An 85,707-nucleotide genomic window follows, 5' to 3' on the forward strand; every position below is an offset into this window, starting at 1 on the left:
CTGGGAGAGGAACTGCCAGGACAGGTGGCTCCAGCCGCCCTGGACGACATCCAGGAGGATGAGGGCCAGCATGGCCACCATGATGACCGCGGCCAGCCCCGTGAGGGACACGAGCGACAGGCCCACGACCTTGCGTGTGGCGTGCTTCACCCCGCACCTCCCTTGAGCCGCTGGATGACCTTCTTCGTCCACATCCCCGCCAGCAGGTTGAGGATGAAGGTGAAGAGGAACAGCTCCACGCCGATGAAGAAGAGCAGCGCGTAGTGCGGGCTGCCCACCACCACCTCGCCCATCTCCGCGGCGATGGTGGCGGACAGCGAACGCACGGAGTCCCCCAGGTTCCAGGACACGATGGCCGCGTTGCCAGAGGCCATGAGGACGATCATCGTCTCACCGATGGCGCGCCCGAAGCCCAGCACGCACGCGGCGAGGATGCCGGGGGCCGCGGCCGGGAGCACCACCTTCCACGCGGTCTCCCAGGGCGTGGCGCCCAGCGCCAGGGACGCCTCCCGGTAGCTGCGCGGCACGGCGGTGAGCGCGTCCTCGGTCACCGTGAAGATGACCGGCACGATGGCCAGCGCCAGGCCCAGCCCCGCCACCACGGCGTTGAGCCGGGAGGTGAAGCCGAACGTCTCCTGGAGGAAGGAGGCCATGACCATCAGGGCGAAGAAGCCCAGCACCACGGACGGGATGCCGGCGAGCAGCTCGATGGTGGGCTTGAGGACTTCACGCAGGCGGCGGGGGGCGAACTCCGCGGCGAACAGCGCGCCGAAGATGCCCAGGGGCACGGCCACCAGCATGGACACGGCCGTCGTCTTCAGCGTGCCGATGAAGAGCGGGATCATGCTGACCTTGGGCACGCCGGACACCGGCTGCCACACGTAGCCCAGCGGCTTTCCCTTCCGCACCATCTGCGGGAGGAACATCTTGGAGAAGCTGGCCTCCTCGCGGGCCGCCGCGTCGGTGACGAGCGTCAGGGCCTCTTTCGCCACGAAGACGAGGATGAGCACCAGCGCGGCGATGCCCGTGAAAGCCACCGCCGTGATGATGCCGGCGATGGCCTTCTCCTTCAGCTGGCGCCGGCGTGCCGCGGGCGACAGCATGGGCAGCGCCACGGGGGGCGCGAGGTCCTGCTCCTGCATGACGGCCTGTCTATCCAACATGGGACTCCCGCGCCGGGTGACAATCGCGTGACGCCAACTACTTCACAGGGAAGTATCCGACCTGGGTGACGATGGCCTGGCCCTCGGGGGACAGCGCGAAGTCGATGAAGGCCTTCACCTCGCCCGCGGGCGCCTTGCCCAGGTAGAAGAACAGGTCGCGCGACAGCGGGTACTTGCCGCTCTTCACGTTCTCCGCGCTGGGGGCGAAGGCCTCGTTGCCCTTCTTCACCTTCAGCTCCTTGATGCCCTTGCCGTACGCGGCGCCGCCGTAGCCGATGCCGTTCTTCTCCTTGGCCACCGCGTTGACCACCGCGGCCGTGCCGGGGAGCGTCTGCGCCTCCGGGGCGAAGTCCTCGCCGCCCAGCACGTGGTCCTTCACGAAGACATAGGTGCCGGAGGAGTTCTCACGCGAGTACGGGACGATGGGGGCGTCCTGCCCGCCCACGTCCTTCCAGTTCGTCGTGTCGCCCAGATAGATGGCCTTGAGCTGCTCCGCGGAGAGCGCGTCCACCTTGTTGGTCTCGTTGACGTAGAAGGTGACGCCGTCCTTGGCCACGGACAGCGCGGTGGGCGCGGCCTTGTACTTGGCCTTCACCGCGTCCGACTCCGCCTTCTTGATCTCGCGGCTGGACATGGCGATGTCGGTGGTGCCGTTCTGCAGGGCCGCCAGGCCCGTGCCGGAGCCGCCGCCCGTCACTTGAATCTTGGTGGCGGGGTTCTTCTTCATGAACGCCTCCGCCCAGCGCTGGGCGAGGATGACCATGGTGTCCGAGCCCTTCACCGTCACCGTGCCTGCCTGGGCGGTCAGCGGGAGGACGGCGAGCCCGAAGGCGACGAAGCTTGAGAGCAGAGTCTTCTTCATGAGGTGTCTCCTCCCCGAAGGGTCGAGGTCGCGTGACGATCTATGGACCCGATGTGGCCGTTTGACGGCCCTCGTGTGACAAATGGGTAACGGAAGGGAGCCCCTGGCTACCCGGCCGCCGGATCCACGATGCGGTAGCCCACGCCGCGCACCGTCTCCAGGAGGGCGCGGGCAGGGCCCAGCTTGTCGCGCAGGCGCATCACGTGCGTGTCGATGGTGCGCGTCTCCAGGGCGCTGGACAGGCCCCAGACCTGTTCCAGAAGTTGTTCACGCGTCTGCACCCGGCCCAGCCGGGCCATGAGGTACTCCAGCAGGCGGAACTCCAGCGCGGTGAGGGGCGTCTCCTTCTCCTCCACGAAGAAGCGGTGCTGGGTGACGTCCAGGCGCAGGGGGCCCAGCGCCAGGGGCGGGCTGCCCTCCTGGGGCGAGGACGTGCGCCGGAGGATGGCCTTGAGCCGCAGCACCAGCTCGCGCACGGAGAAGGGCTTGACGACATAGTCGTCCGCGCCGACCTCGAAGCCTCGGATGCGGTCCGCCTCCTCGCTCTTCGCGGTGAGCATGACGATGAGCACGTCACGCAGGCGGGGATTGGCGCGCAGGTGGCGGCAGACCTCGATGCCGGACAGGTCCGGCAGCATCAGGTCCAGCAGCACCACGTCCGGGGTCCTGCTCGCGCGCGGCGGTGAGCGCCGCCTCCCCGGTGAAGGCCACGCGGGTGGTGAAGCCCGCGCCGCGCAGGTTGAAGTCGATGAGCTCCGCAAGGTCGCGCTCGTCGTCGACGATGAGTACGTGGGACATGGCGGGCACGTACTGTGCGCGCATCGCTTCGCGCCTACGTGACGCGCCGGCAACAAGTGCGTCACGTCCGTCACGGAACGGTGTGCGCGGATACGACGGGCGCGGACGGGCCCCCGGAGAGAAGGGGGACGGGGGCCGTCCGCGCCGCTTGTCCTCGCCCGGGCTGCGCGAGGCCACCTTCGGCGTACGGCCTGGCGCATCCGCGCCGTGGCCGCCGCCAGTTCATTCGTTGGGCACCGCCCGCATGACGGCGTCCACGCTGCTCTCAAGGGCTTGAGGGCGCGGGGGACGGCGGACGTCAGACGGCGGCTGCTTCGTCCAGGGCACCACGGCGCGGCAATTGTCTGCGGCGCAGCGCGATGCCTGGCGCATCCGGAGCGTCAGGCGGGGCCATGGAGGCCACGCCGCGCAGGGCGGGCCGGAGCGAGGCGAGGAACGCGGCGAGGCCGCATTCGATGGGGACCGGTTCGATGAACAGGCCGCCCGAACGGCGGTGCTTCTCCGCGAAGACCTTGATGCCGACGTCGGCACGGGGATGGTCTTCCTCGAAGGGGCCCTGATTGCCCTGCCCCTGGCTCATGGGGACGATGGGCGTGAAGGGCTTCGCGAGCGCCATCACCCCGGGCAGGAACCCGAGCCCGATGACGAGCAGGGCCATCAGCTTCAGCTTCAGCAGGTGGCCCACGCGTGCCACGAACGACGCGCGCGCTCTCTCCAGGCCGTGTCCGGCACCGGGAACCGCGAGGGCTGTGACGTGGGGTGCATGCATGATTCGCCGAAGCGCGAACATCCTAATGCAACGGCTCTTCCGGCATGGGACCAAACCCCGGAAAAACACGCCCGTCACCCGTAAGGATGGCTCATGGGCGCCGCAGAGGCCGCCCCGGCGCCGCCATCCATTGCAGGCTGAAGACGCGCCCTTCGGGGCGCAGGGCGACGGCGCAGCCCTTGCGGAGCTTGTCCGGCAGGGCATGGCCCAGCGCGAGCGCGGCGGCGCGCTCCAGCGAGGGGTTGTGTCCCACCAGCGCCCAGCCCGGGCCCACGTCACGCGCGAGCTTGAGCACGTTGCGGGCCGCGCCCTTCATGGGGACGAGCGCGGGGTGGACCTCCACATGGGACAGGCCGAGCGCGTCCGCGAGCAGCTCCGCGGTCTGCACCGCGCGCACCAGGGGGCTGGTGATGATGCCCATGAGCGGCGTGAGGCGCGTGAGCTTCTTCGCGTGCTGACGGAAGGCGGCGCGGCCCTGGGGCGTGAGGGCGCGGGCCTCGTCGCCCAGGGCGTGGGAGTCCTCGGCCACGGCGTGGCGCACGAGGAGGAGGGGCAGGTCGCGTTCGGCCATGGGCGCGCGTTGTAGTGCGTTTCGCGCCCGCGTGGATGTGACGAACGGGTGGACTGCTGAGTGGACTACTCCACACCGCCCAGGAGGAAGGCGAGCAGGAGCAGCGCGAGCACTCCGGTGGTGATGGCGGCGAAGGTGCGGTCCTTCTGCGCGCGGAAGATGCCCAGCGACAGGGCCACGCGCAGCACGGGCACGGTGATCATCACCAGGAGCCCCGCCATCACGAAGGACTGGCCGCGCACGGCCATGACGCCCTCGAAGACGTCCGTCAGTTGGTGCGGCGCGGAGTCCGGGTCGGTGAGGCGCTGGAGCGCGTCCGGTGACGAGAAGTAGTCCGGGTGGCGGAAGAAGGTCATCACCATGCCGCAGGTGACGAGCGACAGGCTGAGCAGCACGCCGCCGCGCAACAGCTGGCTGATGAGCAGCTCCGGCGTGAGGGGCACCACCTCGTCCTGCGCGACGGTGGTGGTCGTCGTCTCTGGAGAAGACGGAGGCTCGGCGCTCATCCGCGTATCCCCTTGGACAGCATCTCGTACGACACCCACAGCAGGACGGCCACGAAGAGCATGCGCAGGGACCCGCTCTTGAGCTTCGTCAGGTAGCGCGAGCCCGCGAACGCGCCCAGCGTGACGCCCACGCAGACGGGGCCGGCGATGAACGGGTCGATGTCCCCGCGCGCGAAGTAGATGCCCGCGCTGGCCGCCGCCGTGACGCCAATCATGAAGTTGCTGGTGGCGGTGGAGACCTTGATGGGCAGCCCCATCGCCAGGTCCATGGCCGGCACCTTCAGCGCGCCGGAGCCGATGCCGAGCAGCCCGCTCACCGTGCCCGCGATGTACATGAGCCCCAGGCCCACGAGCGGCCGGTGCACGCGGTACGTCACCTCACCGCCGGTGGACACGTCGTAGTAGCTGCCATGCAGCGCGAGCCGGTCCGCGATGGCATCCGGCGGAGGCTCTTCGCGGGGGCTGCCGTCCTCGCGCAGCTTGCGCAGCATCGCGAGCGCCGAATAGGCCATCACCGCGCCGAAGAGGAAGTACAGCGCGCGGCCGCCCACCATGCCCGCGAGCATCGCGCCCGTGACGGCGCCCGCCACGGTGGCCAGCTCCAGGAACATGGCCACGCGCATGTTGGCCAGGCCGTCGCGCACGTACGCCGCCGCCGCGCCGCTGGACGTGGCGATGACGGACACGATGGAGGCTCCCACCGCGTAGCGGATGTCCACCTTGAGCACGAGCGTGAGGACGGGGATGAGGATGAGGCCACCGCCCAGACCCAGCAGCGAACCCAGCAGGCCCGCTCCAATGGAGACGCACAGCACGATGGCGACGAAGTTGAACGGAGTGGCGTCCAAGGCGGCGGCCATCTTCCTCCCGGCCATCCCGCATGCAAGCGCTTCACGCGCAGCCCGGCTGGCTGCCCGCCCTGGACCGTCCCTCCAGGGCGAGGTGACAGTGGACCCTCAACGTTGGCGGGGCGCGTCGGACGGCTTCGAATCGTGTGCCGGAGGCGTGTCCGGGGGCTGGGGGATGGGCCAACCCTGGAAGAGCGGCCAGCCCCGGTAGGGGTTGCCCCGGGTGGGCTCTTCTTCCGTGGGTTCTGGTCCTTCAGGACGGTGCTGACCGGGGCGGGGTGGGGTGCGCAGCAGCACCCACGTCAGCACGACGCACAGCAGGCTCATCACGACGATGCTCCACGCGCGCGTGCGGGGCTCCAGCTCCATCTAGAAGCGCCCCCGCTTGAGCAGGTCGCCCTTGGACAGTGAACCCAGCAGGTGACGGCGTCCGTCCACCACGGGCAGCCGGTCCAGCTCCGTGTGACCGAACCGCGCGGCCACCTCCGAAAGGGACAGGTCCGGGGTGATGGGTTGCACGCTCGTGTCCATCACGTCCGCGGCCACGGTGGCCTGGAGCAGCGAGTGGTCCGGCAGGTGGCCCTTGAGCGCGTCCAGGGTGATGACGCCCAACAGGCGTCCCTCCGCGTCGGTGACGTAGAGGTCCGCGCCGGCGGGCTGTTCCAGGAGGAGCACCACCACCTCGTCGAAGGGCGCGGAGGGAGGCACCCGCTGCGTGGCCGGTGACAAGAGCGAGCGCACGCCTTCCTCTCGCAGCCAGTGCGGCACGGAGGCGGGGACGCGCACGTCGCGCTTGGCGAGCACGGACGTGTAGAGCGACTCGGGCTCCAGCCGGCGGCTGACGACGGCGGCCACCACCGCGGCGAGCATCAGCGGGAGGATGAGGTCGTAGTCTCCGGTCATCTCGAAGATCATCAGCACCGCGGACACGGACGCATGCGTGGTGCCCGCGAGCACCGCGCCCATGCCGAGCAGCGCGTAGGCCCCGCTGGGTGCCGCGCCGCCCGGGATCGCCCGCTCCACCAGCATCCCGAACGCGCCGCCCAGGAGCGCGCCGAAGAAGAGGGACGGGGTGAAGAGTCCGCCTGGCACTCCCGCGCCCGCGCACAGCGACGTCACCGCCAGCTTCGCCAGGGGCAGGAGGAGCAGCAGCGTGAGGGGCAGCGTCCCGTGCAGCGCCATGTTCACGGAGTCGTAGCCGTTGCCCATGAGGTACGGCCCCGCGATGGCGGTGAGTCCCACCACGGTCATCGCGACCAGCGGCATGAACGGGGTGAGCCACGACGGCAACTTGTCCAGCAGGTCCGACGTGAAGTTGATGCCGCGCACGTAGAGCGCGGAGGCCCCGCCCACGAGCACGCCCAGGAGGATCGCCAGCACCAGCTCACGCGGATGGGTGAGGGCGTAGTGGGGAATGACGTAGCTGGGGTGATCCGCGATGAGCGTGCGCGACACGAGCGTCGCCACCACGCATGACACGACGATGGGGCCGAAGAGCTCCAGCGCGAAGCTGCCCAGCAGCACCTCCAGGCCGAAGAGGGCCGCGCCGATGGGGACGTTGTACGCGGACGCGATGCCCGCCGAAGCGCCGCATGCCACCAGCACGCGCGCCTGGCCCGGCCCCAGCCGCAGCCATCCGGACAGCGCGGATCCACTGGCCGCGCCCGTCTGGAGGAGCGCGCCCTCGCGGCCCAGCGGAGCCCCCAGCGCCACCGCGATGATGGACACGAAGCCGCGCAACAGCGCGCGAGGGAAGGGCAGCCGGCCGGACTTCACCCAGATGGACTCGATGATGCCCGCGGTGCCGTGGCCGCGCAGGGGCTGGCCCACCACCAGGGACACCAGCGTCACCAGCGCGCCGCCCAGCACCGGCACCAGGAACCGGCGCCAGCCTGGCGACGCGAGCGCTCCCTCCAGGAAGTGCTCCGTGTTGCTCTGCCAGAACAGGTGCTGGGTGAAGCGAAGCACCGCGAGCAGCGCCACCGCGCCCAGTCCGGAGATGAGGCCCACGCCCACCACCAGCACCCAGAAGCGCCGCTCCTGGCCCAACATGCCCCGGAGGATCCGCCGCAGCCAGGGCGAGGGCTCCCCCGTCCTCAGGTCAGGATGTACGGCGCCGGATGCGGGTTCGGGCAGGGCCTCCACACCTGTCCAATGTACGGAGGCGGGAAGGGCCTTCCCGGGACCGCGCCGCGAATTCCAGCCAAGCCCGTCCGGCTGGCTGCCCTCCGGACGGACTGCCGACCCAATGGCATCCTGGTCGCGCAGTGCTTCGCGCGAGCTGTCGCGTTCCGAAGGGACGGCCTGTCCGATGGAATCCTCGCCGCGTAGCGCTGCGTGCTTCGCGTGGGCTGTCGCGTTTCGAATGGACTCCTGGCTGGACGAAGTCCTGTCCGCACAGCGCTGCGTAGTTCGCGTTCCGGATGGACTCCTTGCCTGACAGAGTCCTGGCCGCGCAGCGCCGTGTGCTTCGCGCGGGCTGTCACTTTCCGGATTGGCTACCTGCCCGACGGAGTCCTGCCCCCTTTGTCCTGCGTGCTTTGGGTGAGCTGTCGCGCTCCGGATGGACTCCTTGCCCGACAGAGTCCTGGCTCCCTTGCCGTGCGCGCTTCACACGGGTTGTCGCGTTCCGGCGGGACTGCTTGCCCGATGGAGTCCTGGCCGCGCAGCGTTCCGTGCTTCGCGTTCCGGACGGACTACTTGCCCGCTGGAGTCCTGGCTGCCTTCCCCTGCGTGCTCTTCGCGGGCTGGCGCGCTCCGGTGTCACGAGGCGGCGCGTTCGCCGGAGCCTGGCCCGCGGGCTCACCCGTGAGGCCCAGGTGGATGCCGGGCGGCGGAGGGTTCTTCAGCACGGACTCCGTGCGCGTCGCGGCCTCCGTGGCATCCGGCGCGAAGCGGTCCGCCAGCTCCGCGACGGCGTCGCTCATCTCGCGGTGCGCGACGATGGTGCGCTCCAGCGTCTTGCCCAGCCGGGCCGACGTGTCGAACGTCTGCCGGGATTCATCCGAGCCCGGCAGCGAGTCCTGATACGAGAACGTCAGCGTCGCGTCTCGGCGCAGCGCATCCAGCAGCCGGGCCAACTGCTGTTGCAGCTCCGCGTCCTGCTCCGCGCGAGGGCGCTCCAGCAAGCCCCGCTCGCCGCCGAACCAGACGCGCCCCACCTTCCCGAAACCCCCGTCCGCGGAAGAAACAGGCAGGTCCTCCAGCACGAGCAGCGGGTGCACGCGGCGCGGGAAGTCCTGCTCGTACAGCGCGAAGAGCAGGGTGCCGTCCGCGCGAGGAAACACCGCCGCGGTGCGCGAGCCGAAGGGGAAGAAGGGCGTGGCGGACACCTCCGCGCGCTTCGCCACGCGGGCGCGGGCCAGCGCGTCCAGCGGCGTCGAGTCCTCCATGGCGCGCTTGGGCGTGCGGCGCAGGTTGTTCATCAGGTCGCGCGCCTGGTCGATGCCCACCACCACGTTGAGCGCGCTGCCTCGCGAGTAGCCCGCGTGATAGACGCCCACCAGCTCGAACTCGCCCGTCTTGCAGGAGATGGCGAGCACGGGCGACCCCGAGTTGCCCTGCGACAGGAGCGCGTCGATGACGAAGTCGTCGTGGTACCACTCCTTGTACTCGTCGCGGTCGTAGGCGGAGATGACCTTGCCCATGTTGGTGGCGTTGAAGACGCCCAGCGGGAAGCCGCGCACGTCCACCACGTCGCGCTCGCGCACGGCGGCGCTCCTGCCCACCTTCCATGGCATCACCGTCAGGGGCGCCTTGGACTTGATGACGGCCAGGTCCAGCTGCGGATCCACCACCGCCTTGGACAGCGGGATGTCGTCGCGGTCGTAGTGGTCCGCCTCGTTCTCCACGATGCTCAGCGCGTCCTTCACGCGCTTGCATCCGGAAGGCACCCCGTCCACCGCGTGCGCGTCGCTGGTGACGTCCGGCCACTCCACGACGTGCTCGTTGGTGAGCAGCAGCGTCTCCCCGGCCTGCTGCTTGTACGCGAACGCGGTGCCGTGCGCGGACACCGGCGTGCGCGTGCGGCGCACGTTGCCCTCGGCCCCATAGGACAGGCACTCGTACACGGCGGTGCTGCGCACGCAGTACGTGTACTTCTTCTGCATCGCCTGCTCGAACGCCCGCGCCTTGGGCGACAGCGCGGCGTAGCTGTCCGCGTATTCGCCTTCGCAGTACGGCGCGGGCGGCGGCGCTTCCACCGTGGGCGGTGGAGTCTGGGGAGGAGCCTCTGCTCCGGCGGCGGTGAGGGACACCGCCACCACCGACAGTCCGACCATCCACCCGACCATGGCCCCTCCCGCGTTGTCGTCGCTGAGGTTGTTGCTAAGGCCCGGCGCGCCCTCGTGCATCTGTGCGCGCGGGAGGCCGAGCGGATTTCGCGGTGCGAAAAGCCCGCTGTCCGTCAGAAGTGACGGAGCGCGTGTCCATTCCCGGACGGGCAGGCCCCACGCGCACGCACCGGGTGGGCGTGGGCCTCACCCGTCCAGGTCGTTGAGCGCGTCGGGCGGCAGCGGCGAGGCGCCCGTCACCGTGCCGTCCAGGTCCAGCGGCAGCGTGGACGGATCGACCTCTGGCGGAGGGCTGTTCTCGAAGGGCGCGGCGAGCGCCGGGCGAGCGCCCCCGGCACCCGGAGGCGGACGCAGCACGGGCCCCGGAGGAGGCAGCCCCGAGTGCCGCCGCGCGGCCTCCATCAGGGCGTTGTGGTGGCGGTACCGCGCCTCCACGAGCTTGTGGATGAGCAGCGGCCCGCCGGGCACGCGGCGCGCGGTGAGGGCCTGGGTGGCCTTGCGCACCGGGTAGCGCACGCGGCGGATCTGCACGCGCCAGCCCTTGGGGGTGAAGGTGAAGACGCCGTAGGCGGGGCGCAGGTCGCCGTCGCGGGGAATGCCGGCGCTGGCCACGTCCGCGATGAGCATCCGGCCCACGCGCCGGCGGTAGGGGAAGTGCAGGTGCCCGAAGGCGCACGCGGCCGCGTCCAGGTGCGTGAAGAAGCGGCGCACCGCGTGGTCGTCCAGCGTGGGGTCCAGCGACTCCTCCAGGTTGCGGGGGTTCGCGTGGCAGATGAACAGGTCCTGTCCCTTGCGCGGCGTGTAGCGCAGGGAGAAGGGCATCTGTCCCAACTGGTGGAGCAGCGCGTCGCCCAACTGGTCGCGCGTCCAGCGCAGGAGCTCCGTCTTCCAGTGGTCGCGCTCGCGGTACGCACCGCCCAGGTAGTTGCCAGCGAGGTACGCGTCCGTGTTGCCCATGATGAGGGCGTGGCACTTGCTGAAGAGCAGCTCCACCGTCTCGCGCGGGTGCGCGCCGCGCAGGGCCAGGTCTCCGGCCGCGACGATGTAATCCGGCGCCACCGATTTGGTGATGTCGTCCAGCACGGCCTCGCAGGCCGGAAGGTTCCCGTGAATGTCCGCGAGGATGGCGACCCGCATGGCCGCCCCCATCCTAGCCCGTCGCAGCCGTCGGGCCAGCCGCCGAGGGTAGAAAAATGACGAAGGTACTGCCCGCGTTCGGCTGGCTCTCCACCTTCACCTCGCCGTCCATCGCGCCCATCAGATGCTTCACGATGGAAAGGCCCAGTCCCGTCCCCCCCATGTCCCGGCTGCGGCCCTTGTCCACCCGGTAGAATCGCTCGAAAATCCGGGAAAGATGCTTGGGCTCGATTCCCACGCCTGTGTCGCGCACGCGCACGACACACCGGCCGCCCTCGTACGCTCCGTCCACGTCCACCCGTCCGCCCGCGGGCGTGTACTTCACCGCGTTGTCGAGCAGGTTGAGGAGCACCTGCTCGATGGCCCGCCCATCCCCCAGCGCCACCAGCTCCGGCGGCACGTGCAACCCGATTTGCTGGTTCTTGCCCTCGGCCTTGGGGCGCACCCCTTCCGCGGCGCGGGAGACGGCCAGGGCCAGGGGCACCTCCGTGCGCTGGAAGGTCATCTCGCGCGCCTCCAGGCGGGAGAGCTCCAGCAGGTCCTCCACCAGCTCGGAGAGGCGCTCGGACTGACGGTGGATGATCTCCACCATCTTCGGCGCCACCTGGGTGTCCTGGAGCGCGCCGCCCTGGAGCGTCTCCGCGTAGCCCCGGATGGCGGTGATGGGCGTGCGCAGCTCGTGGGAGACGTTGGCCACGAAGTCCTTGCGCACCTTCTCCAGCCGGCGCAGCTCCGTGACGTCGTGGAAGACGGCGGCGCTGCCGGGCAGGTCGCGCCCCACGGGCGTCACGCGCACGGCCAGGGTGCGGGAGTACAGCCCCTCGAGCGTCAGCTCCAGCCGCGTGGAGGCGCCTTCATGGCAGGCGCGGGCCACCGCGTCGTTGAGGGCCTCGTTGCGGATGAGCGCGAGCGGCCGCTGGCCCACGATGGCGCCGTTGGCGGGCCGGAGCATCTCCGCGAGCGCGTCGTTGTGACGCACCACGGTGCCCTCCGCGTCCGTCACCCAGAGCCCCTCCGCCATGCCGTCCAGCACGGCGGTGAGGATGCGCGCCTCCTGGTTGAGCGCGGCGGCGCGCATGGACAGCTTGTCGTCCAGCGTGTCGATGGCGTCTTCCAGTTGCGCCAGGTCGTCCGTGCGCTCCAGGCCCGCGGGCGGCGCCACGTCCACGCCCGCCGCCAGCGACTGCGTCTTCTGGGTCAGCGCGCGAAGCTGGCGCTCCATGGCCACGCGGCTGGTGCCCAGGGCCAGCGCGGAGCCCGCCAGCGTGACGAGTCCTGCCGCGAGCGCGCCCGCCGGGTGCCCGAAGAGCACGAGCAGCGTCGAGACCAGCAGGGGAGGGACGAGCAGGGCCAGGAGCGTGAAGCGCAGGGGCATGGCGGCCTCACGGAGGGCTGAGCTTGTAGCCCACGCCGCGCACGGTCTCGATGATGTCGCCCGCGGGACCCAGCTTCTCGCGCAGGCGCTTGATGTGCGTGTCCACGGTGCGCGTGTGGATCTCGGCCTGGATACCCCAGACGTCGGACAGGAGCACCTCGCGCGTCTGCACGCGGTCGCTTCGCTCCAGGAGCGTGCGCAGCAGGCGGAACTCCAGCGCGGTGAGGATGATCTCCTCGCCCTTCACCCGCACCTGGTGGCGCGACGTGTCCAGGCTGATGTCGCCCGCGGCCAGCACCGCGGCGGGGCCCTCCTCCGCGTCCGCGCGGCGCAGCACGGCCTTCACGCGCAGGAGCAATTCGCGCACGGAGAAGGGCTTCACCACGTAGTCGTCCGCGCCCAATTCCAGGCCCTGGATGCGGTCCGCCTCCTGGCCCTTGGCGCTGACGATGACGACCGCGGCCTTCTTCAGCTCCGCGTCGCTCTTGAGCATGCGGAGCACTTCACCGCCCGCCACGTCCGGCAGCATCAGGTCCAGCAGCACCAGGTCCGGAGGATGGGCCCGCGCCCGGGCCAGGCCCCCGCGCCGGTGTTCGCCGTGTCCGTTTCGAAGCCCGCCGCGCGGAGGTTGTAGTCGACGAGTCCGGCCAGGTCCTGCTCGTCCTCGATGATGAGGATGCGCGCCATGAAGGTGCTCCCGCGAAGGGATGGAATGCGTGGCGTCCCGTAACAGATTCGTTCCGGCCCGCTCGGGACATCCATGTGACATCCATGCACCATGTCCGCCCGCCTCCCCGCCAGGGGGCCGGCGCCCGGGGCGTCAGCGCGGAAACACCGGGTCGCAGGCCTGCGCGGTCAGCTCGATGGGGGCCGCCACCAGGGTCGCGTTGGTGCCGGAGTTCACCACGCGCAGGTAGTTGCAGGAGCTGCCCAGGAAGCGCGTGGGCGTGTCGGCCGTCAGCGCCTCGATGACGAGCGCGTAGTCGCGGCCCACCGGCACGTCCACCGAGAGCCCCATGGCCGCGCCGCCGGGGGCCGACGGAAAGCGCAGCGTGCGCCCCGTGTTGCCGTCCGCGTCCTTCAACTCCAGCAGGTCGTCCGGGGTCACCTGGGAGGACAGGCAGGTGCGCTGCAGCTCCGCGCAGTTGCGCTTCGTTCCGTCCTTCAACACCGCCACCTGGTAGGCGCCCACCTGGCTGGCGACGGCGCGGCTCAAGGTGATGTCCAGGCCCAGGGGCAGGGCCTCCGGAGCGGTGTCCGGGCCGCAGCCGGAGAGCAGCGCCAGCATCAGCAGGGTGGGGCGTCTCATGGCGCGGCGTCCTCCACGCGGATGGTGATGGGCACGCGGCCACGCTCCTCCGACGAGGACAGGGCGACCACGCCGGCCGTGCCGCCAATGGCCACCGCGCCCACGGCCACCCAGAGCCAGGGGCTCTTGTACCAGGGGCGGCGGGTGCCTTCCGTCAGGGCCGTGGCGGACGCGGCCTTCGGTGCCACCTGGAAGAGGAGCGGGTGGAAAGGGTCCCCGCGTCCGGCCAGGCGCCGCTGCGCCGCGTCCACGACCTCGAAGTAGTACTCCACCTCATACGGCGTGGACTCCACGGGCAGCTCGTACGCGGGCAGCACGGCTTGGTAGTGCTCGGACCGGGAGCGATCGCGCACGAAGTCCACCGAGGAGAATCCCTGGGCCCCGGCGCGCCGGTAGAACAGCCGGGCCCGCGCTCCCAGCGCCATGTCCCTCAGGACGGCGTCCACCTCCACGCGCTCACCCGGCGCAGGGTCCGGGATGGGGTCCACCTCCAGGGTGACGGGGTGGACGCGGCGGTGGCGCAGGTCCTCCTTCAGCTTCTCGAAGAGGCCGCGGACCTTCGGCGGCGCGGAGCGGGGCAGCTCGAAGTCCGGCCGGGCCTGGAGCAGCTTCTCGTACGCCCCGCGCGCCAGGGCCTCGTCGCCCAGGTAGAGGGCGGTGAGCCCCTGCAGGCGGTAGAGCTCCACCAGCTCGTCGTCCGTGACGTCGGGCGCATCCAGCCCGCCCTGCACCACGCCCAGGGCCTCCTGGAAGCGGCCGGCCTCCAACAGTGCCTTCGCGGAGTCGATGGTGGGGCTCGTGGGGCCCAGCTGGAAGAGGAGGGGAGACAGGGGAGGGGGCACACGGGCCTGCGCCGGCAGGGCGAGCATCAGCCCGAGCCCCCAGACGCGGAGTGCGCCCCGCAAACCTCGGGCGGGGGTGTGCATCAGATGGAAAGCTAGCAGAGCGGTGTTGAGTGGATCCACGCGGCTCGGCTCGCGAGTCCAACCCGGCGTGTTGACTGACGGGGGGAGTCCCTCTATGTTGCGCGCCCTTTTGCCGGGAAGCCTTGTAGATGGTCGTAAAGATTGAACAAATCAAAGAAGCGGGGCTGACGCTCGACGAGCCCATCGCTCCTGGGCTCCTCAAGGAGGCCCTGGAAGGCCCGGGGTCCGGCGAGGACACCGGCTTTCAGGCGACCGCTCCGTCCACGCTCCACGCCACCCTGCGCAAGGTCAGCGGCGGCGTGCTGCTGAAGGGCAACTTCACCGTCCACGTGGGCGCGCCCTGCAAGCGCTGCCTCACGGACGTGAAGCTGGACCTGCCCGTGTCCTTCACCATCAACCTGGTGCCGGAGTCCCTGGCCCGGGGCGATGACTTCAAGGACGACGACGAAAAGTCCATGGAGAAGAAGGAACGCACCCAGGGTGAATCCGCGGGCACCTTCGAACTGGACGACACGGACGAGCAGGTTTTCGATGGCAAGACGATCGATCTGGATCCGATCGTCCGGGAACAGGTATTGCTCGCGCTCCCGATGAGCGCGGTCTGTCGGGAAGACTGCCAGGGGCTCTGCTCGCAGTGCGGCCAGAACCTCAATGAGAAGAAGTGCGGCTGCGAGCCGAAGGTCGTGGACCCTCGACTGTCGCCGCTGAAGAACATCAAGCTGAACTGACGGTCCCTATGCCCCTCGCAGGTCGCGAGGGGGGACGGGTCCGATGCCGAGGTGAGCCGTGGGAGTTCCCAAGAAGCGGACGTCGAAGATGCGCCGGGACCGTCGTCGGGCCGGCAACAACAACCTGCGGACCCCCGTGCAGGTCATCAAGTGCTCCAAGTGCAAGGAGCCCGTGATGCCGCACCGCGCCTGCGCGGCCTGTGGCAACTACGGTGGCCGTGAGGTCATCGCGACCGCCGCGGAGTAGTTGAAAGCGGAAGGCTGCCGGTGCGGCTCGTCCTCGACGCGATGGGTGGCGACCACGCCCCCGACGCCGTCGTGGACGGGGGCGTGCTGTTCGCGCGAGCGTATCCCGGGCACGAACTCGTGCTGGTCGGGGACGCCACGCGTGTACGCCCTGTCCTGGAGCGCGTCGGCGCGCCTCCCAACATCCAGCTCCACCACGCGTCCGAAGTGGTGGAGATGGACGACCCCGCGACCGCCGCGTTCCGGCGCAAGCGGGACTCCTCGCTCCGGGTGGGCTTCGAGCTCGTCCGGCAAGGGGAGGCGTCCGCCCTCGTGTCGGCGGGCAACTCCGGCGCGGTGATGGCCGGTGGCATGTTGACGCTCGGCCGGATCCCCGGCGTGGAGCGTCCGGCCATCGCGGCCCTGTTCCCGGCCTTGAAGGGCGAAGGCCGCTGCCTGCTGCTGGACGCGGGCGCCAACGTGGACTGCCGCCCCTCGCACCTGGCCCAGTTCGCCGTGCTCGGCGAGGCCTACTCGCGCACCCGCCTGGGCGTGAAGCGCCCCCGGGTGGCGGTGCTCTCCAACGGCGAAGAGGAGTCCAAGGGCACGCAGCTCACGCGGGACGCCAGCGCGCTCTTGCGCCGCTCGGACCTGGAGTTCGTGGGCTACGTGGAGGGCAAGGACCTGTTCTCCGGCGACGTGGAGGTCGTCGTGACGGACGGCTTCACCGGCAACATCGTCCTGAAGACGTCCGAGGGCGTGGGCATGGGCATCACCGGCCTCCTGCGTTCCGCCATCGAGAAGCGCGGCGGCCTGCCGGAGAAGCTGGGCGCGCTCCTGCTCAAACCCACGCTGGCGGGGCTGCGCCGCGTCATGGACTACGCCGAATACGGGGGCGCGCCGCTCCTGGGCCTGCAGGGAGTGGGCATCGTCGCGCACGGCCGCTCCTCCCCCCGCGCCATCCACAACGCGCTCGTCACCGCGCTGCAGCATGTGCGCGCGGGCGTGCAGGAAGAGCTGACGCGCTGCATCGCCAACGCCGCCGCCTGGCTTCCTCCCCACCAGCGGGGAAGGAAGGCGGACGGGGACGAAGGGGCCGATTAGAGCGCGCCGGCCACGCGTTGGACTCCGACGACTCCGGAGGCCTCGTGGCACGTACGCACATCATCGGAACCGGTTCCTATGCTCCCTCGCAGGTCCTGACCAACCAGGACCTGGAGCGCCTGGTGGAGACGAGCGACGCGTGGATCCGCGAGCGCACCGGCATCCAGGAGCGCAGGCAGGCCGCCCCCGATGAGGCGACGAGCGACCTGGCGGTGAACGCCTCCCGCCTCGCGCTGGAGATGGCGGGCGTGGCGCCCGGTGACCTGGACCTCATCGTCGTGGGCACCGTCACCGCGGACATGCCCATGCCGTCGTGCGCCGCGCTGGTGCAGTCGAAGCTGGGGGCGAAGCGCGCCTTCGCCTTCGACGTGTCCGCCGCGTGCGCCGGCGGGCTGTACGCGCTGAGCGTGGCGGACCAGTTCGTGCGCTCGGGGCAGGTGAAGCGCGCGCTCGTCGTGGGCGCGGACCTGCTCACCCGCGCGGTGGACTGGACGGACCGCAACACCTGCGTCCTCTTCGGGGACGGCGCGGGCGCCCTGGTGCTGGGGGCGGAGGATGACGCGCACGAGGACGCCATGGCGCCGCGCGGCATCCTCTCCACCCACCTGCGCACCGACGGCGACCTCGCGAACCTGCTCTGCATCCCCGCCGGTGGCTCGCGCACCCCCGTCACCGCGGACAACGTGGATGCAAATCTTCACAAGCTCAAGATGAACGGGAAGGAAGTGTTCCGCTTCGCGGTGCGCGCCCTGGTGGAATCCACCCAGGCGTCGTTGGGGGCCCACGGGATGGACACGACGCAGGTGGACCACGTCATCGCCCATCAGGCGAACCTGCGAATCCTGGAAGCCGTGATGGAGCGGCTGGAGATTCCCAAGGAAAAATGCTGGCTCAACCTGCACAAGTACGGCAACACGTCGTCCGCCTCGCTGCCCATGTCACTGGATGAGGCGCAGCGCGCCGGCCGCCTCAAGCGCGGCGACGTCATCGCGATGATGGCCATTGGCGCGGGGATGGCGTGGGGCAGCGCGGTGGTGCGCTGGTAGGCAGGACGACACAAGGAAGGACCGCAACATGGCGAAGGTCGCGTTCGTGTTTCCCGGGCAGGGCAGTCAGGCCGTGGGGATGGGCAAGGACCTCTACGAGCAGTTCCCCGAAGCGCGGGCCGTCTTCGACGCCGTGGACGACGCGCTGCACGAGAAGCTCTCCACCTCCTGCTTCGAGGACCCGGAAGAGGCGCTGAAGCTCACCGCCAACACCCAGCCGGCCATCCTCACGGTGTCGGCCGCGGTTCACGCGGTGTTCCAGAAGCGCGGCCCCGCCCCCGCGTTCGTCGCGGGCCACTCGCTGGGCGAGTACTCCGCGCTGGTGGCCGCGGGCGCGATGGACCTCCAGGACGCGGCGCGGGCGGTGCGCGCGCGCGGCACCTTCATGCAGGAGGCGGTGCCCGTGGGCACGGGCGGCATGGCCGTCATCCTGGGCCTCACCCCGGACGCGGTGAAGGCCGCCTGCGACGCCGCGGCGGAAGGGCAGGTCGTCTCCCCGGCCAACTACAACTCGCCCGAGCAGACGGTCATCGCGGGCCACGCGGCCGCGGTGGAGCGCGCGGGCGCGAAGTGCAAGGAGGCCGGGGCCAAGCGCGTGATGCCGCTGCCCGTCTCCGCGCCCTTCCACTGCGCGCTGATGGACCCCGTGAAGCCGCGCCTGGCGGAGGTGCTGGCGGGCGTGCGCATCAGCGCGCCGTCCGTGCCGGTGGTGAGCAACGTGGAGGCGAAGCCCAACGCGGACGCCTCCCGCGTGGTGCCGCTGCTCCTGGAGCAGGTGAGCGCGCCGGTGCGTTGGATCGAGTGCGTGGAGTCGCTCAAGGCGAACGGCGTCACGCACGTGGTGGAGCTGGGGCCGGGCAAGGTGCTGGGCGGACTCATCAAGCGCATCACCAAGGACATCGAATCGTTCAACGTCGAGAACGCCGCGACCCTGGAGAAGGTGCTCGCCGCGCTGGGGGCAGCATGAGCGGTTTCAAGGACAAGGTGGTGCTGGTGACGGGTGGCTCGCGCGGCATCGGCCGGGCGTGCGCGCAGGCCTTCGCCAAGGCGGGCGCGTCCACCGTGGTCATCAGCTACGTGGGCAACGAGGCCGCCGCGCAGGAGACGGTGGGCCTCATCCAGCAGGCCGGCGCGAAGGCGGAGGCCGTGAAGTTCGATTTGGCGGACACCGCCGCGTGCGCGGGCGCCATCGACGGCGTCGTCAAGGCGCATGGCCGGCTGGACGTGCTGGTGAACAACGCGGGCATGGCCATTGACGGCCTGGTGATGCGCGTCAAGGACGAGGACTGGGACCGGCAGCTGGACACCAACCTCCGGGGCGCCTTCGCGCTCATCCGCGCCGCCAGCCGGCCCATGATGAAGCAGCGCTCCGGCGCCATCATCAACATCACCTCGGTCGTGGGGGAGATGGGCAACCCGGGGCAGGCGGCCTACTCGGCGGCCAAGGCGGGGCTCATCGGCCTGACCAAGTCCGTGGCCAAGGAGCTGGCCACCCGGAGCATCCGCGTCAATGCCGTCTCCCCCGGCTTCATCGGGACGGACATGACCTCCCACCTGGACGACGAGCTGCGGCAGAAGATGGTCGGCGGCATCGCGCTCGGCCGCCTGGGCAACCCGGAGGAGGTCGCCGGGGCCGTGGTGTTCCTCGCGAGTGATGCGGCGTCCTACATCACCGGCGAGGTCCTGAAGGTCAACGGCGGCATGTACATGTAAGCCAAGGTTGGATTGGCGCCGGGCGTGGGATATACCGCGCCCGCCTTGAAGACGGCCCGCGACTCAAAACGGCGGGCCCCATCTGGAGCTGGAGGGTTCTGCACGTATGTCCACCACCGCAACCGACGTGGAAACCAAGATCAAGTCCATCATCGCCGACCAGCTCGGTGTGGGTGAGGATGAGATCAAGCCCGAGTCGTCCTTCATCGAAGACCTGGGCGCGGACAGCCTCGACATCGTCGAGCTGGTCATGGCGATGGAAGAGGAGTTCGAGGTCGAGATCCCGGACGACGAGGCGGAGAACATCAAGACCGTCGGCGACGCCGTGAACTACGTGAAGACCCACAAGAAGTAGGCAGTCGCGACACCCGGAAGTCCGGGGCCTGGGGAGCGTCCTCACCGGCGCTTCCGCGCCCCATCGCGGTCAGCGGAGAAGAACAGTGTCAAACCGTCGAGTCGTCATCACCGGCACCGGCATCATTTCTGCGCTGGGCACCGGCACCGAGAAGAACTGGCAGGCGATGCTGGCCGGTCAATCCGGTATCAGCACGATCACCCGTTTCGACCTGGGGAAGCTCGACGCGCGCATCGCGGGCGAGGTGAAGGACTTCCAGCCCGAGCAGTTCATCGACAGGCGCGAGGTGCGCCGGATGGACCTGTTCGCCCAGTACGCGATGGCCGCGGCCGACATGGCGGTGAAGGAGTCGGGCCTGCCCATCGGCCCGGACGCGCCCCATGGCTACAGCCCGGAGCGCGTGGGTGTCATCGTGGGCTCCGGCATCGGCGGCATCTCCTCCCTGGAGGAGCAGCACCGCAAGGGGCTGGAGAAGGGGTTCGACCGGCTGTCGCCCTTCTTCATCATCCAGATGATCGTCAACATGGCGCCTGGGCTCATCTCCATGCGCTACAACTGCAAGGGCCCCAACTGGGCCCCGGTGTCCGCCTGCGCCACCAGCGCGCACGCCATCGGCGAGGCCTGGAAGTCCATCCGCCTGGGTGAGACGGACGCGGCCATCGCCGGCGGCGCGGAGGCGGCCATCACCCCCCTGGGCATGGGCGGCTTCTCCGTGATGAAGGCCCTGTCCACGCGCAACGACGACCCGGCGCGCGCCAGCCGTCCCTTCGACAAGGAGCGCGACGGCTTCGTGATGGGCGAGGGCGCGGGCATCGTCGTCCTGGAGGAGATGGAGGCCGCGAAGAAGCGCGGCGCCAACATCCTGGCGGAGGTGGTGGGGTACGGCGCCAACTCGGACGCGTACCACGTCACCCAGCCGGCCCCGGAGGGCGAGGGCGCGGCGCGCTGCATGCGCCTGGCGCTGGCGTCCGCGGGCATGCGGCCGGAGCAGGTGGGCTACGTCAACGCCCACGGCACGTCCACGCCGTTCAACGACGCGAACGAGACCAAGGCCCTGAAGGCCGTGTTCGGCGACCACGCGCGCAAGCTGGCGGTGTCGTCCACCAAGTCCATGACGGGCCACATGCTCGGCGCGGCGGGTGGCGCGGAGGCGGTGGTGAGCGTGCAGGTGCTCACCAAGAACGTGCTGCCGCCCACCATCAACATGACGTCGCCGGACCCGGACTGCGACCTGGACTACGTGCCCAACACGGCGCGCGACGCCCGCGTCGACGCGGTGATGAGCAACTCGTTCGGCTTCGGCGGTACCAACGCGGTGCTGGTGTTCAAGCGCTTCAGCTGACCGCCCTTGGGGCCCCGCCCCAGGGGCGCGGGCCCCGCTTCTACGGAGTCCGGCCGTGAAAGTCATCCTCGCCTCCGACCATGCGGGCATCGAGCTGCGCCAGGAGCTGGTGGCGCTCCTGAAGGAGCGCGGCACCGACTTCCAGGACCTGGGCCCCCAGACGCGCGAGTCCGTGGACTACCCGGACTTCGCCTCCCAGGTGGCCCGTCAGGTGGTGGCGGAAGCGGGCACGCTGGGCGTGCTGGTGTGCGGCACCGGCATCGGGATGAGCATCGTGGCCAACAAGCACCGGGGCATCCGGGCGGCCCTGTGCACCACCGAGTTCGAGGCGCGGATGACCCGCGCGCACAACGACGCCAACGTGTTGTGCCTGGGCCAGCGCGTGGTGGGCGCGGGCGTGGCGCGCGGCATCCTAGAGGCCTTCCTCTCCACCGCCTTCGAGGGCGGCCGCCACGAGAAGCGCGTCCAGAAGATTCGCGACGTCGAGGCCCAGCAGCGCTGACGGGCCGTTGAAGCGTCCCTTCGCAGTCCCCTTCGTTCGTACGCCAGGAGGCAACCCCCATGGAGAACACCCGCACGCTGTCCCAGGTGGATCCTGAAATCGCCCAGGTGCTCCGGCACGAGACCGAGCGTCAGGAGGAGGGGCTGGAGCTCATCGCCTCCGAGAACTTCGTCTCCCCGGCGGTGATGGAGGCGGTGGGCTCCGTGCTCACCAACAAGTACGCGGAAGGCTACCCCGGCAAGCGCTACTACGGCGGCTGCGAGGTGGTGGACGTGGCGGAGAACCTGGCCATCGCGCGCGCGAAGGAGCTCTTCGGCGCGGATGCGGTGAACGTGCAGGCGCACTCCGGCAGCCAGGCCAACATGGGCGCCTTCATGGCGCTGATGAAGCCGGGCGACACCATGCTGTCGCTGGACCTGAACTCCGGCGGCCACCTCACCCACGGCGCGGCGTTCAACTTCTCCGGCAAGCTCTACAAGGTCGTCCACTACGGCCTGTCGCGCGACACGGAGACCATCGACTTCGCGCAGGTGGAGTCGCTGGCCCTGGAGCACAAGCCCAAGGTGCTGGTGGTGGGCGCGAGCGCGTACCCGCGCACGCTCGACTTCGCGAAGTTCCGCGAGATCGCCGACAAGGTGGGCGCCGCCATGCTGGTGGACATGGCCCACATCGCGGGCCTGGTGGCCGCGGGCGTGCACCCGTCGCCCGTGCCCTTCGCGGAGATCGTCACCACGACCACGCACAAGACGCTGCGCGGCCCGCGTGGCGGCATGGTGCTGTCGCGCGAGGCCTTCGCGAAGACCATCAACAGCCAGATCTTCCCCGGCATCCAGGGCGGCCCGCTGATGCACGCCATCGCGGGCAAGGCGGTGGCCTTCAAGGAAGCGCTGTCGCCGGAGTTCAAGACGTACCAGAAGCAGATTGTCGCCAACGCGCAGGCGCTGGCGGAGGCGCTGAAGTCCGCTGGCCTGCGGCTGTGCTCGGGCGGCACGGACAACCACCTGATGCTGGTGGACCTGCGCGCCAAGAAGCTCACCGGCAAGGTGGCCGAGGACGTGCTGGGCAAGGCGGGCATCACGGTCAACAAGAACATGATCCCCTTCGACCCGGAGAAGCCGACGACGACGTCCGGCGTCCGGGTGGGCACCCCGGCCATCACCACGCGCGGCATGCGCGAGGCGGAGATGGCGGTGGTGGGCCGGCTCATCGGCCAGGCGCTGGACGCCGCGCAGGACGACGCGGCGCTCGCGCGGGTGAAGGGCCAGGTGAAGGAGTTGGCCCAGGGCTTCCCGCTGTACGCCTCACGCCTGAAGTAACGGGAAGCCCGTGCGCTGCCCCTTCTGCCAGGACCCTGAGAACAAGGTCATCGACTCGCGCGAGTCGCACGAGGGCTCCGTCATCCGGCGGCGCCGCGAGTGCCTGGCCTGCAAGCGCCGCTTCACCACGTACGAGCGGGTGGAGGAGCTCTACCCGCTCATCGTGAAGAAGGACGGGCGCCGCGAGGCCTTCGACCGCGAGAAGATGCTCAACGGCCTGAAGAAGGCGTGTGAGAAGCGCCCGGTGTCCGCCGCGCAGCTGGAGGCGACGGTGGAGGACATCGAGCGGCTGCTCCAGGGGATGGGGGAGAAAGAGGTGCCCTCCTCATCCATTGGCGAGCACGTGATGCGGCGGTTACAGCAGCTGGACGAGGTGGCCTACGTGCGCTTTGCGTCCGTGTACCGAAGCTTCCGGGACATCTCCGAGTTCATGCACGAGCTGAAGGACCTGCTCGAGGACCAGGAGCGTGAGCGCAAGGCGAAGCCGCCTGTGACTCCGCCCAAGGACGGTTAGGAAGGGCGGTATGCGCTTGCTCACGCGGTCACGGTTGCAGGCGGTGAAGACGCCCCGCTCCAAGCGCGCGGCGGACTTCGACCACGCGGTGGCCGAGTTCTTCATGCGCATCGCCTTGGAAGAAGCCGCCAAGGGCCTGGGCCGCACCAGCCCCAACCCCGTCGTGGGCGCGGTGCTGGTGAAGGGCGGGCGCATCATCGCGCGCGGCCACCACAAGAAGGCCGGCACGGCGCACGCGGAGGTCGTGGCGCTGGAGGCCGCGGGCTCCAAGGCGCGCGGCGCGGATCTCTACACGACGCTGGAGCCGTGCGACCACTACGGGCGCACCCCGCCGTGCAGCCTGGCGGTGCTGGAAGCCGGCGTGCGGCGCGTGTTCAGCGCGTCGTCGGACCCCAATCCGCTCGTCAGCGGCAAGGGGCTCAACCGGCTCAAGCGCGGCGGCGTGGCGGTGGTGACGCACGTCCTCAAGGACGAGGCGGACGCGCTCAACCGGCCCTTCTTCAAGATGATGCGCACGGGCCTGCCGTGGGTGACGCTCAAGGCCGCGGTGACGCTGGACGGAAAGATCGCCGCGCCTTCCGGCGACTCGAAGTGGGTGACGGGCGAGGCGTCGCGCGCGTGGGTGCACCGGCTGCGCGATCAGGTGGACGCCATCCTCGTGGGCGCGAACACGGTGCGCATGGATGACCCGCAGCTCACCACGCGGCTGCCGGGCGGCGGGGGCAAGGACCCGGTGCGCGTGGTGGTGGACTCGCACCTCAAGCTGTCCCCGGGCCACACCGTCTTCACCCAGCGCAGCCCCGCGCGCACCGTCATCGCCACGCTGGAGGACCCGGAGGGCCGGCGCGCCCGGCGCTTCCTGGCCCAGGGTGTGGAGGTGTGGAACGTGCGCGCGAAGCAGGACCGCGTGGACCTGAAGGCCGTCCTGAAGCGCGTGAAGAAGGAGGGCCTGAACCACGTGCTCGTGGAGGGCGGCGCGGGCCTGTACGGCACGCTGCTTCGCGAGCACCTGGCGGATGCGCTCGCCCTGTTCCTCGCTCCCAAGCTGGTGGGGGCCGGGGGCCTGTCGTGGGCGGGGGAGCTGGGCGTGAAGGACATGGCCCATGCCCTGGCCGTGAAGGACCTGACGATGGAGAAGGTGGGGGACGACGTCCTCCTGCGCGCCCTGCTCTGAAGGCCAGCGCCCGGACAGGGCATCCGTTAAGGTTGCGGCCATGTTCACCGGCCTCATCCAGGACACTGGCACCATCACCCGCGTCACCTCTGGCGCGATGACCGACTACTGGATTCGCACCTCCCTGGGCGCGGAAGCCTTCGCCCTGGGTGAATCCATCGCCGTGGACGGCGCCTGCCTCACCGTCGTGGAGAAGGGGGGGGACACCTTCCGCGTGCAGGCCGCCCCGGAGACGCTGCGGCGCACCACCCTGGGGGACCGCAAGACGGGCGACAAGGTGAACCTGGAGCGGGCGCTCGCCCTGGGGGACCGGCTGGGCGGACACCTGGTGTCGGGCCACGTGGACGCCGTCAGTGAAGTGCTGGAGACCTTCGCGGAGGGCGGCTCGTGGGTGATGGTGTTCCGGCTGCCCCCGGAGCTGGCGCCCTGCTTCATCGAGAAGGGCTCCGTCACCATCGACGGCATCAGCCTCACGGTGAACGCGGTGGATGCCAGCACCTTCCGGGTGCAGCTGATTCCGGAAACCCAACAGCGCACCACCCTGCACGGCAAGGGGCCTGGGGCGAAGGTGAACCTGGAGGGCGACCTCATTGGCAAGTACGTGGCCCGGCTGTACGCCCTCCGGGGCGCCCCGGAGGCCGCCGCCCAGGGAGCGGGGCTGACGGAGGCGGTGGTGCGGGCGGCGGGTTTCAGCCCTCGCGGGTAGGGGCTCGGGTGGTGTAAGGAGCGCGCCATGCCTCGCTATTTCGAAGGGGATTTCCTCCCCCCCCAGGGCCGGTTCGCCATCTGCGTGTCCCGGTTCAACAGCTTCATCACGGAGGAGCTCTTGAAGGGCGCCGTGGACACCCTGGTACGCCATGGCGTGAAGGACGACGCCATCGACGTGTACCGCTGCCCCGGCACCTATGAGCTGCCCGGCCTCACCCGCCGCGTGTCGGAGGGTGGCCAGTACGCCGGCATCATCGTCCTGGGCGCGGTGATTCGCGGCGGCACCCCCCACTTCGACTACGTGGCCGGCGAGTGCGCCAAGGGCATTGGTTCGGTGGCGTTCAGCGCGGCGGCCGGCCCGAAGCCGGCCTCGGTGACGTTCGGCGTCCTCACGTGCGATACCGTGGAGCAGGCCATCGACCGGGCGGGCGTGAAGGCGGGCAACAAGGGCGCGGAGGCCGCCATGGCCTGCATCGAGATGGTCAACCTCTTCGCGCGCATGACGGGCGCGGAGCGAAAGGGGTAACCGCGATGGGCGCGCGCAGAACAGCACGGGAGCGGGCGCTGCAGGCGCTCTATCAACTGGAGATGACCCAGGGCGCCACCACGCGGGAGGCCCTGGACTCGGCGTGGGCCGCCTCCGCGGAGGACGGCAAGCCGGAGCCGGACGCGGTGAAGTTCGCCAAGGAGATCGTGGAGGGCGTGGAGGCCCACCGCGAGGAGATTGACGGGCTCATCGAGCGCCACAGCCACAACTGGCGCCTGGACCGCATGTCCCGCATCGACCGCAACGTCCTGCGGCTGGGCATCTTCGAATTGAAGTACCGCCCGGACATTCCCCGCAAGGTGACCATCAACGAGGCGGTGGAGCTGGGGAAGAACTTCGGCACCGAGGAGTCGAGCGCCTTCGTCAACGGCCTGCTGGACCGCGTCGCGGTGGCGCTCGGGAAGCCGTGAGCCAGACGCAGACCCTGGACGTGGACCTGGAGGGCCTGGACGCGCTGAACGGGGTGGACGCCCTCTGCCTCTTCGTGGCCGAGGACGACCGCCCCCTGCCGTCCTCCGCCGGCTACGTGGACTGGCGGCTGTGCGGCGCCCTGTCGCGCGTGCTCCAGGGCGGGTTCTTCACCGGCGTGAAGGACGACTGGCTCCTGTTGCCGTCGGACGGGAAGCTGACCGTGCCGCGCATCTTCGTGGTGGGGCTGGGCTCCCGGAAGCGCCTGGACGCGGCCTCGCTGGGAGAGGCGCTGGCGGGCGCGGCGAAGGTCCTGAGCCGCGCGAAGGTGGAAGCCGTGGCCTTGGAGGTCCCCCAGGGGTCTTCCCTGAGCGACTCCGCCCGTGCGGAGGCGTACCAGCGGCAGTTCCTGCCCGCGTTCAAGGGGGGACGGGTGTCCCTTCTCGCGGACAAGGGGCTTGTCGGGTCGCTGTCATCCCGGAAGGGTTGACGCGCAGCGTCCGGACGGGGGTTCTGCTAGCATCCGGCCCTTGAGGCGCACGCGATGAAGTTCAAGGTGTTGATCGTCGAGGACTCCAAGGTGTCGCGCGAGCACATCGCCGCGACCGTGGAGGCCGTGGACGGTGTCGAGGCCGTCACCACCGCCAGCGGCTTCGAGGCGCTGAAGCTGCTGCCGCGCCAGCGCTTCGACCTCATCATCACCGACATCAACATGCCCGACATCAACGGGCTGGAGCTCATCAACTTCGTCAAGAAGAACCCCAACTACCGGGACGTGCCGCTCATCATCGTCACCACCGAGGGGCGTGAGCAGGACCGCTCGCGGGGCATGGCGCTGGGGGCGGCCGGCTACCTGGTGAAGCCCTTCCAGCCGGAGGACCTGGAGGCGCTCCTGCGGCGCTTCCTGAAGCCCCTGTGACGCCCGGAGGCAAGGCGCTGGCGGAGTTCGTCGCCGAGGCCACCGAAATCCTGGACGCGCTGGGCCGCGACCTGCTGGCCCTGGACGAGGCGCGCGGCCAGGAGGCGGACCCCGAGCACATCAACGGCATCTTCCGCGCGGCGCACTCGCTCAAGGGCCTGTCGGGCCTCTTCGGCCAGGAGCGCATCAGCCAGCTGGCGCACGCGGCGGAGGACCTGCTGGACCGGCTGCGGCTGGGCCGGCTGACGCTGGACGACGGGGTCCTGGACACGCTGGTGGACGCGCTGGACACGTTCCAGGCGCTGCTCGGGGAGGCGTCCCGGAGCGAGGAGCGCCCCGAGCTCACCCAGCGCACCCGCGACATGGAGGACCGCATGGCGCGGCTGGGGTCACCCCCGCCCGCCGTGGAAGAGGATCCGCTGGAGCGGCTGGAGCTGGACGCGACGGTGCGCGCCGTCTTCACCGAGTACGAAGAGCACCGGCTGCGAGAGAACGTGCGGCGCGGCGTGGCGCTGTGGCGGGTGCGCGCGGCGTTCGACCTCACGGACTTCGACCAGGGCCTGGCGGACCTGAACGCGCGCCTCAAGCCCCTGGGCGAGGTCATCAGCACGCTGCCCTCGTCGCGGCCGGGCGGTGCCAACGGCATCGCGTTCGACCTCATCTTCGGCGCGAAGGTGGATGCGCGGGCCTTGGAGGACGGCCTCCGGGGCTCGCCCGCGGAGCTGGCGCCGCTGTCCGTCCGGCCACCGGAAGCGGGCTCGGCGGGACCCGCGTACGACGTGCCGCCGCCGCGTGATGCCGTGACCGTGCGCGAGGACGTCGAGGTCCTTCCTCCGGACGCGGACGAGGACGGGGCCGACGAGGACGGCGAGCCGCTGGTGGAGACCACGAGCCTCGCGACCGTGCCCGCGCACCCGGTGTCGGGGGCTCCGCGCATGCGGGCGGTGACGCCTCCGTCCGCGGTGGTGGGGCTCCAGGCCGCCGCGTCCGCGCCGATTCCCGCGGGCCGTCCCAAGGCGGAAGAGACGTCCCTGCGCTCGCTCACGCAGACGGTGCGCGTGGACATCGGGCGGCTGGACGGGCTCATCAACATGGTGGGCGAGCTGCTGCTCATCAAGGCCAACCTCCAGCGGCTGGCGGAGACGTCCCGGCAGGACGGCACCGTCGCGCTGTCCAAGCTCTTCGGCCAGGAGCTGTCGCGGGAGACGCGCCAACTGGAGCGCAAGCTGGAGGCGCTTCAGGAGGGGCTGCTCGAAGCGCGCATGGTCCCGGTGGGCCAGGTCTTCGACAAGCTGGCGCGGCTGGTGCGCAAGATCGCGCGCGAGGCCGGCAAGGAGATCGACTTCGTCAGCTCCGGCGGCGAGGTGGAGCTGGACAAGCTCATCGTCGAGGAGCTCAGCGATCCGCTGATGCACCTCATCCGCAACGCCATCGACCATGGCGCGGAGGGCCCGGAGTCGCGGCAGTCCGCGGGCAAGCCCCGGCGCGCGACGGTGCGGCTGCGCGCGGAGCAGAAGGGCAACCACGTCGTCATCAGCGTGTCCGACGATGGCTCGGGCATCGACGAGGTGCGCGTGCGCGAGGTGGCGCTGTCGCGCGGGCTCGTCACCCCGTCGCAGGTCAGCGAGATGACGCGGCGGGAGCTGCTCAACCTCATCTTCCTGCCGGGCTTCTCCACCCGCTCCAGCGTCAGCTCGCTCTCTGGAAGAGGCGTGGGCCTGGACGTGGTGAAGAACAACCTGGGCAACCTCTCCGGCATCATCGACGTGTGGAGCGAGCGCGGGAAGGGCACGGCCTTCCACCTGACGCTGCCGGTGACGCTGGCCATCGTGCGCGCGCTGGTGGTGGGCGTCAGCGGCCGCACCTACGCGGTGCCGCTCAACAGCGTGCTGGAGATCCTCTCCGTGCAGCCGCGCGACATCCGCACCGTGGAGCGGCGCGAGGTGCTGGACCTGCGCGGCCAGACGCTGCCCTTCCTGCGGCTGGGGCGCCTGTTCCACCTGCCGGAGCACGAGGTGAACCGCCACTTCGTCATCGTGGTGGGCCTGGCGCAGCAGCGGCTGGGCATCGCGGTGGACGAGCTGTTCGGCCAGCAGGACATCGTCACCAAGCCCCTGGGGGGCCGGCTGAGCCGCGTGAAGGGCATCTCCGGCGCCACCGACCTGGGCAACCGCCGCACCGTCCTGGTGCTGGATGTCGCGGAACTCCTGGAAGAGGGCATCGCGCAGGAGCGGCGCCGCGCTTGAGGCGTCCCTGCCGGGGGCTGCTATCCTCCCGGCCGTGTCCCGTTTCGAAGCCCTGCTCGACGCGTTCTTCTACCGTCCGGACGAGGACGTCGGCGGCCTGCTGGACTTCGCCGCGGGCAGTGACGACCTGGCGCAGCCGCTCCCGGAGGAGGAGCCCGTCGAGTACCTGGCCTTCCGCCTGGAGGCGGAGTGCTACGCGGTGCCCATCCTCGCGGTGAGGGAGATCTGCAAGGTGCCGTTGCTCACGGAGATTCCGCGCGCGGAGCCGCAGTTGTTGGGCGTGATGAACCTGCGCGGGGAGCTGTTGCCCGTCTACGACGTGAAGCTGCGGCTGCGGCTGGCGGACGCGCCTCCGTTGGTGGCGGGGCCGGACGCGGGCCTGCCGCCCCGGGCCGCGCGCATCCTGGTGCTCAAGACGGCGGATGGGCCCGCGGGCGTGTGGGTGGACTCGGTGGCGGGCGTGGTGCGGCTCAAGCCGTCCATGGTGGAGCTGTCGCCCGCGGGGCTGCGCGGGGACCGCGACTGCGTGGCGGGGCTGGGGCGCAAGGGCTCGCAGCTCTACATCCTGTTGGATCCGGAGCAGGCGCTCGCCCCATGACGGACCCCGTGAACCTGCTGGCCCGCCGCCCGCGCGGCGAGAGGGGCTCCGAGACGCCCGCGGCCGAAGCGGAGGTGCAGCTGTGCGCCTTCTTCGTGGGCAACGAGGAGTACGTCCTGGACATCATGCGCGTGGAGGAGATCCTCCCGCCCCAGCGCGTGATTCCCATCCCGCACGCGCCCGCCTTCGTGGAGGGCGTGCTGCACCTGCGCGGCGCGATGCTGCCCGTGGTGGACCTGCACCGGCGCCTGTTGGGGCAGCCCGCGCAGGAGACACGTCGCACGCGGCTGCTCGTGTGCCGGCTGGGAACGCGGCGCGTGGTGGCTCGGGTGGACCGGGTGGCGGAGGTGCTGCGCGTGCGCCGCTGTGACATCAAGCCCGCGCCAGCGCTCATGGCCGGAGGCCGCACGCCGTTCGTGGTGGGCGTGTGCGGGCCTCCGGAGCGGCTGCGGCTGCTGTTGGACCTGAAGGCGCTCCTGCGCGCGGAGCTGGAGCGCGACTCCCGCCCGCCCTCCGCGAGCTGAGCGCGCGGCTTTCTCCGGACATCCGCCAGCTTTGGAGAGGAGCGTCATGCGAGACCTGAGCAGTCACCGGAAGGCGCTGGGTTTCCTCTATGTGTTCGTGCACGCGCTGTTGATGCTGGGAGCGGGCACCCTGGCGTTTACCGCCTGCATGATGGCCTTGATGGCGGACTCCGGAAGCTCCGCGCGCACGGTGCCGATGTGGCAGGACCCGTTCGTCCTCGCGATGGCCGGCGTCGCCATGCTGCTCGGGATGCTGGCCCTCGCGGGACTCTTCCTGGGCAGTGCGCTGCTTCAAGGCCGGCCCGTGTCCAAGCGCCGGGCGACGCTGCTCGCCATCTTCGCGCTGCCCAACTTCCCCCTGGGCACGGTGCTGGGCATCTATTCCCTCTGGTTCTTCGGCCAGGAGGGTTGGGACGAGATCCTCCTGGCGCACTGAGTCGCGTTCCCCGCCCGGGTCGCGAAGGGTGCGAAGGTGAACGTTCCCATCCGACGCCGGGCTGCCCTCCAGCAGTGGGAGCCGCCTCGTGAAGCGCGACTCCTCCAGCGGCTTCGAGCAGGATGCGGACATCCCGAGCAACACGAGCCCCGAAGGAGGACGGCGATGAGCGACACGGAGCGGTCCCCCGCGGGGCAGGAAGAGGCGCGGTACCGGGCGCTGCAGGCGGTGGATCCGCGCACGCCCGGTGCCCTGGAGACCTTCACCACCGGCCTGCATGACGAGAGCTGGCGCGTGCGCCACGCGGCGGCGGAGGGCCTGCGCCACGTGCCGGATGCGCCGGGTGTCACCGCGCGGCTCATCTCCGTCCTGGGCGAGCGCGGCGAGACAGGCGCGCGCAACGCGGCGGCCGAGGCGCTGGCCGGAATGGGACCGGTGGCCATCCCGCCGCTGGTGCACCTGCTGGAGCACGAGGATCCGGATCAGCGAAAGCTGGCGGCGGACATCCTGGGCCAACTGGGCCGCCCGGAGGTGGAGGACGTGCTCCTGCGCGCCCTCTCCGACGACGACCTCAACGTGCGCGTGTCCGCCGCGGAGGCGCTGGGCAGGATGGGCGGGGACGCCGCGGCGCGGGCGCTGGAAGGCCTGCTGGACGCGCCCACGCCCCTGTTGCGCCTGGCCGCGCTGGAGGGGCTCGCGTCGCTCAAGCGCGCCCCGCCGCTGGAGCGGGTGATGGCGCTGGTCGAGGACCCGGGCGTGCAGCGCAGCGCCCTGCGGCTGTTGGGCCTGTACGCGCCGGGCGTGGCCACGGAGCGCATCTGCCGGGCGCTGGCGTCGCCGGTGCGCTCGGTGCGCGAAGCAGCACTCGTCGCGCTGGGAAAGCAGGCCGTGGGGCTGGGCCCGTACGAGCGGGGTGAGCTGGATGTCGTGGCGCGCTCGGTGCTGAGCAAAATCCCAGGCGTGACGGAGCACGTGGCGCAGGCCCTGGACGGCGACGACGTCCGGGTGCGGGCCGGCGCGCTGGTGGCGGCCGGAGCGCTGGGCGAAGCGTCGCTCGCGGTGGCGGTGGCGGAGGTGGCGCGCGAGGACCGGCTGTTGCGCGAGGTGCTCTTCACGCTGGGCCAACTGGGGGCGGAGGGCCGGCGCCTGCTGCTCGGGAGCATGGGCACGCTGTCGCTGCCCGCGCGCACGGTGGCGGCGGAAGCGCTGGTGCTGCTGGTGGACTCCACGTCGGTGCCGGAGTTGTGCGCGCTGCTGGAGTGGGCGGAGGACGACCTGCGCTCGGTGGTGGTGCGCGCGCTGGGGCGCACGCACTCGCCGGAGGCCGTGGCGCCGCTGGTGGAGCTGCTCGCGGATCCCGTGCTCTCGGGCATGGCGGCGCGGGCGCTGGAGCAGCTGACCGTGGCCCACCCGCTGGAGGCGCTCGCTTCGCTGGAGGCGGCGGTGGAGCAGCGCATGACGCCCGCGGCGGTGGCGGTGCTGGGCCGGCTGGGTGGGGCGCGGGTGCTGCCCGTGCTGCGGCGGATTGCGCGCGATGAGGACCCATCCTGGCGCGCGGCGGCGGTGGAGGCCGCGGCCCGCGCGGACGGCGAGGCGGGCCTGGAGCTGGCGCGCGGCGCGCTGGCGGACGAGTCCCCCAAGGTGCGCATCGCGGCGGTGCGCTCCCTGGGGCAGCAGGGCGGCAAGGAGGCCGCGGCGTTCCTGGGGCTCGCGCTGAAGGACGAGGACCGCGGCGTGCGCGTGGCCGCGATTGAAGCCGTGGGCGCGGCGGGCGCGAAGGAGCGCTCGCCGGACCTGGAGGCGCTGGTGCGCCAGGGCGACGGCGCGCTCGCGATGCTGGCGGTGCGCGCGCTGACAAAGCTGGGGACGGTGGGCGCGGGCGTGCTGTGGGACGCGCTCAGCCATCACGACGCGGAGGTGGTGAAGGCGGCGTTGGCGGCGCTGGGGTCGGCGGAGGCCTCGGCGGAGGGTGCGGCGCTGGCGGTGTCGCTGCTGGGCCATCCCCGCTGGGACGTGCGGGCGGCCGCGGCGCGCGTGCTGGGCGGTCTGGGGCGGCCGGAGTGCCTGCCCGCGCTCCAGCAGGCGCTGGCGGTGGAGCAGGACGCGCTGGCCCGGGTGGCGCTGGCGGAAGCGGTCGGCCGGTTGTCGGGGCGGTGAGGGGAGGACTCGGATGCCACGCTTCGACGAGGGCCGCCCGGAGATGACGCTGGAGGAGTTCCGGCTGCTGCGCGACCACGTCTACGCGCACTGCGGAATCCTCATCCACGAGAACATGAAGTTCGTGATGGAGCGCCGGCTGTGGCCCCGGCTGGAGGCGCTGGGGATCCAGGACTTCGGCTCCTATCACCGCTACCTCCGCTACGACGCCCAGCGCAGCGCGGAGCTGGAAGCGGCGGTGGAGTCCCTCACCACGCACGAGACGTACTTCTTCCGCGAACCCGCGCAGCTCAAGGCCTTCTGCGAGGAGTTGCTCCCCATCCTGGAGAAGCGCAACGCGCACACGCGGCGGCTGCGGCTGTGGTCGGCGGGGTGTTCCTCCGGTGAGGAGGCGTACACGCTGGCCATGCTGCTCAAGGAGAGCGGCCGCTTCAACGACTGGGACGTGGAGGTCCTGGGCACGGACCTGTCGCGCCGCGTGCTGGCCGTGGCCCGCCGCGCCGAGTACGGCCCCAGCGCGCTGCGCGCGACGCCTCCGGATCTGCTGGAGCGTTACTTCATCCCCGTGGGCGTGAACCGCGTCCGCGTGCGCGATGACGTGAAGGCGTGGGTGAACTTCGGGCACCACAACCTGTCGGACGTGGCGGGCAGCCAGCTGGTGCCGCGCTCGGACGTCGTCTTCTGCCGCAACGTGATGATCTACTTCGACCTGGCCGCGCGCCGCCGCGTGCTGGGCGTCATCCGCGACCGGCTCTGTCCCGGGGGCTACCTGCTCCTGGGCCACGCGGAGAACCTGCTCAGCCTGGGCGCGGACTTCGAATTGGTGCACCTGAAGGGCGACCTCGTCTACCGCCGGCCCGAGTTTCCGGGCGGGGAGGGCCGCTGATGGCACGCCCGCTCACGGTGCTCGTCATCGACGACTCGGCCACCAACCGCCGCACGCTCACCACGCTGCTGGAGTCCTCGCAGGAGGTGATGGTGCTGGACTGGGCCCAGGACGGCGAGGAGGGGCTCAAGAAGGTCCTGGACCTGAAGCCCGACGTGGTGACGCTGGACCTGGAGATGCCCCGGCTGGGCGGCCACACCTTCCTGCGGCTGCTCATGCGCGCGGCGCCCACGCCCGTCATCGTCATCTCCAGCTACGCGCACAGCTCGGACGTGGGCAAGGCGCTGGAGCTGGGCGCGTTCGACTTCATCGCCAAGCCGCCCCAGGGCACGCCCGCGGCGCTGGAGCACCTGCGGCGCGAGCTGCTCGACAAGGTGCTCGCGGTGCGCAACGCGAAGTCCGGGGGGCGCCAGGGGGCCGCGCCGCGTCCCTCGCTGCTGACGGGGGAGGTGCCGCAGGTCATCGCCGTGGGCGCGTCCACGGGCGGGCCTCCCGCGGTGCAGCGGCTGCTGGAGGGGCTGGCCGTCGAGCCGGCCGTCAGCGTGCTGGTGGGCCAGCACATGCCCTCGCAGTTCACCAAGGCCTTCGCGGAGCGGTTGGATCGCATCGGCCCCTTCACGGTGAGGGAGGCGTGCGAGGGCGACGTGGTGAAGCCGGGCCACGTCTACATCGCGCCGGGAGGCCGCCACCTGGTGCTGTCGGACCGCACCGGACGCCTGGAGCTGCGCACGCCGTCGCCGGTGCCCACGGACAAGTACGCGCCGTCGGTGGACCGGCTCTTCGAGAGCGCGGCGGAGGTGCTGGGCCCGCGCGCGGTGGCGGTGGTGCTGACGGGGATGGGCGCGGACGGGGCGCAGGGCGTGCGCGCGGTCCGCCGCGAGGGCGGCGAGACGTGGGCCGAGTCCGAGGACTCGGCGGTGGTGTACGGCATGCCCAAGGAGGCCATCGCCACGGGCGCGGTGAGCCGGGTGCTGGCCCTGGACGCCATCGGGACGGAGCTGGCCGCGCTGGTGCGCCGCCGCAGGCAGTCCGGCGGGCAGTGAATCGGTGGCTGCATGACAGCCGCCGCACAATCCCGGGCCGGCCGGCGTGCGGGTGCTAGGCTGGTGTCCATGTCGCAGCAGATCCGCGCACTGGTGGTGGATGACTCGCAGGCCATGCGCCGCAGCATCATGTACGCGCTCCAGCGCCTGGCCGACGTGGTCTGCATCGAGGCACAGGACGGCGTGGAGGGGCTGAAGAAGCTCTCCACGCAGGGCCGCTTCGACCTGGTGATGACGGACATCAACATGCCGTTGATGGACGGGCTGAAGCTCATCCACCACATCCGCCAGACGGAAGACCACCGGGCGGTGCCCATCGTCGTGGTGACGACGGAGGGCGCGGCGGCGGACCGGGAGCGGGCCATGGCGCTGGGGGCCACAGCCTACCTGGTGAAGCCCGTGCAGGCCCGCGTGGTGCTGGACACGGTGAAGGAACTGCTGAAGCTCGGCTGAGCTTCGACAGGCATTCCAAGGGCACGCATGGAACCGGCGTTGGACGTCGAGGGGCTGGAGAAGACGTACGGCGCGGTGCGGGCGGTGCGAGGCCTGTCCTTCCAGGTGGCCCCGGGCGAGGTGCTGGGCCTCGTGGGACCCAACGGCGCGGGCAAGACGTCCACGCTGCGCTGCCTGGCCGGCATCCTCCCACCCTCTCAGGGGCGCGTGCGGGTGGCGGGCTTCGACGTGGCCCAGGCGCCGGTGGAGGCGAAGCGCCAGCTGGCCTTCCTCCCGGACGAGCCGCGCTTCTTCGAGTACCTCACCGTCTGGGAGCACCTGAATTTCACCGCGCGCCTCTACGGCGTGGAGGACTGGGAGGCGCGGGGCCGCGCGCTCCTGGAGGAGATGGAGCTCACGGGCCGGGAGAAGTCGCTGCCGGGCGAGCTGTCGCGAGGCATGAAGCAGAAGCTGTCCATCGCGTGCGGCTTCCTGCACCAGCCCCGGCTCATCCTCCTGGATGAGCCGCTGACGGGGTTGGATCCGCTGGGCATCCGCCGCATGAAGGCCTCGCTGCGCCGCCGCGCGGAGGAGGGCACGGCGCTGGTGCTGTCGTCGCACCTGCTCCCGCTGGTGGAGGAGCTGTGCCACCGGCTGCTCGTCATCGCCGGAGGGCGCGCGGTGGCGCTGGGCTCGCTGCCGGAGATCCGCGAGCAGATGGCGGGCGGAGCCGGGGACGGCGCGTCGCTGGAGGAGCTGTTCGTGCGCATCACCAGCGCGGCGTCGGAGGAGGCGCGGGCGCGGGGGAACGAACCGGCGTGAGCTTCCCGAGCGCGGTGGCGTTCCTCTGGGTGAGGACGTGGCGCAACCGGGTGGTGCGCCAGGTGCAGCGGCTGAAGCGTCCGCGCTACCTCCTGGGCGCGCTGGTGGGGCTCGCGTACCTGTACTCGCTGGTGGGCCGCAGCGTCTTCGTCCAGGGCACGGGCCGAGCGGTGTCTCCCAACGCGCGGCTGTTCGCGGAGTTCTCGCTGGAGGTCTCCGTGCTGGGCACGCTGGTGACGGCGTGGGTGCTGGGCACGGACCGGCCCGCGCTGACCTTCACGCAGACGGAGGTGCAGACCTTCTTCGCCGCGCCCGTCACGCGCAAGGCGCTCTTGCACTACAAGCTGCTGCGAGGCCTCTTGAGCGCGATGCTCGCGGCGCTGGCGGCGACCTTCTTCGTGGGACGCTTCACCAGTCCCCGCCCGGTGCTCTTCTTCCTGGGCGCGGCGCTGGCCATGGGGACGCTCTACCTGCACGGCACGGCGGCGTCCTTCGTGCGCGCGTGGCTCGTGTCGCAAGGCCGCTGGGGCAGCGCGGTGCGGTGGGCCATCGTGGCGGGGGTCCTGGTGGCGGGGATGGGCACGCTGCTGTCCACGCTGCGCGATTACCCCCTGCCGGAGAACCTCTCCCGCCCCTTCGCCGTGCGCGAGTGGCTGCGCGATGTGCTCGACGCCCCTGGACCCCGGGCGGTGCTGTGGCCGGGCCGGGCGCTGGTGGCCCCCGCGATGGCGCGAAGCTGGGAGGGCTTCCTGCGCTACCTGCCCGCGTCGCTGGCGCTGCTGGTGGCGCACTACGCCTGGGTGCTCGCGGTGGAGGTGCCCTTCGAGGACTCAGCGGTGGCCGGGGCGGAGGCACGGACGCGGCGGCGGGAGCAGCGGGCCGCGCGCTCGGGCTCCATCCGTGTCGGCAAGGTGCCCTTCGTGCTGAAGGCCCGGGGGCGGCCGGAGGTCGCGCTCCTGTGGAAGAACCTCATCGCGCGCAGGCGCATGGGCAGCGGGCTGGTGATGCTGCTGGCCTTCGGGGTGCTGGGTGCGGTGTTCGCGCTGGTGATGGGGGACACACGGCTGTTCTCCAACAGCCGTGAGTTCCTGGGGCCCATGGCCCTGATGGTCGCGCTGGCCATGGCCGTGATTGGCCCGAGCGCGTTCCGCACCGACCTGCGCATGGACCTGCCGAAGCTGGAGCTCCTGCGCGCGCTGCCGCTCACGGGGCGGCAGGTGGTGGGCGCGGAGCTGGCGGCGTCCGCGCTGACGTTGGGCGTGGCGCAGTGGGTGATGCTGCTCGTGGCGCTGGTGCTGGGCGTGGGCGCGGACGACGTGACGCTCGCGCCGTGGTCCACGCCGGTGGTGCTGGGCCTGCTACCGGTGTTGCCGGCGCTGGGCCTGGCGGGGCTGTTCGTGCAGAACGCGGCGGTGGTGCTGCTTCCCGCGTGGATTCCCGCGGACTCCGAACGGGCGCGAGGCGTGGAGGCGCTGGGCCAGCGGTTGCTCACGCTGGTGGGCACGTTGGTGGTGACGTTCCTGGGACTGTTGCCGGCAGCCGTGGTGGCCCTCCTCGTGGGCTATCCGCTGTTCACTGTCATGGGGCGCTGGGCGGTTCCGCTCGCGGGGCTGGCGGCGGCGGGAGCACTCTTCGCGGAGGTGGCGCTGGGCGTCGCCGTCCTGGGCCGCGCCTTCGAGCGGCTGGACGTGTCGGAAGAACAGTCGAACGAAGCGTGAACGCGAGCACGAAGGGAGCATCTCCATGAAGGTCGGCTTCATCGGGTTGGGGAACATGGGCACGCCGATGGCGAAGAACCTCGCCGGCGCGGGCCATGAGCTCGTCGTCTGGAACCGCACCGCCTCCAAGGCGGATCCGCTGAAGGAGCAGGGCGCGCGCGTGGCGAAGACGCCCGCGGAGGCCGCCCGGGACGCGGAGGTCGTCGTGTCCATGCTCGCGGATGACCACGCCGCGGAAGAGGCCGTGCTGGGCAAGGACGGCATCGTCAGCGCCCTGCCGAAGAGCGCCATCCACGTCTCCTCCAGCACCATCTCCGTCGCGTTGTCGGAGCGCCTGACGAAGGCGCACACGGACGCGGGGCAGGGCTACGTCTCCGCCCCCGTCTTCGGCCGGCCCGAAGCCGCCGCGGGCAAGCAACTCTGGGTCGTCGCCGCGGGCCCGAAGGCGCAGGTGGAGCGCGTGCGTCCGCTGCTCACGGCGCTGGGGCGCGGCCTCACGGAATTGGGGGAACGGCCCGCCGCCGCGAACACGGTGAAGCTGTCCGGCAACTTCCTCATCGCGTCGATGATGGAGGCCCTGTCGGAGGCCTTCGCGCTCGCGGAGAAGTGCGGCGTGGAGCGCGCCGCGTTCCTGGACGTCTTCAAGTCCGTCTTCGCCAAGGCGCCCATCTTCGAGAACTACGCGGGCGCCATCGCGAAGGGGCAGTACTCGCCCGCGGGCTTCGCGCTGCGCCTGGGGCTCAAGGACGTGTCGCTGGCGCTCGAAGCGGGAAGGGCCGCCGAGGTGCCCCTCCCGCTGGCCAGCCTGCTGCGAGACCACTTCCTCACCGGCGTTGCCCAGGGGCGCGGCGATGAGGACTGGTCCGCGCTCGGCGCGCTCGCGCAGGAGCGCGCCGGCATCACGAAGAAGTCCTGAGCCCGGACTAGAACGTCGCGGAGCCCGGGACGCGCGGGTAGGGGATGGCGTCCCGGATGTTCTGCAGGCCGCACATGTAGACGATGAGCCGCTCGAACCCCAGACCGAAGCCCGCGTGCGGCACCGTGCCGTAGCGGCGCAGGTCGCGGTACCACTGGTAATGCGCGGGATCGAGGCCGAACTTCTTCATGCGCGCGTCCAGCACGTCCAGGCGCTCCTCGCGCTGGCTGCCGCCGATGATCTCGCCGATGCCCGGGGCGAGCACGTCCATCGCGGCCACGGTCTTCCCGTCGTCGTTGATGCGCATGTAGAAGGCCTTGATGGCCTCCGGGTAGTTCATCACCACCACGGGCCGGCCCACGTGCTCCTCGGTGAGGTAGCGCTCGTGCTCCGTCTGGAGGTCCTTGCCCCACTCCGGCGCGTACTCGAACTTCTTCTTCGCCTTCTGGAGGATGGAGACGGCCTCCGTGTAGTCGATGCGCTCGAAGCTGGAGCCGATGAACTTCTCCATCCGCTCCGTGACGCCCTTCTGCTGGCGCTCCTCGAAGAACTTCATGTCCGGCGCGCACTCCTCCAGCACGGCCTTGAACACGTACTTGAGGAACCGCTCCGCCAAGAGCGCGTCCTCGTTGAGGTCCGCGAAGGCGATCTCCGGCTCGATCATCCAGAACTCGGCCAGGTGCCGCGTGGTGTTGCTGTTCTCCGCGCGGAACGTGGGGCCGAACGTGTAGACCTTGGACATGGCCAGGCAGTACGCCTCCACGTTCAATTGCCCGGACACGGTGAGGTAGGCCTCCTTGCCGAAGAAGTCCTTGCCCCAGTCAATCTTGCCGTTTTCGCCGCGCGGCGGGTTGTGCGCGTCCAGCGTGGACACGCGGAACATCTGGCCGGCGCCCTCCGCGTCGCTCGCGGTGATGATGGGCGTGTTCACCCAGCAGAAGCCCTCGCCGTGGAAGAAGCGGTGCACCGCCTGCGCCGCCGCGTTGCGCACGCGGGTGATGGCCCCGAAGGTGTTGGTGCGCACGCGCAGGTGCGCCACCTCCCGCAGGAACTCCAGCGAGTGCTGCTTCGGCTGGATGGGGTAGGTGTCCGGGTCGTCCACCAGGCCCAGCACCTGGACTTCATCCGCCTGGATCTCGAAGGCCTGCCCCTTGCCCTGGGACTGCACCAGCGTGCCCCGGCAGATGACGGAGGCGCCCGCGGTGAGGTGCAGGACCTCCTTCTCGTAATTGGGCAGCGAATTGGGCGCGACGACCTGGATGGGGTCGAAGACCGACCCGTCGCTCACGTTCACGAAGCTGATGCCCGCCTTGGAGTCGCGGCGCGTCCGCACCCAGCCGCGCACCTCCACCTTCGAGCCCGCTTCGACGGCCCCCGACAGGGCCTTCTTCACACTCACGACCTGCATGGTGCTCTCCCTCATGCTCCAGACCGGGAAGGCGAGTTAGTCGCGCCCGGGCCCGAGGGCAAGCACCGAGCGAGGCCCCCACCCCGGCCCGGGGCCGGCCTGGTCCCCGTCCCTCCGGCTTTCCCGGTCAGGGCCCCGGGGGCGCCAGCCGTCCAGGCTTTCGACGCGCCAAGACTTGTTGCCCGCGTGTCCTACCTCCCGCTAAGAGTCCGAAAAGCCATGGCGATGAACGAGCGTTACGAGCCGCAGTCGATTGAAGGAAAGTGGCAGACCCGCTGGGAGCAGGAGGGCCTCTTCCGGGCAGGCAGGCGTCCGGATGCCCCGAAGAAGTACGTCCTGGAGATGCTGCCGTACCCCAGTGGCCAGATGCACATGGGGCATGTGCGCAACTACCTCATCGGGGACGTCTACGCGCGCTACTACCAGATGCGCGGCTTCGACGTGCTGCACCCCATGGGCTGGGACGCCTTCGGCCTGCCGGCGGAGAACGCGGCCATCAAGGACGGCGTCCACCCGGCCATCCGTACCCGCGAGAACATCGAGTCGTTCAAGGCGGAGATCAAGACGCTCGGCTACAGCTACGACTGGACGCGCGAGGTCAACACCAGCCAGCCGGAGTACTACCGCTGGAACCAGTGGTTCTTCCTCCAGATGCTCGAGCGCGGGCTCGTCTATCGCCGCTTCAGCAAGGTGAACTGGTGTACCGGCTGCCTCACCGTCATCGCCAACGAGCAGGTGAAGGACGGCCGCTGCGAGCGCTGTGACTCCGAGGTGCAGGACAAGGAGATGCCCGAGTGGGCGTTCCGCATCACGAAGTACTCGCAGGACCTGCTCGACGCGCTCGACACGCTCAAGGAGTGGCCGGACCGCATCACCTCCGCCCAGCGCAACTGGATTGGCCGCTCGGACGGCGCGGAGGTGGACTTCCGCGTGCAGGGGCATGACGCTGGACTGCGCGTCTTCACCACCCGCGTGGACACGCTCTTCGGCTGCACCTACGTGGTGCTCGCGCCGGACCACAAGCTCGTGGCCCAGGTGACGACGGCGGACCGCCGCGCTGACGTGGACGCGTTCGCGAAGAAGATGGCCGCGCAGAACAAGACGGAGCGGCTGGGCGAGGACGCGGAGAAGGAGGGCGTCTTCACCGGCGGCTACGCGCTCAATCCGGTGACGGGCCAGCCGGTGCCCATCTGGATCGCCAACTTCGTGGTGAGCGACTACGGCACCGGCGCGGTGATGAGCGTGCCGGCGCACGACGCGCGCGACTTCGCCTTCGCGCGCAAGTACTCGCTGCCCGTGCGCGTGGTCATCCAGCCCGCGTCCGGCGACAAGCTCGGCGCCGGGGAGACGCTCGACGCGGCGTACACGGAGGACGGCGTCCTCGTGGACTCCGGTGACTTCACCGGCATGCCTTCGGCCGAAGCGCGCGTGAAACTCGCGGCGAAGCTGGAGTCGCAGGGGCAGGGCAAGGCCACGGTGACGTACCGCCAGAAGGACTGGGGCTTCAGCCGCCAGCGCTACTGGGGCACGCCCATCCCCATCGTCTACTGCGAGAAGTGCGACCCCGAGCGCAAGGGCATCCCCGTCCCGGTGGATCAGCTCCCGGTGCGGCTGCCGGACATCGACACGCAGGCGGTGCTCACCGGCAAGGGGGAGCCGCCGCTCGCGAAGGTGCCCGGGTTCGTCAACGCGACCTGCCCGAAGTGCGGCGGCACCGCGCGGCGGGAGACGGAGACGATGGACACCTTCGTCGACTCCTGCTGGTACTTCGCGCGCTACCTCTCCCCGAAGTACGACGTGGCGCCCTTCGACCCGAAGGAGGGCAAGCGCTGGCTCCCCGTGGACATCTACGTGGGCGGCCCCGAGCACGGCGTGATGCACCTGCTCTACTTCCGCTTCTGGACCCGGGTGATGAAGCTCCTCGGGCTGTCGCCGGTGGACGAGCCCGTCACGCGGCTCATCACCCAGGGCATCGTCAACGGCGCGGACGGCCGGAAGATGGGCAAGCGCTATGGCAACGGCGTGGCGCCCAACACCATCGTGGCGAAGTACGGCGCGGATACGGCGCGCACCTACGTGCTCTTCGCGGGCCCGCCGGAGCGCGACTTCGACTGGTCCCACGAGCAGGTGGAGGGTGTGTTCCGCTTCCTCAAGCGCGTGTGGACGCTGGCCGCCACGCACCAGGCCTCCTCGGCGGAGGCCACGCACTCGGGCCCCTACGAGGGCAAGGCGCTGGAGACGCGCCGCGCGGCGCACAAGTGCGTCAAGCGCGTGACGGAGGCCATCGAGCGCCTGTCCTTCAACACCGCCGTCGCCGGCGTCATGGAGTGCGTGAACGCGCTCTACGCGGTGGGCACGCCGGAGACGCCCGCGGAGAAGGCCGCCATGGGCGAGGCGGTGCGGCTGCTCGCGCGCATCCTCACGCCCATCGCGCCGCACATCGCGGACGAGCTGGCGGAGGCCTACGGCGCGAAGGGGTCCACCGTCACGGAGGCCTGGCCGGAGTTCGACCCGGCGCTGGTGGTGGACGACGTGATTCCGTACGCCGTGCAGGTGAACGGCAAGCTGCGCGCGGAGGTGCGCGTGGCGGCGGACGCGGGCGAGGCGGACGTGCGCGCGGCGGCGGAGGCGGACGACAAGGTGAAGGCCGCGCTTGAAGGCAAGACGCTGCGCAAGTTCGTCTTCGTCCCCAAGCGGCTGGTGAACTTCGTCGTCGGCTGACGGCGGGAGAGGGAGAGGCGGTGCCCGCGGAAGTGCTCGTCATGTGCTCCGCCTGCGGGCGCCCCCAGTCGGCGGCCCGGCGCCGCTGTGCCTTCTGCAACGCGGAGCTGCCGGAGGCGCCCCTGCCGCCCCGGTCCCGCGAACCTTCGGAGTCGCCCGCGCCGTTCTCGGGCGTCACCCCGCTGGCGCTGGATCTGGGCAACCGGCGCGCCCTGGCGGTCAACGACACGCGGTTGTCGTTCCAGGGGCGCCCGGGCGGAGGCCCGACGCTCGACGTGCCCTGGGCGAGGGTGCGGCGGCTGAAGTGGCACACGCGGCCCTACTTCGAATCACTGGGGCTGCTCGCCTTCACCGCGCTGGGCCTCTTCTGGGCGCCGACGCAGGCGGTGCGGATCATGGCCCTGGTGGCGGGCGTCATCGGCCTGGGGCTCACGGCGCTGTACCGCCACCATGGGCTCACGCTGGAGCTGGATGACGGCACGCGGATGCAGTGGCCCCTGGGCATGGCGCTGAAGGGCTCGGCCCGCGAGGGAGGGCTCACCGCGGCCCGCGCCACGCTGACGGATGCCGCGCGCATGCGGGGCGTGCCGCTGGCCGGCTCCGGCGCTTGACGGTGGATCGCGGCCGGGTAGGGTGCGCGCCATGCGGCCCTCAAGGAACGCGGTTCAGGCGGGTGCGGTGAAGGCGTTCCGGTGGGGCGTGGTGGCGACGGCGATGCTGGGGGCCGGGTGCGGCTACCGCTTCAGCCCGTGGGGCTCCGCGCTGCCGGAGGGCGCGGGCCAGGTGTGCGCGCCCATCTTCGCCAACGAGACGCCGGAGCCCGCGCTGGAGAACCTCTTCACGCGCTACCTGCGGCAGAACCTCATCGAAGCGGGCCGGCTGGCCACCGCTCCGAACTGCACGTCCACGATTGAAGGGGCGGTGCTCAACGTCTGGGCGTCCCCGACCATCATCGGCAACAACTACCGCGTCTCCACCACGGTGCGGTTGCGCCTCGTGAAGGAGGGGCAACTGCTCGGGGAGACGGTGGTGTCGGGGACCGAGGACTACCTCCAGGGACGCGGAAACGTCCTGGAAGCCGAGGCCAACCGTCAGGCCGCGCTGGCGCGCCTGGCGGAGTTGCTCATGCGCGACGGCTACGATCGGCTGGCCAGCACCTGGTGAGGACCGGGGAGCCCGGTCCTCGACGCGCGGTGGTGCTACGGGACGACTAGGCCTTCGCCTTCGCGGCGGCCTTGGCCAGCCGGGAGATGCGGCGCGCGGCGGTGCGCTTGTGCAGGACGCCCTTGCTGGCCGCCTTGTTGAGGGTCTTGGAAGCCGCCTTCAGCGCGTCCGTCGTCTTCGAACCGTCCTTGGAGGCAATGGCCTCGCGGGCGGACTTGACGGCGTCCTTCACGGTCGTCCGGACGTTCACGTTCCGGGCGCGGCGCTTCAGGGACTGGCGGTAACGCTTCTCTGCGGACTTGGTGTTCGCCAAGGCAATGCTCCAGCGGAAGGCAAGGCAAGGAAAAAGAGGGGCCGTCCTTACTGCGACGCCCCCGTTGCGTCAAGGCACGCGTGCGATCGCGATCAGGATTTCCAGTTCCGGAACCCCTGGGAGGCCTCCGGAATGCCTCCCGGGGCCCCACCGACGCTTCACGCCGGAAGAATCATGCCGGCGGGGCGGCGTATTCCCACCGCAACCCGGCGGGATCCACGAACTGGAAGCCCGCCTCGGCGTTGGCGCACGGCACCAGGCGCCCCGGATGGTGGGCCCGGAACAGCTCCAGGAGCCGGGCGACCCCCGCGGAAGAGGGGGCCTCCAGGGTGAGGGCGAGGGCGGACCCGGTCTGCCCCTGGGCGCCCGGCATGAAGACGAGCCCCAGCCCCGCGCCCGTGTAGGCCGCCGTGCCGTCCGTCGTCCGGGCGGGAGTCCAGCCCAGCCAGGAGGCCAGCTCGTCCCAGAAGGCCCGCTGGGCCGCCACGTCCGGCACGGCCAGGCGCAGGGTGGCCACGGACGCGCGCGGCGGATGGCTGGGCGGGGGCAGCGCCTTCTCCACGGCCTTCGCGGCCTGCCAGTGGCGCTCCATGTGCGCCAGCGTGGCGCCGCCGAAGGGGACGTTCTCCTCGTTCAGCTTCGCCTCGATGTACTGGAAGCGGGTGACGAAGCGGCGCGTGGCCATGCGCAGCGCGTCCTCCGCGGGCGTCTTCACGAAGCGCGCGAGGTTCGCGAGCGAGAACAGGACATCCCCCAGCTCGTGCTCGATGGCGTTCCGGTCGCCCGACGCGATGGCCTCGTCCAACTCGCGCAGCTCCTCGTCCAGCTTGCCGCGCACCCCGGCCAGGTCCGGCCAGTCGAAGCCGATGCGGCTGGCCTTCTCCGTCAGGCGCTCCGCACGAAGGAGGGACGGGGCCGCGGTGGGCACGCCGTCCAGGACGGAGCCCGCGCGCCCGGTCTTCTTCTTGCGCTCCTCCGCCTTCAGTTGCGCCCAGTTGGCCAGCACCTGCTCGGCGCCGTTCACCTGCTGATCTCCAAACACATGCGGGTGCCGGCTGGTGAGCTTGTTGCTGATCGCCGCGCAGACGTCCGCCATCGTGAACTCGCCCAGCTCCGCCGCCAGCTGCGCGTGGAAGACAATCTGGAAGAGCAGATCCCCCAGTTCTTCACACAGCGGGCGCCAGGGGCCGCCGTCGGCGACGCGGTCCATTTCATCCAGGACCTCGAATGCCTCCTCGGTCAGGTAGGGGCGCAGCGAGCGCAGGTCCTGCTCGCGGTCCCACGGGCAGCCACCCTCGGCCCGAAGGCGCCGCATGATCTCCACCAGCCGTTCCAGCTCGTTTCCAGGCGCCGCCATTCATTCACTCCCGAGCAATCCCCCCGCCGCGGGCTCCTGTAGCACGGGCGGAGGGCACCACATGATTTCGGATCGTCCCGCCTGTCGCCTATCATCGGACGTCCGGATGCTCCGCTCGTTCCTCGGCCTGTGTTGCAGCCTCGTGCTGCTTGTCCCCGCGCGCGCCCCTGCGTTGATGCAGGAGCCGCTCCTGCGCATCGAGGAGAAGGTCATCGAGCCGGAGCCGGATCCCAGCACCTTCCAGGCCACGGAGGATGATCCGGTGGAGGACACCGGCTCCGAGGAGGCCGAGGAACCGGATCCCGAGCCCCGCCCCGACACCCGGCGCCGCGTCATCGCTCCGCCGCCCCTGAAGCCGGCCGCTCCCGCCGAACCCGCGCCCCCGCCCGTCGTCGTCCCGGCCAAGCCCGCCGTCACCCCGGTGATGGCGCCGAAGGTGACGGACGCGGAGCTGCTGGCCGTCTGGGAGAAGTGGAAGGCGGCCCGCTCCCGCAACGCCCTGGCCGAGGCGGAAGCCGCCCAGAAGGAGCTGCTCAAGCTGCGCGAGGAGGTGCTCGCCTCCGACCTGGAGCCCCTGAGCATGGGCTTCGTGCGCGAGGCCGGGGTCCGCCGCCGCGCCGGGGACCTGAAGGGCGCGATCGCGCTCCTGGACGTGGCCGTGGCCCTGTCGCCCGGGCTGCCCGCCGCGCGCTTCGCCCGGGCGGAGACGTACGTGGTGGAGGATCCGCTGAACGTGCCGCGCGGGCTGGGCGAGTGGAAGTCCGCCCTCGTGACGCTGCTCTCGGACGCCCGCTACCGCCGGCCCGCGCTCACGGACCTGGGCGCGCTGGTGCTCGCGGCGTGGGCGGCCACGGCGGTGGCGGTGGTCGCGGTGCTCTTCCTGCGGCGGATCCGCTACGCGCTGCACGACTTCCACCACCTGTTCCCCCGAGCGGTGACGCGCTGGCAGTCCGGGCTCCTGGGGCTGATGCTCCTGGCGCTGCCCGTGGTGCTGGGCGCGGGGCTGGTGCCGGTGCTGCTGCTGCTCTTCGCGTCGGTCGCGCTGTACGTGGGCCGCGCCGAGCGCTGGGTGGCCGCGGTGCTGCTCATGGGCCTGGGCGTGATGCCGCTCGCCGCGGGGACGCTGGCGCGCTTCACCGTCTTCGCCGGCACGCCCGCGGAGGACGTCTACCTGCTGGAGCGCGGCGGACTGTCCGCGGAGGGCGCGGCGGCCCGGGTGCGCGCCCGCGCGGAGGCCCGCACCGCCCGCTTCCAGGAGCTGGGGGCGCTCGCCTGGTACGAGGCGCGCCGGGGCCTGCTGGAGGAGGCGCGGGCGGACTTCAAGGCCGCCTCCGCCCTCAAGTCCGGCGACGCGCGGATGCTCACGCGCTTCGGCAACGCGCTGCTGGGCCTGGGCGACGAGGACGGCGCGGTGCTCCTCTACACGCAGGCGTCCAAGGCGGATCCGTCCATGGCGGCGCCGCACTACAACCTGGGGCAGGTGTACCGGCGCCGGGCCCGGCTCCTGCCGGATGATCAGCTGGGCAAGGAGCTGGACCGCTCCACCTCCGCCATCGCCCAGGCGCAGGCCCTGGACGACTCCATCCTGCGCCGGGATCCGCCGCCGGAGGACCGCCCCCTGCTCAACCTCCTGCTCTTGGCCCCGACGGTGCCGGAGCGCGACTGGATGGACCTGGCGGACGGCACCCAGGAGGGCGCCCGCGTGGAGGGCCAGGTGGGCCGGTGGCTGTCGCCCGTCCTTCCGGCGGGCCCGGTGGGCTGGGGGCTGACCGCGGCGCTCGCGGCCCTCGTCGCCGTCTTCGGTGAGGCCTCCTGGCGCATGAAGGCGTCGCGCGGCTGCGAGCGGTGCGGAAGCGCCGTCTGCCTCCGCTGTGACAAGGACCTGTCCTCGGGCAGCGCGATGTGCGGCCAGTGCGTCAACGTCTACGCGCGCAAGAGCCAGGTGCCCAAGGAGTTCCGCTCGCGCAAGCAGGGGGAGGTGGATCGCCACCAGGCCTGGACGAAGCGGGTGACGTACGCGCTGGGCGGCCTGGTGTCCGGCGCGGGCCACGTGGGCACGGGCCTGCCGGTGCGGGGCGCCCTCTATGCCTTCCTGTTCAGCTTCGCCGTGGCCGCGCTGGTGCTCCACCGGGGCCTCGTCCGCACTCCGTACGGGGACGTGCCGCTGTACCTCAAGCTCGTGCCCGCGGGCACGGTCCTCTTCTTCGTCTACCTGCTGACCCTGCGCGGCCTGCGCCGCCACCAGCGGGGGGAGGCCTGAGCCATGTCCCTCAAGGGCACCCTCAAGGATTTCGGCATCGGCGACATCCTGCAGCTGATCGGTCAGCAGCAGAAGACGGGCACGCTCCACCTGCGCAACAAGGACCAGGAGGTGCGCGTCGGCTTCCAGGACGGCCACATCATCAAGGCCGAAAGCCTCACCCGGAAGCGCAAGGAGCTCATCGGCGCCATGCTGGTGCGCGCCGAGATCATCACGGAGACGCAGCTGGAGGCCGCGCTGGAGGTCCAGAAGCGCACCCTCAAGCGGCTGGGTGACGTGCTGGTGCAGAGCCACGCCCTCACCGCGGAGCGCTTCCAGCACATGGCGCAGCTCCAGGTGACGGAGACGCTCTACCGCCTCTTCACCTGGAAGGCGGGCACCTACGAGTTCATCCAGGAGCCCGTGGAGCCCGGCCCCGAAGGCATCACCCCGCTGCGCGCGGAGACGGTGCTGATGGAGGGCTTCCGGATGGTGGACGAGTGGCCCGTCATCCGGAAGCGCATCCACCGCGACGACATGACCTTCGAGCGCGTCAAGGCGCTCCCGCCGCCCCGCGCCAACGCCGACGAGGGCGGGGAGCTGGGCGTCATCGGTCCGACGGAGCGCCACGTCTACGAGGAGATCGCCGTGGGGCGCGACCTGCGCCGCATGGTGGACCTCTGCGGCCTGGGCGAGTTCGAGACCTGCAAGGCGCTCTACAACCTGGTCAAGGGCGACTACGTGCGCGCCATCGACCCGGAGGGCCGCGCGCCCGTGCCGGAGGACACCCGCCTGGTCGCCCGGGTGGCAGGCCCCCTGGGGCGCATCGCGGTGACCATGGCGGTCATCGCGGGGCTGGCCTTCATCGCGACCCGCTGGGTCGGGGGAACCGGGCATGAACCCGGCGCCTCCCGGTTGGGGGATCCCGCCGCCCAGCGTCAGATTGCCCACGCGCAGCGCGTCCGCATCGAGGCCGCGCTGGAGGTGTTCCAGTTGGAGAAGGGGACCCTCCCGGAGCGGTTGGATGCTTTGGTGGATGCCGGATTGTTGAGTCCGGAGGAACTGCGCTACCCGTGGCGGGAGGAGTACTATTACCGCCGCACGGCCGCCCGGCAGTTCATCCTCCTACCGCCCGTGCGCTAGCCCGCGGGCAGGCTCGCCGTCGAGAGATGGCGGGCGTGGGGGGAGGGGCGGCGTTAACTTGAGGGCGAGCGATCACTGAACGAGGAATGACGCGCATTGCGAAATCCCGCCACGCTGGAAGTGCCCGCAGCTCGCGCTGAAACCACCCCCACCTCCGCGAAGGTGGACGTCCGTGACAACGAGACGACCCAGGCCCTTTGCGGAAACCAGAACGAAAACCTCAAGCTGATGGAACGGCGCCTGGGGGTCCGGGTGGGGCAGCGCGGTACGGAGCTGCTTCTCTCGGGGCCCGCGGACGCGGTCGCCTTCGCGGTTCGCCTGGTGGAGAACCTGGAGGAGATGATCCGCGCCGGACGCCCCGTCTACCGTGAGGACGTGGAACAGGCCATCAAGGTCCTGGGCCGCGGCACGGAGTCGCTGCAGGAGGTCATGCTCGGCACCGTCCTCAAGAGCACTGGCAACCGGCAGATCGCCCCCAAGAGCATCGCGCAGAAGCGCTACGTGGACGCCATCCGCTCCCACGACATCGTCTTCGGCGTGGGCCCCGCCGGCACCGGCAAGACGTACCTCGCCATGGCCATGGCGGTCGCCTCCCTCCAGGAGCGCAAGGTCAAGCGCATCATCCTGGCTCGCCCCGCCGTGGAGGCTGGTGAGAAGCTCGGCTTCCTGCCCGGCGACCTGGCGGAGAAGGTGAACCCGTACCTGCGCCCGCTCTACGACGCGCTGCACGACATGATGGCCGTGGAGCGCGCCCAGCACCTGGTGGAGCAGGGCGTCGTGGAGGTCGCGCCGCTCGCGTTCATGCGCGGCCGCACCCTCAACGACGCCTTCGTCATCCTCGACGAGGCGCAGAACACCACCGTGGAGCAGATGAAGATGTTCCTCACCCGCCTGGGCTACAACAGCAAGGCGGTCATCACCGGCGACGTGACCCAGGTGGACCTGCCCACGGGCAAGCTGTCCGGCCTGAACCACGCGCGCTCCGTGCTGCGGAACATCGAAGGCATCCACTTCTCGGAGTTCTCCGACGTGGACGTCGTGCGCCACCCGCTGGTGCAGGAGGTCATCCGCGCCTACGAGCGCTCCGAGGCCTCCCAGAAGGAGGCCCAGGCCGCCCGCGAGGCCACCGCGGCCCCCGAAGCCGCCGCGGCAGGCTCGGAGTCCTGACCTCCTGACGTCGTCGCACCCGCCACCCCCGCTCCCAGCCTTGCGCAGGGACGGGGGTGGAGTCGCTGAAGGGCTTACACCGCTGCTTGTTGGCTTACCCGCAAATTTCGCAGAGCGAACTGGCGTCCGGGCGGCGGCTGTCCCACCCTCACGAATTTTCCCCGTCGCTGCTTCCTTCTAGGGAGCCTGACGTCTTCGCAGGGTGAGGAGTTCCCCCATGGCCGATCCTGAATCACCAACCCCCGGGCCCAGTCCGCTGGACGCGCTCGCGGTCCGCCTGGGGCTCGGGCGGCGTGGGGAGTGGGGCCGGCGCGTCGTGCAGGCCCTCTTGCTGCTCGTCGTCTCCGTGGGCGCGGGCTTCGTCATCTCCCCGGGCCTCTACAGCCAGCAGATTCCGGCGCTCAACGAGGAGAACCTGGGCAAGCCCTTCCGGGCCAACTCGCCGGCCGGCTTCAAGGCCGCGCGCGACTACGACATCGTCCACCAGTCGATGACGGAGCAGCGCCGCCGCGAGGCCCGGAGCGCGGTGCGCCCGGTGTACGACCTCAACCCGGCGGTGGTGGGCAACCTGCGCGCGTCCGTGCGCGCCGCCTTCGCCTCCGCGCGCGAGCACCTGGAGGAGGAGAAGGACGCCCGCGCCGAGGAGACCCCGCAGGAGGAGGGCCAGACCAAGCGCCGCCGCCCCGTGCCGCTCACCCCGGAGGCCCAGGAGCGCCAGCGCCGCGACCGCGAGGAGATGCAGGCCCGCTTCCAGGAGCAGCTCTTCGGCCAGCGGGACGCGGGGCTGGAGTCCGAGGACTTCCAGGCGCTCGTCGCCAACGGCTTCTCGGAGGAGTCGGAGACCGCCACCCTGGTGCTGCTCGACCGGGCCTACCGCGCGGACGGCAGCCAGGTGTACGTGGCCGGCTCGCGGGAGGAGCTGGTGCGTGAGGCGCCCCAGGGCCTCACCGTGCGCGACGTGCAGCACAAGAACGAGGAGACGCTGCCCGCGGGCGCCGCCCAGGTGGTGGACATGCGGGAGGCGCACCAGGAGCAGGACCGCTTCGCCTCCGTGCCCGGCAATGTGATGCCGGACGCCCCGGCGGTGCAGCGCCGCGCGGTGCTGCGAATCGCCAAGCGGCTCGTGCGCCCCAGCCTGACCATCAACATCGCGGAGACGGACCTGCGCCGCCGGCTCGCGGGCGATGCGGTGAAGGACGCCGTCATCGCCATCAAGAAGGGCCAGCGCGTCATCGGCGACGGCGAGCTCGTCAACGAAACGCACCTCGTCATGCTGCGCGGGATGCGCGCGCAGACGGACCGCCTGGACCTGCTCCAGTTGCAGGTGGGCGGCACGGGCCTGGTCGCCCTGCTGGTGGTGGCCTTCTACGGCTTCTGCCGCGCGGCCTTCCGCCGCTTCCGCCCCACGCGCAAGGACGGCGTGCTCCTGGGCCTGCTGCTGGTGGGCCTGCTGGGCCTGCTCCAGGTCTGGGTGTCCATCGCGGACGCGGTGCAGGACCGCTACACGGCGCTGCCCATCGAGGCCTTCTATTACGCCTTCCCGGTGGCCGCGGGCGCCATGCTGGTGCGCTTCATCCTGGCGCAGGAGCTGGCGCTGTTCTTCGCCATGGTGTTCGCGTGCCTCGCGGGCGTGATGCTGGGCAACTCGCTGGCGTTCGGCATCTACACGCTGGTGGGCTCGCTGGTGGCGGCGGACCGCATCGTCAAGGCGAAGGACCGCGTGGGCATCTTCCGCGCGGGCCTCGTCACCGGCGTGGCCAACCTCATCGCGGTGCTCTTCCTGTTCCTCGTGGAGGGCAAGGGCCTGGCCGGGGACACGGTCATCACCGCGCTGTGCGCGTTCTTCGGCACCGCGCTCGCCGTGCCGGTGATGGTGATGGCGCTGACGCCGCTCATCGAGGCCACGTTCGGCTACGCGTCGGACATCAAGCTCTTGGAGCTGGCGAACCTGAACCACCCGGCGCTCAAGGAGCTCATCGTCCAGGCGCCCGGCACGTACCACCACTCCATCATCATCGGCACGCTGGTGGAGAACGCGGCGGAGACGATTGGCGCCAACCCGCTCCTGGCGCGCTCGTGCGCGTACTACCACGACATCGGAAAGGGCCGGAACCCGCTCTACTTCGGGGAGAACCAGAAGGGGGAGAACCGGCATGACGGCCTCGCGCCCGCGATGAGCGCGGTCATCATCAAGCGCCACGTGACGGAAGGCCTGGAGATGGCCCGCCAGTACCGCCTGCCCAAGCTGGTGGCGGACGCGATTCCGCAGCACCACGGCACGCGCACGGTGGGCTTCTTCTTCCACAAGGCCCTGAAGGAGCAGGAGGGCAAGGAAGGCGCGCCCCCCATCGATGAGAGCATCTACCGCTACCCGGGCCCCAAGCCGCAGTTCCGCGAGGCGGCGCTGGTGATGATCGCCGACGCGGTGGAGGCCTCCACGCGCTCCATGCCGGACCCCACCAGCGCGAAGCTCCAGGCGCAGGTGCAGAAGATCATCAACATCATCTTCTCCGAGGGCCAGCTCGACGAGTGCGACCTGACGCTCAAGGACCTGAACCTCATCGCCCAGTCCTTCCTGCACACGCTGGAGGGCATCTACCACACGCGCCCCGTCTACCCGGCGGGCGCCATGGGTGGGGGCAAGGGCGGAGGCGCGCCGCTGATGATGGCGCCCGCGCCCGCGAAGACCGACGCGAAGGACACGAAGGTGCGAACGGCGGGCATGTCATGAGCCGCAAGGTGGAGGGCGTGAAGCTGCGCAAGGGCAAGGTGATTCCGCGCGACGACGGCAAGCGCATCGAGGAGTTCGTCGGCGTGGCCAGCACGCAGACGGAGTCCGCGTCCGTGGCGCGCATGCGGGCGCCGCCGGGCTGGAGCGAACCCGCGCAGACGCCGGAGTTCGACGAGGTGGTGCTCGTCCTCACGGGCGAGCTCACCCTGGTGGTGGACGGCAAGCGCGAACGGATTGGCGCGGGCGAGGTGGGCCTGGTGCCGCGCGGCAAGCGCGTGGTGTACCGCAACGACTCGCAGGGCGCGTGTGACTACTGGTCCATCTGCGCCCCGGCGTTCCGCGTGGAGCTGGCCCACATCGAGAAGCCGGCGCCCAAGGCGAAGGCCGCGGACAACCAGGTGACGGTGCAGGTGGCGCACGGGCAGGGCGCGGACTACGAGCGCCTGCTCACCACCTGGGCCCGCGACTACCTCAAGCGCCTGGGGCTCACCGACTGCGAGCTGTCGCTGTCGCTCGTGGGGGACCGGGCCATCCGCCGGCTCAACCGCACGTGGCGCCAGAAGGACAAGGCCACGGACGTGCTGTCCTTCCCCGCGGGCGACCTGCCCAAGGGCACCCCGGGCCCCCGCCCGCTGGGGGACGTGGTCATCTCCCTGGACACGGCGAAGCGGCAGGCGAAGGAGTACGGCCGCACGCTGGAGTCGGAGATGGGCCGCTACCTCGCGCATGGCCTGTTGCACCTGTTGGGGCACGACCATGAGAAGCCTCGCGACGCGAAGCGCATGGCGGCCCTGGAGGAGCAGCTCCTGGGTGAGCGCGGCATGGTGGCGGACTCGCTGACCATCGACTCGCGCGAGCGCCGCGCGAAGCTCATCTGAAATCCCCGCCGGGGGGCTTGCGGCCCCCCGTGCCTCGTGTTGGATGGAACGATGCCCCGCCTGTCGTCTCTCATCGTCGCAAGCCTGTTGGGTCTCCTGCTGTCCGCGTCCCCCGCGCGCGCCGCGTCGGTGCCGCCGTGGGGCACGGGCGAGAGCCGGGGCGAGGACCTGTCCATCTGGCTGGTGACCTTCAGCCCCGGTGACGACGTCTTCTCGTGGTGGGGCCACGGCTCGCTGGTGGTGGAGGACCGCGCCCGCCACATGCAGCGGCTCTACAACTACGGGATGTACTCGTTCGACGACCAGACGGTGGTGCACTTCGCCAAGGGCCGGCTGGAGTTCTGGGTCGGTGAGTCGAGCGTCAACGGCACCTTCCGCTTCTACAAGTCGCTCAATCGCGACGTGCGCGTGCAGGAGCTCAACCTCACGCCCGAGCAGCGCGTGACGGTGGCGAAGAAGCTGGCGGACAACGTGCTGCCGGAGAACCGCGACTATCTCTACGAGCACTACAGCGACAACTGCGTCACGCGCCTGCGCGACATGATCGACGTGGCGGTGGGCGGCCGGCTGTCGGAAGCGGAGAAGGCCCCGGCCCGCATGACGCTGCGCGAGCACACGCGGCGCTACACGGCGGTGAGTCCGCCCGTGAGCTTCCTGCTCGACTTCATGATGAATGACTCCATCGACAAGCCCATCACCCGCCGCGAGGAGGCCTTCCTCCCGGACGAGCTGGAGCAGCAGGTGGCGGAGCTGAAGGTGCCGGGCCCGGACGGGCAGCCGGTGTCGCTGGTGGAGAAGCAGTGGGACTTCTACGCGTCGCCCTCGCGTGCGCGGCCTCCCGCGCAGCCCCCTGCGTTCGGCCCGTACATCCTCGCGCTGGGCGTGCTCCTGGGCGGCGCCGCGCTGGGCCTGGCCGCGTGGGAGAAGAAGGGCAGCCGAGCCGCGCGCATCCTCCTGGGCCTGGAGAACGTGGTGGTGGGGCTGGTGCTGGGCATCCCCGGGCTGGCGCTCGTCGTCATGTGGGTGGGCACCAACCACGTCGTCACGCACCACAACGAGAACCTCTTCCTCGCGAACCCGCTGACGCTGCTGGCCGTGCCGTATGGCCTGCGCCTCACCTGGAACAGCGCGAAGGCGCGCTCGCGGCTCAAGTGGGTGTGGGGCCTGCTCGCGGTGACGGGCGCGCTGGGGCTGGTCGTCAAGATATTGCCCTGGTTCGACCAGGACAACTGGCGCGCCATCGCGCTCATCCTGCCCATCTCCCTGGGCATGGCCGGCGCGTTCTGGCTGGACCGGCTCCGGGCGCTCGTGCCAGGAACGGCGCGCACGCCGCCCCGTCAGGATGCACAGGTGACCTCGCTCAAGGCCTCCTGAAACACCCCGGCTTTCCCAACTGTTTCGCAACGAAGGAGACGACGAACACCATGGCGAACGATTCGATGGAGAAGATCAACGCCCTGAAGGAGCGCCTCAACGCGCTCCGGGGGCATCTTTGACCTCGACCGCAAGCGGTCCCGCATCGCGCTGATTGAGCGTGACTCCACGCAGCCCGACTTCTGGAACGACAACACCAAGGCCCAGGGCCTGCTGAAGGAGAAGTCCACGCTGGAGGCCAGCGTGGGCGCCTTTGACAAGACGATGCGCGGGCTGGACGACGCGCAGACGCTGCTGGAGCTGGCGGCGGAGATGAACGACGAGGCCAGCGCGCAGGAAGCCGAAGGCACGCTCGCGTCGCTGGAGGGCGAGGTCGCCAAGCTGGAGCTGGCGCGGATGCTCTCCGGGCCGCAGGACCGCAGCAACTGCTTCATGGACATCAACGCGGGCGCGGGCGGCACGGACTCCATGGACTGGGCCGCCATGCTCCTGCGCATGTACACGCGCTACGGTGAGACGAAGGGCTGGAAGGTCGAGCTCAGCGACGAGGTGCCGGGCGAAGAGGCGGGCTTCAAGAACGTCTCCCTGCGCATCGAAGGTGAGAACGCCTACGGCTACCTCAAGGCGGAAGTGGGCGTGCACCGGCTCGTGCGCATCAGCCCCTTCGACGCCAACGCGCGCCGCCAGACGGCGTTCGCGTCCGTGGACGTGTACCCGGAGGTCGACGACAGCATCCAGATCGACCTGCCGGAGAAGGACATCGAGCTGAAGTTCATCCGCGGCGGCGGCGCGGGTGGACAGAAGGTCAACAAGACGTCGTCCACGGCGCAGCTGCGCCACCTGCCCACCGGCATCATCATCACCTGCCAGACGGAGCGCTCGCAGTCGGCCAACAAGGACATGGCCTTCAAGATCCTGCGCGGCCGCCTGTACGAGCTGGAGATGAAGAAGCGCGAGGCCGAGCGCGACGCGGCGGAGGCGGCGAAGAAGGACATCTCCTTCGGCTCGCAGATCCGCAGCTACGTGCTGGCGCCGTACCGCATGGTCAAGGACCTGCGCACCGGCGTGGAGACGGGCAACGTGGACAAGGTGCTGGACGGTGACCTGGAGGAGTTCGTCACCGCGCAGCTGTTGGGCGTGAAGAACCCCAACCGCAACGCCTCCGCGGACTAAACGGCACCGGTCCTGTCCGGACGCATCCCACCCCTCCCGGGCCCTGAGGCCGGGAGGGGTTTTTCGTGCCCGGGAACCTTTTTCGCGGGGCCGGTGTCAGGGGGCGGGGCAGGGTGGTGCGGTAGGATGGAGCAGGCCCTACACGGGAGGCGCGGGTGTCACCGGGCGGAGTGCTCGACGTCGGACAGCAGGCCCTGGCCGCCGAGGTCCCGGCCGACCCGCGCCGCGAGGAGCAGGCGCTGCTCGTCCGGCTGCGGCGCGGCGACCCGGAGGCCTTCGAGTCGCTGGTGCACCAGCATCAGGACCGCCTCTACGACTTCTGCTTCCGCATGCTGGGCGACCGCGAGGAGGCCCACGACCTGGTGCAGGAGATCTTCGTCAGCGTGCACCAGAACGTCCGCCGCTTCCGCGAGGACGCGCGCCTGTCCACGTGGCTGTTCCGCATCTCCAAGAACCACTGCCTCAACCGGCTGAAGTACCTCCAGCGCCGGGGGCGGGGCCGCTCGGACGTCTTCGACGAGGTGAGCGCCGCCGCCATCGCGGAGGGTGGGGGCGCCCCGCCGCAGCCGGACGCCGCCCTGGACGCGGCGCGTGAGCGGGCCCGGGTGCAGCGGGCCATTTCCCAACTGGACCCCGATGCGCGCATGCTGGTGGCGCTGCGAGACATCGAGGGCCTGAGCTACGACGAGATAGTCGACATCACCGAGCTGCCCGAGGGGACCGTGAAGAGCCGGCTCCACCGGGCACGCGAGAAGCTGGCGGACCTGCTGGGGCGCTTCGAACCATGAGCGGCGGCGGGTGGAGGTCAACGGACGTGGAACCGCGATTGGATCACCGCGAGGCGAGGGCGCTGTTTCTAGCGCTCGCCGACGAACAGCTCGCAGCCCCCCAGGAGCAGGCGGTGCGCAGCCACCTGGACGGCTGTGAGGAGTGCCGCCAGGGGTGGGACCGCTACGCCCGCACGGTGGAGCGCGTGCGCTCGGTGGAGCGGGAGAAGGCCCCGCCCGCGCTCGCGTCGCTCGTGGCCGCCCGCGTGCGCCGCCAGCGCCGTTTCGGCCTGAAGGGCCTGCACCTGGCGCATGCCCAGCACCGCTTCCCGGTGGAGATCCTCATCCCGCTGCTCCTGGCCGCGGCGGTGGGCGCATTTCTCTTGATGTCTTCCTGACGGTCGTTTCCGGGCAGGCCACCCCCTGGGATGCGTTGCGTACCGGGGGAGGCTTGGCTACGGTGCCGCGCCTTTCATACGAGCGCGTCATGGCCGACACCGAGAACAAGACCCCCCCAGGTGAGAAGAGCGGCGAAGCGGCGGACTCCAGCTCCAAGGAGCAGGAGATCTACCAGCAGCGGTTGGACAAGGCCGCGAAGTGGCGCGAGGCCGGCTTCAACCCCTTCGGCAACGGCTACGCGCCCAAGGACGTGGCGCAGCGGCTCCACGACGACCACGGCCAGAAGAGCGCCGAGGACCTGGACAAGGAAGCCCCCCAGGCGGACGTCGCCGGCCGCATCGTGGCCATGCGCTCCTTCGGCAAGGCCGCGTTCATCAAGCTGCGCGACCGCTCCGGCGAAATCCAGGTGCACGTGAAGAAGGACGCGCTGGGGGACCTCTATGAGGTCTTCAAGCAGTGCGACCTGGGCGACTTCGTCGCGGCGCAGGGCACCGTCTTCAAGAGCAAGACGGGCGAGCTCTCCATCGCGGCCGCGAAGTTCGTGCCCCTCACCAAGTCCCTGCGCCCCATGCCTGAGAAGTGGCACGGCCTCACGGACGTGGAGATCCGCTACCGCCAGCGCTACCTGGACCTCGTCTCCAACCCGGACGTGAAGCAGGTCTTCTTGAAGCGCAGCAAGCTGGTGAGCTTCATCCGGAACTTCCTCGACGGGCGCGACTTCGTCGAGGTCGAGACGCCGATGATGCACCCGCTGGTGTCGGGCGCGGCGGCGCGGCCCTTCATCACGCACCACAACACGTACGACGTCGACCTCTACATGCGCATCGCGCCCGAGCTCTATCTGAAGCGGCTCGTGGTGGGCGGCATGGAGCGCGTCTACGAAATCAACCGCAACTTCCGCAACGAGGGCGTGAGCACCCGGCACAACCCGGAGTTCACGATGCTGGAGTTCTATCAGGCGTACGCCACGTACGAGGACCTGATGAACCTCACGGAGGAGATGCTCTCGGAGGCCTCCCGCCACGTCACCGGCGACTCCAAGGTGAAGTACGGCGAGCACACCATCGACTTCGGCAAAGGCTGGAAGCGCATCCCCATGCCGGAGGCCATCCGGGAAGCCGTCCCCGGCCTGTCCGACAAGGACATGGTGGACGTGGACCGCCTGCGTCACGAGCTGCTCAAGACGGTGCACTCGGAGATGGAGCGCCGCGCCGTGGACGCCATGAACCACGGTGAGCTGGTGGGCGCCCTCTTCGAGGCCCACGTCGAGCACACGCTCATCCATCCCACCTTCATCACCCAGTATCCCACCGCCGTCTCCCCGCTCGCCCGCCGCAACGACCAGAACCCGGAAATCACGGACCGGTTCGAGCTCTTCGTCGCGGGCCGGGAGATCGCCAACGCCTTCTCCGAGCTGAACGACCCCCTGGACCAGAAGGGCCGCTTCCAGGCCCAGCTGGACGCGAAGCAGCGGGGCCAGCAGGAGACCATGGACTACGACGAGGACTACATCCGCGCCCTCGAACACGGCATGCCGCCCACGGCCGGTGAAGGCATCGGGATTGATCGCGTCGCCATGTTGTTCACGGACGCCGCCAGCATTCGTGACGTGATTCTCTTCCCCCTCCTCAAGCCGCTGGCGAAGTAGCCACGAGGCCTCGTGCACCCCGCCGAACGGCAGACCGACTATCGCTGGCCCCTCCTGTGGGCCGGCGCCCTCGTGGCCCTCGTGGGAGCCATCCTCCTGGGGGTGGCCATCTCCGAGTCCGAGGCGTGGGCCGAGGTGGCCGGCGCCCTGGGCCTCTCCTTCGTGGGGTGGGGCGGGCTCGTCCAGTCCTTCGACGCCGGGGCGCTCGCCCTGGGCGCCCAGAAGGCCTCGGCCGTGGCCGGCCCCAAGGCCCTGGTGGCCGGGACGCTCGTCTGGCTGGCCGGCTGGGGCCTCATCGCCGCCGGCATCCGCCGCGCGCCGGCCTCCGGTGAGGGGCCGAGCCCCGCCGCGGGTGCGCCCCTGTACCCGCGCCTGGCGCGCTACCGGGACTTCTACTGGAGCACGCTGGGCGCCTACGGCGGCGGCATCCTCCTGGCGGAGCTGGCGCTGCTGCTGCTCCAGACCGTCCTGTCCAGCGGCGTGCCGTCGGATCTGGGCGGCGCGGCGCGCGAGGCGGGTGGGGGGCTTTCGCTGCCTCCGACCATCGCCTTCGCCATCGCGTTCATCGTGAGCATGGGCGTGGCGTTCGCGTCCGGCTTCGTGGGCGCGTCCCGGGCGCAGCGGCTGTCGTTCCCGGAAGCCACCATCGGCGTGTTCTACCTGGGCCTGCCGGTGCCCATCCTCCTGTCGCTGATGGAGCGCGTGCCGTCCCTGCAGCTGGCGCTGGGCTACCGGCTGCGCGAGGTGACGTACGTCGCGGGGCTCATCGGCCGGCCGGAGCTGGCGTACTGGCTCGTCTTCGCCGCGCTGGTGCTGGCGCTCGTGCTGGGCATCAACACGGGCTTCATCGCGGCGGGCAGCGGCCGGGTGGACCTGCGGCTGGGCTTCGAGCTCTTCGTGGCGCGCCGGCACGTGGCGGTGTTCCGCCCGTCGCTGCTGCTGGGCGCGCTCGCGGTGCTGATGTTCGGCATCATCCCGCCGCTCATCGTCTACTTCATCATCCGCGGGGCGGAGGCCGCCGTGGAGCGCACGCGCGTGAAGAACCTGGGCCTGGCGGATCCGCTCGCCGCCGCGTCCGCGCAGCACCGGATGAAGCTGCACGAGCAGTCGCCCACCATGATGATGACCGCCCTGTCCGTGGGCGGCGTGGGCGTGGGCGTGATGGCGCTCATCATCGTGCTCAGCGTGATGAGCGGCTTCGAGGCCGACCTCCAGCAGAAGATTCTGGGCACCAACGCGCACGCGGTGGTGTCGCGCTACGCGGGCGACCTGCCGGACTACGACAAGGTGATGCAGCAGGTGAAGCGCGTGCCCGGCGTGGTCGGCCAGACTCCGTTCATCATCAACCAGGTGATGATCGCCTCGGAGGGCAACGTCGACGGCGTCATCATCAAGGGCATCGACCCGAACACGGTCGGCTCGGTGACGGACCTGCCAGAGAACATCCTGCCCGGCGGCGACCTGGGCCACCTGGAGCAGCCCGCGAAGATTCTCCCCAGCAGCGCGGTGGAGGACGCGGAGCGCAAGTACGCGGAGGAAGACGACCCCATCATCGGCAAGCCCTCCAAGCCCGCGAAGCCCACGGTGCTGCCGGGCATCATCATCGGCCGGGAGCTGGCGGCGTCCTTGCGCGTGGTGGTGGGGGACCGGGTGAACGTCGTCTCCCCGCTGGGCACGGAGCTGGGGCCGTCCGGGCCCATCCCCAAGAGCCGCGCGTTCCGGGTGGCGGGCGTCTTCTACTCGGGCATGTACGAGTACGACTCCAAGTTCGTCTACATCCTGCTCAAGGAAGCGCAGGACTTCTTCGCCGTGAAGGGCGCCACCGGCATCGAGCTGAAGGTGGCGGACATCGACGACGCGCGCCGCATCGCCAACCAGGTGGTGCGCGTGCTGGGCGGCTACCCCTACCGCGCGCGCGACTGGGGCGAGATGAACAAGAACCTCTTCTCCGCGCTGCGCCTGGAGAAGCTGGTGATGGGCATCATCCTGTCCATCATCATCATCGTCGCCGCGGGCCTCATCGTCGCCACGGTCATCATGCTGGTGCTGGAGAAACGGAAGGAGATCTCCGTCCTCAAGGCGCTGGGCGTCCCGGACGGCGGCATCGTGAAGATCTTCCTCGCCGAAGGGCTCCAGATTGGCGTGGCCGGCGGCGTGCTGGGCCTGTTCTCCGGCCTCTCGTGGTGCCTCTTCATCGAGAAGGTCGGCATCAAGCTGGATCCGGAGGTCTATTACATCCCCGCGCTGCCGGTGCGCATCGAACCGGTGCAGACGGCGCTGGCGGTGGTCATCGCGGTGCTCGTCACCTACCTGGCGTCCATCTACCCGGCCCTCAAGGCGAGCAGCGTGGAACCGGTGGAAGGTCTGAAGGCGGAGTAGCCATGGCGCTGTTGTCCATCCGCAACGTCTTCAAGAGCTACTTCCTGCACGGCAAGCGCATTGACGTGCTGCGCGGCGTGTCGCTGGACATCAACGCCGGCGAGCTCGTCTCCATGATTGGCGCGTCCGGCGCGGGCAAGAGCACCTTCCTGCACGTGCTGGGCACGCTGGACGCCCCCGCCGCCGGTGAAGTCCTCTTCGACGGCAGGTCCGTCTTCTCCATGAACGACGCGGAGATCGCCGAGTTCCGCAACCGCACCATCGGCTTCGTCTTCCAGAGCCATTACCTCCTGCCGGAGTTCACCGCGCTGGAGAACGTGGCCATGCCCGCGCTCATCCAGCGCCGGGACCGCGGCCCCTCGTACGCCTACGCCCGCGAGCTCCTGGAGCGCGTGGACCTGGGCAGCCGCGTGGACCACCGCCCCGGCGAGCTGTCCGGCGGCGAGGCCCAGCGCGTGGCCCTGGCGCGCGCCCTGGTGCTCAAGCCCGCGGTGCTGCTCGCGGACGAACCCACGGGCAACCTGGATCCCACGACAGGCGAGGGCATCCACCAGCTGCTCCGGGACGTCAACCGGGACCTGGGCATCACCGCCGTCGTCGTCACGCACAACGAGACGCTTGCTCGCTCCATGCCCCGCCGTCTGAGACTCGCCGGCGGGCAGGTGTCGGAGGCCTGATGGCCACTCGCTTTTGGATTGAGGGGCCCTCCCCCCATCCCGTACATTGCCCCGCCTTTTCCTGGCCGGACTGCACTTGAGGCTCACCGTTCTGCGCAAGTCATTGCTCCCGCTGCTGGCGGTCGCCCTGTGGGCGCTCGGGCCCGTTTCCGCCTACGCCCAGGTGGACGTGGACGCGGGCTCGCCCGCCGTCGTCCCCCCGTCGACTCCCGCCGCCACGCCCGTGTCGCCTCCGGATGGGGGCACCCCCTCGGGCGCGGACGCGCCGCTGGCCTCCTCGCCGGATGACGAGGACACGAACGTCTCCCCCTCGGACCGGGTGGTGGAGATCCGCATCGAGGGCAACCGCCGCGTGGAGTCGGAGGCGGTCCGCCGCGCCATGCGCACCAAGGTCGGTGACCCGCTGACCCGCTCCGCGGAGGACCTCCGCGCCATCTGGGCCCTGGGCTACTTCACGGACGTGCAGCTGCTCGCGCAGCGCATGGCCAACGGCATCGCGTACGTGGTGCGCGTGTCGGAGCGCCCCACCATCCGCGCCGTGGCGCTCCAGGGCAACGAGGAGCTCAACGCGGAGGACCTGAAGGAGCAGCTGGACGTCAAGATCGGCACCATCCTCGATATCGAGGTCGTCCGCGCGACGCAGAAGAAGATCCAGGAGAAGTACGTCGAGAAGGGCTACTTCCTGGCGGAGGTGACCTACAAGCTGGAGCCGTCGGAGGACGGCGCCGCGGTCACCGTCGTCTACGTCATCAACGAGCACTCGAAGGTGATGGTGAAGCAGATCACCCTCCAGGGCGCGGAGAAGGTGTCCCCGGAAGAGCTCAAGGCGACCATGATCACGAAGGAGGGCGGCTTCCTGTCCTTCTTCACCGGCGAGGGCACCTACCGCGAGGAGGCCTTCCAGCGCGACCTCGCCGTCATCCAGATCGCCTACTACGACCGCGGCTTCATCAACGTGCGCGTGGACAAGCCCACCGTGCAGTTGTCCGCGGACAAGCGCGACATCTACATCACCCTGCACATCACCGAGGGTGAGTCGTACGACATCGGGAAGATCGACTTCGCGGGCGACCTGGAGCGCCCACCCGAAGAGCTGCTCAAGCTGATGAAGTCGCGCCCCAAGGAGCGCTTCAACCGCGGCCAGCTCTCCACGGACATCTCCGCCATCTCCGACGTGTACTTCGACAAGGGGTACGCGTACGCCAACATCAACCCGGTCACCTCCGTGAACGCGGAAGACCGGACGGTGGACCTCACCTTCGACATCCAGAAGGGCCCGCTCGTCAACATCGAGCGCATCGACGTCGTCGGCAACACGAAGACGCGCGACAAGGTCATCCGCCGCGAGCTGCGCGTCTACGAAGGCGAGCTCTACAACGGCACCGGCGTGAAGCGCAGCCGCGAGCGCGTCACTGCGCTGGGCTTCTTCGAGACCGTCGAAATCACCCAGCACCCGGGCAGCTCCGACAACGCCATCGTGTTGCAGGTGGAGGTGAAGGAGAAGGCCACGGGCACCTTCCAGGTGGGCCTGGGCTTCTCCAACGTGGAGAACTTCATCTTCACGGCCCAGGTGTCGCAGAACAACTTCCTCGGCTGGGGCCAGAGCGTCTCCGCGTCCGCCCAGATTTCGGGCCTGCGCTCCCTGGTGCAGTTGTCGTTCTACGACCCGTACTTCCTGGACACGAACTACCTCTTGTCCGCGGAGTTCTTCCGCGTGCAGGCGGACTACGACGGCTTCATCCGCAACTCCACGGGCGGCACCATCTCCCTGGGCCGCCAGCTGGTGGACGACGTGCTCGCCACCGTCGGCTACTCGCGGGAGTACGTGGACGTGCAGGCGGGGCAGGGCATTGGCGCGGTGCTGCTCGCCAACCAGTTCCAGTCCGGCGTCACCAGCGCGCTGCGCCTGTCGGTGTCCTTCGACCGGCGCGACAACCGCCTCTTCCCGTCGCGCGGCTTCATCCACTACGGCTCGGTGGAGACGGCGCCCTCGTTCCTGGGCGGCACGTTCCTCTTCAACCGCTACACCGCCTACTCGCGCCTGTACTTCCCCATGCCGCTGGGCTTCGTCTTCAAGACGAACGCCACGCTGGGCTACGTGCAGCAGCTGGACGCCAGCAAGCCGCTGCCCATCAGCGAGCTCTACTACGTGGGCGGCATCAACACGATCCGCGGCTACTACCTGCGCAGCATCAGCCCCACGCTGCTGGTGCCGCGCGCGGACAACCCGGACGCCAACGTCACCGAGTTCCGGGTGGGCGGCAACAAGCAGCTCATCTTCAACTTCGAGCTGGAGTTCCCCATCTTCGAGAAGGCCGGCCTGCGCGGCGTGCTCTTCTACGACGCGGGCAATGCCTTCGGCTCAAACGAGAAGTTCTTCGAGGACCGGCAGGACAAGCTCCCCCTGGGCCTCTTCCACGCGGCGGGCTTCGGCTTCCGCTGGTTCTCGCCCATCGGACCCCTGCGCTTCGAGTGGGGAATCCCGCTCACCAAGCGGCCGTCGGACGACAACATCCTGTTCGAGTTCACGATCGGTAACTTCTTCTGATAGGCATTGACCCCAAGACCTTCCCGGCCCACCGCTCTCCGCCCCTCACGGGCGGAAGTGAACAGGCCGGGAGGGCGGACGTCGGAGCCTGCAGCACCCTTTCCGAGGAGCCGTAACCCATGTCGCTTCGAAGCACCCTGGCGGCCGCCGCCGCTGTCCTGTCGCTCGCCCTCCCGGTTGCCGCTTCGGCCGCCGAGCTCAAGGTGGCCTACGTCGACCTGCAGCGCGTGCTGCTGGAGGTGGATGACGGCAAGGCCGCCAAGGCCCGTCTCCAGAAGTGGCTGGAGGACCGCCAGAAGGAGATCGACAAGGAGCAGGAGGCGCTCCGCAAGGAGAAGGACACCCTGGACAAGCAGGCCAGCGCCATGAGCGAGGCCACGCGCACCCAGAAGGCCACCGAGCTCCAGAAGAAGGTGATGGAGCTGGCGCAGAAGTACGAGCGCAGCCGCGCCGAGGCCGCCAACAAGGAGCGCCAGGAGATGGAGCCCATCGTCAACCGCATCGACCAGGTCATCGCGTCCATCGCGGAGCGTGACGGCCTGGGCATGGTGCTGGACAAGCGCGACTCCGGCATCGTCTTCGCGCTGTCCCAGTACGACATCTCCAACGAGGTCGTGCGCAGCTACAACAACAGCGCCTCCAAGAAGCCTGCGCCGGCGGCCAAGGACGCCCCGGTCAAGAAGTAGGCGTTGGACACCCCCGTGCCTTCCGCACCCAACGCGCACCGGCTGGGGGACATCGCCACCCACGTCCGGGGTGAGCTCCTCGGCGACCCCGGACTGCTCGTCCATGGCCTGAACGGCCTGGAGGAGGCAGTCCCGGGGGAGGTGTCGTTCTACGGCAACCCCCGCTACCGCAAGCAGTTCGAGGCCACCCGCGCCTCGGCGGTGCTGGTGGGGACGGACGCCCAGGCTCGCGACGGCGTGGCCCTGGTGCGGGTGCCCAACCCGCATCTGGCCTACGCGAAGCTCCTCACCCTGTTCCACCCGGCCGCGCGGCCCGCCGCGGGCATCCATCCGGCCGCCCACGTGCACCCGGAGGCCACCGTGCACCCGGAGGCCACGGTGAAGGCCGGGGCGGTGGTGGAGAAGGGCGCCCACGTCGGCGCCCGCACGGTGCTGCACCCCGGCGCCTACGTGGGGGAGGACGCGCGCGTCGGCGACGACTGCGTGCTCTACCCGCACGCCACGGTGCGCGAGCGCTGCGTCGTGGGCTCGCGCGTCATCCTCCACGCCTCGTCGGTGGTGGGCGCGGACGGCTTCGGCTTCGCCTTCGACGCGGAGGGCGAGGACGGCCCCCGCCACTTCAAGATTCCCCAGGTGGGCATCGTCCGCATCGAGGACGACGTCGAAGTGGGCGCCTGCACCTGCATCGACCGCGCGACGGTGGGTGAGACGGTGGTGGGCCAGGGGACGAAGCTCGACAACCTGGTGCAGATCGCCCACAACGTGCGCGTGGGCCCGCTGTCGCTCATCTGCGCGCAGGCGGGCGTGTCGGGTTCGGCGGAGGTGGGCACCGGCGTGGTGCTCGCGGGGCAGGTGGGCGTGGTGGGCCACATCCGCGTGGGTGACCTGGCCAAGGTGGGCGCGCAGTCGGGCGTCGCCCATGACGTTCCGGACGGGCAGGTCGTCAGTGGCAGCCCCGCCATCCCCCACAAGGAATGGCTGCGCGCCAGCGCCGCGTCAGGGCAGCTGGCGGACCTGCTCAAGGAAGTGCGTGCCCTTCGCAAGAGGGTGGAGCTGTTGGAGAAGGAGAAGGGCGGATGATGGACATCGCAGAGATCCAGGCGCTGCTACCGCACCGCTACCCGTTCCTCCTGGTGGACCGGGTGGTGGAAATCGTGCCGGGCCAGAAGCTCACGGCGTACAAGAACGTCACCATCAACGAGCCCTTCTTCAACGGCCACTTCCCGGGGCACCCGGTGATGCCGGGCGTGCTCATCCTGGAGGCGCTCGCCCAGGCCACGGCCATCCTTGCGTATAAGACGGAAGCGATGGACCCGACGCGGCTCGTCACGTACTTGATGGGCGTGGACAACGCGCGCTTCCGCAAGCCGGTGGTGCCCGGAGACCGGCTCCAGCTGGACATTGAAGTCATCCGCCACAAGGGCGCCATCTGGAAGACCAAGGGTGTGGCGTCGGTGGATGGCGCCAAGGTGGCGGAAGGGGAGTTCCTCGCCACCGTGGTGGACAAGAACAAGGCCGCCAAGGGCGACGAGAGCGCGGCGCCGTAGGGCGCGTCATTCGCGCTGCTGAGGAGAGAAGGACATGGCGCAGGTTCATCCCACCGCGGTCGTCCATCCGGGGGCCCGCCTCCACGACACCGTGGAGGTGGGGCCGTTCTCGGTCATCGGGCCCCAGGTCGTCATTGGCGCGGGCACCCGCATCGGGCCGCACGTCGTCATTGAAGGCCGCACCACGTTGGGGGAGCGCAACCACCTCTTCCAGTTCTGTTCCGTGGGCGCGGCGCCCCAAGACCTGAAGTACGCGGGCGAGGACACGGAGCTCGTCATTGGCGACGAGAATCAAATCCGTGAGTTCGTCACGGTGAACCTGGGCACGGTGGCCGGCGGCGGCGCCACGCGCCTGGGCCACAGGAACCTGCTGCTCGCCAACAGCCACATCGCGCACGACTGCATCGTGGGCAATGAGGTCCTGCTCGCCAACGGGGCCGCGCTCGCGGGCCACGTCACCGTGGAGGACTCGGTGAAGATCTCGGGTCTGGTCGCGGTGCACCAGTTCACCCGGCTGGGGCGCTACGCGTTCATCTCCGGCGGCTCCATGGTCACCATGGACGTGCCCCCGTACTGCACCGTGCAGGGCGACCGGGCCACCCTGGTGGGCCTCAACACCGTGGGCCTGGAGCGCGGCGGCTTCACCGAGGAGCAGATCGGCCGCGTGAAGGAGGCCTACCGCATCCTCTTCCGCTCCAAGCTGGGTCTCCAGGACGCGCTCGCGCAGCTTCGCGGGGAGCTCGCCGGTCACCCGGAAGTGGAGCACCTGGTGCGGTTCGTGGAGACGAGCAAGCGCGGCGTCACGCGCTAGGTCCTCTCAAGAGGGCACGGAGGGGAGTGGGTGGAGCGCATCGGGCTCATCGCCGGCAACGGCCAGCTTCCCTTCCTCTTCGCGCGCGCCGCCCGTGCGCGCGGCCTGGAGGTCGTGGTGGCCGCGCACCGGGGAGAGACGGACCCGGCGCTGGAGCAGGAGGTCGGCCACTTCGCCTGGGTTCGCGTGGGGCAGGTGGGCCGCATCCAGAAGGTCTTCCGGCAGGCCGGCGTCACCCGGGCGGCCATGGCGGGCGGCATCGGCCGCGTGCGCGCGCTCACGGAAGCCCGGCCGGACCTGGGCGCGGTGCGCATCATCTCCCGCCTGCGCAGCTTCCGGGACGACGCGCTCCTGCGCGCGGTGGCCGCGGACTTCGAGGCGCAGGGCATCACCATCATCGCGCCCACGGACTTCCTGGGCGAGGTGCTGTGCCCCGAAGGGCACCTGGCGGGCCCCACGCTCAAGCCCGCGCAGGAGAAGGACGTGGCCCTGGGCCGCGAAGTGGCGGTGCTCCTGGGGCAGGCGGACGTGGGCCAGACGGTGGTGGTGCGGGACGGCCACGTGCTCGCGCTGGAGGCCGTGGAGGGCACCGACGAGACCATCCGCCGGGGCGGGAAGCTGGGCGGCCCGGGCGCGGTGGTGGTGAAGCGCTGCAAGCCGGAGCAGGACCTGCGCTTCGACTTGCCCGCCGTGGGGCCCCGCACGCTGGAGGTCATGGCGGAGGTGGGCGCACGGGTGCTGGCGCTGGAGGTAGGGCGTACGGTGCTGTTGGACGCACCCGCCCTCTTCGCGGGAGCCACCGCGCGGGGCATCACCCTGGTGGGCGTGCGGTAGGCTTGCCGGGAATCCGTTCCCCCGGGCTGGAGTTGCCTCCCCACCTCCCCCCGCGACGCCGAGGTTGACGCCGCATGTCCGTCCGACTCCTACCTCTCGTGGCCCTGCTGGGCCTGCCGCTCACTGCCTCCGCGGAGGCCATCCGGGTGTCGCTGGAGGCCAAGGCGGCGCTGGGTGAAGGCGTGCCCGCGCTGCTCATCCACATCGAGGAGCCCATCGACGGCTTCGAGGTGAAGCTCAAGCGCAGCGACGGCAAGACGGTGGAGCTCAAGGGGGGCGGCAAGCCGGGCATCACCCGCCGCGTCGCCCTGGAGCAGCCGGAAGGGAAGTTCCACTACGAGGGCGAGCTCACCGTGCGGTTCCCGGGCGGAGCGGAGCCGGGAAGCATGCCGCTCGCCTTCGACACGGAGCTCAACGGCCCGCTGAAGATGGAGGTGCGCCCGGAGGACGTGGACCTGCCCGGCCGCAAGCTGCGCTTCACGCTGTCGCGCCCGGCCGCGAAGACGGAAGTCACGGTGAAGATGGACACCGGCAAGACGGCCTTCGCGGGCGACGTGGACTTCAAGGGCGCGCCCGCGGGCACGCCGCTGGAGGTGAAGTGGCTGCCGGCGGAGGGCAAGGTGATGCACATCCGCCTGAGGGCCTACGACACCTCCGACTTCTACACGGGCGTGGACCTCTATCCGTGGCAGGTGGACATCCCGCACGAGGAGGTGACCTTCGCCTCCGGCCGCTCGGACATCCCGCCGGCGGAGAAGGGCAAGCTGGACGCCAGCTACAAGAGCATCACGGAGGCGTTGAATAAGTATGGCCGCTGGGCGTCGCTGCGCCTGTACGTGCTCGGGCACACCGACACGGTGGGCAGCACGAACGACAACCGCGAGCTTTCACTCAAGCGGGCGAAGAGCATCGCGTCCTACTTCCGCCAGCGCGGCCTGAAGGTACCAGTGTTCTACGAGGGCTTTGGTGAGCAGTCCCCGGCGGTGCCCACGCCGGACGAGACGGCGGAGGCGGGCAACCGCCGCGCCGAATACATCATCGCGGTGGAGGACCCGTCCCTGACGAACGCGCCCTTCACCCCTCGCTGGCGCAAGCCTTGAGGTGTCACATGGTGGAACTTCCTCGCATCCGTTGGGCGCTCGCCGTGGCGGGCCTGGGCTTGCTGGGGACGGTGGGCTGCGCGCACTCGGTCCCCCTCGCGCAGCGCGTGGAGGCGGAGGATGAGAAGTGCACGCTCCTCCAGGCGCTGATGCGCCAGCCCGAGCCCGCGAAGGCCATCCAGAAGTTCGTCTCCGAGGGCAAGGAGGAGAGGGCCCCCGTGGTCGTCTACGTGCGCCACCCGGAGGAGGCCACGCTGGAGCGCTTCTTCACCGGCGACACCCAGTGCGCGAACGACTCGTTCAAGGTCGTGCAGGAGAACGTGGTGGACGCCGTGGTGGTGTACCTGCAGGAGGTCCAGGGCGGCTACGCGTACGACGCGCAGCGCTCCAGCCCGGACCGCCTCACCATGGACGGCCGCCCCCAGGGCACCGTGCGCAAGGACGGCGCCGTGTGGGTCGCGGGCGCGGACGCTATTTGAGCAGGTCCTTCGCCCCGTCCGCGATGAACTGCACCGCGATGGCGGCCAGGATGAGGCCTGACACGCGCTCCAGGATGGCGACGCCGGACTGACGCAGCACCCGCTGCACCAGGCTGGACGCGTTGAGGATGAAGTAGGTCGCGGTGAAGGTCAGCACCACCGCCGCGACCACCGGCAGCGCGGACACGAAGGACGTCCCGGAGCGCGCCATCAGCACCATGGCGGTGGCGATGGCGCCCGGCCCCGCGAGCAGCGGGATGGCCAGCGGGACGATGGCCACGTCCTCCTTCACCACGCCCTCTTCTTCTTCCGTGGGGCTGGTGCGCGTGGAGGACGGACGGGCGCGCAGCATGTCCAGGGAGGTGATGAGGAGCAGGATGCCGCCCGCCACGCGGAAGGCGCCCAGCGACACCGCGAACACCTGGAAGATGACGCGGCCGAAGACGGCGAAGAACAGCATCATCCCGCACGCCACCAGACAGGCGCGCAGGGCGGTGCTGCGGATCTGCTGCTTGGTGTCCCCCGCCGTCATCGCCAGGAACAGCGGCACGACGCCAATCGGGTCCACCACGAAGAAGATGGCGGACAGCGACACGAGGAAGGTGGACACCATTCCGGACATCGACATGGTGCTCTAGACCGTGAAGCGCAGCTTCCAGACCATGCCCAGCGCTTCGACGAAGATCTTCTTGTTCATCTTCGAGTGCCCCACGCGCCGGTCCTCGAACACGATGGGGACCTCGCGCACTGTGAAGCCCTTGCGCAGGGTGCGGTAGGTCAGCTCGATCTGGAACGCGTACCCGGTGCTGCGCACCTCATCCAGGTTGATGCTCTCAAGCACGCGGCGGTTGAAGCACTTGAAGCCGCCAGTGAGGTCGCGCACGCCCACGCCCAGGATGCTGCGCGCGTACAGCGAACCGCCACGGCTGATGATCTTCCGGCCCACGCCCCAGTTCACCGTGCCGCCGCCATCCACGTAGCGCGAGCCCAGCACCAGGTCCGCGCCGGCTTCGGCGGTGTCCAGGAAGGTGGGCAGGTAGCGCGGGTCGTGGCTGAAGTCCGCGTCCATCTCCAGGATGTACGTGTAGCCCTCGGCCAGGGCCCACCGGAAGGCGGCCAGGTACGCGCGGCCCAGGCCCTCCTTCTTCTCGCGGTGGAGCACGCGCACGCGCGGATTCTTCGCGGCCAGCTCGTCCGCCAGCTGCCCCGTCCCGTCGGGCGAGTTGTCGTCGACGACGAGGATGTCCACACGGGGGTCCGCCGCCAGCACCGCCTGGGTGATGGGGCCGATGTTGTCCCGCTCGTTGTAGGTGGGGATGCAGACCAGCGCACGGTTCATGACCCGGCGGACATACCCCAAACCCGGCGCTGGAACAGCACTCCCGACGCCAACCCGGTCGGTTCTCCGGCTCAGGCGACAGGGCGCGGAGGCAACAGCTCCAGCACTGTCTGGGCCGCGCGGTGGGCGGCCCCCACCTCGCCCAGGCGTCCGCGCACCTCGGCCAGACCCTGGACCATGGCGTCGCGAGGCTCACCCGGCAGCCACACGCGCCGCACCTCGGAGGCGATGTTCTCCGGCGTCATCTCCCCCTGGAGCAGCTCCGGCACCACGCGCCGGCCCGCCAGCAGGTTGATGAGCGACACGAAGGCCACCTTCAGCATCAGCCGTCCCACCCAGTACGTCACCATCGACACGCGGTACACGACGACGAGCGGCCGCTCCATCAGCCCCGCCTCCAGCACCGCCGTGCCGGACGCCACCACCGCGGCGTCGCTCGCGCCCACCACCTCGGGAGCGCGCCCGTCCACCAGCACCGGCGTCACGCCGCTGCCCTCGAAGCGGGAGAGGATCTCTTCCTTCGCGATGGTGGGCGCCACCGGCACCACCACCTGGAGCCCGGGCCGCTCGGAGACGAGCTGCTTCGCGGCCCCGACGAGGGTGGGCAGGATGCGGCGGATCTCACTCATGCGGCTGCCGGGCAGCAGCGCGAGCGTGGGAGCGTCCTCGGGCAGGCCCAGGCGCTGGCGGAACTCGCGGGCGCTGGCGGACCTGGGCATCTGCTCCAACACGGGACTGCCCACGTAGCGTGCGGGCACCCCGGCCTCCCGGTAGAAGTCCTCCTCGAAGGGCAGGATGCAGAGCATCCGGTCCACCAGCCGCTGGATGGTGCGCACGCGGCCCCGGCGCCAGGCCCAGATCATCGGGGACACGTAGTAGGCCACCGGGATGCCCAGGGCCTTGAGCTTCTTGGCCAGCCGCAGGTTGAAGTCCGGGATGTCCACCAGGATGGCCACGTCCGGTCGGCGCTCTTCGGCGGCCTGGGCCAGGTCCTTCATGATCCGCAGGATGCGGGGGATGCGGGGGAGCACCTCCGTGATGCCCATGACGGACACTTCACGGGCGTCGTGGATGAGCTCCACCCCCCGGGCGGCCAGCCGGGCGCCTCCCATGCCGAAGAAGGTGAGGTCGGGGCGCAGGGCCTGGAGGGCGGCGACGAGCTCCGAGGCATGGGTGTCGCCGGAGGCCTCGCCGGCCACGACGAGGATGCGGGGGGAGGATGGCTGCGTCATGGGAGGCAAGACCCTCATCGTAGCTGATGCGCGGAGGGAGGGAGGTTGTAGACTGCGGCCCCCTTGAAGACGCTTCTGCTCGCTGAGAGCCACCCCCCGACCCTGGAGCACCTGACGGGCCTGCTCTCGCAGGCCGGGTACACCGTTCGGGCGGTGAATGACGCCGTGATGGCGTTGGAGCACTTCTCGGCGGACAACCCGGACGTGGTGGTGCTGGGCGTGGACCTGCCGCGCGTGGAGGGGCAGCACGTCGTGCACCTCATCCGGGGGCACAGCCAGGGCGGCCGTGTCCCCATCGTGGCCATCGACAAGGGGCACCTGGGCCGCGCGAAGGGCGTGGGCTCGGTGCTGGACCTGAAGGTCAACGCGTACATTCCGGATCCGCTCAAGCCCGGTGAGCTGGTGCCCCGCCTGGAGGCGCTGGTGAAGGCCGCCCAGGCCATCCCGCTCACGGGCCTGGCCGCCACGCTGTCGCGCCCCGCGGTGGCGGCGGGGGACCTGAAGGCCTTCCCGTTGCCGGCGCTCCTGCACTCGCTCTACCGGCTGCGCCGTGACGGCGTGCTGGTGGTGGCCCTCAAGGGGTTGTCACGGCGGGTGTTCTTCCTGCGCGGCGGGCCGGTGAACTTCGACTCCTCCGCGAAGGAGGACGCGCTGCCCCGCTTCCTGCGCGAGCGGAAGGTGCTGACGGAGGCGCAGGAGCAGCCGGTGGTGGAGTCGCTCGCCTCGGGCCTGCGCATCGGCGCGGCGCTGGCGGACGTGGGCGTGGAGGCGGTGGGCGAGGACCTGCTGGCGCTCCTGCGAGACTTCACCCGGGACAGGCTCGGACGCGTGCTGGCCATGCGCGAGGGCCGCTACGCGTTCTACGCGGGCGACGAGTTCTCCTCCGAAGTGGCCTCCGTGGATCAGCCCGCTCTGGCCCCGCTGCTGGAGGCCGCGCGCAAGCGGATGCCCCTGCGGGTGGTGGCGAACGCGCTCAAGGCGCACCTGAACGAGTACCCGGTGCGCTCGGCGGACTTCGGCCGGGACCTCCAGTCGATGGCGCTGGACACGGAGGACATCAAGCTGGCCATGCAGGTGAATGGCCGCATCGTGCTCAAGGACCTGCTGGCGCACGGGCGCGCGGAGCTGCGCGCGGCCTACACGCTGCTGTGGTTCCTCAAGCTGACGGGCGGGGTGACGTTCTCCGCGACGCCGGTGGCCACGGGGACGGACGTGCTGAGCGCGGCGGCGGTGCCGGACGTCATCGCGCCGCGCAAGCGCAAGAACCTGCCCGCGGAGACGGCGGCGGCGCTGCGCGAGGAAGCGGTGCGCATCATCACGCGCAGCTACTTCGGCGGGCTGGGCCTGGACCTCGCGGCGGACAAGGAAGCGGTGGAGCGCGCGTACCACGAGACGGCGATGCGCTTTCACCCGGACACCTACGCGGAGTTCGACATCTCCGACCTGCGCGACCTCTTGGAGCAGGTGCAGGAGAAGCTGTCCGCGGCGTACCGCGTGCTGAGCGTGGACGAGAAGCGCCGCGCCTATCTCCAGTACTTCTTCAGCCGTCAGGAGGTCGTGGGCCGCGCGACCGCCATCAACGTGGACGCGGAGCTCGCGCTGCGCCGGGGCGAGTCCGCGATGAAGCGGGGCGACTACAAGGCGGCCATCCAGGGCTTCGAGGAAGCGGTGTCGCTCAACGGCAGCGAGCCCGAGTACTACTCGTATCTCGCCTGGGCGAAGTACCGGGGCTCGCCCGGGCCGCTGATGCAGCGGGCGCTCGCGGCGCGCAAGGTGCTCAAGCAGGCGCTCACGTTGGATCCGTACCTGGAGCGGGCGCAGATCATCGCGGCCATCATCGAGATCGACCTGGACGACGCGCCGCTCGCGCGAAAGAAGCTGATGAAGGTGCTGGAACTGAACCCGTATTCGGTGCTCGCGAGGGCGGCGTTGCAGAAGGTGGTGAAGTAGTCATGCATCGCGTGCTCTGGCGGCTGCTGCGGTACGCGAAACCGCACGCGGGAATCCTCGTCCTGGCCTTCGTGTGCATGGCGGTGTTGGGGCTCGCGACGGGCGCGTATGCGTACCTGCTGGGCCCGGCGCTGCGCTTCCTGTTGTCGGGAGGCGAAGAGGGCTTCGCGAGCGCGCACCGGGTGCCGTGGCTGGCGGGCCTGCCGCGAGAGGCCGCGCTCTGGGGCTTCCCGGTGGTCGTGCTGTGCGTGGGCGCGGTGAAGGGCGTGGGGTACCTGGGCCAGTTCTACTTCATGGGCCTCTTCGCGCAGCGAGTGGTGAAGGACCTGCGGCGAGACCTGTTCCTGCGGCTCACGGCGCTGTCGCCGTCGCAGCTGTCGAAGGAGCGGACGGGAGATCTGCTCAGCCGCTTCTCCTCGGACGTGATGGCGGTGGAGATGGCCGCCATGTACACGGTGGGTTCGTACCTGCGAGACACCATCCAGGTGCTGGTGCTCGCGGGCGTGGCGCTGGCGATGAGCCCGATGCTCGGAGGGCTGATGCTGGCGGTGATTCCGCTGGCGGCGCTGCCCGCCTCGAAGCTGACGCGCAAGGTGCTGAAGGGAACGCGAGAAGGGCAGGCCCACCTGGGCCAGCTCGCGGGCCAACTGCACGAAGGACTGGGAGGGCTGCGCACCATCCAGGCCTTCAACGGTCAGCAGGCGGAGCTGGCGCGCTTCGAGTCCTACGCGAAGGCCCACGAGGAAGCGGTGGTGGGAGCCGCCTGGGCGCGAGGAGGCGTGCCGGGCTTGATGGAGGTACTCGCGGCAGCGGCGCTAGCGGGAGCGCTGGGGTACGCGGCTGCGACGAGGGCAATGGAGCCGGAGGCGCTCCTGTCGCTGCTCACGGCGGTCATTCTCGTGTACCAGCCGGTGAAGGACCTGGGCCGGGTGACGCAGTTCGCGGTGCAGGCGGGAGCGGCGGGAGAGCGCCTCTTCGCGTTGCTCGACCTCAAGCACCCCGTGGAGGACGCCGCCAATGCGGTGCCAGCGCCCGCGCTGCATGAATCGCTGCGCATGGAGGACGTGCGCTTCTTCTACGGAGAGCGCCGGGCGTTGGACGGGCTGACCCTGGACCTCAAGGTGGGGCAGGTGGCGGCGCTGGTGGGAGGCAGTGGAGGCGGCAAGAGCACGGTGACGTCGCTGCTGCTGCGCTTCGAGCGTCCCCAGCAGGGCCGCATCCTCCTGGATGGAGTGGACGCGGACACGTACACGGCGGCGAGCGTCCGGAGTCAGTTCGCGCTGGTGACGCAGGAGCCGCTGCTCTTCCACGGCACCGTGCTGGAGAACCTGAGGCACGCGAGGCCCGAAGCGACGAAGGAGGAAGTGGAGGCCGCGGCGAAGGTGGCGAACGCGGACGCCTTCATCCAGGGCCTGCCGCAGGGCTACGACACGCGCATCGGCGAGCGAGGCGTCATCCTGAGCGGAGGCCAGCGCCAGCGCCTGTGCATCGCGAGAGCGGTGCTGTCCAAGGCCCCGGTGCTGGTGCTGGACGAAGCGACCAGCAGCCTGGATCCAGAAAACGAGCGCGAAGTGCAGGCAGCACTGGCGAAGGTGCTCCCCGGCCGGACGGCGCTGGTCATCGCGCACCGGCTGTCCACGGTGACGAACGCGGACGTCATCCACGTGGTGGAGGCAGGCCGCATCGTGGAGAGCGGGAGCCACGCGGACCTGCTCCAGAAGGAAGGCCGCTACGCCGCCATGTGGCGCCTGCAGACCTCAGGCCCCGTTGAGCGGGGAGCGGCGTGAGCAAGGCCGTCAAGGCGAAGCAGTGCCTCGCTTTGGCAATTGGCCCTGCGGACGTCCTGTCCCATCGAGCGGAGAGCGGCGTGAGCGAGCCGGTCACGGCGAAGCAACCCGTCGTCCGGGCGATAGCGCCGGGGGAGCCGCTACGCAGCAAGGTAGCGCGGAGGGCGGTATGAGCAAGGTCGGTACGGCCAGGAAGCCTCTCTCCCTGGTGATCCGCGCCGTGTTCGGAGTGCTGTTCCTGCTCCTGGGAGTCGCGGGCTTCTTCGCCTTCGCGGCGGGCTTCGCGGACTACCCCGTCGTAGAGCCCGCACCGGACGCGAAGCCGTGGATCCGCGGCGCGTACCACGTGCACACCACGCGCTCGGACGGGAACGGGACGCCCGCGAAGGTCGCCCGGGCGGCGAAGGCGGCGGGCCTCGACTTCGTGGTGCTCACGGACCACAACGACTTCAAGCCGCCCGCCGCGACCTGGGTGGACGGAGTGCTGCTCATTCCCGGGGTAGAGATTTCGACCAGCGCGGGCCACCTGGCCGCGTTCGGAATGCAGAGGCCCATCGAAGGCGTGAAGCCCTGGGGCCCCCCGGACCAGGCCATGGTGGCGGTGGAAGCCGCCGGAGGCACGGCGGTCCTCGCGCATCCAGTCCAGACGAAGAACCCCTGGAAGGACGAAGCGACAGCGCACCAGGACCCGGGCTTCGAGCTGTACTCGGCGGACACCTTCTTCCGGCAGGCACTGCGAAGCCCCATGAGCCGGCTCCTGCCCGCGGTGGGCGCCTCCCTGGTGAACCCGGTGCACGGCGTGATGCTGCTAGCGGTCCCGGAGCCACGTCCGACGGAGCGCTTCCTGGAGCTCGCGCGAGAGCGCAAGCGAATCGCCCTGTGCGGCAACGACGCGCACGGCGTGCCCGCGTACGAGGACATCTTCAACGCGCTCGGAATGGAACTCCCGCCGGACGTGCTGACGGGCCCTCTGTCCCAGAACGCGCGAGAAGCCGCGGCGCAGGTCACGCAGGCCCTGGCGAGCGGCCAGGCACTCTGCGTCTTTCGCGCGCTCGGAGAGCCTCATGGCTTCGCCCTGGAAGGCTACGACGTGAACACGAGGGAAGCCCCCGTGGGCACGGTGCTGACGGTCCGCCTCCCGCAGCACACCCCGGGAACCATCGAGGTCCGGGTGTGGGGAGATGGCCGCCTGCAACCCGACGGGCAGCACATCGAGCTGACCGGCCCCGGAGCCGTCCAGGTGGAGGTCTGGGCCCGAGCACCCGGACGTTTCTTCGGCCACGAGTGGCGGCCCTGGCTGGTCCCCAGCCCGGTGCGAGTGGTGCCGAGACCGCCGGGCATCTGATAGAGCGCGGGACGTCGCCCATGCGCCTGCTCTACGTCGTCGCCACCTACGTCCTCTTCGCGCTGCTGTTCCCGGTGCTCTGCGTGTACCGGAAGACGCGTCATGGGCTGAAGCAGCGGTTGGGCTTCTACGGGCCAGGCGACATCCCAAAGGGAGAAGGCCCGCTGCTGTGGTTGCACGGAGCCAGCGCGGGAGACCTGCTCGCCCTCGCGCCCATGTTCGGCCCCCTGCGCAAGCAGTTCCCCGGCTGCCGCATCGTGCTCTCGACGATGACGGACAGCGGCCACGCGATGGCAAGGGACCGTCTGGCGAAGCAGATCGACGGAGTCGTGTACGCGCCCTACGACCTCTGGGGAGCGACACGAAGGGCGGTGCGAGCCCTCCAACCGGACCTCCTCGTCCTCGAGTACACGGAGGTCTGGCCCAACCTGATCCGCGCCGCGAAGCAGTCCGGAGCGAGCGTGGTGATGACCAACGGGCGCTTCTCACCCTCGAACGTGGGGAAGTACCGGACGCTCTTCGGCCTCATCGAAAATCCGCTGAAGGACATGGACCTGTTGCTGATGAGGCAGGACGAGGAGGCCGAAAGGGCGAAAGCCCTCGGTGCACCGGCCGAGCGGGTCCTCACCACCGGAAACACCAAGTTCGACGCCCTCGCGGCGGGACCAGCCCCCGAGGACGAAGCCCTGCGCACCGCCCTCGGCCTGTCCCCAGAGGACCCGGTGTGGCTCGCGGGGAGCACGCACGAGGGCGAGGAAGAAATCCTGTTGCAGGTGTATCAGCGTTTACGGGAACGCTGGCCCACGCTGAGTCTGGTCATCGCGCCGCGCTACCTGAACCGGGCGGAGCGCATTCAGACCCTCGCGCGGGAGCGAAACCTGACCGTCGGCCTGCGCTCACAGGGCAACCCGGAGCGAGCGCCGGTGGTGGTGATGGACTCGATGGGCGAGCTGTCGCGAGCCTATCGCCTGGCGACGGTGGTGTTCGTGGGAGGCTCGTTCACGAAGCGAGGCGGCCAGAACATCCTGGAGCCAGCGGGGCAGGGCAGGCCGGTGTTGTTCGGCCCGCACATGGACAACTTCCGCGACAGCGTCGCGGTGCTGCAAGGCAACGGAGGCATTCAGGTGGCGGACGGAGAAGCCCTGCACGCCGCGCTGGAGGACCTCCTCGCCCATCCCGAACGGCGGCGGCAACTGGGAGCCCAGGCCGAAGCCACGGTGCGCACCATCTCCGGAGCCAGTGAGCGCAACGCGGAAGCCATGGCCACGCTAAGGAGGGCTCCTCGATGACCCTCATCGTCCATCCACACTTCCACAAGCGCTACACGGGAGTGACGCGGCACGTGGAGTCCGTGGTGCCCGCGCTGGCCCGGGGCGACGAGACACGGGTCATCGGCTCCGGCCTGACGGAAGCCCTGCCGCGCATCACCTGGGGAGAGTTGATCCGCCGCTCGCACCGGGAGCCCATCGTCTGGCACGCGCACCGGAACAACGAGCTGCTGGCGGGGATGCTCCTGAAGGCGTTGGGAGGAAGGGTCCAGCTCGTCTTCACCCGGCACACGTCGGTGGCACCCACGGGCTTCACCCGTTGGCTCGCCAGGGGCGCGGACGCGCTGGTATCGCTCACGAAGCAGATCTCGGACGTCATCGCGCTCCCGTCCACGGTGATTTCGCACGGCATCGACCTCCAGCGCTTCCACCCACCGGAAGACCGCGACGCCGCATGGGCGAGGCTTCAGCAGAGAGGCCGCTATGGCATCGGAGTCATCGGACGCATCCGTAAGGAGAAGGGGCAGGGCGACTTCATCGAAGCGCTGAGGCCGCTCTTGCCGCGGCGGCCGGACTGGCAGGCGGTGCTGGTGGGGCTCGCGAAGGGGCCGGACCTGGCATGGGTGAACGGGCTGCGCCAGGGCATCGAGGACCGGGTGCTCCTCGCGGGAGAGCAGTCCACCATCGAGCCCTGGTACCAGGGCCTGAGCATCCTGGTGCATCCCTCCTACGCGGAGGGCTACTCGCTGGTGCACGTGGAGGCGATGGCCTCCGGGTGCTGCGTGGTGGCCTCGAAGCTGCCGTACCTGGACACGCTCATCGAGCACGGCCGCACGGGCTTCTTCTTCGAACCCGGAGACGTGAAGGGCCTGCGCGACCTGTTGGACGAACTGACCCGCGAACCAGCGCGGGCCCGTCAGGTCGGCCGCAACGCGGCGGAGGAAGCGCGCAGCCGCTGCGGCGTCGAGCACGAAGCCCGGGCGCTCCGTGACCTCTACCATTCGCTGGTGAAGCGCTGATGCGCATCCTGCACCTGTTCGCGAGCCCCTTCTGGAGCGGCCCGGCGGAGAACATCGCGCTGCTGGCCCAGGCGCAGCGGGCCCTGGGCCACGAGGTCACGGTCGCGGTGGACCGCAAGCGCCGGGACATCGCCGCCGAGGAACCTGCCGTTCCCCGCTTCCAGCAACTGGCCCTCCTGGACGACGGAGGCCTGACGTTGTCCGTGAAGTCCCCACCCTGGGAGCTCTGGAGCGACCTGCGAGCCCTCCGTCGCAGGACAGTGGACGTGGTTCACGCCCACTTCACCCATGATCATCTCGTGGCGCGTTGGGGAACGCCGAAGGGCGCGGTGCGGATCCGCTCCATCCACGCGCCCCGTTCGCTGCGCTCCTCGCTGCCCGAAGCCGCCGCGTACACGGTGCCCGCGAGCCACCTGATGCAGAAGCTCGAAGGCAGGCACCGCCCCGTCCAGGTCCTGCCCGCACTGGTGGACCCGATGTTCGAGCCACCCCGGGACCGCAAGGCCCTCCGTCAAACCCTGGGCCTCGACGACACGCATCTCGTGGGAATGATCTCCACGTTCCAGCAGAGCCGCCGTCACGCGCTGGGAGTCGAAGCCTTCGCCGCGTACCGGAAGCAACGTCCCGAATCCCGCTTCGTGCTCATAGGCGACGGCGCGCTGCTCGAAGCGACCCGGACACAGGTGTCGGAGCGAGGCCTCACCGAACAGGTGACGTTCGCGGGCTACCAGCAGGGAGCGGACTTCGCGAAGTGGCTGCAGGCCCTGGATGAAGTCTGGATCCTCGGCCTGGGGAACGACTGGAGCGCGAGAGCCGCGGCGCAAGCCAGGGCCTGCGGAGTCCGAGTGGTCGCGGTGAACGAAGGAGCGCTCCCGGAGCTGTCAGACGCGAGGGTGGAATTACCCACGGTGGAAGCCGTCCTCACCGCCGCGTTGTCCGGAGCAAAAGCAGGCACTCTGCACCCGACGAACGAGCACATCGCCCGGGACATCCTGACCCTCTACCAGAAGGCAGCGGAGCCACGGCGATGACGGGCGGACCCACGGCCCTGGAGCGGATCTTCTATCCGCCGGCACCGGAGCCCTGGACCCGTCGTGCTCTCCTGTCACCACTCACGCTGTTGTCCTGGACCTACAGCGGAGCAGTCCGCCTCCGTGGCGCCCTCTACGACTCAGGGCTGAAGCGAGCCGAACGAGTCGAAGGCCTGCGGGTCATCTCCATCGGCAACCTCAACGTCGGAGGCACGGGCAAGACCCCCGCGGTCCTCCATCTCGCGGAGCTGCTGATCCGCGAAGGACGCAAGGTCGGAATCCTGACCCGAGGCTACGGACGCGAGTCCCAGGAGCCAATCACCTTCACCGGAGCGGAACCCCTGCCCGAGGTGACGCAAGCCGGAGACGAACCCCTGCTGCTCGCACGCCGGTGTCCAGGAGCCCGGCTCTTCGTGGGAGCGAACCGCGTCGCGGCTGCCTTCCGGGACCGGGACGACTTTGGCCTGGACACGGTCCTCCTGGACGACGGCTTCCAGCACCGCCGTCTGCACCGTGACGAAGACCTGGTGGTCGTGGACGAAGCCGTGGGCCTGGGCAACGGCCAGCTGCTCCCAAGAGGCCCGCTGCGAGAGCCCCCAGCGGCCCTGCGCCGCGCCACGCTCCTCTGGCTGAGAGCCTCCTCGGGGGATGCCGCCCCCAACCCATGGCTCGAAGCAGTGACCGCCCCCAGGGTCCGCACGCGCTATGGGCCCACGGGCTGGTGGGACCCTTCAGGCACCGAGCACGCGACGAAAGCGCTTGAAGGAAGACCGGTCCTCGCCCTGGCGGGGCTGGCCCGGCCCGGAGGCTTCCTGAAGACCGTGACCACACTCGGAGCGGAGGTCCGGGACGCGGCCCTCTTCCCGGATCACCATCGCTTCACGGCGGACGAGCTGCGCCAGGTCGAAGCCCGGGCCCGCCATCACGGAGCGCTCGTGGTGACCACGGAGAAGGACGCGGTGCGCCTGCCCGCCGGCTTCGAGGCCTGGGTGGTGCGCCTGGGAGTGGAGGTCCTGGAGGGCGAAGCGCATCTGAAGCGGGCGCTCGGGCTGTCGGGAGAGACGCGCGACTTGTGAGGGCTGGACCGCTGTGGGACAACGCGCGCCCATGCCCGCGGCCCCGTCTTCACGTCCGGCAGCATCGTCCTCGCGCCTGCCACTCGCCTTCGCGCGCCGTCGGGTGTTGCTGGTGGGAGACCTGGTCGCCGACCACTACCTCTACGGACAGACGGACCGGGTGAGCCGCGAGGCCCCCGTGCTCATCGTCCGGTACGAGTCCTCGGAGGTGAAGCTCGGAGGCGGAGCCAACGTGGCGGCCAACATCCGCGCGTTGTCGGGGCAGGTGACGGCGGTGGGCGCCCTGGGCGTGGACTCCATGGGCAGTGAGCTGCGCAAGCTCTTCGAGTCCGCGGACATCCAACTGCAAGCGGTCAGCAGCCGGAGCATCCAGACGGAGACGAAGACGCGCATCCTCGCGGGAGGCATCAGCACCACGAGGCAGCAGATGCTCCGCGTCGACCGGGGCCAGCGAGGCCCCCTCCCGCCCCGGATGCGCAAGGCCATCGCCAGGCAGGTCGAAGCGGCGGCGAAGGAAGCGGACGCGGTGGTCGTCTCTGACTACGGCGCGGGAGTCGTCAGCGACGAGGTCCGGACCGTGTTGCGGAAGCTCGCCGCGGACGGCCTCCCGGTGTGCGTGGACAGCCGCTACGCGCTCGCGGCCTTCGCGGGCCTCACGGTGTGCAAGCCCAACGAGCCGGAGCTGGAAGCGCTCACGGGCCGTCCGGTGCGCACGAAGGAAGACCTCCTGGAGGCCGGTCACGAAGCGGTCCGCAAGCTGGGCTGCAAGGCCCTGCTGGTGACGCGAGGCCGCCATGGCATGGCCGTGTTCGACGCGAAGGGTGGGGTGGACCTCATCCCCGTTCACGGAGCGAAGTCAGCGGTGGACGTGACGGGAGCGGGCGACACCGTCATCGCGAGCTTCGCATTGGCACTCGCGGCCGGAGCTTCGTTCGGTGAAGCCGCGAGGCTCGCGAACGTCGCGGGCTCATTGGTGGTGCAGAAGCCCGGCACGGCGACGGTCTCCCGTGAAGAACTCCTCGAAGCGCTGCGGAGCTCAAGATGAACACCCTGGACAAGCTTCGTCCCCTGGCCGCCATCGCGGAGGAACGGGAGCGCTGGCGCGAGCAGGGCCGAACGGTGGCCCTGGCCAACGGCGTCTTCGACCTGCTGCACGTCGGTCACGTCCGCTACCTGGAAGGGGCGAAGGCCCTGGCGGACGTGCTGGTGGTGGCGGTGAATTCGGACGCCTCCACCCGGGCCTACAAGGGGCCGGGCCGTCCGCACATCCCGGAAGCGGAGCGCGCGGAGTTGGTCGCGGCGCTGGCCTGCACGGACCGCGTCGTCGTCTTCGATGAGCCGAACGTGCGGACCATCATCCGCGCCCTCAAGCCAGACGTGCACGTGAAGGGGACGGACTACACGCCGGACTCCATCCCGGAAGGTGACGAGGTCCGCGCTTACGGAGGCAGGACGGCGGTGGCGGGAGACCCGAAGGACCACAGCACCACGGAACTGGCCCGCCGGCTCGGCCGCGAAGGCGCGAAGTAGCCCATGCTCCTGGACCCGGTGCTGCGGTCCGTTCTGGGATGTCCCCACTGCAAGGGCCCGCTCGACGAGCACCCGGGGCCCCCGACCGAAGTCCGCTGCGGCAGGTGCCTGCGAGCCTGGCCCGTGGAGGAAGGCATCCCCCAGATAGTGCCCGAGCAGGAGCGACCGCTCACCCCGTGAGCGAGGTCCGCTCCGCGACGAACGACCGGACCTCCGCGGCCACGCGCTGCTCCAAACCCACGCCGGAAGCTCCATCCACGATGGGCGTCAGGTCCACCATCCGGTGGGGTGCCACCGCATGGCCCCAGCGTTCCATGTCGATGCGCAGGAAGAACGCGAGCGTGGGCGCGCCCACGGCGACCGACAGGTGCATGGGCCCGGTGTTGTTGCAGATGGTGAGGCCCGCGGCCCGCATGAGCGCACCCAGCTCATCGATGCTCGTCGCCGGAGCCAATTCCGCCCCCGGAGCGCCGGAGATCACGGTCTGAGCCAGGGCCTCCTCTCCCGGCCCCCACGTCACGACCGGCGAATAGCCGAGCGAAATCAGCTCCCGGGCCGCCGCCGCGAACGCCTCGGCCGGGATGCGGCGCTCGCCCAACCGTCCCCCCGGGTTGATGACCGCGCGCCGCGAACCCGTCCCGGAGAACGTCGCCAGATAGCCGCGGAACGCCTCGCCCAGCACCGGCTCCCGGAATGAAAGCCCCTGGGCGACAGCGCCCTTCGTCAGGGGCGTCAGCAGGTGGGTGCGCTGAATGGCCTCGTGCCGCGTATCGGATCGGGCAGGCACGGACACCGACTGCAGCCGCGACACCGGCCAGATGCCGGGTCCAATGACGACCGCCTTGGGGCCCACCATCCGCGAGACGAGCGCGCTCGTCACCGAAGGAGCACTCCAGTTGGCGCAGTCGACCACGGTGTCATAGCCCGCGCGACGGAGGGCACGGATGCCCGGCGCCAGCGGCCCCAGCCAGAGCATGCGCCGGTCGAACGCCAGGACCGCGTCCGCGTCAGGGTGTCCCTGAAGGACGCGAGCCACCTTGGCGTGCACCAGCACGTGCACCTCAGGAGGAGGGTGGAGATGCGCCTTGAGGGTCCGCATCAGCGGTGTGGTGAGAAGGGCCTCGCCCACGCGGTTGTCGGGCCGGACGAGCAGGACCTTTCGCGGGTGGGGGAGGGGCGTTCCGGGAGAACGGCGACGTCCGGGGCGCCAGAACAGGAGGGAAGCCAGGAGCGTCAGTGCCAGCTTCGCCCACGTTTCAAGCCGCTTGTGCCACGCCATCGGCGGCGGACCCTACCAGAATTGGAACGGACACAAGACGCTGGCTTGACCTTGGGACCGAAAGCCCCTAGCACCCGGCCCGATGCTCAAGAGCATGACCGGATTTGGTTCGGGCCGCGCCCGCGTGGGGGACGAAGAGGTCTCCGTGGAAGCACGCTCGCTCAACCACAAGTTCTGCGAAGTGAAGGTCCGGCTGCCGCGCGAACTGTCCGCGCTCGAGCCTGCCCTCGTGAAGCAGGTGAAGGACCGCCTCGCGCGAGGCTCGGTGGAGATCCTGGTGCGCCGGCAGGCCGCCACGGTTTCGGGCAACGTCCCCACGGTGGATATCGCCCTGGCCCGCGAATACGCGCGCGCCTTCCGCGAGGTCGCCGAG

General features: G+C 70.3%; 82 protein-coding genes and 2 pseudogenes (2 of these 84 cut by a window edge). 61 read left to right on the forward strand and 23 right to left on the reverse strand.

All coding sequences use genetic code 11. The annotated features are described in order from the left end of the window. The 16 genes and pseudogenes from pstA to ACX114_RS13015 form a co-directional block, all read right to left on the reverse strand. A protein-coding gene (gene pstA, locus ACX114_RS12940) for a phosphate ABC transporter permease PstA (protein WP_459298013.1) crosses the window boundary here: on the reverse strand, positions 1 to 150 show its 5' end (the start). 762 nt of this gene lie to the left of the window's left edge; only the first 150 of its 912 coding nucleotides appear in the window; the start codon lies at positions 148 to 150; its stop codon lies beyond the left edge, outside the window. Continuing rightward, positions 147 to 1,142 (reverse strand): phosphate ABC transporter permease subunit PstC, encoded by a 996-nt coding sequence (pstC, locus tag ACX114_RS12945; protein WP_459300150.1) that lies wholly within the window; start codon positions 1,140 to 1,142, stop codon positions 147 to 149. Before pstC ends, pstA begins: the two co-directional genes overlap by 4 nt. Before the next feature lie 58 nt (positions 1,143 to 1,200). Then, on the reverse strand, positions 1,201 to 2,025 hold the full coding sequence (locus ACX114_RS12950) for a phosphate ABC transporter substrate-binding protein (protein WP_459298015.1): 825 nt from the start codon (positions 2,023 to 2,025) through the stop codon (positions 1,201 to 1,203). A gap of 107 nt (positions 2,026 to 2,132) precedes the next feature. Beyond that, a pseudogene (locus ACX114_RS12955) lies at positions 2,133 to 2,823 on the reverse strand (response regulator). Between the two features lie 298 nt (positions 2,824 to 3,121). Continuing rightward, entirely contained in the window at positions 3,122 to 3,517 is a 396-nt protein-coding gene (locus ACX114_RS12960; protein ID WP_459298017.1) for a hypothetical protein, read from the reverse strand. Between the two features lie 166 nt (positions 3,518 to 3,683). Then, complete coding sequence (locus ACX114_RS12965) at positions 3,684 to 4,163, reverse strand: SixA phosphatase family protein (RefSeq protein WP_459298019.1); 480 nt, start codon at positions 4,161 to 4,163, stop codon at positions 3,684 to 3,686. A gap of 65 nt (positions 4,164 to 4,228) precedes the next feature. Then, positions 4,229 to 4,669, reverse strand: coding sequence for a DUF1634 domain-containing protein (locus ACX114_RS12970; protein ID WP_459298021.1), 441 nt, complete (start codon positions 4,667 to 4,669; stop codon positions 4,229 to 4,231). Next, complete coding sequence (locus ACX114_RS12975; RefSeq protein WP_459298023.1) at positions 4,666 to 5,529, reverse strand: sulfite exporter TauE/SafE family protein; 864 nt, start codon at positions 5,527 to 5,529, stop codon at positions 4,666 to 4,668. The genes ACX114_RS12970 and ACX114_RS12975 overlap by 4 nt, the downstream gene beginning before the upstream one ends. 96 nt (positions 5,530 to 5,625) lie before the next feature. Continuing rightward, positions 5,626 to 5,886, reverse strand: a complete 261-nt coding sequence (locus ACX114_RS12980; RefSeq protein WP_459298025.1) for a hypothetical protein — start codon at positions 5,884 to 5,886, stop codon at positions 5,626 to 5,628. Beyond that, the gene (locus tag ACX114_RS12985) at positions 5,887 to 7,569 is read right to left on the reverse strand and encodes a chloride channel protein (RefSeq protein ID WP_459298027.1); all 1,683 of its coding nucleotides are present in this window, start codon (positions 7,567 to 7,569) and stop codon (positions 5,887 to 5,889) included. It abuts the gene before it with no gap. Between the two features lie 644 nt (positions 7,570 to 8,213). Beyond that, on the reverse strand, positions 8,214 to 9,809 hold the full coding sequence (locus ACX114_RS12990; protein ID WP_459298029.1) for a trypsin-like peptidase domain-containing protein: 1,596 nt from the start codon (positions 9,807 to 9,809) through the stop codon (positions 8,214 to 8,216). A gap of 186 nt (positions 9,810 to 9,995) precedes the next feature. Continuing rightward, positions 9,996 to 10,946 (reverse strand): metallophosphoesterase family protein, encoded by a 951-nt coding sequence (locus tag ACX114_RS12995; protein ID WP_459298031.1) that lies wholly within the window; start codon positions 10,944 to 10,946, stop codon positions 9,996 to 9,998. Positions 10,947 to 10,959: 13 nt separating this feature from the next. Beyond that, positions 10,960 to 12,321, reverse strand: coding sequence for a sensor histidine kinase (locus ACX114_RS13000; protein ID WP_459298033.1), 1,362 nt, complete (start codon positions 12,319 to 12,321; stop codon positions 10,960 to 10,962). 7 nt (positions 12,322 to 12,328) lie between these two features. Further along, positions 12,329 to 13,008 (reverse strand): annotated as a pseudogene (locus ACX114_RS13005) (winged helix-turn-helix domain-containing protein). A 133-nt stretch (positions 13,009 to 13,141) separates the two neighbouring features. Continuing rightward, positions 13,142 to 13,630, reverse strand: coding sequence for a hypothetical protein (locus ACX114_RS13010; RefSeq protein ID WP_459298035.1), 489 nt, complete (start codon positions 13,628 to 13,630; stop codon positions 13,142 to 13,144). After that, positions 13,627 to 14,499, reverse strand: coding sequence for a hypothetical protein (locus ACX114_RS13015; protein WP_459298037.1), 873 nt, complete (start codon positions 14,497 to 14,499; stop codon positions 13,627 to 13,629). Before ACX114_RS13015 ends, ACX114_RS13010 begins: the two co-directional genes overlap by 4 nt. A gap of 185 nt (positions 14,500 to 14,684) precedes the next feature. Between ACX114_RS13015 and ACX114_RS13020 the strand changes: the two genes are divergently transcribed. From ACX114_RS13020 to ACX114_RS13155, 28 genes are all read left to right on the forward strand, one after another. Then, positions 14,685 to 15,284, forward strand: a complete 600-nt coding sequence (locus tag ACX114_RS13020; RefSeq protein WP_459298039.1) for a YceD family protein — start codon at positions 14,685 to 14,687, stop codon at positions 15,282 to 15,284. Positions 15,285 to 15,342: 58 nt separating this feature from the next. After that, entirely contained in the window at positions 15,343 to 15,531 is a 189-nt protein-coding gene (gene rpmF / locus ACX114_RS13025; RefSeq protein WP_014395447.1) for a 50S ribosomal protein L32, read from the forward strand. A gap of 20 nt (positions 15,532 to 15,551) precedes the next feature. Further along, positions 15,552 to 16,613: a phosphate acyltransferase PlsX gene (plsX, locus tag ACX114_RS13030; protein ID WP_459298041.1), complete on the forward strand. Its 1,062-nt coding sequence runs from the start codon at positions 15,552 to 15,554 to the stop codon at positions 16,611 to 16,613. A gap of 44 nt (positions 16,614 to 16,657) precedes the next feature. Further along, a complete protein-coding gene (locus ACX114_RS13035) occupies positions 16,658 to 17,659 on the forward strand; it encodes a beta-ketoacyl-ACP synthase III (RefSeq protein ID WP_459298043.1) in 1,002 nt (333 codons plus the stop codon). A 28-nt stretch (positions 17,660 to 17,687) separates the two neighbouring features. Continuing rightward, a complete protein-coding gene (fabD, locus tag ACX114_RS13040) occupies positions 17,688 to 18,626 on the forward strand; it encodes an ACP S-malonyltransferase (RefSeq protein ID WP_459298045.1) in 939 nt (312 codons plus the stop codon). Further along, on the forward strand, positions 18,623 to 19,372 hold the full coding sequence (gene fabG, locus ACX114_RS13045; protein WP_459298047.1) for a 3-oxoacyl-[acyl-carrier-protein] reductase: 750 nt from the start codon (positions 18,623 to 18,625) through the stop codon (positions 19,370 to 19,372). The genes fabD and fabG overlap by 4 nt, the downstream gene beginning before the upstream one ends. Before the next feature lie 106 nt (positions 19,373 to 19,478). After that, a complete protein-coding gene (acpP, locus tag ACX114_RS13050) occupies positions 19,479 to 19,727 on the forward strand; it encodes an acyl carrier protein (RefSeq protein WP_014395452.1) in 249 nt (82 codons plus the stop codon). A gap of 85 nt (positions 19,728 to 19,812) precedes the next feature. Continuing rightward, a complete protein-coding gene (gene fabF, locus ACX114_RS13055) occupies positions 19,813 to 21,069 on the forward strand; it encodes a beta-ketoacyl-ACP synthase II (RefSeq protein ID WP_459298049.1) in 1,257 nt (418 codons plus the stop codon). A gap of 55 nt (positions 21,070 to 21,124) precedes the next feature. Next, the gene (rpiB, locus tag ACX114_RS13060) at positions 21,125 to 21,571 is read left to right on the forward strand and encodes a ribose 5-phosphate isomerase B (RefSeq protein ID WP_459298051.1); all 447 of its coding nucleotides are present in this window, start codon (positions 21,125 to 21,127) and stop codon (positions 21,569 to 21,571) included. Between the two features lie 59 nt (positions 21,572 to 21,630). Further along, positions 21,631 to 22,887, forward strand: coding sequence for a serine hydroxymethyltransferase (gene glyA / locus ACX114_RS13065; protein WP_459298053.1), 1,257 nt, complete (start codon positions 21,631 to 21,633; stop codon positions 22,885 to 22,887). Positions 22,888 to 22,897: 10 nt separating this feature from the next. Further along, entirely contained in the window at positions 22,898 to 23,401 is a 504-nt protein-coding gene (gene nrdR / locus ACX114_RS13070; RefSeq protein WP_014395456.1) for a transcriptional regulator NrdR, read from the forward strand. 10 nt (positions 23,402 to 23,411) lie between these two features. Then, on the forward strand, positions 23,412 to 24,575 hold the full coding sequence (ribD, locus tag ACX114_RS13075) for a bifunctional diaminohydroxyphosphoribosylaminopyrimidine deaminase/5-amino-6-(5-phosphoribosylamino)uracil reductase RibD (RefSeq protein WP_120589537.1): 1,164 nt from the start codon (positions 23,412 to 23,414) through the stop codon (positions 24,573 to 24,575). Between the two features lie 40 nt (positions 24,576 to 24,615). After that, a complete protein-coding gene (locus ACX114_RS13080) occupies positions 24,616 to 25,281 on the forward strand; it encodes a riboflavin synthase (protein WP_459298056.1) in 666 nt (221 codons plus the stop codon). Between the two features lie 27 nt (positions 25,282 to 25,308). Next, on the forward strand, positions 25,309 to 25,809 hold the full coding sequence (ribH, locus tag ACX114_RS13085) for a 6,7-dimethyl-8-ribityllumazine synthase (RefSeq protein WP_459298058.1): 501 nt from the start codon (positions 25,309 to 25,311) through the stop codon (positions 25,807 to 25,809). 5 nt (positions 25,810 to 25,814) lie between these two features. Next, complete coding sequence (nusB, locus tag ACX114_RS13090) at positions 25,815 to 26,240, forward strand: transcription antitermination factor NusB (RefSeq protein WP_206797952.1); 426 nt, start codon at positions 25,815 to 25,817, stop codon at positions 26,238 to 26,240. Continuing rightward, positions 26,237 to 26,728: a M17 family peptidase N-terminal domain-containing protein gene (locus tag ACX114_RS13095; protein ID WP_459298060.1), complete on the forward strand. Its 492-nt coding sequence runs from the start codon at positions 26,237 to 26,239 to the stop codon at positions 26,726 to 26,728. Before nusB ends, ACX114_RS13095 begins: the two co-directional genes overlap by 4 nt. Positions 26,729 to 26,782: 54 nt before the next feature. Beyond that, entirely contained in the window at positions 26,783 to 27,157 is a 375-nt protein-coding gene (locus ACX114_RS13100) for a response regulator (protein WP_120525327.1), read from the forward strand. Then, on the forward strand, positions 27,154 to 29,403 hold the full coding sequence (locus ACX114_RS13105; RefSeq protein ID WP_459298063.1) for a chemotaxis protein CheA: 2,250 nt from the start codon (positions 27,154 to 27,156) through the stop codon (positions 29,401 to 29,403). Before ACX114_RS13100 ends, ACX114_RS13105 begins: the two co-directional genes overlap by 4 nt. 34 nt (positions 29,404 to 29,437) lie before the next feature. Beyond that, a complete protein-coding gene (locus ACX114_RS13110; RefSeq protein WP_459298065.1) occupies positions 29,438 to 30,001 on the forward strand; it encodes a chemotaxis protein CheW in 564 nt (187 codons plus the stop codon). After that, positions 29,998 to 30,525: a chemotaxis protein CheW gene (locus ACX114_RS13115; protein WP_459298067.1), complete on the forward strand. Its 528-nt coding sequence runs from the start codon at positions 29,998 to 30,000 to the stop codon at positions 30,523 to 30,525. Before ACX114_RS13110 ends, ACX114_RS13115 begins: the two co-directional genes overlap by 4 nt. A gap of 46 nt (positions 30,526 to 30,571) precedes the next feature. Beyond that, entirely contained in the window at positions 30,572 to 30,961 is a 390-nt protein-coding gene (locus tag ACX114_RS13120; RefSeq protein WP_459298069.1) for a hypothetical protein, read from the forward strand. A gap of 165 nt (positions 30,962 to 31,126) precedes the next feature. Further along, complete coding sequence (locus ACX114_RS13125; protein WP_459298071.1) at positions 31,127 to 33,118, forward strand: HEAT repeat domain-containing protein; 1,992 nt, start codon at positions 31,127 to 31,129, stop codon at positions 33,116 to 33,118. A 13-nt stretch (positions 33,119 to 33,131) separates the two neighbouring features. Beyond that, the gene (locus ACX114_RS13130; protein ID WP_459298073.1) at positions 33,132 to 34,004 is read left to right on the forward strand and encodes a CheR family methyltransferase; all 873 of its coding nucleotides are present in this window, start codon (positions 33,132 to 33,134) and stop codon (positions 34,002 to 34,004) included. Next, the gene (gene cheB / locus ACX114_RS13135; protein ID WP_459298075.1) at positions 34,004 to 35,047 is read left to right on the forward strand and encodes a chemotaxis-specific protein-glutamate methyltransferase CheB; all 1,044 of its coding nucleotides are present in this window, start codon (positions 34,004 to 34,006) and stop codon (positions 35,045 to 35,047) included. Before ACX114_RS13130 ends, cheB begins: the two co-directional genes overlap by 1 nt. A 69-nt stretch (positions 35,048 to 35,116) precedes the next feature. Further along, positions 35,117 to 35,500 (forward strand): response regulator, encoded by a 384-nt coding sequence (locus tag ACX114_RS13140; protein WP_459298077.1) that lies wholly within the window; start codon positions 35,117 to 35,119, stop codon positions 35,498 to 35,500. A gap of 27 nt (positions 35,501 to 35,527) precedes the next feature. Beyond that, a complete protein-coding gene (locus ACX114_RS13145; RefSeq protein ID WP_459298079.1) occupies positions 35,528 to 36,301 on the forward strand; it encodes an ABC transporter ATP-binding protein in 774 nt (257 codons plus the stop codon). Further along, positions 36,298 to 38,019, forward strand: a complete 1,722-nt coding sequence (locus ACX114_RS13150) for a putative ABC exporter domain-containing protein (protein WP_459298081.1) — start codon at positions 36,298 to 36,300, stop codon at positions 38,017 to 38,019. The genes ACX114_RS13145 and ACX114_RS13150 overlap by 4 nt, the downstream gene beginning before the upstream one ends. 25 nt (positions 38,020 to 38,044) lie before the next feature. Continuing rightward, the gene (locus tag ACX114_RS13155) at positions 38,045 to 38,935 is read left to right on the forward strand and encodes an NAD(P)-dependent oxidoreductase (RefSeq protein ID WP_459298083.1); all 891 of its coding nucleotides are present in this window, start codon (positions 38,045 to 38,047) and stop codon (positions 38,933 to 38,935) included. A 7-nt stretch (positions 38,936 to 38,942) separates the two neighbouring features. Here ACX114_RS13155 and asnS read toward each other — a convergent pair whose 3' ends face one another. Further along, the gene (gene asnS / locus ACX114_RS13160; RefSeq protein WP_206797941.1) at positions 38,943 to 40,343 is read right to left on the reverse strand and encodes an asparagine--tRNA ligase; all 1,401 of its coding nucleotides are present in this window, start codon (positions 40,341 to 40,343) and stop codon (positions 38,943 to 38,945) included. Between the two features lie 219 nt (positions 40,344 to 40,562). On the opposite strand from asnS, the gene leuS reads away from it, so the two are divergent. The 3 genes from leuS to lptE all read left to right on the forward strand — a co-directional run bounded on the left by leuS (position 40,563) and on the right by lptE (position 44,228). Continuing rightward, positions 40,563 to 43,064 carry a leucine--tRNA ligase gene (gene leuS, locus ACX114_RS13165; protein WP_459298085.1) on the forward strand — a complete coding sequence of 834 codons (2,502 nt, stop codon included), beginning with the start codon at positions 40,563 to 40,565 and terminating at the stop codon, positions 43,062 to 43,064. 41 nt (positions 43,065 to 43,105) lie between these two features. Next, the gene (locus tag ACX114_RS13170; RefSeq protein ID WP_459298087.1) at positions 43,106 to 43,675 is read left to right on the forward strand and encodes a hypothetical protein; all 570 of its coding nucleotides are present in this window, start codon (positions 43,106 to 43,108) and stop codon (positions 43,673 to 43,675) included. 67 nt (positions 43,676 to 43,742) lie between these two features. Next, a complete protein-coding gene (lptE, locus tag ACX114_RS13175) occupies positions 43,743 to 44,228 on the forward strand; it encodes an LPS assembly lipoprotein LptE (RefSeq protein ID WP_459298089.1) in 486 nt (161 codons plus the stop codon). Positions 44,229 to 44,274: 46 nt separating this feature from the next. Here lptE and rpsT read toward each other — a convergent pair whose 3' ends face one another. Together rpsT and mazG are read right to left on the reverse strand one after the other, a co-directional pair. Further along, a complete protein-coding gene (gene rpsT, locus ACX114_RS13180) occupies positions 44,275 to 44,541 on the reverse strand; it encodes a 30S ribosomal protein S20 (RefSeq protein WP_120550834.1) in 267 nt (88 codons plus the stop codon). 172 nt (positions 44,542 to 44,713) lie between these two features. Then, a complete protein-coding gene (mazG, locus tag ACX114_RS13185; protein WP_459298091.1) occupies positions 44,714 to 45,898 on the reverse strand; it encodes a nucleoside triphosphate pyrophosphohydrolase in 1,185 nt (394 codons plus the stop codon). A gap of 106 nt (positions 45,899 to 46,004) precedes the next feature. Here mazG and ACX114_RS13190 point away from each other — a divergent pair, with 106 nt between their 5' ends. From ACX114_RS13190 to ACX114_RS13285, 20 genes are all read left to right on the forward strand, one after another. Then, entirely contained in the window at positions 46,005 to 48,158 is a 2,154-nt protein-coding gene (locus ACX114_RS13190; protein ID WP_459298093.1) for a tetratricopeptide repeat protein, read from the forward strand. A 3-nt stretch (positions 48,159 to 48,161) separates the two neighbouring features. Beyond that, positions 48,162 to 49,280, forward strand: coding sequence for a DUF4388 domain-containing protein (locus ACX114_RS13195; RefSeq protein WP_459298095.1), 1,119 nt, complete (start codon positions 48,162 to 48,164; stop codon positions 49,278 to 49,280). Between the two features lie 96 nt (positions 49,281 to 49,376). Further along, entirely contained in the window at positions 49,377 to 50,447 is a 1,071-nt protein-coding gene (locus tag ACX114_RS13200) for a PhoH family protein (RefSeq protein ID WP_459298097.1), read from the forward strand. Between the two features lie 217 nt (positions 50,448 to 50,664). Then, the gene (locus ACX114_RS13205) at positions 50,665 to 53,178 is read left to right on the forward strand and encodes an HD family phosphohydrolase (RefSeq protein WP_459298099.1); all 2,514 of its coding nucleotides are present in this window, start codon (positions 50,665 to 50,667) and stop codon (positions 53,176 to 53,178) included. Then, entirely contained in the window at positions 53,175 to 54,056 is an 882-nt protein-coding gene (ybeY, locus tag ACX114_RS13210) for an rRNA maturation RNase YbeY (protein WP_459298101.1), read from the forward strand. The genes ACX114_RS13205 and ybeY overlap by 4 nt, the downstream gene beginning before the upstream one ends. Positions 54,057 to 54,107: 51 nt before the next feature. Then, on the forward strand, positions 54,108 to 55,430 hold the full coding sequence (locus tag ACX114_RS13215; protein WP_459298103.1) for an Lnb N-terminal periplasmic domain-containing protein: 1,323 nt from the start codon (positions 54,108 to 54,110) through the stop codon (positions 55,428 to 55,430). A gap of 50 nt (positions 55,431 to 55,480) precedes the next feature. Beyond that, a protein-coding gene (prfB, locus tag ACX114_RS13220; protein ID WP_459298105.1) for a peptide chain release factor 2 occupies positions 55,481 to 56,603 on the forward strand; the annotation gives its coding sequence in 2 pieces (ribosomal slippage) (positions 55,481 to 55,549 and positions 55,551 to 56,603; 1,122 coding nt in all). A 155-nt stretch (positions 56,604 to 56,758) separates the two neighbouring features. Then, positions 56,759 to 57,391 (forward strand): RNA polymerase sigma factor, encoded by a 633-nt coding sequence (locus ACX114_RS13225; RefSeq protein WP_459298107.1) that lies wholly within the window; start codon positions 56,759 to 56,761, stop codon positions 57,389 to 57,391. Continuing rightward, positions 57,388 to 57,768, forward strand: a complete 381-nt coding sequence (locus ACX114_RS13230; RefSeq protein ID WP_206797929.1) for an anti-sigma factor family protein — start codon at positions 57,388 to 57,390, stop codon at positions 57,766 to 57,768. The genes ACX114_RS13225 and ACX114_RS13230 overlap by 4 nt, the downstream gene beginning before the upstream one ends. An 89-nt stretch (positions 57,769 to 57,857) precedes the next feature. Further along, a complete protein-coding gene (lysS, locus tag ACX114_RS13235; RefSeq protein ID WP_459298109.1) occupies positions 57,858 to 59,417 on the forward strand; it encodes a lysine--tRNA ligase in 1,560 nt (519 codons plus the stop codon). Between the two features lie 12 nt (positions 59,418 to 59,429). Further along, complete coding sequence (locus ACX114_RS13240) at positions 59,430 to 61,796, forward strand: FtsX-like permease family protein (RefSeq protein WP_459298111.1); 2,367 nt, start codon at positions 59,430 to 59,432, stop codon at positions 61,794 to 61,796. A 2-nt stretch (positions 61,797 to 61,798) separates the two neighbouring features. Beyond that, entirely contained in the window at positions 61,799 to 62,473 is a 675-nt protein-coding gene (locus tag ACX114_RS13245; RefSeq protein ID WP_459298113.1) for an ABC transporter ATP-binding protein, read from the forward strand. A 76-nt stretch (positions 62,474 to 62,549) separates the two neighbouring features. Further along, positions 62,550 to 65,021, forward strand: a complete 2,472-nt coding sequence (gene bamA, locus ACX114_RS13250; RefSeq protein WP_459298115.1) for an outer membrane protein assembly factor BamA — start codon at positions 62,550 to 62,552, stop codon at positions 65,019 to 65,021. A gap of 119 nt (positions 65,022 to 65,140) precedes the next feature. After that, the gene (locus ACX114_RS13255; RefSeq protein ID WP_120619223.1) at positions 65,141 to 65,707 is read left to right on the forward strand and encodes an OmpH/Skp family outer membrane protein; all 567 of its coding nucleotides are present in this window, start codon (positions 65,141 to 65,143) and stop codon (positions 65,705 to 65,707) included. Between the two features lie 15 nt (positions 65,708 to 65,722). Further along, positions 65,723 to 66,787: a UDP-3-O-(3-hydroxymyristoyl)glucosamine N-acyltransferase gene (gene lpxD, locus ACX114_RS13260; protein ID WP_459298118.1), complete on the forward strand. Its 1,065-nt coding sequence runs from the start codon at positions 65,723 to 65,725 to the stop codon at positions 66,785 to 66,787. Then, entirely contained in the window at positions 66,787 to 67,254 is a 468-nt protein-coding gene (fabZ, locus tag ACX114_RS13265) for a 3-hydroxyacyl-ACP dehydratase FabZ (RefSeq protein WP_459300152.1), read from the forward strand. The genes lpxD and fabZ overlap by 1 nt, the downstream gene beginning before the upstream one ends. A 34-nt stretch (positions 67,255 to 67,288) precedes the next feature. Continuing rightward, entirely contained in the window at positions 67,289 to 68,065 is a 777-nt protein-coding gene (lpxA, locus tag ACX114_RS13270; protein ID WP_459298120.1) for an acyl-ACP--UDP-N-acetylglucosamine O-acyltransferase, read from the forward strand. 30 nt (positions 68,066 to 68,095) lie between these two features. Beyond that, the gene (locus tag ACX114_RS13275) at positions 68,096 to 68,899 is read left to right on the forward strand and encodes an LpxI family protein (protein WP_459298122.1); all 804 of its coding nucleotides are present in this window, start codon (positions 68,096 to 68,098) and stop codon (positions 68,897 to 68,899) included. Positions 68,900 to 68,973: 74 nt separating this feature from the next. Beyond that, entirely contained in the window at positions 68,974 to 69,999 is a 1,026-nt protein-coding gene (locus ACX114_RS13280; protein ID WP_459298124.1) for an OmpA family protein, read from the forward strand. Positions 70,000 to 70,007: 8 nt separating this feature from the next. Continuing rightward, positions 70,008 to 70,478 carry a hypothetical protein gene (locus tag ACX114_RS13285; protein ID WP_459298126.1) on the forward strand — a complete coding sequence of 157 codons (471 nt, stop codon included), beginning with the start codon at positions 70,008 to 70,010 and terminating at the stop codon, positions 70,476 to 70,478. Here ACX114_RS13285 and ACX114_RS13290 read toward each other — a convergent pair. From ACX114_RS13290 to lpxB, 3 genes are all read right to left on the reverse strand, one after another. Beyond that, a complete protein-coding gene (locus ACX114_RS13290; RefSeq protein WP_043323010.1) occupies positions 70,471 to 71,100 on the reverse strand; it encodes a MarC family protein in 630 nt (209 codons plus the stop codon). The genes ACX114_RS13285 and ACX114_RS13290 overlap by 8 nt on opposite strands. 12 nt (positions 71,101 to 71,112) lie before the next feature. After that, positions 71,113 to 71,817, reverse strand: coding sequence for a polyprenol monophosphomannose synthase (locus ACX114_RS13295; protein ID WP_459298128.1), 705 nt, complete (start codon positions 71,815 to 71,817; stop codon positions 71,113 to 71,115). 71 nt (positions 71,818 to 71,888) lie between these two features. Continuing rightward, positions 71,889 to 73,049 carry a lipid-A-disaccharide synthase gene (lpxB, locus tag ACX114_RS13300; protein WP_459298130.1) on the reverse strand — a complete coding sequence of 387 codons (1,161 nt, stop codon included), beginning with the start codon at positions 73,047 to 73,049 and terminating at the stop codon, positions 71,889 to 71,891. A gap of 63 nt (positions 73,050 to 73,112) precedes the next feature. Here lpxB and ACX114_RS13305 point away from each other — a divergent pair, with 63 nt between their 5' ends. The 9 genes from ACX114_RS13305 (at position 73,113) to ACX114_RS13345 (ending at position 84,055) form a co-directional block, all read left to right on the forward strand. Next, entirely contained in the window at positions 73,113 to 74,999 is a 1,887-nt protein-coding gene (locus ACX114_RS13305) for a DUF4388 domain-containing protein (RefSeq protein WP_459298132.1), read from the forward strand. Positions 75,000 to 75,001: 2 nt separating this feature from the next. Further along, on the forward strand, positions 75,002 to 76,786 hold the full coding sequence (locus ACX114_RS13310; RefSeq protein WP_459298134.1) for an ABC transporter ATP-binding protein: 1,785 nt from the start codon (positions 75,002 to 75,004) through the stop codon (positions 76,784 to 76,786). A gap of 169 nt (positions 76,787 to 76,955) precedes the next feature. Beyond that, positions 76,956 to 78,131, forward strand: coding sequence for a PHP domain-containing protein (locus tag ACX114_RS13315; protein ID WP_459298136.1), 1,176 nt, complete (start codon positions 76,956 to 76,958; stop codon positions 78,129 to 78,131). Positions 78,132 to 78,151: 20 nt separating this feature from the next. After that, on the forward strand, positions 78,152 to 79,420 hold the full coding sequence (locus ACX114_RS13320; RefSeq protein WP_459298138.1) for a 3-deoxy-D-manno-octulosonic acid transferase: 1,269 nt from the start codon (positions 78,152 to 78,154) through the stop codon (positions 79,418 to 79,420). Next, a complete protein-coding gene (locus ACX114_RS13325; RefSeq protein ID WP_459298140.1) occupies positions 79,417 to 80,418 on the forward strand; it encodes a glycosyltransferase family 4 protein in 1,002 nt (333 codons plus the stop codon). The genes ACX114_RS13320 and ACX114_RS13325 overlap by 4 nt, the downstream gene beginning before the upstream one ends. Further along, a complete protein-coding gene (locus ACX114_RS13330) occupies positions 80,418 to 81,449 on the forward strand; it encodes a glycosyltransferase (RefSeq protein ID WP_459298142.1) in 1,032 nt (343 codons plus the stop codon). Before ACX114_RS13325 ends, ACX114_RS13330 begins: the two co-directional genes overlap by 1 nt. Continuing rightward, positions 81,446 to 82,525 (forward strand): tetraacyldisaccharide 4'-kinase, encoded by a 1,080-nt coding sequence (gene lpxK / locus ACX114_RS13335; RefSeq protein WP_459298144.1) that lies wholly within the window; start codon positions 81,446 to 81,448, stop codon positions 82,523 to 82,525. Before ACX114_RS13330 ends, lpxK begins: the two co-directional genes overlap by 4 nt. Before the next feature lie 31 nt (positions 82,526 to 82,556). Further along, the gene (locus ACX114_RS13340; protein WP_459298146.1) at positions 82,557 to 83,570 is read left to right on the forward strand and encodes a bifunctional heptose 7-phosphate kinase/heptose 1-phosphate adenyltransferase; all 1,014 of its coding nucleotides are present in this window, start codon (positions 82,557 to 82,559) and stop codon (positions 83,568 to 83,570) included. Beyond that, the gene (locus tag ACX114_RS13345) at positions 83,567 to 84,055 is read left to right on the forward strand and encodes an adenylyltransferase/cytidyltransferase family protein (RefSeq protein ID WP_014395511.1); all 489 of its coding nucleotides are present in this window, start codon (positions 83,567 to 83,569) and stop codon (positions 84,053 to 84,055) included. Before ACX114_RS13340 ends, ACX114_RS13345 begins: the two co-directional genes overlap by 4 nt. A gap of 169 nt (positions 84,056 to 84,224) precedes the next feature. On the opposite strand, the gene ACX114_RS13350 is transcribed toward ACX114_RS13345, so the two are convergent. Next, complete coding sequence (locus tag ACX114_RS13350) at positions 84,225 to 85,334, reverse strand: glycosyltransferase family 9 protein (RefSeq protein WP_459298148.1); 1,110 nt, start codon at positions 85,332 to 85,334, stop codon at positions 84,225 to 84,227. Between the two features lie 82 nt (positions 85,335 to 85,416). Between ACX114_RS13350 and ACX114_RS13355 the strand changes: the two genes are divergently transcribed. Beyond that, positions 85,417 to 85,707, forward strand: the 5' end (the start) of a protein-coding gene (locus ACX114_RS13355; protein WP_459298150.1) for a YicC/YloC family endoribonuclease. Its footprint extends 588 nt past the window's final position; the window shows 291 of its 879 coding nt (coding positions 1-291); the start codon lies at positions 85,417 to 85,419; its stop codon lies off the right edge, out of view.

The organism is Corallococcus sp. M7, from assembly GCF_054512695.1.

What these genes read in the sequence shown, in the direction of transcription:
- ACX114_RS12950 (WP_459298015.1), bottom strand. Translation starts at nt 2,025, where the DNA reads ATGAAGAAGACTCTGCTCTCAAGCTTCGTCGCCTTCGGGCTCGCCGTC.
- glyA (WP_459298053.1), top strand. Translation starts at nt 21,631, where the DNA reads ATGGAGAACACCCGCACGCTGTCCCAGGTGGATCCTGAAATCGCCCAG.
- ACX114_RS13190 (WP_459298093.1), top strand. Translation starts at nt 46,005, where the DNA reads ATGCTCCGCTCGTTCCTCGGCCTGTGTTGCAGCCTCGTGCTGCTTGTC.
- ribH (WP_459298058.1), top strand. Translation starts at nt 25,309, where the DNA reads ATGCCTCGCTATTTCGAAGGGGATTTCCTCCCCCCCCAGGGCCGGTTC.
- ACX114_RS13350 (WP_459298148.1), bottom strand. Translation starts at nt 85,334, where the DNA reads ATGGCGTGGCACAAGCGGCTTGAAACGTGGGCGAAGCTGGCACTGACG.
- fabD (WP_459298045.1), top strand. Translation starts at nt 17,688, where the DNA reads ATGGCGAAGGTCGCGTTCGTGTTTCCCGGGCAGGGCAGTCAGGCCGTG.
- ACX114_RS13125 (WP_459298071.1), top strand. Translation starts at nt 31,127, where the DNA reads ATGAGCGACACGGAGCGGTCCCCCGCGGGGCAGGAAGAGGCGCGGTAC.
- ACX114_RS13230 (WP_206797929.1), top strand. Translation starts at nt 57,388, where the DNA reads ATGAGCGGCGGCGGGTGGAGGTCAACGGACGTGGAACCGCGATTGGAT.
- cheB (WP_459298075.1), top strand. Translation starts at nt 34,004, where the DNA reads ATGGCACGCCCGCTCACGGTGCTCGTCATCGACGACTCGGCCACCAAC.
- pstC (WP_459300150.1), bottom strand. Translation starts at nt 1,142, where the DNA reads ATGCAGGAGCAGGACCTCGCGCCCCCCGTGGCGCTGCCCATGCTGTCG.
- ACX114_RS13310 (WP_459298134.1), top strand. Translation starts at nt 75,002, where the DNA reads ATGCATCGCGTGCTCTGGCGGCTGCTGCGGTACGCGAAACCGCACGCG.
- ACX114_RS12970 (WP_459298021.1), bottom strand. Translation starts at nt 4,669, where the DNA reads ATGAGCGCCGAGCCTCCGTCTTCTCCAGAGACGACGACCACCACCGTC.
- lpxB (WP_459298130.1), bottom strand. Translation starts at nt 73,049, where the DNA reads ATGACGCAGCCATCCTCCCCCCGCATCCTCGTCGTGGCCGGCGAGGCC.
- fabG (WP_459298047.1), top strand. Translation starts at nt 18,623, where the DNA reads ATGAGCGGTTTCAAGGACAAGGTGGTGCTGGTGACGGGTGGCTCGCGC.
- ACX114_RS13080 (WP_459298056.1), top strand. Translation starts at nt 24,616, where the DNA reads ATGTTCACCGGCCTCATCCAGGACACTGGCACCATCACCCGCGTCACC.
- ACX114_RS13330 (WP_459298142.1), top strand. Translation starts at nt 80,418, where the DNA reads ATGCGCATCCTGCACCTGTTCGCGAGCCCCTTCTGGAGCGGCCCGGCG.
- ACX114_RS12980 (WP_459298025.1), bottom strand. Translation starts at nt 5,886, where the DNA reads ATGGAGCTGGAGCCCCGCACGCGCGCGTGGAGCATCGTCGTGATGAGC.
- ACX114_RS13215 (WP_459298103.1), top strand. Translation starts at nt 54,108, where the DNA reads ATGCCCCGCCTGTCGTCTCTCATCGTCGCAAGCCTGTTGGGTCTCCTG.
- ACX114_RS12975 (WP_459298023.1), bottom strand. Translation starts at nt 5,529, where the DNA reads ATGGCCGCCGCCTTGGACGCCACTCCGTTCAACTTCGTCGCCATCGTG.
- mazG (WP_459298091.1), bottom strand. Translation starts at nt 45,898, where the DNA reads ATGGCGGCGCCTGGAAACGAGCTGGAACGGCTGGTGGAGATCATGCGG.
- ACX114_RS13295 (WP_459298128.1), bottom strand. Translation starts at nt 71,817, where the DNA reads ATGAACCGTGCGCTGGTCTGCATCCCCACCTACAACGAGCGGGACAAC.
- ACX114_RS13100 (WP_120525327.1), top strand. Translation starts at nt 26,783, where the DNA reads ATGAAGTTCAAGGTGTTGATCGTCGAGGACTCCAAGGTGTCGCGCGAG.
- ACX114_RS13205 (WP_459298099.1), top strand. Translation starts at nt 50,665, where the DNA reads ATGGCCGATCCTGAATCACCAACCCCCGGGCCCAGTCCGCTGGACGCG.
- asnS (WP_206797941.1), bottom strand. Translation starts at nt 40,343, where the DNA reads ATGCAGGTCGTGAGTGTGAAGAAGGCCCTGTCGGGGGCCGTCGAAGCG.
- ACX114_RS12990 (WP_459298029.1), bottom strand. Translation starts at nt 9,809, where the DNA reads ATGGTCGGGTGGATGGTCGGACTGTCGGTGGTGGCGGTGTCCCTCACC.
- ybeY (WP_459298101.1), top strand. Translation starts at nt 53,175, where the DNA reads ATGAGCCGCAAGGTGGAGGGCGTGAAGCTGCGCAAGGGCAAGGTGATT.
- ACX114_RS12985 (WP_459298027.1), bottom strand. Translation starts at nt 7,569, where the DNA reads ATGTTGGGCCAGGAGCGGCGCTTCTGGGTGCTGGTGGTGGGCGTGGGC.
- ACX114_RS13340 (WP_459298146.1), top strand. Translation starts at nt 82,557, where the DNA reads ATGCCCGCGGCCCCGTCTTCACGTCCGGCAGCATCGTCCTCGCGCCTG.
- lysS (WP_459298109.1), top strand. Translation starts at nt 57,858, where the DNA reads ATGGCCGACACCGAGAACAAGACCCCCCCAGGTGAGAAGAGCGGCGAA.
- ACX114_RS13015 (WP_459298037.1), bottom strand. Translation starts at nt 14,499, where the DNA reads ATGCTCGCCCTGCCGGCGCAGGCCCGTGTGCCCCCTCCCCTGTCTCCC.
- ACX114_RS13290 (WP_043323010.1), bottom strand. Translation starts at nt 71,100, where the DNA reads ATGTCCGGAATGGTGTCCACCTTCCTCGTGTCGCTGTCCGCCATCTTC.
- ACX114_RS13320 (WP_459298138.1), top strand. Translation starts at nt 78,152, where the DNA reads ATGCGCCTGCTCTACGTCGTCGCCACCTACGTCCTCTTCGCGCTGCTG.
- ACX114_RS13345 (WP_014395511.1), top strand. Translation starts at nt 83,567, where the DNA reads ATGAACACCCTGGACAAGCTTCGTCCCCTGGCCGCCATCGCGGAGGAA.
- ACX114_RS12965 (WP_459298019.1), bottom strand. Translation starts at nt 4,163, where the DNA reads ATGGCCGAACGCGACCTGCCCCTCCTCCTCGTGCGCCACGCCGTGGCC.
- ACX114_RS13325 (WP_459298140.1), top strand. Translation starts at nt 79,417, where the DNA reads ATGACCCTCATCGTCCATCCACACTTCCACAAGCGCTACACGGGAGTG.
- lpxK (WP_459298144.1), top strand. Translation starts at nt 81,446, where the DNA reads ATGACGGGCGGACCCACGGCCCTGGAGCGGATCTTCTATCCGCCGGCA.
- leuS (WP_459298085.1), top strand. Translation starts at nt 40,563, where the DNA reads ATGGCGATGAACGAGCGTTACGAGCCGCAGTCGATTGAAGGAAAGTGG.
- ACX114_RS13145 (WP_459298079.1), top strand. Translation starts at nt 35,528, where the DNA reads ATGGAACCGGCGTTGGACGTCGAGGGGCTGGAGAAGACGTACGGCGCG.
- ACX114_RS13130 (WP_459298073.1), top strand. Translation starts at nt 33,132, where the DNA reads ATGCCACGCTTCGACGAGGGCCGCCCGGAGATGACGCTGGAGGAGTTC.
- ACX114_RS13245 (WP_459298113.1), top strand. Translation starts at nt 61,799, where the DNA reads ATGGCGCTGTTGTCCATCCGCAACGTCTTCAAGAGCTACTTCCTGCAC.
- ACX114_RS13010 (WP_459298035.1), bottom strand. Translation starts at nt 13,630, where the DNA reads ATGAGACGCCCCACCCTGCTGATGCTGGCGCTGCTCTCCGGCTGCGGC.
- ACX114_RS13255 (WP_120619223.1), top strand. Translation starts at nt 65,141, where the DNA reads ATGTCGCTTCGAAGCACCCTGGCGGCCGCCGCCGCTGTCCTGTCGCTC.
- ACX114_RS13280 (WP_459298124.1), top strand. Translation starts at nt 68,974, where the DNA reads ATGTCCGTCCGACTCCTACCTCTCGTGGCCCTGCTGGGCCTGCCGCTC.
- ACX114_RS13285 (WP_459298126.1), top strand. Translation starts at nt 70,008, where the DNA reads ATGGTGGAACTTCCTCGCATCCGTTGGGCGCTCGCCGTGGCGGGCCTG.
- ACX114_RS13315 (WP_459298136.1), top strand. Translation starts at nt 76,956, where the DNA reads ATGAGCAAGGTCGGTACGGCCAGGAAGCCTCTCTCCCTGGTGATCCGC.
- fabZ (WP_459300152.1), top strand. Translation starts at nt 66,787, where the DNA reads ATGGACATCGCAGAGATCCAGGCGCTGCTACCGCACCGCTACCCGTTC.
- acpP (WP_014395452.1), top strand. Translation starts at nt 19,479, where the DNA reads ATGTCCACCACCGCAACCGACGTGGAAACCAAGATCAAGTCCATCATC.
- ACX114_RS13020 (WP_459298039.1), top strand. Translation starts at nt 14,685, where the DNA reads ATGGTCGTAAAGATTGAACAAATCAAAGAAGCGGGGCTGACGCTCGAC.
- ACX114_RS13000 (WP_459298033.1), bottom strand. Translation starts at nt 12,321, where the DNA reads ATGCCCCTGCGCTTCACGCTCCTGGCCCTGCTCGTCCCTCCCCTGCTG.
- ribD (WP_120589537.1), top strand. Translation starts at nt 23,412, where the DNA reads ATGCGCTTGCTCACGCGGTCACGGTTGCAGGCGGTGAAGACGCCCCGC.
- ACX114_RS13120 (WP_459298069.1), top strand. Translation starts at nt 30,572, where the DNA reads ATGCGAGACCTGAGCAGTCACCGGAAGGCGCTGGGTTTCCTCTATGTG.
- nusB (WP_206797952.1), top strand. Translation starts at nt 25,815, where the DNA reads ATGGGCGCGCGCAGAACAGCACGGGAGCGGGCGCTGCAGGCGCTCTAT.
- lpxA (WP_459298120.1), top strand. Translation starts at nt 67,289, where the DNA reads ATGGCGCAGGTTCATCCCACCGCGGTCGTCCATCCGGGGGCCCGCCTC.
- ACX114_RS12995 (WP_459298031.1), bottom strand. Translation starts at nt 10,946, where the DNA reads ATGCGGGTCGCCATCCTCGCGGACATTCACGGGAACCTTCCGGCCTGC.
- ACX114_RS13195 (WP_459298095.1), top strand. Translation starts at nt 48,162, where the DNA reads ATGTCCCTCAAGGGCACCCTCAAGGATTTCGGCATCGGCGACATCCTG.
- ACX114_RS13140 (WP_459298077.1), top strand. Translation starts at nt 35,117, where the DNA reads ATGTCGCAGCAGATCCGCGCACTGGTGGTGGATGACTCGCAGGCCATG.
- ACX114_RS13170 (WP_459298087.1), top strand. Translation starts at nt 43,106, where the DNA reads ATGTGCTCCGCCTGCGGGCGCCCCCAGTCGGCGGCCCGGCGCCGCTGT.
- ACX114_RS13155 (WP_459298083.1), top strand. Translation starts at nt 38,045, where the DNA reads ATGAAGGTCGGCTTCATCGGGTTGGGGAACATGGGCACGCCGATGGCG.
- ACX114_RS13115 (WP_459298067.1), top strand. Translation starts at nt 29,998, where the DNA reads ATGACGGACCCCGTGAACCTGCTGGCCCGCCGCCCGCGCGGCGAGAGG.